Below are 114,038 nucleotides of genomic sequence, written 5' to 3' on the forward strand. Positions count from 1 at the left end.
CCCACGGGAGCACGGCCCAGAAGGGCAGCGCCGCGAGCGGGAGGAGGAGCCAGCGCGGCGCGGACAGCCACGCGGGCAGGGCTCCTCGGGGGAGGGGGGTCTCAGCAGTCATGGGGCTCCACGTCCAGCCGCGCCGTCGCTCCTGGTTCCGGCACGGGCGGACGCACCGAAGGGGACATTTCCGGCACGCTGGGCACACCTAAAGGAAGGGGACGAATTTCCCCAACCTAAGCTTTTCGGTGTACGGCGAGTCAACATACCACCAGACACCTCGGGCAGCCATGTCGGCATAATGGATCCTTATCGCACACCGGGGGACGGAGAGCGTCATTCCCTACCACAGCGCGCGTTCCGGAGAGTGATAATCCACAGTGGGAGAAGGCCCGCCCCTTTCCTGAAGCCATTGTCGGGCGCACGCCTTTTCCAGTCGTGAACTGCGGGAACCGTGCGGCGACGGGCCCGGAGGGAAGCGCGGTAAGGGTGGACACAGTGTGACGGGCGGGGATCCGAGAAGACCGCCCCGCGGTCGTGGGCGGCGACCGGCGGGATCGCGCGGCCGCTGATTCGGTCGCGGAGGCGCGGCGCCCTCCCCCACCAGGGAGGAGGGTGTGCCGGGAAGGCGAAAGCAGGGCTTAGCGGACGTTTTTCGCCCCTGGCAGGCGTATATAGAGACACACCCGAAACAGCCAGCCTGGAGTGTCCCAGGTCACATGTGCCACACTCGGCGCACCGGACGATGTTTTGGGATCGGGGTGGCCCCCGGGCGCCGGAGGTGGTTCGACCTCAGGTCAGCGGGGAATCTTGACGTGGACCGACGCGTTACACCCCGCGAGACCGCACAAGCGCCTGGAGGCACCCACACGATGGCCGAGCGAGCACTTCGCGGCACCCGGCTCGGGGCGACGAGCTACGAGAACGACCGCAACACCGACCTGGCTCCGCGGCAGGAAGTCACCTACGACTGCACCCGGGGCCACCGCTTCTCGGTCACCTTCGCGACCGAGGCAGAGATTCCCGCCGAGTGGGAGTGCCGTTTCTGCGGCGACCGCGCCCTGCGGCGGGACGGCTCCGGCGAGGAGCCCAAGAACGCCAAGCCCACGCGCACCCACTGGGACATGCTCCTGGAGCGCCGGAGCATGGAGGACCTGGAGGAGGTCCTCGCCGAGCGCCTGGCCCTGCTCCGCGCCCGCCGCCGCGAGGAGGCGGCCAAGGTGGAGGAGCTCGCCAGGCAGCGGCAGAGCGCCTGACACCCCGCGACACCCGGGGGCGGCGGACACGGTCCGCCGCCCCCGTCGTCGTGTCCGGGTGTCAGTCCCGCTGGAAGGGATCGTGGGTGATGCCCACCAGGTCCTTCACCGACCCGATCACGCGGGTCGGGCGGTAGGGGAACTGCTCGGCGGTCTCGCGCCCGGAGATGCCCGAGAGCACCAGCACGGTCTGGAGGCCCGCCTCCAGACCGCTGAGCACGTCGGTGTCCATCCGGTCGCCCACCATCAGGGTGTTCTCCGAGTGCGCGCCGATCCGGCGCAGCGCCGACCGCATCATCAGCGGGTTGGGCTTGCCCACGAAGTAGGGGCGGCGTCTGGTGGCCTTCTCTATCAGCGCGGCGACCGCACCCGTGGCGGGCAGCGGGCCCTCGGCGGTGGGACCTGTCTCGTCGGGGTTGGTGGCGATGAACCGGGCGCCGCCGAGGACCAGCCGGATCGCGCGGGTTATGGCCTCGAAGCTGTAGGTGCGGGTCTCACCGAGCACCACGTAGTCGGGGTCGTGCTCGGTCATCACGTAGCCGACGTTGTGCAGGGCGGTGGTCAGTCCGGACTCACCGACGACGTAGGCCGACCCGTTGGGGCGCTGGGTCTGGAGGAACTGGGCGGTGGCCAGGGCCGACGTCCAGATCGACTCCTCGGGGATGTCCAGGCCCGAACTGAGCAGACGCGCGCGCAGATCGCGGGGGGTGTAGATGGAGTTGTTGGTCAACACCATGAACGGGATCCCGTTCTCGCGCAGCTCCGCGATGAGCTCGTCCGCGCCCGGGATGGGGTGCTGCTCGCGTACGAGCACGCCGTCCATGTCGAATAGGTAGTTCCACTCGTTGCTCACGTGCCCCATTGTGCCGTCAGGGGCAGGGAGCACGCCATTCCCACCCCCCGGTAGCCGGACAGCCTCACACCGGTCCGGCCCCGGTCGCGGGCTCCTGCTCGGGGAAGCGCCCGTCCAGGTGTTCGCGGGAGACAGGAAGTCAGGGGCGCCCGTCCCGTGCCCGTCGCGCCGGGCGGCCGGAAGCCGGGCCCGGTCTCAGATCGGCGGCCAGGGCACCGCGGGCCAGTCCGGCGCCGGGTAGGGGTGGATGCCGTGCCGGATGAGCAGGTCCACCCGGCTGCGCACCGCGTAGGCCTCCGGGCCGGTCAGGTGCAGCGCCAGCTCCCGGGACAGGGCGCTGTCCGCGTCGGCGAGCTGGTCGCGCACCGACTCCAGGGCCTCCAGGGCGTCCTGGAGCAGCGGCTGGCCCTGCCACTGCCACAGCACGGTGCGCAGCTTGTAGTCCTCGGCGAGGGAGACCCCGTGGTCGCAGCCGTACAGGTGCCCGCCGGGGGTGGGCAGCAGGTGGCCGATCTTGCGGTCGGAGTTGTTGATCACCGCGTCGAACACCGCCATGCGGCGCAGGGCGGCGTTGTCGGTCTGCCGTGCCAGGGCGACCAGGTCCACGGTGGTGTCGCCGTGCACCCACAGCTGCACCATGCCCTCGCCGAACGGGCCGTCGCGGTGCACCGTGGGCGGGACGACCGCCCAGCCCAGCGCCTCGGAGACGGCGTGGGCGCTGACCTCGCGCCCGGCCAGGGTTCCGTCGGGGAAGTCCCACAGCGGCCGCTCCCCCGCCACCGGCTTGTACACGCAGGCGGCGGAGCGCACACCGTCGGAGACGGTGCAGTACAGGGTGGCGTTGGAGGCGGCGGTCAGCCGCCCCTCCACGGTGATCTCGCCGGTACGGAGCAGGTCGAGCCCGACGGCCGGGCTGAGGCCGTCGAAGGCGTCGGCGGTGTCCCTCATCGCGGGCCCCCGGGTCTGCGTGCCCGGTGGCCCGCCGCTGGTGTGCTCATCCGCGCCTCAGACGAGGCTGTCCGGCCGGTAGCCGTTCTGGCGTACGCAGATGTGGCCGTTGGGGTCGAGCGGGCGTCCGCACAGCGGGCAGTCCGGGCGTCCGGCGGCGACCACCTTCAGCGCGCGTCCGGCGAAGGAGCGGGCGGCACCGGGGGTGAGGTAGACGCGCAGGACGTCGCGGTGGGCGGGGGCCTCCTCGGCGAAGACCTCCAGCTCCTCCTCGTCGTCCTCGATCAGGTCCTCGCCCGCGGTCTCGTCGATCTCCTGGGCCTCGATGATGACGCGGGCGGCCTCGGCGTCCCAGGCCAGGGCCAGGGTGCCGACCCGGAAGTCCTGCTCGATGGGCTGCTCCAGGGGAGCGTCGTCCTCGGGCGGGGCGGTGTCCTCCGGCGGGGAGCCGAAGCGCCGGTGCACCTCTTCCAGTAGTTCCTCGATGCGGGTGGCGAGCGCCTCGACCTGCGCCTTCTCCAGAACCACGCTGGTGATGCGCCCCTCGCCCACGGCTTGGAGGAAGAAGGTGCGGTCTCCCGGCTGGCCCACGGTCCCCGCGACGAACCGCTCCGGCGGATTGAACTGAAAGACGGGCATGGCAAGAACCTTACGGGATGCGGGCGTCCCGGCGCCAAACCCGTCGGACGCGCTGGTGAGCCGTACCGGGGGCGGGGAGGCGGGCGCGGGGCGGGCGTGCGCTGCGCCACGGCGCCTTGACTTCAACAAATGTTGAGGTTGTTGGTTTGTTCCAGCGGGCGGACCGCCGCCCCCCGAGAGGAACGGACGTGACCATGAGCGACGCCGAGAAGGCCGAGACCCGTACCCGCCGGAGCCCCGAGGACCGCGCGGGGTCCCGCGCCGAGATCCACGGTCTCGTGCGCAGCCTGCAGGACGCCTTCAACGCCCACGACCCGGTGGCGCTGGCCGGCCACTACGCCGGGGACGCGCTGTGGGCCTCGGCCGCGGGCAAGCGGATGGTCGGTTCCGCGCAGATCGCGGCGTTCGCCAGGGAGATGGCGCCGAGGCTGGCGGACTCCTACGCCCGGTACGAGGTGGCCAACCTGCTGGAGATCCGCCCGGACGTGATCGCCGTGCAGGTGGCCCAGACAGCGGTGGACGCGGACGGGGAGCCGACCGGCGCTCCCGCGGGCAGCGCGCTGTACGTCCACGCCCGGGGAGAGGACGGCTGGCGCATCAGCGCGGGCCAGAACATGATCGTGGCCCAGTGACCCGTTGACCCGTGAGGCAGGGCGTGTCTCGGGGAGGCAGGACGCCGACCGGGGTCTCCGGCGCGCCTGACGGTCGGGCCGTGGCCCCGGCGGACCGCCGGGGTTCCTCGACGGCCCACCGGGGCCGGGCACGAGTCCAGGGCTCCAGGGCCCGGGGCCTCCCAGAGGTCCCGGGCCGGAGGAGGGCCCGTCAGGGGGCGTCGGCGGGGGTCTCCTGGGAACCGGCGCCGCCGCCCACGGCCGCGTCGCCGCTGGCCTCGGCGGGGGTCGGCAGACTGGCGGGCAGGCTCTCCCCGGTGTCGTTGAGCTTGTTGAGGAAGGGACGGGTGCGTGTGTAGGTGATGGAGGTGACCGAACAGGGGTCCACCCGCAGGCGCTGGAAGAGGTCCAGGTGCATGCCCAGGGCGTCGGCGACGATGGACTTGATGATGTCGCCGTGGCTGCACACCACGTACACGGGCGGGTCCTCGGGTGCGGACGGGGCGTCGGCGGCGGAGGACGCGTGCGGTGCTGAGAGCAGGCGGCCGTTCCAGTCGCGGACGGCCGCGACCGCGCGGGCCGAGGACGCCGCGAGGGCCTCCCCGTCGGGGAAGCGCGCGGCGCTGGGGTGGTCCTGCACCACGCGCCAGAGGGGTTCGTCGGACAGCTCGCCGAGACCGCGGCCGGTCCAGGAGCCGTAGTCGCACTCGACGAAGCGCTCGTCGGTGGTGACGGGGACGCCGAGCTGCGCGGCGACGGCCTCGGCGGTCTCCTGGCAGCGTTCGAGCGGGCTGGAGACGAGGACCGCCGGGCGGAGCCCGGTGAGCCGACCGGCCAGGTGCGCGGCCTGGACGCGGCCGGTGTCGTTGAGGTGGACGCCCGCGGCGCGCCCCGCGAGGCGGGGGCCGGTGGCGTCGGTCATCCCGTGCCGGATGAGGAGGAGGGTGACCGCCTCGGGTGGGGGCGGCGGGGTCGGGGTGTCCTGGGGTGCTGCGGGTGTCGCCATGGTCACAGGGTAGGCCCGGAACGGACGGGAGCGCAGGACCCCGGCCGGGGCCGCGGGAACGGTGTGCCGGGCCGGGTGGGGCGGATCCGGGCCACCAGGTTCGGGCCGCCCGCCCCCTGCCCCGGGACACGGCCGTGAGCGCGGCGAACGCCCCGGTGGCGGCCGCCCCGGAGGGATGTGGCGAGGGTGTGTCCGGGGACGGCGTCGGACGGACGCGGTACTCTCCGCCGCATGGAACAGCGACAGGTGGGCAGATCAGGGCTCTGGGTCTCACGTACCGCTCTCGGCACGATGACCTGGGGCAAGGACACCTCCGAGGAGGAGGCCGGGCAGCAGCTCACCGCGTTCGTCGACGCGGGCGGCACGCTCGTGGACACCGCGGACATCTACACCGGCGGCCAGAGCGAGCGGATCCTGGGGCGCCTGCTGCGCGCCTCGGTGCGCCGCGAGGACGTGGTGGTGGCCACCAAGACCGGCCACACGCCCGACGGCTACCGGCCGGTGGACGCCTCCCGGCGGCACCTGCTGGCCTCCCTGGACGCCTCGCTGCGGCGCCTGCAGACCGACTACGTGGACCTGTGGCAGCTGCACGTGTTCGACCCCGCCACCCCGCCCGAGGAGTCGCTGGCCGCGATGGAGACTGCCGTGGCGGCGGGCAAGGCCCGCTACGTGGGCACGGGGAACCTGGAGTCGTGGCAGTTCGCGACCCTGGCCACCTGGCAGCGCGCGCGGCCCGGACGGGTGCCCCTGGTGAGCGTGGGGACCGAGTACTCGCTGCTCAACCGGAGTGCCGACCACGGTCTGCGGCCCGCCGCGGCGGTGGCCGGGGCCCACCTCATCGCGTGGTCGCCGCTGGGCCGCGGTGTGCTCACCGCCAAGTACCGCAACGGGACGCCGCCGGACTCGCGGGCGGCGTTCCCCCACATGGCGCCGTACGTGGAGCCCTACCTGGACGAGCGCAGCCGCCGGGTGGTGGAGTCGGTGTGCACGGCGGCCGAGGGGCTGGGCGTGTCGCCGCTCGCGGTGGCGCTGAGCTGGGCGCGCGACCAGGAGGGCGTGGCCGCGGCGGTGGTCGGACCGCGCACCCTCGCGCAGCTGGAGGAGGTCCTGGGCGTGGAGGGCGTGGAGCTGCCGCCCAAGATCCGCGACGCGCTCGACGACGCCACGGCGCGCCACGAGCGCTGACGCCCCTCCTCCGGCCGGTGCCGCCCCCGGCCCCCTCCTCCGGGGCCCGCGCACGCGGGGGCGCGAACGACCGCGGCGGCCTCGGGTTGCCCTCCCCCGGTCCCCGGGCCGCGCGAACCAGCGGAGGCCCCTCCGGTGACCGTGCCCGCCCCACCCGCGCGGTGCGCCCACAGCCGGTCCCACGGTGGGCGAGCCCTCCGGCGGGCCCGCCCTCACCGCGCGGCGGACCCCCGTTGGCTCCCTGTCGCGGCCGGGCCGCTCAGACCCGGGCCGCGGGCGGGATCGCGAAGTTCTTGTCGAACACGTTGTGCGGGTCGTACACGGCCTTGAGGGCCCGCAGCCTGTCCAGGGTGGGCTCGGGGAAGGCCCGCGCCAGCGCTTCGGGGCCGGTGCGGGTGTCGAAGCTCAGGTACATGCCCTCCAGGTGCTCGTCCAGGTCAGCCCACCGTTCGTCCATGCGCGCGGCGCTGCGGGTCGCCGTCATGGCCGCCAGTGAGAAGTTCTGCGACCGGTGGGCGTAGGCGGTGGCGTCGGCCGCGACGTCGTTGACCGCGCCGCCGACCTGTCTGAGCTGCATGAACATGACGTCGCCCGAGGCGAGCAGCCCGGCCAGGCCCTCGGCCGTGTCCGGGGTGATGTGGCGCAGCAGTCCCGAACGCGACTCGGGCAGCCCGTGGCCCTGGTGCGGCCCGTCGGCGCGCACCAGGAGCGCGGAGTAGGGCGCGAGCTGGGCGCGCTGGTCCAGGACGGGGCCCACGGACAGGAAGGGCTCCAGCGCGTGCACGGCCAGGTCGGTGTCGTCCCCGGCGTAGACCACCATGGCCTGGGCCGCGGGACCGCGTCCGCCGCGCGCGGGGCCCATCGTGAGGAAGGCGGTGACCTCGCGCGGCGCGGCCACGGCGACCTCACCCCAGGCCCGGAGGAAGGCGGCGGTGTCGGTCGCGTCGTAGACGAACTGGCCGAGGACCACGTCGCGCACGGGGGCGGCCGTGGCCTCGACGGCGGTGAGCACACCGAAGTTGGCGCCCGCGCCGCGCATGGCCCAGAACAGGTCGGGGTGGCTCAGGGCGTCGGCGCGCACGGGCGTTCCGTCCGCGGTGACGACCTCGACGGCGGTGACGTTGTCGATGGTCAGGCCGTGGGCGCGGGCCATGTAACCCAGGCCGCCGGTGGTGGCCAGACCCCCGACGCCCACTCCCCCGTGGTCGCCCGAGCTGAGGGCCAGGCCGTGGACGGCGAGGGTGTCGGCGACCTCGCCCCAGCGGGCTCCGGCGCCGAGCCGGACCAGGCCGGAGTCCGCGTCCAGGACCTCGACGCCGTTCATCCGCGCGAGGTCCACGACGACGCCCCCGTCGCCGGTGGAGCGCCCGCTGATGCCGTGGCCGCCGCTGCGCACGTGCAGGTCGGCGTCCTGGGCGCGGGCGTGGGCGAGGGCCTCGGCGACCTCCTCGGCGCTGCCGGGGCGCAGGACCAGGCCCGGTGAGCCGTGCTGCATGTAGCCGTGGCGCACGCGGGCGTAGGCGCGGTCGCCGGGTTCGACGGCGTGCTCGCGCAGGCTCTCGGGGACGCCGTCGTAGTCGATGCCGGGACGGCGCGCGGCCAGGGAGGCGGCGGCGCGGGCCGGGCCGGTGGCGGTGCCCGCGTCGGCGCGTTCGCGGTCGACGGCCTCGCGCAGGGCGGGGGCGACCTCGGCGCCGAAGGTCTGGATGGTGCGCGGGTCGTCGGTGCCCACGATGAACGTGGAGTAGCCGTGTTCGAGGACCAGGGGCAGCAGGTCGTCGACCCACTGTTCGGGCGGGCCCTGGAGGAAGTCCTTGCCGGTGGGCAGGAAGGCGCTCTGGGCGAGGTTGAGCATGCGGCGGACCTGGCGGGGGTCGCGCCCGGCGGCCAGCGCGGCCTCGTCGATGGTCCGGTGGGCCTCGGCCATGTCCTCCAGCTTGAGGTAGCCGAGGCTGGGCAGCCAGCCGTCCGCCTTGGCGCCGACCAGGCGCAGCATGCGGGGCTTGTAGGCGCCCAGGCTGATGCCGATCTCGTGGGCGGGCGCGGGGCCGCGCTTCATGCCGCGCACGCGGTGGTGCTCCCCGTCCACGCGGACGCCGCCGCGTGCGTCGGTGTCCCAGACGGCGCGGATGACGTCGATGCCCTCGCTGAGCGCGTCGACGGCCTGGCGCGGGGTGAAGCGCCTGCCCCCCATGGCCTCGATGCCGTCCCAGAAGGCCCCGGCGCCCAGGGCGAGTTCGAGACGGCCGTGGGAGAGCAGGTCGAGGCTGGCGGCGGCGCGGGCGAGCACCCCGGGCGGGCGCAGGGGCAGGTTGAGGACGTTGGCCGACACCCGCAGGCGCGTGGTGCGGGCGGCGACCCAGCTGAGCAGGGTCCAGGTGTCGAGGAAGCCGGGGTTGTAGGGGTGGTCCTGGAAGGTGGCCAGGTCCAGTCCGGCCGCCTCGGTGAGTTCGGCGAGCGCGACGGTGCGGTCGGGGTCCTGCGCCGCGGGTGTGACGAAGGTGCCGAACCTCAGGGGGTGTCCGTAGTCGGGCATGGGTTCTCTCCTCGGGAGGACGCCGAAAATAGTTTGTCAAACCAACGATGTTGGCAACAACTTATCTTGTGTTCCACCTATTCCTGGTAGCCTCGGGGCATGGCACTCCCCACTCCGAAGCCCGGTCGGCCCCCGGCAGAGGACGCGGACCCGCTCCCGCTCCCGGCCCCGGTCGCGGACCCGGGGCAGGACACGAACCTGGGGTGGTCGCTGGCCGTGGTCCTGCGCCGGTGGCACGAGCGGGTGGAGGCGGTCCTGGACGGCGTCCCGCACGGCAGCCGCGGCTACCACGTGCTCACCGCGGTCTCGCTCGACGAGCCCCCCACGCAGGCGGCCCTGGCCGAGCGGCTGCTGATCGACCGCAGTGTGATGACCTACCTCCTCGACGACCTGGAGGAGGCCGACCTCGTGCGGCGCCGGGTCGACCCCGGCGACCGGCGGGTGCGGCGGGTGTGCGCCACCGCGCACGGCCACGAGGTCCTGGCCGCGGCCAGCGAACGGGTGCGTGAGGTGGAGGAGCAGGTCCTGGCGGGTCTGGACGCGCCCGCGCGCGAGCTGTTCCGCCAGATCGCCCAGCGCGCGGCCGTCGCCATCCAGGAGTCCTCCCCCACGACCGACCCGTGCGCGGCCGTGCGGCAGGTCGTCGGCGAGGGCGATCCGGCCGGGGAGCCGGGGAAACGGGAGGGGCAGGGCAGGCGGGAAAGGCGGGGGAAGCGGGAGAACCAGGGGCGTTCGCGGGGTTAGTTCGCGGGGTCGGGGAGACTCCGAAGCGCGTCCGGGAGGCCCGGGGAGTGCGGGGAACCGGGGCGGGCGTCGGCGGGCGGACCCCGGGAGCGGGAACTGAGCGTCGTCGCCAGTCGATAGGCTCCCCCAGAGTCCGTGAACCGTACGACGAGGGGAACCGCCCGAGGTGTCCGAGGCAGAACAGGTCAGTGCCGTCCTTGACCGGATGGGCGCGCCGGGCGCCCTGGCGCCCCGGCTGCTGGGCGTGCTGGGGCCGGGGGCCGCCGCCGCGCTGGACGCGAACCCGTGGCTGCTGCTGCGCCTGCCGCAGGTGACCGCGGAGCAGGCCGACTTCTGCGCCCGCAGGCACCTGGGCGAGGGCGCGCGGCCCGACGACCCCCGGCGGCTGGCGGCGTTCACCGAACACGTGCTGCGGATGTCCGCCGCGCGCGGGCACACCGTGGTGGAGGAGAGGAAGCTGGCCTCGGTGGTCGGCAAGCTCGGGGTGGCCGACCCGGCCGCCGCGCTGGAGGCGGCCGTGGCCGACGGGAGCGCGGTGGTGCTGGAGAGCACCGACGAGGACGATGACGAGGACTTCGACTTCACCGAGGGCGGGGGCGGGGTGCCGGACCTGCCCGACACCGAGCTGTTCTACGCCCTGCCCGACGTGGGGCACGCCGAACAGCGGTTGGGAGACCAGCTGCTGCGGCTGATCGGCGGCAACGAACCGATCATGGACTCGATGACCGCGGGCGAGACGGTGGACGCGGCCGTGGAGCAGGGCGGGTTCACCATCTCGGACCGCACGCGCGAGGCCCTGGTGACGGCGACCCTGCGCCCGGTGACGGTGCTGCGGCACGGCCCCGGCGACGCCGCGGAGGTCGCGCGGGCGCTGGTGTGCCTGGACGCGATCGCCACCGACAGCCAGGTGGGGATCGCGGTGGCGGCGCCGACCGCGCAGGCCGCGGCGGCGGTCAACGCCGAACTGGCGCGGGTCCGCGGGGAGCGGGCCGCGGCCGGGGGTCCCGAGGGGGCGCAGACTCCCGCGGAGACCGGGGACACCGGAGAGGCGCCGGAGGCCGAGGACGCTGAGGAGGCTCCGGAAGCCGAGAAGGCTGAGGGGGCTGAGGGGACTGAGGGGTCCGAAGAGACTCAGGGAAGCGAAGAGCCTCAGGAGGCTGCGGAGGCTGATGACGCTGAGGAGACGGAGGCCCCTGACACGCAGGGTGCCGTAGAGGCCGAGGAAGCCCAGGAGACACAGGGGGCGCAGGGAGCACAGGGGTCCGACGAGTCCCCGAAGTCCCCTGTGCGGGCGGTGTCGCTGTCCGAACTGCTGGCGCAGGCGCCGGTGGGTGCCGGGCTGGTGGTGCTCTGCGAGGCGATGTCGGTGGGCGCGGCCCGTGCCGCCGAGCTGGCGTCGGTGTGCGCGGACGACGCCCACCTGGTGCTGCTGGCCGACCCGAACCAGGCGCCGTCCGCGACGCCGGGCCAGGTGGTGCTGGACGTGGCCGCGTCGCGGACCGCGCACGTGGCCGAGGTGGCCGACGACAGCGCGCCGGGGCCGATCGCGGAGCTGGCGGCGGCCGTGGCCGAGGGCGGGGTTCCCGAGGTGGAGGCGCCCGGACGCGAGGTCGTGCGGGTTCTGGCCGCGTCGGCCGAGGAGGCGGTGCACCGGGTGGTGCAGCTGGTGACGGACTCGATTCCGCGCGCGTTGGGGATCGGGGCCGAGCACGTGCAGGTGGTGACCGCGCGCGAGGACGGCCCGGCGGGTGCGCGGGCGGTCAACGCCGCGTGCAAGGAGAGGCTGAACCCGGGCCCGGGTGCGCACGGCGGGTTCGACGTGGGCGACCGGGTGCTGTTCACGGCGGAGGGACCCGGCTACGGGCCCGGCGACACGGGTCGTCTGCGCAAGGTTGACGGCGGAGCCGTGGTGGAACTGGTCGGCGGCGGCCGGGTGAAGGTCACCGACCCGGCGGCGCTGCGCCCGGGCTGGGCGGTGACGGTGGCCGCCGCGCACGGGGGACGCTGGCCCGCCGTGGTGGCGGTGTTCCCGCCCGAGGTGCCGGTGTCGCGGCCGCAGGTGTACACGACGCTGACCCGCGCGACGCGGCACGTGTCGCTGGTGGACGCGACCGGCGGCGGGCTGGAGACCGGGGTGCGGGAGAACGCGGCGAAGGAGCGGACGACCCGCCTGGTGAGGATCCTGCGCGAGGGATAGACCCGCAGCCCAGGAAGCATCCTCCCCGCGCACGCGGGGATGGTCGTCCACAGGCGGAGATTGGGGCTTGGCGGCGGGTGGGAGGACCGGTCAGACTGGATTCGGGGGCGCGTTACGCACCTGCGCGGAGCGAAAACTCCCCCGAATCGAGCGTAGCCCGCCCGTCAGACACCGCACCAGGCCGCTCTTCGCCCTGTGGACAGCCTGCGGCCCCCGCGCACCCGGGGATGGTCCGAGCCCCACGGGCACGCGCCTCAGGCTGGCCAGCCAACTGCGCAGGTCAGCTGACCAGGTTCGGCCAATCCCGCTGACAGTCGGCGCCTTCGACTTCGCCCTGCGCTCGGACGGCGTTTGGGTGATGTTGGAGTGCAACCCCAACGGCCAGTGGGCCTTCCTGGACCCCGACACCGTCCGGGGCATCACGAGGGCGCTTGCTGGCCTACTGGAGAGGAGCCGTGCATGAGTGAGGACGTGACGGGGCGGAGGTTGCGCCTTGCGCTGGCCCAGGAACTACTCGCCGATGGGGTGCTACACGGGAACGGGTGGCAGGAAGCGGTGGAGGCGATCCCGCGCGAGGTGTTCGTGGGTGAGGCCCTCTACCGGCTCGACCAGGGCGGTCTGTGGCAGGTGGTCCGCCGCTCGGACCTGTCGGAGACGGACTGGTTGACGATGGTCTACCAGGACGACACGTGGGTCACGCAGGTGGAGGGGGTCAATGCCACCGACCCGCACCCGCCGTCCGTGGGAGCGCCGACATCATCCTCGTCCCTGCCGAGTCTGGTGGTGGGGATGCTCGAAGACCTGGACGTGCAGGACGGCCAGAGGGTTCTTGAGGTCGCGACCGGAACCGGGTACTCCACCGCGTTGTTGTGCCACCGGTTGGGCCAGGAGCGGGTGACCTCGGTGGAGGTGGACGCCGGGGTGGCGGCGCGGGCCGAGAAGGCGCTGGCCCACGTCGGCTACCGCCCTCGCCTGCTGGTCCAGGACGGGTACGGAGGCGGCTGGGCCCAGGGGGAGAACTGGGGCGATGAGGCGGATGTGGTCTACGACCGGATCATCGCCACGTGCGCGTTCCGGTTCGTCCCCCTGCCCTGGCTCGGACAGGTCGGGCCGGGGACGAAGGTCCTCGTCACCTTGGCGGGATGGCTGGGCGCCAACGCACAGGTGCTGCTGGAAGTCGAAGAGGACGGGACCATGCAGGGCCGGTTCCTGCCCGTGCAGAGGCCGTTCATGATGGCGCGGTCGATGCAGGCACCGGCGGAGGCACCGCTCGTGCTGGGGCCGGGTGTGCCCCAGCGTTCCACGGATGTGGGACCCGATGTGCTCGATGACTGGACGGGGCGGTTCGTGGCCCAGCTCGCTGTCCCTGAGGCCATACCGATGGTGATGGGACCGAGCCGCGGTGTACGCGATATCGGAACCGGGTCCTGGGCGTTGGTGGACGAGGACGCACACGAGGCGATGGTGAGCCAGCACGGACCGGTCAACCTCTGGGACCGCGTCGAGGACAACGTCCGGTGGTGGAGGGCGCTGGGAGAGCCCTCGGTGTCCGACTTCGGCCTCACCGTGTCACCGCGGGAACAGCGGGTGTGGCTGAGTTCGCCGGGAGGGCCGTCGTGGAAGCTTCCGGTGTGAGGAGTCCGGTGCTGTAGGGGTCCTTCAGCCCTTGGGCGGAGTCGGCGCTGCCGGTTGGCCTCAGGCTCGCGGCAGAAACCAGCCCCGCCCAGAGAGGAGCGGGGCCGGTTTGCGCTACTTCGCTACTGGCCGCGCACCGCGTTCATCAGCGCGGTCCACTCCGGCGCGGGCACCGTCAGGTGGCCCAACTCCCGGTTCTGGGTGTCACGGATACCGGTGACCGGTCCTTCCGCAACCTCCACACAGTTACCGCCACGGCCATCGCTGTAGCTGGACTTGTGCCAGGAACCTTTCTCGGCGGTGCTCATCACAGACCTTTCATGCTCGCACGGAGGGCTTCGAGGGACCGGCGCGAAGACAGCGCTTCGGCTACTGTCCGCGAACCGCCGCGAGCAGGGCCGTCCACTCGCAAGCCTCGGCCGACAAATGCCCCAGCTCCCTGTGCTGGGTGTCGCGGATGCCGGTGACCACGCCCTCGCACACCTCCACGCAGTTGCCGCCAGTGCCATCGCTGTAGCTGGACTTGTGCCAGTCGTTCATGCTTTCAGCTGCTCCTTCGCACTACGAATCATCTCAAGGGTGGCACGGGTCGTGAGCGCCTCAGCTTGCATCGCACTGAAGAGCATCGACATCTCGTTGACCTGCTCCGCCTTGTCCACAATCTCGCCCCCGCGAGCGTTCTCCAAGTAGAGCGCGGACCTCTGATCGCCCAAGGTCACGATACGGAAGGGGGCGCACAGCCCTGGATGGTTGTCGAGGGGAAGAGCCTGAAGTCGGATCGTACCGGCCTCGATGAAGTCGGTGATCCTCTGGAGTTGGTCTACCAGGATGCGCTCAGAGCCAATCGGCCGCAGAAGCACCAGTTCGTCCAGTACACACCACAGGACAGCCCCACGCTCCTGCAACTCTCCCATCCGGGACATGCGCGCCATCACGAGTTCTTCGACCTCGTCGAACGTGGCTTGTGGGCGTCGAGCGCGGATGAGCGTTCGGGCGTAGTCCGGGGTTTGCAGCAGGCCTGGCACCAGAATCGACTGATATTCACGGATATGTCTAGCCTTCCGCTCCATCGCCAAGGCGCTTCGGAATCCGTCCGGCACGCGCCCTTCGCGCACGGTGTCTTTCCAGAAGGACAGGAGTTCGCCACCGGTTGCGTAGAGGGTTTCCAGCCTGTCCACGTGATCCCGTTTTGGGACTCTTGTGGCTCTTTCAAGATGACCAACCTGAGCGCCTGTCACTCCGAGGCGCTTCCCCACCTCAGCGAGGGAAAGACCATGCTCGCTACGAAGTCTGCGCATCTCCTTGCCGAAGGGCACCCACTTCTTTTTCACGTCGAGGGGCATGAAACCAAGTTACAACAAAAAGCGACCCGAGACTACCTCATAGTGCATTTCAGTGACAGTTTCTAGGTTGCTATAGATCTCTGATCTGCGCATGTGCATAGTCGTGTTTGGGAAGCACGGACCAGACGTGAACCTCGTTGGCTGATCTTCTCCTAGCGCCTCGTACGCCTGCCGTCCGCTCCTCAACAGAAGGGGACGGCTCAAATTCCCGTCCTGGTCGGGACGGAAACAAGGCGCTACTCCATCCGTTCGTAGGTAGCTGGGCAGGACAGCCCGGCGCCAGGGCACAAAAAGCCCCGGCAGTCGAAGTAGAGAGCGACCGCCGAGGCAGAGTGCCCCACCCGGAAAGCCCCGAGGTGAGACATGAACAAGCCTATCGTTCAGGCCCCGGCACTTCCACGCCGACTGTGTGGAACCGCCACCAAATCAGGCATTCTGCTCGGCCCCGAACTCGGCCACGTCAGGATCGCCCGCCGCTGGGCCGCCCAGGCCACCCGCTCCCGGCCCAGCCTGGCCGAACCCGTCGGCATCGCCGTCTCCGAGCTGACCACCAACGCGCTGCGCCACTCGGCGTCCGGACTTCCGGGAGGCTCCGTCCGCGTGGAGATCGAACGCACCCCGCGCCATCTCGAACTCCGCGTCACCGACAACGGCCCCCGCCCCGGAGAAAAACCCACCTTCCCGGCCGTGCCCTCTCCCGAACCCCTGCGACCCAGCGGCAACGGCCTACGCCTGGTCGAAGCCCTGTGCTCCTACTGGGACTGGAAGCAACACTCCTGCGGCGCGATCACCGTCCGCGCCGTCTTCCCCTGGTGACCCAGCAGCACTTCCCTGCTCCGCACCACCCGACCTGTCCCCCCGGGCCGGTGCGGACGGGCCGGTGACCTCCGCACCGGCCCGAAGCCCCGCCCTCTCCTTCCCCGGGAGGGCGGGGCCACCGACCACTCACACAACAGCGGACCCCTGAGACACGGAAAGCCCCTCATGCCCGACTACCGCTACCTCCTCGACGGCCGCCCCGACGTCCTCACCCCCGGCGAAGTCGCGGAACTGTTCAACATCCGCCCCCGCAGCCTCCACCGAGGCGAATGGGACAACGTCCTCCAACCCTTCCGCACCCCCGGCGGAGCACGCCGCTACCCCAAAGAACACATCGCCACCCTGCTCAACCAGCCGGACCCCCCGACCTCCCCGTGAGCCTGCACGAAGACCGCTCACTCACGCCTCTTCGGATCCTGGCCCGGACGACTCCTCCAGCAGGCGTCCGCCCTCGATGAGCATCTGGCGGACCGCACCGACCATCCAGACGAGGGTGACGGCGATGACCGTGACGTTCTTGCCCGCGAGCAGCAGCGCCCAGTAGAGGTCCTGTGCCGAGGCGGGGATCCACAGCGGCACGACCTGTTCGGGGACGACGGAGAAGACGGCGAAGAGCGCGAGCAGCAGCGCGCTCTGCCACAGCAGGCTGGGCCACCTGTGGTCGAGGAAGGCCCGGACTCGGCGGCCGTCGCCCAGGTGCCGCCCGCGCCGGACCCGCTCGTCCTTGAGGATCGCGACGCGGACGACGAGGATGATCAGGACCACCCGCGCGCCCTGGGCGATCACCTCCAGAGCGACGTGCGAGGGCGTTGACAGCCCCTCGCCCCACAGCGCCACCCCGAAGCGCTCGGCCGCCGGAACGAGGGAGAGCCCCGCCACCAGGAGGAGATGGCGGGCGTAGAAGGCCAGCGCCCAGCGCGGGGGCTCCAGAGCCAAGCGCAGGTGGGCGCGCGCGGGCAGCGCTGGGGTGGTGGCTCTCTCCGTCATCGTCGCTCTCCCGGTTCGCGTCGCCTGTCGGACATTCATTTTAGTTCACTAAACTAAAATATTCGATAGGCTAAAGGATGTCCACGGTGCGGCAGGAGAAGGGGCGTCGAGGCGTGAACGACACGGACAACAACCCAGCCGGCGGCGGCGACCTGGGGTGGCAGCTGAGCACCGCCGTCGTACTCTTCCACGAGGCCGTCGGCCAACGCCTGGGACTGCGCGCGCTCGACCACCGCGCGCTGGGCCTGATCGAGCGTCAGGGCCCGCTCACCGCCGCTGCGCTGGCCGAGCTGACCGGCCTGACCCCCGGCGCCGTCACCGGGCTCGTCGACAGGTTGCTCCGCCTGGGCTACGTCCAACGCGTCCCCGACCCGGCCGACCGGCGGCGCGTGCTCGTCTCGGCGGACGTCGAGGCGCGGCCCGACCCCGCCGACGCCTTCGCGGGACTGTCCCGGGCGATGGGCGAGCTGATGGCCGGGTACGACGAGACCGAACTCACCGTGATCGAGGACTACGTCACCAGGACGATCGACATCCTGCACAGGCAGACCCAGCGCCTCAGCGCACCCGAATCACAGGCGTGACCGGCGGGGACTCCGCCACCGTCGCCCCGGAAGGACAGCAGGGGCCCGCCCGCCTTCGGGGTGACAAGGCGACACGGGGGTGCGGTCACGCGGACCGCAGCCTCAGCCGCGACCGAGGACGGGGACGGGGACGGGGCTGCGGTTCAGCGCGTGTACTGGCGGCACTCCCCCGTGAACACCGAGCCCAGTTCCGCGCGCAACGCCTCCCGGGCGCGCTCGGCGGCTCCGGGTCCGCCCCGGTAGACCTGGGTGGCCAGGCCCTCGGCCACGGCGGCCACGCGGGCGGCGGCCGCGACGGCGTCCACGTCCGCCTCCACCTCACCGCACTCCACGCCGTTGCGCACCGCCCGGGCGATCTCGGCGTGCAGCGCGTCCGCGGTGCGGGCGTCCACCTCGGCCAGGGCGGGGTTCTCCAGAGCCCGTCCTGCGAAGACGCGGATCACCCGGAACTCCGCCCGACGGGACTCGTCCAGGGGCAGGTGCTCGGCCAGCGCGGCCAGCAGGATCTCGGCGATGGTCCTCTCGTGCCGGGTCCCCTCACCGACGACGTCCGCGACGCGGGTGGCGACGGCCGCACTGACCCGCTCGAACGCGTGCAGCAGCATGTCGTCCTTGGAGGGGAAGTAGTGCTGCACGAGTCCGACGGAGATCCCCGCGCGCGCGGCCGTGCGGGCCACGGTCACGGCGTCCAGCCCCCGTTCGGCGATGAGCTCGCACACGGCGCCGGTGATCTGCGTGCGCCTCTGGGCATGGTCTGCGGTTCTTGGCACCGGATAACCGTATCATGGTACGGTCATAATCGTATGGAGATACGGTTATCGAAAGGCCCTCTCATGCCCCGCCCCCTCACGCACGCCCCTCTCGCCCTGCTGCTCGCCCTGACCCCCGTAAGCGCAGCGGTCCCATCGGCCCCCTTGGCCCCGACAGCACCTACGGTCCCACCGGACGGCGCGGCTCCCACCGGCCCCGCCGAGATGGACGCCTACGTCCGGGAACGGATGGAGGCCACCCACACCCCCGGTCTGGCCTACGCCGTGGTCGGCCCCGAGGGCGTCGAGCACCGGGGGGCCTTCGGCGTTGACGGCGACGGCGCCCCGGTCGACGAGCACACCCCGTTCCTGTGGGGGTCGGTGGCCAAGCCCGTGACCGCCACCGCCGCGCTGGTCCTGGCCGAGGAGGGGCGCCTGGACCTGGACGCCCCGGTCGAGGAGTACCTGCCGGTCCTCGCGGGGTTCGGCGCCGACCCCACCGTGCGCGACCTGCTCACCCAGACCTCAGGGCTCACCGCGCGGACCGCCGCCGCCACCAGCGACCTCTACGGCGAGGAGGCCCCGGGCCTGGACACGCGAGTGGCGCGCGTCGCCGCCTCGGAGCCGGGGAACCCGGGCACGCACGAGTACAGCAGCGCGAACTACCTCGTGCTGGGCGCCGTGATGGAGGAGGTGACCGGCGACTTCGGCTCCCACCTGCGCGCGAGCGTCCTGGAACCGACGGGGATGGACGGCGTCTTCACCAGTGCGGCCCAGGCGCGGGAGGCGGGGCTGAGCGCGGGGCACCGCACACTGTGGGGCGTGCCGGTGGCCGACGCGGACGGCGTGGACGACGCGGGAGCCGCCTACGGCTACCTGGGCGGGGACATCACCGACCTGGCCGCGTTCGCGCGGGCGCAGCTGGAGGCGGAGCCTCCCGTGCTGGACGCCGCCTCCCTGGAGCGGGCCCGCACGGGGCTGGTCCCGGTCCCGGGTTCGGCGCAGGAGTACGGCCTGGGCTGGCGCGACACCGCCCTGTCCGACCTCCGTGAGCCGATCGTCTTCCACGGCGGGTCGACCCCGGGGTACGCGGCGATCGTGGTGGTACTGCCCGAGCGGGAGAGGGCGGTGGTGGTCCTCCAGAACACCTACGACATGCTGCGTGACGACGGCATCCAGGCGGTCGCCTTCGGACTGGCCCACATGGTCGCGGGCGGCGACTCCCCCTCCTCCCCCGGCACCGACCCGCTGTACCTGGCGTCGGTGTGGACGCCCACGGCCGCCGCGGCGGCGCTGGGGGCGGGTGCCGTCGCGGCCGTGCGGGTCCGGCGGCCCCGCCGGTGGGCGACGGGGCTGTGGTCGGCCCTCGGGCTGGTCGCGGGGGTCGCGGCGGTGGGGCTGGCGGCGAGCTACGGTCTGCGCCCGGCCCTGACGTGGGTCCCCGACGTGACGGCGGCGACGCTGGCCGCGGGCGTGCTCGGCGCCGCCGTCGTGGTCCTGCGCCTGCTGGCGTACCGGCGCGGCGACCGCGCACGGGCCTGACCCCCGGTGCACGGGGCGACGCCACCGTCATGGCCCCGCGCCCGCTGGCACACCGGCGCGGCGACCGCGCACGGGCCTGACCCCCGGCGCACGGGGCGGCCCCACCGCGGCCCGACCGGCGGGCCCGGCCGCGGCGGGGCGCGCTCAGATCCGGTCGAGGAACCCGCCGTCGACCATCAGGTTCTGCCCGGTGACGTAGGTCGCGGCCGGGCTGGCCAGGAAGGCCACCGCGCGGGCGACCTCGTCGGGGTGGCCCAGGCGGCCGTAGGGGATGCGCTCGCGGACGGACTCGTAGAACTCCGGGTCGTTCTCGCGGCGGCGCTCCCAGCCCCCGCCCCGGAACTCGATCGGTCCGGGCGAGACGGTGTTGACCCGCACCCCCTCACCCGCCCAGGCGCGGGCCAGCGAGGACGCGTGGTGGTTGAGCGCGGCCTTGACCGCGCCGTAGGAGCGCGGTCCGGCGGGCACGGTGGTGTGCAGCGCCGAGGTGCTGGAGATCAGCACCACCGCGCCGCCGCGCTCGGAGGCCAGCAGGTGGGGCCGGGCCGCCTCGGTCAGGCGCACGAACGGCATCAGATCGGCCGCGAAGCCGCGCTCCCACTGGTCGGGGGTGGGCGCGCTGCCGCCGGAGACGTTGGACACCAGCACGTCCAGGCCGCCGAGTTCGGTCGCGGCGTCGTCGACGAAGGAGGGCAGCGCGTCGTGGTCGGTGACGTCCAGGGCGCGCGAGAACACCCGGGCGCCGACCTCCTCCAACTCCCGGGCCGCCTCGGACAGTGGTCCGGGGGTGCGCGCGCAGATCGCGAGGTCGGCGCCCTCGACGGCGAACAGCTGGGCGATGGCCCGGCCGATCCCCCTGCTGGCCCCGGTCACGGCGACCCGCGCCCCCGTCAGTCCCAGATCCATACCCCGTCCCCTTCAATCTCGGCTCGCACTGCCGCCTGCCCGGGTCACACGCGCCGCTTTCAGCACACGGGTGTACACGCCGCACCTGCCCCACGACAGCAGACGGGCGGGCCGCCCCTGAGGGGTGGCCCGCCCGCGTCAACCTACCGCACGCGCGCGCCGCGGCACCGGTCCGGAGAGCCGGGGCCGGTGGTCGGCGCGGTCAGGGCTGTCGGGCCGGTCAGGCTCCGGTGGAGTGGAAGCCGCCGTCGACGTGGACGATCTCGCCGGTGGTGGCGGGGAACCAGTCGGACAGCAGCGCCACGACCGCCTTGGCCGCGGGCTCGGGGTTGGTGACGTCCCAGCCCAGCGGGGCGCGCTCGGGCCAGTGCTTGGCCAGCTCGGAGAACCCGGGGATGCTGCGGGCGGCCATGGTGCTCAACGGCCCGGCGGAGACCAGGTTGACCCGGATGTTCTGTTCGCCGACGTAACGGGCCAGGTAGCGGGCGGTGGAGGTCAGCGCGGACTTGGCCACGCCCATCCAGTCGTAGATGGGGTAGGAGACGCTGTTGTCGAAGTCCAGGGCCACGACCGAGCCGCCGTTCTTCATCAGCGGCATCAGCGCGGTGGTCAGCGACTTCAGGGAGAAGGTCGAGGTGTGCATGGCCGTGGCCACGTCCGACCACTCGGTGTTGAGGAAGTTGCCGCCCAGGGCGTCCTGCGGGGTGAAGCCGATGGAGTGCACGACGCCGTCGAGGCCGTCCACGTGCTCGCCGACTCGGGCGGCCAGGGTGCCGAGCTGCTCGTCGTCGGTGACGTCCAGCTCCAGGATCGGGGGCGTCTCGGGCAGGCGCTTGGCGATGCGCTCCACCAGGCTCAGGCGGCCGTAGCCGGTGAGCACGACCGTGGCGCCCTGCTCCTGGGCGAGGCGGGCCACGTGGAAGCCGATGGAGGAGTCAGTGAGCACCCCGGTGACGAGGATGCGCTTGCCTTCGAGGATTCCCATGTTCGGGTCGTCCGTCCTGTCTGTGATCCGTTGCGGAAGGGGAGCCCTCCCGGTGGCTGAAGGGAGAAAAAAAGGGGGGCGGACCCGGTCAGTGGCCCATGCCCAGGCCGCCGTCGACGGGGATCACGGCGCCGGTGATGTAGGCGCCGCCGGGCCCGGCCAGGAAGCCCACCGTCCTGGCGATGTCGTCGGTGGAGCCGAGGCGGCCCAGCGGGACGTTCTTCTTGATCTCGGTCCGGCGGTCCTCGGGCAGGACCGCGGTCATGTCGGTCTCGATGAAGCCGGGGGCGACGACGTTGACCGTGATGTTGCGCGAACCCAGCTCGCGGGCCAGGGAGCGGCCGAAGCCGACCAGACCGGCCTTGGAGGCGGCGTAGTTGGCCTGGCCGCCGGAGCCGAGGAGGCCCACCACGGAGGAGATGAGGATGATGCGGCCCGAGCGCTTGCGCATCATGCCGCGCACGGCGCGCTTGGCCACGCGGAAGGAGCCGGTGAGGTTGGTGTCCAGCACGGAGGAGAAGTCGTCCTCGCTCATCAGGGCCAGGAGCTGGTCCTTGGTGACCCCGGCGTTGGCCACGAGCACCTCGACCGGACCCTGCGCCTCCTCGACCTCCTTGAAGGCGGCGTCGACCTGGGCGGAGTCGGTGATGTCGCAGCGGACACCCAGCAGGCCCTCCGGGGGCTCGCCGGAGCGGTAGGTCACCGCGACGTCGTCTCCGCCCGCGGCCAGTTCACGGGCGATGGCCAGACCGATTCCACGGCTGCCGCCGGTGACCAGTACCGAGCGCGACATAGGGGCTCCTCTTCTCCTGCGGCTGCTGTGATCAGCCACGACGTGGTGTTCCGGGGGATGGGACCGCATTGCAGCGTACCGAGCTACCCGGCGGTAAACGCAACCGAGGTGAACAACGGCGCCGGTCCGCCCATGTGCGGGGATTCCGGACACACAGGAGGCACGCAGGGGGGATGCCCGGACCACGGGGGTCGGGGGTGAGGTGTGTCACCGCGAGGCCGAGCAGGATCACGACAGCGCGGGGCGGCGGCGGGGGGCACGATCGTGGGGGACGGGACGCAGCGCGGCGCGAAGGAGGAGCACGGTGATCAGACGGCTGTGGCACGGGTGGACGTCTCCCGCCGACGCGGACGCCTACGAGCGGCTGCTGCTGGACGAGGTCTTCCCCGGTATCCTCGCGCGGGGCCTGACGGGGCTGCGCGGCCTGGAGGCGTGGCGCCGTCCGGAGCGGGCGGGTGAGGTGGAGTTCGTGACGGTCATGTCCTTCGACGACGTGCACGCGGTCGCCGCGTTCACCGGAGGCGACCCGGAGGCGTCGGTGGTCCCCGAGCGCGCCCGCGCCCTCCTGGGGCGGTTCGACGAGCACTCGGCGCACTACGACCTCGTCGGTGACGGGCTCCCGGAGAGGGCCTCCTCGCGGTGAGCCCTCCGCCCCTGCGCTGCCTCACCCTCGCCGACGCAGGCGGGGTGCGGATCACCGACGTGCTCTGCTCGGCCGCGCGCGCACCGCTGGGCGCGGAGGAGGCCGCGGGGCTGCCCCGGCTGGTGCTGCCGGTGGACGGCGTGTTCTCCTGCCAGGTGCGGGGGACCCCGCACGTCGTGGAACCGGGGAGCGCCCTCCTCCTACAGGCGGAGGAGCCCTACCGCTTCGGACATCCGGTGGGGGGCGGGGACGCGTGCGTGGTGGTCGCCCTGTCCCACCGGTTGTGGGACGAGGCGGTCGAGGCGGGTCCGCCCCCGGTGGGCCGTGTGGTGCTGGATCCTCGCGAGCAGTTGGGAACCCTGGTGTTCCGCCGTGCCCTGCGCGAGCGGGTCCGCGATCCGGACGCCGTACGCGAACTGGCCCTCATCCGGGTGGGAGAGGTCCTCGCGGCCGCGGGAACGGGGAGGGAGGGTACTCGGGCGTCGCCCGCCCACCGCCGTGTCGCCTGCGCCGCCGCCTCCTTCGTCGCCGAACACCACGCGGAGCCGGTCCCGCGCCTGCTCGACGCGGCCGCCGCCGCGGCGGGCTGCTCCCCCTACCACCTGGCCCGGGTCTTCCGGGCGGTGCAGGGGACCACCCTGCACGGGTTCCGTGAGCGGCTGCGCCTGGCCTCCGCGCTGCGGGCCCTGGCGGAGGGGTTCAACGACCTGTCCGCGCTGGCCTCCTCCCTCGGCTACGCCAGCCACTCCCACTTCACCGAGCGCCTGCGCCGCTCGGTGGACGCGACCCCGTCGCAGGTGCGCTCCCTGCTGGGCGGGAGGAGGCCGTCGGAGCGCGTCCCCGGGAGGGCGGGGCGCCTACCGTCCGGCGGCGGATCCGCCGCCGCTCACACCGGTCCGCCCCTCACGCCCAGCCCGCGTCGTGGGCCAGAATGGCGGCCTGCACCCGGTTGGACATGCCCAGCTTGGCCAGGATGCGGCTGACGTGGGCCTTCACCGTGGCCTCGCGCATGCCCAGGTCGCGGCCCGCCTCGGCGTTGGACCTGCCCCGGGCCACCGCGAGGAGCACCGCCCGTTCGCGCTCGCTGAGCACCGACAGGCGGCGCACGGCCTCGGCTCGGCCCGCCGCGGAGTCGGCGGGGGCGGGCGCGGCGAAGCGTTCGAGCATGCGCTTGGTGACGCTGGGCGCGAGCATCGCGTTGCCCTCGTGGACGGTGCGCACCGCGCCGATGAGGTCGCGCGGCGGGGTGTCCTTGAGCAGGAAGCCCACCGCCCCGGCCCGCAGAGCGCTGTGCACGTACTCGTCGAGGTCGAAGGTGGTCAGCAGGACCACGCGGGGCGGCCGGGGCAGAGCGGTGAGGCGGGCGGCGGCGGTGATCCCGTCGGTGCCCGGCATGCGGATGTCGAGCAGCACCACGTCAGGGGTGAGCTCCTCGGTCAGGCGCACGGCCTCGGCGCCGTCGCCGCCCTCGCCCACGACCTCGATGTCGGGTGCCGAGTCCAGGATCATCCGCAGGCCGGATCTGACCAGGAGTTCGTCATCGACCAGGAGCGTGCGGATCACCTTCGGAAACCTCTTCCTCCGTGCCGGATGGATCGTCGGTTCGCACGATAGCGCGCAGACGCCACCCTCCGTCGGGGCACGCCCCCGCGCTGAGGCTGCCACCGGAGAGCACGACGCGCTCGTGCAGCCCGGTGAGCCCGAAGCCGCTGCGGGGCATGGGCGAGGCCGGGCCCTGCACGGGCGCGTTGGCCACCTCCACCTCCAGCTGGCGGTCGGCGTAGTGCAGGCGCAGGGTGACGGCGGCACCGGGCGCGTGCTTGGCGGCGTTGGTCAGCCCCTCCTGGACGATCCGGTAGGTGGTGCGCTGGGCGCCCGCCGGCAGCGGGCGGACCTGGCCGGTCTCCTCACGGCGGATGGGCATCCCGGCGGTGCGCCACTCCTCCACCAGGCGGTCCAGGTCGGCCAGGACCGGCTGGGGGGCGGTGGGCGCCGTGTCGGTGTCGTCGCGCAGCACCCCGAGGATGCCGCGCAGTTCGGTGAGGGCCTCGCGGCCGGTGGTGCGGATGAGCCCGGCCGCCTCCACGGTGCGCGGGTCCTGGGAGGAGACCTCCAGCCCGCCCGCGTGCAGCACCATGAGGCTGACCCGGTGGGCGACCACGTCGTGCATCTCCCGGGCGATGCGGGTGCGCTCGGTGGTGAGGGCCTGCTCGGCCATCATGTGCTGTTCGCGTTCGAGGCGTTCGGCGCGCTCGTGGAGGCGGTCGATGAGCTGGCGTCGGGTGCCCACCCACAGGCCGAAGGTCATCGGCACGACCAGCACCATCGCGATCAGGGAGATCGGCATGAGGACGCTGGTCGGGTAGGCGACGACCATGGCCAGGCTGAACAGGGCGAACCAGCCCACCAGCAGGCCCCGGTTGGCGTGGTACACCGAGTACGAGTACAGGGCGATCACGGCCGGGACGAAGTTGGCGAAGCACAGCAGCAGCACGAACGCGGTGACGAGCATCCACTGCGGGGAGCTCCGCCGCAGGAGCACCGTGGCACCGGCGAACAGCACCGGGATCACGTAGAGGATCACCCCGCTGACCAGGGCGAGCGAGATGTTCAGGGAGGCCAGGGCCACGGGGACGGCCCCGACGAGCCCGCGGAACAGGCCGAGCTGGAGGCTGCCCAGCACTTGCAGGAGTCCGCTGAACAGCAGCGGCAGCACGGCGTAGAGCCAGTCGGCGATGGTCAGGCGGTGGGCCCACCACCACTCCCGGTCCCTGTTCCACAGGGCACCAGCGTCTCTGCCCCGGTCGTTCACCCAGCTCCTCATGCTGCGGAGTCTACGGCGGCGCCCCTGGTGGACCCGTGTGCGCACCGGGTCCGGTCCCACGCGGTCCGATCGTCGGTCGGCGCGCGAAAGCCCCGGCGGGGAAGGGTCCGTGGCGGGTTCGCCACAGCGGGTGACCCGCCGACCCCCGACGAAAGTCGGTACGTCGGCCAGACGAAGGAGTCGCGAACCCGCCCGTCACCGTTCCTTTGGCCGAGTCGCGAATCGGCCCCGCGGGGGACGCCCGGGCCGGACCCACGGCCCTAGCGTGGTGGGGAGCCGAGACGGAGAGCCCGTCCGGTCCGCACACCATCCCCGAATCCTGGAGCTGTCTGCCGTGACCGAGTCCACTGTGAAGCCCGACCCCACGGTCACCTCACCGCCGGTGGTGGTCGCCCGGGGCCTCACCAAGACCTACGACACCGGCGACAGCCAGGTCCACGCCCTGGCCGGGGTGGACGTGGAGTTCCACCGGGGCGCCTTCACCGCGATCATGGGCCCCTCGGGGTCGGGCAAGTCCACCCTCATGCACTGCCTGGCCGGGCTGGACGTGCCCACAGCGGGCACCGTGCACCTGGGCCGCACCCAGATCACCGGCCTGCGCGACGCCGAGCTCACCCTGCTGCGCCGCGACCGGATCGGGTTCATCTTCCAGTCGTTCAATCTGCTGCCGATGCTGACCGCCGAGCAGAACATCCTGCTGCCGTCGCAGATCGCCAAGCGCGGGGTCGACAAGCAGCGCTTCGACCACATCATCGACGTGGTGGGCCTGCGCGACCGGCTCAGCCACCTGCCCGCCAAGCTCTCCGGCGGCCAGCAGCAGCGCGTGGCCGTGGCCCGCGCCCTGCTCAACGCGCCCGAGGTCGTCTACGCCGACGAGCCCACCGGCAACCTGGACTCGCGCTCGGGCGCCGAGGTGCTGGAGTTCCTGCGCGGATCGGCCCGCGACCTGAACCAGACCATCGTCATGGTCACCCACGACCCCGTGGCCGCCTCCTACGCCGACCGCGTGGTCTTCCTGCGCGACGGCCACCTGGTGGACGAGGTCACCGAGCCCACCGCCGAGCTGGTCTCCGCGCGGCTGCTGAAGCTGGAAGAGGCCTGAGGGACATGCTGCGCACCACACTCGCCGGGCTGCGTCTGCACAAGTCCCGGTACGTCACCACCGTGCTGGCGATCCTGCTGGGGGTCATGTTCGTGTCGGGGACCATGGTCTTCGCCGACACCCTCAACGCCAGCTACGAGAAGTCCGTCATGGGCTCGGCCACCAGCGTCGACGCCGTCGCCGTCCCCACCGAGCCCGAGTTCGACCCCGAGAGCACGGAGGCGCCCGAGGACCCGGTTCCGTTCACCGACGAGCAACTGGACGGGGTCCGGGCGCTGCCCGAGGTCGCCGACGCGGGCGGGCTCCTCCGGGGCCAGGCCGTGCTCCTGGACTCCGAGGGCCGGGCGACCGGTTTCCTGCCGCCCTTGGCGCTCGGGCTGAACGGAGTCAGCCGGTTCTCCGCCGACGAGGGCTCGCTGCCCGCGAACGGGGACGAGATCGCCCTGGCCACCTCCACCGCGGAGCAGCTCGGGTTCACGGTCGGCGACACGGTGACCGTGCTCGACCCCGAGGGGGACAAGCGCGAGTTCACCATCACCGGGCTGGTCGAGTTCGGTGTGGAACGAATCTACAGCGCCGCGGGCGCCGTCGTCTTCGACCCGGGCACGGCCCGGGAGATGACCGGCGTGACGGACTACACCGAGATCGACGTGCTCGCCGCCGAGGGTCACACCCCGCAGGAGGTGGCCGACGCCGTCGCCGCCGAGCTCGGGGCGGCGGCCGATGTGCGCACCGGTGAGCAGCTCGGTCTGGTGATAGCCGAGGACGCGGGCGGCGAGACCGCGTTGATACGCACCGCGCTGCTGCTGTTCGCCTTCGTCGCGATGTTCGTCGCCGGGATCGTCATCTACAACACCTTCGCCATCCTCATCGCCCAGCGCCAGCGCGAACTGGCCCTGCTGCGGTGCGTGGGCGCCAAGCGCGGCCAGGTCTTCCGGTCGGTGCTGATCGAGTCGGTGGTCGTGGGGCTGGTCTCCTCCGCCCTGGGCGTGCTGGCCGGTGTGGGCGTCGGCATGGCCGGTGCGACCTTCGGCGGCCCGCTGCTGGGCTCCGGGGAGGCGGTGCCCGTGGTGATCACTCCGACAGCGGTCCTGACCGGTCTGGCCGTGGGCACCGTGGTGACCGTGTTCTCCGCCCTGGTCCCGGCCACCCGCGCCACCCGGGTGGCTCCGCTGGCGGCCCTGCGCACCAGCGCCTCCGCCGCCGGTCTGGAGAAGGGCACCGGCTGGGTCCGTGTCGTCTTCGGCCTGCTGACCTTCGCGGTCTCGGCCGTTCTGGTCGCCCTGACCCTGAACGCGGACCTGGCTGAGATGGGGCTGGTCGTCGTGACCGCCGCCGCCCTGATCACGTTCGTGGGCGTGGTCGTGCTGGGCCCGCTGCTGGTGCGCGGCATCGTGCGCCTGGTCGGTGTTCCCCTGCGGAAGGTGGGTGTGCCGAGCATGCTGGCGGTGGACAACTCCACCCGCAGCCCGCGCCGCGCGGCCACCGCGATGATCGCCCTGACCGTGGGCGCCACCCTCATCACCGGGTACTCGGTGATCAGCGCCTCCGTCGAGACAACCATGACCCGGATGCTCGAGGAGCAGTTCCCGGTGGACTACCAGGTCTCCCCGCAGTTCTCCATGGAGGAGACCGGAAGCGGCACGGAGACGTCCGAGGACTCGGAGGGCTCCGAGCAGGCTCCCGCCGGTGGTGAGGAGGCCGCGGCCCAGGACGCGCCCGCCGGGGGAACGGGCGGGGAGTCTCCCGCAGACGGAGCCGAGGGCCCCGCCGAACCCGTGGAGTCGACCGAGGGCGCGAGCGCCGGTGAGGGCTCCGGAGCGGAGGCCGCCGACGAGACCGGGACCGCCCAGGAACAGGGGCTCCCCACCGTCCCGAACGAGGTCCGGGTAGCTCTGGAGGGCCAGTCCGCCCTGGGCGAGATCATCGGCCAGCGCAGCACCTACGTCGAGGCGTACGGGGACCGGGGCGTTACCGTCTACACCTACCCGGGCGCCGAGATCGGCGTCGACCTCACCAGCGACACCGTCGAGGGCGACGTGGCCGACATGGGCCCGGGCAAGGCCACGGTGGTGGAGAGCGACGCCGACGGCGCCGGGGTGGGCGACACCCTGACCCTCCCGACCGAGGACGGCGAGGAGCTGTCCGTGGAGATCGTCGCGGTCGTGGAGGACATGCAGTCCCTGTCGGGCGTGACCCTGCACCCGGAGGACTTCGCCGCGGCCTTCCCTGCGGTGGAAGAGGACGACCTGCTGCTCATCCGCGCTGCCGAGGGAGCCGACGCCGCCGAGGTGCGCGACGCGGTCTACACCGCGCTCGAGGACTACCCGACCATGCAGATCGGGTCGGCCGCCGAGATGAAGAACCAGTTCACCGAGATCCTGGACATCGCCTTCTACACCATCGCGGCCATGCTGGGGCTGGCGGTCATCATCGCGGTGTTCGGCATCTCCAACACCATGGCTCTGTCGGTGCTGGAGCGCACCCGCGAGTCCGCGCTGCTGCGGGCGCTGGGGCTGGCCAAGGGGCAGCTGCGCCGGATGCTGAGCGTGGAGGCCGTGCTGCTGTGCCTGATCGGCGCCGGTATCGGCATCGTGCTGGGCGTGGTCTTCGGCTGGGCGGCCGGGGCCTCGGTCCTACCGGACATGATCTTCTCCGTGCCCTTCGGCCAGATCTCGGTGTTCATCGTGATCGCCGTCCTGGCCGGGCTGCTGGCCTCGGTGCTGCCCGCCCGCCGGGCGGCGGCCACCTCCATCACGGGGGCGCTGGCCAGCGAGTAGGCCGCCACGGCCCCGCGGACGCACGCGTCGCCGCAGGGGGAAACGCGCGGGCCCCCTCCACCTCAGTGGTGGAGGGGGCCCGCGCTCTCGGTGTGCACCCCGAACCGCCGGGCGCACCCGGGACCCCGCCCCGGGTACCGCGACCCTCAGGCGGCGTGGTGCCTCACGTGTCCGGGGCCCCGGTGTCCCTGGGGTCCTCGGCGTCCGGAACGTAGCCCGCCGTGTCGGTGGTCCGGTCGCGCTCGTCGTCCCGGTCGCCGTGGGGCGTGTCCGCCGGGTGCTCGTAGGGCCTGTCGGGGTGCTCGCTGCGCACGGCCGCGCCCTCGTCGACGTCGGGCGTGACGTCGTCGGACTCCTCGTGCATGGCCTCCTGCTCGGCGCTGCGGGTCTCCCCTCCCCAGCTCTCGCGCGGGTAGAGGTCGCTGCGCTCGGAGCGCACGCCCTCGTCGATCCCCCGTGGCTCGGCCGAACTGTCGGTCCCCGGCATGTCGGGGTCCTCGAAGTCGTACTCCTGGATGTCGTAGTCGGCCTCGATCCGCCGCTCCCGGGCGACGGCCTTGCTCAGTTCGGGGTCGTCCCCCATGTCGGTGTCCACGTCATAGGGCTCTTCAGTCATGTTCGCCCCCTTTCCCTCGTTAGTCCCGTGCCCCAAACCGGCGTACCTATGTCACCCGCGGGTGCACGGGGCGGCGGGGCGGACCGGGGGCGGCCGCGCGGCGGGGCCCGCTACCGGCGGCGGGCGCGCTCGGCACGGCGCAGCAGCAGCGGGCGCAGGGCTGCCTCCAGCGCGACGGAGCCGTCGAGCTTGCTCTGGCCCACCACGCGGTCCTCGAAGTGGATGGGAATCTCCACCATCTTCTGTCCGCGCCGGTAGGCCCGGTAGTGCATCTCCACCTGGAAGGCGTAGCCGGTGCTCTCGATGCCGGGCAGGTCCAGGACGCGCAGCGCCGAGGCCCGCCAGATCTTGAAGCCCGCGGTGACGTCGCGGATCGGGATGGACAGCACGGTCTTGACGTAGGTGTTGGCCCAGCCGCTCAGGAGGCGGCGGCTGAGGTTCCACTGCTCGGACAGGCTGCCGCCGGGGACGTAGCGGCTGCCGATCACCACGCCCGCGCTGGTGGCGTGCAGGGTGCCGAGCAACTGGGGCACGTAACCCACGGGGTGGCTGAGGTCGGCGTCCATCTGCACCACGTAGTCGGCGCCCTCCTCCAGGGCCCGGGTCATGCCCGCGACGTAGGCGCGGCCCAGGCCGTCCTTGCTGGTGCGGTGGACGACGCCGACGCGTCCGGCGAACTCGACCGCGAGCTTGTCGGCGACCTCTCCGGTGCCGTCGGGCGAGCCGTCGTCCACGACCACCACCCGCAGCCGCGGCAGGTCCAGGGCCATGAGCTGGCCCACCAGCACGGGGAGGTTGTCCGCCTCGTTGTAGGTGGGCACGACCACCGTCACCCGGGACTCGGCCCACGGTGCGGGGAGCGCCACGGGTTGGGGGGTGACGCGCACGGGCGGGGAGGACGGCTGCTGGGGAGACGGCTGGGAGGACATGCGCGGCGGCTCCTGCGGGATCGGGCGGGTGGTGCGGGACGGGCGGAGCGTACGCGGGATACGCGTGTGAACGGTAGGGTACGCGGTCCTTTCCTCTGTTCGCAGAGGAGAAGTCCGCCTTCGTCCTCCCTCACTGCCCCCGTTCCTGGGCGACCACCGCGACGTGGACGAGGGCGCCCGTCTCCTCCAGGGTCATCAGCACCTCGGGGTCGGCGCTGCTGTCGGTGACCAGGTGGGCGATCTCCTCGGGGGCGACGGTGGGCACCATGGTGTCGGCGCCGATCTTGGTGTGGTCGGCCAGGACGATGGTCTCCTCGGCGCAGGCGGCCAGGGCGCGGTCCACGCTGGCCACGGCCGGGTTGGGGGTGCTCAGGCCGCGGTCGGCGCTGACCCCGTTGCCCGAGAGGAAGGCCCGGTTGACACGCAGTCCGGCCAGGCTCTCCTCCGCCGCGGCCCCGACCAGGGCCCGGATGGGGCCGTGCAGGGTGCCGCCGGTCACGACCACCTCGACACCGGCGGCACCGGCCAGGACGTCGGCGACGCGCAGGGAGTTGGTGACCACGGTCAGGTCGGTGCGGGTGAGGAGCGCGCGGGCGAAGGCCTCGGCGGTGCTGCCGGGGCCGATGGTGACGGCGTCGCCTGGGCGGACCAGGCGGGCGGCCGCGGTGGCGATGGCGGCCTTCTCCGCGGCGCACTGGCCGCTCTTGCCGGAGTAGCTCTGCTCGTGGCCGATCCTCCCGGGCAGGGCGACCCCGCCCCGGCGGCGGTCCACCAGCCCCTCGGTCTCCAGCGCGCGCACGTCGCGGCGGATGGTGACCTCCGAGGCGCGGACCTTGACGGCGATGTCGCGCAGGGACATGGTGCCGTTGGCGCGCACGAGTTCGAGAATGCGCTCCCGGCGCTCGGCGGCGAACGCCGGACGGTTCTCCTCGGCCATGGACCCACTTCCGTGCTCTGCTCGGGCACGGGCCACGGTCCCGCGCGACTCCCTAGACTACGGACCCGTCGGCGGTGGGGACCCGGCCGGGCCGGGCGACCTCCTCGGGTGCCGACTGCTCCGGCACCCTCCCGGAGGCGGTTTCGGCCCCCTCCGTCTCAGCGGCGGCCTCCGCCCCGGGGGTCTGGGCCCCCTCCCGTAGGAGGGTGACGACGACGACCGCCGTGAGCGCCACCAGACCGACGAGCGCTCCCGCGCCGAGCAGTACCACGACAGACATCTGGGCCTCCCAGGGGACGGGCTGACCTGCCAATAACCGAATTCCCGGTTTGGGTTGACCTCACACCACCGAACGCGGGGAAGATCGGGACACAATGGGGGGCATGAAGCTCGATCCGGCACCACTGCCCACCGAGGTGTGGTGGGTACGCACCTCAGCCGCCGACGACCGCCTGCTGCGCCTGTTGGACGAGGAGGAACGGTCACGCAACGCCCGCTTCCGGCTCCAGGCCGACCGCGACCGGCACCTGCTGGGCCGGGCGGTGTCCCGGCTGCTGCTGGCCGAGCGGGCCGACTGCCCGCCCGAGAAGGTGACCTTCGCTTTACGCTGCCGTTCCTGTGAGGAGAAGGAGCGCGCGGGCGCCAGCCGGGGCGAGGACTCCGCGCAGGGCCCGCACGGCAAACCCCACCCCTCCGGCCCCGCCGAGGGGTGGGAGGTCTCCGTCAGCCACTCGGGCGAGTGGGTGGTGTTGGCCCTGGCCCGCGAGGTACCCGTGGGCGTGGACGTGGAACGCGTGTCCCCGGCCCGCGACCTGGAGGGCCTGGCGGGCTACACGCTGGGCGGGCCCGAGCAGCGGGCCTGGGAGCGCCTCTCCCCCGCCGACCGGGTCGGCGCCTTCTTCCGCTACTGGGCCCGCAAGGAGGCGCTGCTGAAGGCGACCGGCCTGGGCCTGTCCGGCGGGATGCGGCGGGTGTTGGTGAGCCCGGCGGACGCCGCCCCCGAACTGCTGGCCTGGGAGGGCGGCGGGGGCCCGGAGGCGGTGGCGCTGGCGGACCTGGACGTCGGGGCGGCCTCGGACCGGGGCGGGGAGGAGTACCGTTCCGCGCTGGCGGCGCTGACCGACCGGCCGCTGGAGCTGGAACTGCGTCCCCACGAGGAGACCGTCAGGCTGCTGCGCTCCCGCCCGGGCGGCGGCTGAACCCCGAGGGGCGGCCGGGCTCCCGGGAGGCGACCGGGTCCTCCCGGGAGCCCGGCCGCCCCGGCCCCCTCAGACGCTCTCGCGGGCCGGGTGGCGGGGGCGTGCGGCGGCGCCCTCCCCCGCGCGGGGAGGCGGTCAGGCTCCCTCGCGGGCCAGGTGGCGGCTGATGACCATGCGCTGCACCTGGTTGGTGCCCTCCACGATCTGGAGCACCTTGGCCTCGCGCATGTAGCGCTCGACGGGGAAGTCGCGGGTGTAGCCGTAGCCGCCGAAGACCTGCACGGCGTCGGTGGTGACCCTCATCGCGGTGTCGGTGGCCAGGAGCTTGGCCATGGCGGCCTGCTTGCCGAAGGGGCGCCCGGCGTCACGCAGGCGGGCGGCGGACAGGTAGAGCTCGCGGGAGGCGGCGACCTGGGTGGCCATGTCGGCGAGCATGAAGCCCACGCCCTGGAAGTCGCCGATCGCGCTGCCGAACTGGCGGCGTTCGCGGGAGTAGTCCACGGCGGCGTCGAGGGCGGCCTGGGCGAGACCGACCGCGCAGGCCGCGATGCCGAGGCGTCCGGAGTCGAGGGCGGACAGGGCGATGCCGAAACCCCTGTCCCGCTCACCCACCAGGGCGTCGGCGCCGAGACGGACGTCGTCGAAGAGGACTCCGGCGGTGGTCGAGGAGTTCATGCCCATCTTGCGCTCGGGGGCCGCCGAGCCCAGGCCGGGGGTGTCCGCGGGGACGTGGAGGCAGCTGATGCCGCGGGCGCCGGAGTCGGGGGCGCCGGTGCGGGCGAAGAGCGTGTAGTAGTCGGCCTGGCCGCCGTGGGTGATCCAGGCCTTGGCCCCGTTGACGCGGTAGCCGTCCCCGTCGGCCTCGGCGCGGGTGGCCAGGGCGGAGGCGTCGGAGCCCGAGGCGGCCTCGGACAGGCAGTAGGCGCCCAGGAGGTCGCCGCCGAGCATGCCGGGCAGGTGGGCGTCCTTCTGCGCGTCGGAGCCGAAGGAGGCGAGGGGGTAGCAGGACAGGGTGTGGACGCTCACGCCCAGGCCGACCGCGAGCCAGCCCCGGGCCAGCTCCTCCACCACCTGGAGGTAGACCTCGTAGGGCTGGTCCCCGCCGCCGTACCGGCCGGGGTAGGGCAGGCCGAGCAGTCCGGCGCCGCCGAGCACGCGGAAGACCTCGCGGGGGAACAGGCCGCCCTCCTCGTCCCCGGCGGCCCGCGGGGTGAGCTCCTTGTCCACGATCTCTCGGGTCAGTTCCAGGAGCTGCTCCGCCTCGGGGGTGTGCAGCGTACGTGCGACCGTCATGAACCTCTCCCGCGCCTGTCCGACATGTGGACACCTAGTAGGACGTCCAACTATATGGTGACGCACGGCACCCCAGCTCCACAAGCCGGGTGCGCCCGGCGCTCCGGCCCCTTGGACAGCGCACCGCTCCGGCCACCGTTCCGTTAGACGGGGCGGGTCGCCGAGCCCGCGACGACAGCACGTCTGTACACGAGCCCCCTCCTCGTCCTAGATTCCACGCATGGACCTCGAACTCCGCCACCTGCGCACTATCTGTCTCCTGGCCGACACCGGCAGTGTGACCAAGGCGGCCGCCGCGCTCTCCACCTCCCAGCCCGCACTGACCACACAGCTCCAGCGGATCGAGCGCGAGGTCGGCGGTCCGCTGTTCCACCGCGGACGTTCGGGGGTCCGCCCCACCGAGCTGGGCGAGTTCGTGCTGGTGCGCGCCCGCTCGGTCCTGCTGTCCATGGACGACCTGCTGCACGACATCACCGCGCGCGGGGCCTCCCCCACCACGCTGCGCGTGGGCGGGGTCGGGCCGCTGACGCTGGAGCTGTCGGCCCGCATTCCCGAGGTCTTCCCGAACGTGCCGGTCCACGTGCGCACGGAGTACTCCCCCAAGCTGGTCACCGACCTGGTCCGTGCGGGCCGTCTGGACCTGGGGACCACGATCGACTACGTGGACCGCGACCTGTCCACGGACGGCCCCCTGTCCTGGGCGATGCTCTCGGTGGAGCCGCTGCACGTGGCACTGTGGGCCGATCACCCCCAGGCGAACCGGCCGCTGGTCCGGCTGGGCGACCTGGAGGGGTCCCCGTGGGCGCTGACCCCGCCGGACGGCACCGGCTGGCCGGAGTGCTTCTACCTGGCCTGCCAGCGGGCCGGGTTCACCCCCGAGGTGCCCTACCGGCTCTACGACCGCTCAGAGATCCGCGACCTCATCGCCGACCGCCGGGCGGTCGCGCCGTGCCAGCCGGACTTCGACACCGGTCCGGACGTGGTGATACGCCCCCTGGAGGGCGCACCCATCCAGCTGCGCCACCTGCTGGTCTGGCGGCGCGACAGCCCGATCCAGCAGGCCTCCGACACCATCGCGCGGCTGGCCCGCGAGATCCTGCGCGGTCCGTCCCGCACCCTGGACCCCGTGCCCTCGGGCGCCGCCGAGACCGCGGGCGGCCCCGTGTCCGGTGTCGGCCATGCGGCGGGCGAGCGGTGCGGCGGACGCGCGCCGGGGACGCCCAACGGCTGATCCGGACACACTCCACCCCCTCCCACCTGGACACACGTCACATGACGACCGGTCGGTTTGCGCGGTCTGGGGACATGCGTAGAGTGTTTACCCGCAAGTAACGTACTGGTGAGTAGACCTACCCCCGCAGTCCACTCCGCAGACACGTACCTCCCCCACGGGCCCCGCCCCGCCCGTTCCGCGAAGGCACGACCGAGTCCAGGACACCATCATGCGACCACTGAGAATCCTCTCCTCGACGCTGGCCGTCACGGTTCTCCTCACCTCCTGTTCCAGCGGCACGGACGGCTCCGACAGAGCCGACCCCCGCGGAGTGACGGACGACGCCGTCGTCATCGGCACCCACCAGCCGCTCACCGGGGCGGCCTCCCCGGGTTTCCGACACGTCTCCACCGGCGCCCGCGCCGTGTTCGACTACATCAACGACAACGGCGGCATCCACGGCCGCCGGATCGAGTACCAGGTCCAGGACGACGCGTTCGACCCCGCGCAGACCCTGGAGGCCACCCGCAGCCTCATCGACGACCAGGAGATCTTCGCCATGCTCGGCGGCCTGGGCACCCCCACCCACGAGGCCGTGATCGAGGAGCTCAACGAGGCGGGCGTCCCCGACCTGTTCGTCTCCTCCGGCGCCCTGGCCTGGGACCAGCCCGAGGTCTACCCCTACAGCTACGGCTTCCAGGTCGACTACACCCGGGAGGCCAAGATCCAGGGCCAGTACATCGCCGAGAACTTCCCCGGCGACAAGGTCGGCCTGCTCTACCAGAACGACGACGTGGGCCCCTCCTCCCACGCGGGGATCGAGCAGTACCTCACCGAGGAGATCGTGGCCTGGGAGTCCTACGACCCCGGCGTCCCCGAGCTCGTCGGACAGGTCGAGGAGCTCAAGCGCTCGGGCGCCGAGATCGCCGTCTGCTACTGCATCCCCGCCTTCCTGGCCCTGGCCGTCCTGGAGGCCACAGCGATCGGCTACACCCCGCAGTGGGTGGCGCCCAGCTTCGGCGGCGACGTGGCGGTGGCCACCGGGCTGATCGAGGAGTACGCGCAGGGCACGGCGGCCGAGAACGTCCCGCCCGAGGCCTTCCTGGACGACCTGATCATCACCGCGTTCCTGCCGATGGCCGCCCAGCGCGAGGACCCGTGGACCGAGTTCTTCCTGGAGGTCCACGAGCAGTACAACGAGGGCACGCCCTTCACCGACACCACCGTCTACGGCATGGTGCAGGCGGTCCTGTTCGCCCAGGTGCTGATGCGGACCGGCCCCGACCTGACCCGGGAGAGCCTGCTCACCACCCTCAACTCCCACGAGTGGACGGGTCCCGGTCTGGTGCCGTTCAACGCCACCGAGAACGACCACAGCGGCTACGCCGGGGTGATGGTGGTGCAGCACCACGCCGGTGAGGAGCCCGAGGTCCTCCAGGAGCCCATGGTCACCGACAGCGGCGGCGGGCAGATCCTGCCCTTCGAGCTGGAGCGCCCCGCGCCCGACGAGGTGGCCCTCTTCGGGGGGTCCGGCGGGTAGACCGGAGGGCCGGTGGCGGTGCCCGAGCGGTACCGCCACCGGTTCGGGTACGGCGGACGGCACGTCCGTCACAGGAGCGCGGCTGTCCGCGACCGCTGCGGGGACCCGGGTGGCCGGGGCGGGCCTCAGGCCCGCGCCCGCCCGCGGCGCGAGCGCACCCACCAGAGCGCGCCGATCACCACGGCGAGCACCGCCCCGGCCACGGCCACCGGCAGCCCCAGGTCCGTGCCCCCGACGCCGACCAGCACCAGCGCCGCCGTGCTGGGCACCCCGCCCAGGAGCGTGCCCAGCGCGAAGGGCCACATCCGTATCCGGGTCAGACCGAAGCCGTAGTTGACCACCTGGTAGGGGATGACCGGGATCAGCCGCAGCTGGAGCACCGCCAGGAGGGCGCGCCCGCCCGCCAGGGCCTCCAGCCGGGTTCGGGCCCCCTCGGGCAGCCGCCGGTCCACCGCGTCGCCCGCCACGTGGCGGGCGACCGAGAACTGGGCCAGGGCGGCGCACACCCCGCCCGCCACGGCCAGGACCAGGCCCAGGGACATTCCGAAGAGCAGGCCGGCGGCGGCGTTGAGGGCGGGCCGGGGCAGGAAGGCGAACACCCCCAGCAGGTACACGCTCAGGTAGGCCAGTGGAGCCGCCGCTCCGGCGTCCTCCACCCAGGCCTGGAGGGTCTCCAGGTCGGGGCCCCACAGCAGCGCCGACACCAGCAGCGCCGCCCAGAGCAGCAGCAGGACGAGCCGCGACACGTCCGCGGCGCGCACACCGCGCGTGTCCTCACCCATGGCCACAGAGTACGCCCGGCGCCGGACCCCCGCAGAACCGGCTGGTCCACGCCTTTCGGGGCGGACGCACAGCTTTCCGCGCTGTTCGGGACGAGCGGGATGTCCGCGGCGCTCCGGGGGCTCGGGACGGACGCCGCACTCGTGGCGGACGGGGCGGTCCGCACTATTCGGGGCGGTCGGAATGCCCGAGGCGCTCAGGGTCCTCGGGGTCCTCGGGGTCCTCGGATGCCTCGGGGAGGCGGAGGATGAACGCCGCCCCGCCGAGCAGTTCGCTGTGCCCTGCCAGCAGGCTGCCGCCGTGGGCCCGCGCGATCTCGCGGGAGATGGCCAGCCCCAGGCCGCTGCCGCCGGGATCGCGCTCCCGCGACTCGCTCAACCGCGCGAAGCGCTCGAAGATCCGCTCCCGCTCCCCCGGCGGGATCCCCGTCCCGTCGTCGTGCACCTCCACCACGGCGAAGCCGTCCTCCCGCCGGACGATGACGTCGACGCGGGACCTGGCGTGCCGGTCGGCGTTGGCGACCAGGTTCGTCAGGAGCCGCACGAGGCGCAGGCGGTTGGCGTCGACGTGGACCGGGCCGGAGGAGTGCAGCCGCAGCTCGGGAGCGCGGCGATCGGACAGGAACTCCTCCGCGATCAGCGCTGGCAGGTCCAACCGCTCCTGGACGGGCGCGGTCCCGGTGTCCAGACGGGCGAGTTCGAGCAGATCGGCGACGATGTTCTCCAGCCGCTCGGTGTCCGAGAGCAGGCCGGAGAGCAGCCGCTCACGCATGCGGGGGTCGGGATCGGGGTCGGAGAGCTCCATCTCCAGCTTGATCCGCATCCCGGCGATGGGGTTGCGCAGTTCGTGGGAGGCGTCGGAGACGAACCGCCGCTGCCGGGTGACCGCCTCCTCCATCCGCTCCAGGCTGTGGTTGGCGGTACGGGCCAGGTAGGCGATCTCGTCGTCGCTCCTGGGCACCGGGAGCCTGCGGTGCAGGTCGCTGACGGAGAGGGTGTCGAGCTGGGCCCTGATCTGCTCCACGGGGCGCAGCGCGCGGCCGACCCCGTACCAGACGGTGAGACCGGTGATGGTGAGCAGCACGCAGGACATCACCACCAGCGCGTCCTCCAGCACGTGGGTGGCCACGACCTGGGGCGTGCCCACCGCCGCCAGGACCACGACGTCGCCGTAGGCCGTGTCGTCGACGGCGTAGCCCGACACCAGCAGACAGGTCCGGGGGTCGATGCCCGCGACCGGACCGCAGACCGTGGTGTCCACCCGTGGATCGGAGGTGGTGGGACGCTCGGCGGTCAGTTGCGGCTGCCCCTCCAGGGCGTCGCTGGAGGCGAGCACCTCGCCGGAGTCGCGCGCGACGACCTGGATCCGCAGGACGGACTCCCCGCCGGGGATCAGCTCCGGATAGCGCTGGACCGCGATGTAGTCGGCGACGTCGCGGGCCTCCTCAGCCGCCAGGTCGCGGACCTGCTCGACGATCGCCTCGCGGACGAGGAAGATGGTCAGGGCCAGGCCCAGTCCGGTGACCGCGGCCAGCGCCGCGACCGCGCCGAACGTGACCCGGGCCCGAATCGACCGGGGACGTATCCGATCCCACACCCTCCCGGGCCCGTCATCCCAACCTGGCACCGACCCATTGTCACCCAGGGGGACGGACATCCGTCGAAGCGACGGCGGTGTGGCGGCGGTCGGCGAGCGGACCGGCGGTTACTGCTCGTAGGGGGACGGCGGGTCGCTGACCTCCTCCATCTCCAGGACCTCGAACTCGTGCTGGCTGACGTCGACGATGTCGCCCTCGGGCTCGACCCAGGTGCCGCGCACCGTCCACCAGGTGTCGGTCTCCGGCGCGGGCTCGTTGGAGATGTGCACCTTGTTGACGATGGCGTCGGCGGCGCAGCAGGACATCTGGAGGCGGGCCAGGAACCAGCCGTCCCCCTCGGGATCGGGCACCGCGAAACCGGTCAGCTCGATCTCTCGCCCCGCCAGCTGGCGTTCCTCGTCCACCCAGGCGCGCATCACGAACTGGCGGATGTCCATCGCGACGACCTCGCCGGGCCCGGCCTCGGCCAACCCGTCGTCGAAGCGGCCGGGGCGCGCCTGCTCGGGCGGCGGGGCTGAGGAGGCAGCGGTGGACTCCACGGTGTAGGCGCCCAGCGCGGGCGGGGCGACGACGAAGACCGCGAGCACCGGCAGCAGGAGCAGCCAGGCCACTCGGGGAGCGCGGGAGTGGTCGTGGCCGTGGTCGTCGGCGGAGTGGTCGGAGTGGTCCTCGGAGGCGGTCGCGGCCGCCCTCTCCCCGCGCAGCTCGGCCACGATGATGAGCACGCCGAGCACGGCCATGACCACACCCGCGGCGATGAGGAAGGGTCCGAAACCCGCCTTGACCCAGTTGAGGTAGAGGTCGGTGGCCACTGTGCTGGTCAGCGCGGCGGCGCCGAGCAGGACGAGGGTGAGCCCCTGGGCGATACGGTTCACAGGACGAGGCCTCCGATCAGGAAGGTGCTGAGCAGCCCGACCAGCAGGCACAGCGGCGCGAAGCGCGCCACGAAGCGCCAGCCGAACACGCCCGCCTGCATCGCGATGAGCTTGAGGTCGACCATCGGGCCGATCACCATGAACGCGAGCTTGGCGGTGGGCGAGAACTCGGTGAGGCTGACCGCGACGAACGCGTCGGCCTCGGAGCAGATGGACAGCAGGATGGCGAGCAGGGCGAGCACGAGCACCGAGACGACCGGGAGTCCGGCCACCGTCACCAGCCACTCGCGCGGGACCAGGACGTTGAGGGAGGCCGCGGCCAGGCCGCCGACCACGAGGTAGCCGCCCGCGTGCATCATGTCGTGCAACATGGACTCGCGGAAGACGACCCACCGGGACTCGCCGGGGGCGTGCGTGCGCGTGGGCAGGCGCAGCCAGTCGGCGCGCCCGAAGCGCACCCAGATCCACCCGACGACCACGGCGGCCAGCAGCGAGGCGACGAACCGGGCGAGCACCATCTCGGGCTGCCCGGCGAAGGCCACCGCGGTGGCGATCATGACGATCGGGTTGATGGCGGGCGCGGCCAGCAGGAAGGTCAGCGCGGCGGCGGGCGCGACCCCGCCCTTGATCAGGCTTCCGGCGATGGGGACCGAGGCGCACTCGCATCCGGGCAGCAGGGCGCCGGAGGCCCCGGCCACCGGCACCGCCCGTGCGGGGTTGGAGGGGATGAGGCGCTGGTAGACCGAGGTCGGGACGAACGCGGTGAGCGCCGCCGACAGCGCGACGCCGAAGACCAGGAAGGGCAGCGCCTGGAAGCTGATCGCGGTGAAGATGGTGGCCCAGGCCAGGAAGGCGTCGCTGGTCAACTGGTCGGTGACCCAGGCGTGCCCCATCGCCATCGCGGTGATGAAGAGGGCGAACAGCCAGACCGTCCCGGTTCTGCGCTGACCGCTCCTGCGCCCCCAGTCCTCGGGGGGCAGCTCGTCGCCGCGGTCGCTCCACCCCCCGGCGAGGGTGTCGCCGAGCGAGGCGGAGGCGTTGGGCGGGGCGGAGGCGTTGGGCGGGGCGGAGCCGGGCGCGGCGGGGTCAGGTGCGGCGGCGGGCGTCGTCCGGTCGGACACGGTGGTACTCCGCGGTGGTCGGGTGGGAACTCCACGCATCGTACCGAAAATCGTTTTCGCCCGTCAGCGTCCCACTCCGACCTGTGGACAACCACCCCCCGGTTTCAACCGAGATAGCCCATCCCGGCCAGAAAAATAGTCTTCTGCGCTCCCCACACACCCACGTACCACACCAGTCCCGCAGGCACCATCGCGGCGAGCGCCCGCGGCCGGTCCCCGGGCCTGCGGGCCATCACCAGGACGAGCGCGAGGCCCACCAGCACGTAGAACGCGGACTGGACGAACATGGGCACCGGTGAGTGGGGCAGGGTCACCTCCGGCGACACGATCCGAAAGTGCGCCCAGTCCAGCACCGGGAGCAGCGCGTCGGCGAGGAAGACACCGCCCAGCAGGCCGAGCCCCACCAGGCGGCGCGGTCGGCGCTCGTGGCGGATCCACGCCCCGGCGGTGGTGAGCAGCGGACCGGCCGCGCACGCGGCCAGCAGCCACAGCCAGGCCGGGAGCAGCCATCCCACGGGGTCGAGGAGGGCGCCCGGCCCGTCAGTGAGGGCGGTGGCCACACCGTAGTAGCACACCACGGCGCTGAGCAGGGCGACGGCTCCGCAGACCGGCACCTGCCACGGGGCCAGCCGCGTGCTCGCCCACAGGCCCAACAGGATCGCGACGGCGCACCAGCCCGCCGCCGCGTCGGTGAAGAGGCCGCCGAACACCCAGGGCAGCAGGGCCGCGCCGAGGAGGGAGAGCGCGCCCAGGGCGGGCCCGGCCGCGGCGGCCAGGAGGAAGACCAGAGGGGAGGTGGAACGGGGGGAGGTGGTCACCTTCGTCATACCCCGGTTATCGCTCCGTACCGGAGCCCCGGTTCCCTTCCTCAGGGCCGTCGTCGCCGTCGGAACGGTCCGCGTCACCGGCCTCGTCCACGGCCGTCGAGCCGTGCGACTCCGCGTCCCCCGGGCCGTTCTCCTCCCCGTCCCGTTCGTGCTCCGCCGCGACGGCGCCCGGGTCCGGGGGCGCCTCTCCCTCGTCGCGGAGGACGTCCTCGGGCTGGGGTCCGGAGGCCGGGCCCCAGCACTCCACGTTCCGCAGACCGGGCATCTTGGCGAGCGTGAACTGGGGGTCCAGACCGTTGCGCAGCTGGCGGCTGTAGTCGGCCAGCAGCCGGAAGGCGGTTCCCGACAGCGGCGCCAGGGCCAGCAGGTTGACGGTGGCCATGACGCCCATGGAGATGTCGGCGAGGCTCCACACCAGGGTCAGGGGCGCCACGGAGCCGAGGAAGACCGCCGCCAGGACCGCGTAGCGGAAGTAGGTCATGTGCTGGGGGCTGCTGTCCAGGAACTGGAGGTTGGTCTCCCCGTAGTAGTAGTTGCCCAGCACGGAGGTGAAGGCCAGCAGGAAGAGGATGACCGTGAGCGCGTGGACCGACCACGTGCCCAGGCTGGCCTCCAGCGCCCCCTGCGTGACCTGGATGCCCATGTCCTCGCCGTACTGGGGACCGTGGACCAGGACGATGAAGGCCGTCACCGAGCACACCAGCCAGGTGTCGAAGTACACGCCCAGGGTCTGCACGAGTCCCTGCTTGACCGGGTGGGAGACCGAGGCGGTGGCACCGGCGTTGGGAGCCGACCCCAGGCCCGCCTCGTTGGAGAACATGCCACGCCGCATGCCCTGGACGATGGCCGTGCCCACTCCCCCGGCGACGAACTCGCGCGCGCCGAACGCCGACGCGAAGATGTCGCCGACGACCCGGGGCAGCTCGCCTATGTTGAGGGCGACCACCCACAGGCCGAGCAGGATGTACAGGACGGCCATGAGCGGGACCAGCGCCTGGGCGGCGTGCGCGATGCGCCGGACCCCTCCGAAGATCACCAGCGCGGTCAGGCCCACCAGTACCAGCCCGATCACGGCCGACAGCAGCAGGCCGGGCGTCCCGCCGAGGGTGCCGACGGAGGTGGACACGGCGGCGGCGATGCTGTTGGCCTGCACCGTGTTGAACACCAGGCTGAAGGTCACGGTGATGATCACCGCGAACAGCACGCCCATCCACCGCCTGCCCAGCCCCTTCTCCATGTAGTAGGCCGGGCCGCCCCGGAAGCCGGTGCTGGTGCGCACCTTGTACAGCTGGGCGAGGGTGGACTCCACGAACGCCGCGGCGCCCAGCACCGCGGCCATCGTCCACATCCAGAACACCGCGCCCGGGCCGCCCAGGATGATCGCGGTGGACACGCCGACGATGTTGCCCGTCCCCACCCGCGAGGCGGCCGAGATGGAGAAGGCCTGGAAGGAGGAGATCTCCCGCCTGCCGTCGGGGGCCACGCCCGGGGCGCTGCCCAGGACGCGGAACATCTCCGGCAGCAGGCGCACCTGCACGATCCCAGAACGCGCCGTGAAGTAGACGGCGAGGACGATCAGGAGCGGGATGAGGAAGTAGCTCCAGAAGAAGTCGTTGACGGCGACGACTGCGTTGTTCACGCGCTCCCCTTCAGGCGGTCCGGTCTTCGGCAAGTGTCCACGTCACCGGGGATGGGAGGCCGTGCGGACACGCGAAGGAGCGGTAAAGGACCGTAACGGGTCAACAACCCGCCGCGGGCACATGATCGGGCGCCGGACCGGCGCCGGCGTCCGCGGCACGCTGGCAGGTCCGCTCCGGCTGGCCCGCCTGACCGACCGCACCACCCGACGGCGTACGCCGAGAGGTTCTCCGCCATCGGTGGGGAAGCGGCCCTGTTCCTCCGGACCCGTGGACGAGCTGCACGGATACGCGCGTCGTAGCGGAGTGAAGTTGTTCCGTTACCGCTTGCAAATGATCATATTAACGAAATCCGCGCTTTACACAGCTTTGTGATCGTTTCTGCTGACGGCGCGGTGGACATGGCCGGGCTGGAAACAAGAGGGAGTGACGTCCGTGGACGTAGTGCGGGAGTCTGCACAGGCGAATCGTGTGGTGCTGTGGGAGGAGTCGGCCCGGGACGGAGCCCAGGCCAAGACCTTGATCCCTCCCGCGGCCAGGGTGCGATTGGCCCGGGAGACCGGCCGGATCTTCGGTGCCGACGGCCCGAGGCAGGTCGTCTTCGCGGCCGGCTTCCCAGCCGTGTGCGATGAGGAGTTCGAGGCCGTGCGTCAGGTCGCGGCGGAGGCCGAGGGCGCGGTGAGCGTGGCGGCGGTGTGTCGGGGGGCTCTCCGGGACGTGGAGCAGGCGGTCGCCTCGGTGAAGGGCAGCCGCCACGCCCGGGTGATGGTGGTGGTGCCCGCCTCCGAGGCGATGGCCCAGGTGATGGTCCATCGCACCGCGGCGGAGGCGCTCACGGCCGGGGCGGACCTGGTCAGACACGCCCGCGGACTCGACGACGGGGTCGCGGTGGACGTGTGCCTGGCGGACGCCTCCCGTGCCGACCACGCCCTGATGGCGCACTCCGCGCAGGAGCTCACGGGCGCCGGGGCCGGACTGGTCGTTCTGGCCGACACGGTGGGAGCGCAACTGCCCCATGACTGCCGGGAGATGTTCTCCCGGGTACGGGCGGGCGCCGGCGACGAGGTGGTCCTCGCCTCGCACCTGCACAACGACCTCGGGCTCGGGCTGGCCAACACCCTGCAGGCGATGGCCAGCGGAGTGCGGGTGGTGTCCAGCTCGTGGCTGGGCATCGCCGAGCGGGCGGGCATGGTCGCCACCGAGCAACTGCTGCTCCTCCTCGCCCGCCACGGCACGGAGCTGTTCGGCGCGGACGCCGAGCTGTGGTGGAGGGAACCGGATCTGACCCTGCTGCCGGGGATCGCGCGGCTGGTGGCCGAGGAGACCGGGGTCCCGCTGAGCGTCACCACGCCCGTCGTCGGCACCGGGGTGGGCACGATCTCCACCGGCACCCCCTTCGTCCACCCGCAGCTCTTCCAGCCTTACGACCCCAAGCAGCTCCTCGGCATCGAACCGACCGTCGTCCTCACCCACCTGGCCAGCGCCCGCGTGGTGACCGCCGTGGCCTCCCGCCTGGGCAGGACCCTCGACCGCGAACAGACCTCCGCCGCGATGGCATGGGTGAAGTCCCGTGCCTTCCGCACCGGGCGGGCCGTGGTCGACGACCACGCGTTCGCCGACTACCTCGACGGCCTCGCCCACACCACCGCCGGGAGAGCCTCGTGAACCCCGACGACGGCACCCGGCCCCGCACACCGGTGACCCTTGCCGAGGCCCGGCAGGTCCTGGGCCGCGGCACGGCGGTCGTGCTGCCGAACCCCGCGCCCCTCACCCACGTGATCACCGCCGCCACCGCGCCCGCCGTCAACCGCGCCAAGGGCCGCGCCGTCAGTCAGTCCGTCGCCCTGTGGGCGCACCACCCCGACACCCTGCGCGCCCTCGACGACGTCTGGGCCCTCACCTCCGAGGACCGCGTGCTGGCGCGGCGCCTGCTGGTCGAGGAGCACCTCACCGTCCTGTTGCCGCTGCACCCGCAGGCCGAGCGGCCGGCCTGGCTGGAACCGGCCGCCAAGGACGGGTGGGTTCTGCTTTTCGGCACCCGCTGGCAACCGCTCCGCCCGCTCCTGGACGACCACCCGGTGCTCTACGTCAGCAGTGCCAACCGCACCGGCCGCCCGCCCGCCGCCACCACCGGTGAGGCCCTGGCCATGTTCCCCGCCGCCGTACCCGTCCTGGAGCGGCCGGGTCCCGGGTGGGCGGATCCCGCCGGGGAGACGGGCAGGCGGGCCACCACCACGGTCCGGATCACCGGCGAAGGACAGCTGCGTCTGCACCGGCACGGCGCACAGGACCGGCGCCACCCCGGTGCCGACGCCTACCTGCGCCATCTGCGTACCCGGTACACGGCCTCGGGTGGCAGGGCGGCCGTCGGTTCGGACACGGGGGACGCCGACGCGGCGACGGGGGCTCCGCGGACCTAGGCCGCCGTCGCGGCCTCCCGCGAGACCAGGGGCCTCGACCTGCGGGAGGTGGCAGTGTCCGAGAGAAGTGGGTGACCCCGGAAAAAGGGCCCGGGCCCGGCAGGTGCCACCTGCCGGGCCCGGGTCTGTCACCGGTACCGCTCCAAGCGCGGGAGCGGTTGCGGGATCAGTACTGCGGAGCGGAGTCGAAGCGCTCCTCGCGGCGCGGGCCGCGACGGTCGCCGCGGTAGCCGCCGCGGTTGTCGCCGCCACCCCGGTAGCCGCCACCGCCGCCGCGGCGCTCACCGCCGCGGTAGCCGCCCTCGCCACGCGGGGCGTAGTCACGGCGCTCACCACCGGGACGGTCGCCCCGGTAGCCCCCGCGGCTGTCGTCCCCGCGGCGCTCGCCACCGCGGTAGCCGCCCTCGCCACGCGGGGCGTAGTCACGGCGCTCACCACCGGGACGGTCGCCCCGGTAGCCGCCACCGCCGCCGCCACGGCGCTCACCGCCGCGGTAGCCGCCGCCACCCCGGTAGCCGCCGCCACCGCCACCGCGGGGACCGCCCCGACGGGGGCCGCCGCGGCCACGGCGCTCGCGCACGGGCTCCGGCGGCTCGATCCACGGCTCCCAGGAGGGCTCCTTGGCTCCGGTCACCTCGCTGAGCAGTTCGTCGCCGGGGTTGACCAGGTGCTGCTTGGCCTCGACACCGGCGTCGCTGAGCAGGCGGCGGGCCATGCGGCGCTGGTTGGGCGCCACCAGGGAGACCACCAGGCCGGAGGCACCCGCGCGGGCGGTGCGGCCGCCACGGTGCAGGTAGTCCTTGTGGCCGGTGGGCAGGTCGACGTTGACCACCATGTCGATGCCGTCGACGTGGATGCCGCGGGCGGCGACGTCGGTGGCGACCAGGGCCTGGATGCGGCCCTCACGGAACTTGGCCAGGGTGCGGGTGCGCACGCTCTGGGTCTTGCCGCCGTGCAGCGAGGCGCAGGGAACACCGGCCTGGGCCAACTGCTCGCTGATGGTGTCGGCGCGGTACTTGCTGCGCACGAACAGGATCGTGCGTCCCTCGCGCGCGGCGATCTGGGTGACGATCGTGTTCTTGTCGCGGGGCAGCACCTTGAGCAGGTGGTGCTCCATGGCGGTGACCTGCGAGACCGGCGGGTCCACGGAGTGGGTGCGCGGCTCGTTCATGTACTTGCGGACCAGCTTGTCGACGTCACCGTCGAGCGTGGCCGAGAACAGCAGGGTCTGGCCGTCGGGGCGGACCTGGTCCAGGAGCTCGCTGACCTGCGGCATGAATCCCATGTCGCACATCTGGTCGGCCTCGTCCAGTACCGAGACCTCCACGTCGCTCAGGTCGCAGGCGCCCTGGTCGATCAGGTCGGACAGGCGGCCCGGAGTGGCGACCAGGACCTCGACGCCGCGGCGCAGCTCGTTGATCTGGCGGGTGTAGGAGCTGCCGCCGACGACGTCGCCCACGCGCACGCCCACGATGCGGGCGTAGGTGCGCAGGGCGTCGCGGACCTGGTGGGCCAGCTCGCGGGTGGGCACCAGGATCAGGGCCCGGGGCCGGTTGGCGGCGGCGCGGCGCTCGGCGGCGCGCATCAGGACCGGCAGGCCGAAGGCCAGGGTCTTACCCGATCCGGTGCGGCCGCAGCCGAGGACGTCGCGGCCCTCGATGGCGTCGGGGATGGTGGCGGCCTGGATCGGGAACGGGGTGGTCACACCGTTCTTGGCCAGCTCATCGACGATGTCCTGGGGCAGGCCCAGGCTGTCGAAGGCAGGCGTTACGGCAGTGTCCGTCGTCAAGTGACGTGTACCTTCCTCATCGTTTGGCGGCGTTTCGAGGAAGGCTTCACACGGCCATGACCGACCCAGCGAAGAAATCACACAAACGCGCCTGATCACACGCGGAAGCGGGCCCCTGCATGTGTGTGGGGCTCCTGAGCTCGTGAGATCCTCACTGGTGTGGGGGGACGAGCGACTCTTCGGGTCAAGAGTGGCGCCGACCGGGTCGGCACGCTCTCCGCGTCTTGCGCGGCCTCGGCGCGCTCGGATGCGCGCGGCATGTCACGACCGCTCGTAGAAGACTACTAGAGATCGCCTCACGACGGGGACGGGGTGGGGGTTTTCGACCGGTGACAAGGGTCTCCCCCTCCCGTCCACATCTTCGCGGAACCGCTGGGTATCCGACCCGCCCCTTCGCCGTGATCTTGTACTTATAGCGAGCCTGGAGCGCCGAACCTCGCTAAGACGCAGGTCAGAACCCTTCCGGTCGGCCCGTTAGCGGGCGCCTTCGGCCGTGGCACGGGCCAGGGCGGCGAGCCGGGCGACCTGCGCCGCGCGCTCGGCCTCGGCCTGCTGCTGGAGGGTGTTGCCCGCGGCCTGCTGGAGCAGGGCCTTGGTGGCGGTGGCGGCGGCGCGGTCGGTGGCGAGCAGGGCGGCCACGACGTCGTCCACGGCACCGGAGAGCTCCGCGGCGGGGACCACGAGCTCGGCCAGGCCCAAGTCGCGCGCCTCCTGGGCGCCCACGCGGCGCGCGGTCAGGCAGATCTCGACGGCGCGGTTGACGCCGACGATGTCGACCAGGGGCTTGGTGCCGGTGAGGTCGGGGACCAGGCCCAGGGCGGGCTCCTTCATGCACAGCTGGGCGTCGTCGGCCAGGATGCGCAGGTCACAGGACAGGGCCAGCTGGAATCCCGCGCCGATGGCGTGGCCGCGCACGGCGGCGACGGTGACCAGGTCGGGGCGGCGCAGCCAGAGGAAGCCCTCCTGCAGGCCGGCGATGTAGTCCCGGACCTCGGCGTCGGAGGCGGTGCCGTCGGCCAGACCCGCGACCATGGAGCGCTCGCCGTCGACGCCCTCGGGGCTGAACATGCCGAGGTCGATCCCGGCGGAGAAGATGTCGCCGTCCCCGTCGATGACGACGATTCGGACGTCTTCGGGAAGGGTCTGGCCGATGTGGGCCAGCGTGGTCCAGGTGCGCCCGGTCATCGCGTTGCGGCGGTCGGGGCGGCTGATGGTGATGCGGGCGACCGGCCCCCGCACCGCCAGCCTGAGCCGGGCCCGGGAGAGCTCCTCCTCGGTGGGCGCCGGTCCGGGCCCGTTCGTCGCCTGTGCCATGGGTTCCTCCGTCGTGTTCGGTGTCACCCCGGATATTACCCATCAGTAACACAGGGCGGCGAGCGGGCCGGGGCCGAGGCGCCTCACGCCTTGCGCGTGGGCCCCCCGCGGCCGCGCAGCTCCACCCCGGCCTCGCTCAGGAGCCGATGGACGAAACCGTAGGACCGCCCGGTGGCCGCCGCCAGCATGCGGATGCTCTCCCCCGCGTCGTAGCGGCTCTTGAGCTGGGCGGCGAGCGCGGAGCGGTCCTCTCCCGCCAGCCGTGGGCGCTTGATCTGCGCGTCGTTCACTTGCTCGCTCCTCAGAGTCGTCGGATCGCCCGTCGTGGGACACCCTCATGATCCGGTATCGGGCCCGCGGCCCGCCACACCACGCGGGCGCCCCGCCGAGAACGCCGTTTTCGGCACGAGGCAAACACTGACCGAAAAGAGGGGAGGTGAACCTCCCGGGCCTGCCGGGCGTCCACCTCCCCCACGTTCCGCGCCTGTCGCGGACGGTGTCAGGCCAGCGCGATGAGGTCCTCGAACTCGGCGTTCCACACGTCCTCCACGCCGTCGGGCAGGAGGATGACCCGCTCGGGCTGGAGGGCCTCGACCGCGCCCTCGTCGTGGGTGACGAGCACGATCGCGCCCTTGTAGCCCCGCAGCGCCGCCAGGATCTCCTCGCGGCTGGCGGGGTCCAGGTTGTTGGTGGGCTCGTCCAGCAGCAGCACGTTGGCGCTGGAGACCACCAGCGTGGCCAGCGCCAGCCGGGTCTTCTCACCGCCGGAGAGCACGCCCGCGGGCTTGTCCACGTCGTCGCCGGTGAACAGGAACGAGCCCAGTGTGCGCCGTGCCTCGACCTCCGGCAGGTCCGGGGCCGCGCTCATCATGTTCTCCAGCACGGACCGGCCAACGTCCAGGGTCTCGTGCTCCTGGGCGTAGTAGCCGAGCTTGAGCCCGTGCCCGGGCACGACCCGGCCGGTGTCGGGTTTCTCGACGTCGCCGAGCAGGCGCAGCAGGGTGGTCTTGCCCGCGCCGTTGAGGCCCAGGATCACCACGCGGCTGCCCCGGTCGATGGCCAGGTCCACCCCGGCGAAGATCTCCAGGGACCCGTAGGACTTGGACAGGCCCTCGGCCATGAGCGGCGTGCGACCGCTGGGCGCCGGGTCGGGGAAGCGCAGCTTGGCCACCTTGTCGGACTTGCGCACGCCCTGCACGCCGTCCAGGAGGCGGTCGGCCCGGTTGAGCATCTGCTGCGCGGCGCGCGCCTTGGACGCCTTGGCCCGGAACCGGTCGGCCTGCTTGCGCAGGGTGTCGGCCTGCTTCTCGGCGTTGGCCAGCTCGCGCCTGCGGCGGCGCTCGTCGGCCTCGCGCTGCTCCAGGTACAGCTTCCAGCCCATGTTGTAGACGTCGATGGTGCTGCGGTTGGCGTCGAGGTAGAACACCTTGTTCACCACGTGCTCGACCAGGTCCACGTCGTGGCTGATCACGATGAGCCCGCCCTGGTGGGACTTGAGGAAGTCGCGCAGCCAGGCGATGGAGTCGGCGTCCAGGTGGTTGGTGGGCTCGTCCAGGAGCAGGGTGTCGGCCCCGCTGAACAGGATGCGCGCCAGCTCGATCCGGCGGCGCTGACCGCCCGAGAGCGTGTGCAGCGGCTGGCCGAGCACCTTGTCCGGCAGTCCCAGGCTGGAGGAGATGGCGGCGGCCTCGGACTCGGCGGAGTAGCCGCCCAGCACGTGCAGCCGCTCCTCCCAGCGCGAGTAGGCGCGCACGCCCTTGTTGCGGGTCTTGGTGTCGGTGCTGGCCATCTTCTTCTCGGCCTCGCGCATGCCGCGCAGGGCCTCGTCGATGCCGCGCGCCGACAGGATCCGGTCCCTGGCGATCACGTCCAGGTCGCCGGTGCGCGGGTCCTGGGGCAGGTAGCCGATGCTGCCGGAGGAGGTGACCGTACCGCCGGTGGGCAGGCCCTCGCCCGCCAGCACCTTGGTCATGGTGGTCTTGCCCGCACCGTTGCGGCCGACCAGTCCGATCCGGTCCCCGGCGGCGACGCGGAAGGTGGTCGGCTCCAACAGGAGTCGAGGACCGACGCGCAGTTCGAGGTCGGTGGCGATCAGCATGGTGGGGCTTCCTACGAGGTGGTGGGATGGTTCCGTGCGGCCGGTCTGTGTCACCGGTCCGCGCAGCCGGGCTGTGCGGCCGGGCACGCGTGTGCGCCGCGGGGAGACGTGCTCCCTCGCAGCGGCGGCGGGAGGGGTGGCTTCGGGCCTACCGACCCAGACTAACGGCACCGGCGGGGGCGGCACGAGGGATGTGACCGGAACGCGGGCGCCCCCGCCCGGTCAACGGGTCGGGGGCGCCGGGCATTCCCGGAGGCGGCGCGGACGGGGCGGCGCCGCCCCGCACCTACTTCTGCTCGGGGGGATCGACCGGGGTGGCTCCGCCCTCGCCGTCCTGGCCGGACTCCTGGTCGGCCCTGACCACGACGGTGTCCGCCTTGACCTCGGCCACGTCCTCGTCCCCCGGGTCGGAGTCGTCACCGCTGGAGGGCGGGCGGTTGCGCAGCAGCGCGGCCAGCACGGCGACCACCGGGGTGGACAGGAACATGCCGGGGATGCCGCCGACGACCGCGCCGACGGAGATGCCGATGAGCACGATGGGCGAGGGCAGGTCGAGCGAGGCGCCGTAGATGCGCGGCGCGAAGACGTTGCTCTCCAGCTGCTGTACCAGGAGCACGGCACCGACCACGAACAGCGCGACGATCCAGCCCTCGGTCACGAACGCCACCAGGGCGGCGAGCAGGCCGGTGATGAAGGCGCCGATGATCGGTAGGAAGGCGCCGATGAAGGTCAGCACGATCAGCGGGATGGCCAGGTTGATGTCCAGGACGATGACCAGGACGATGCCGATGCCGACGGCGTCGAAGAAGCCGACCGCGGCCACGCCGCGCACGTAGCGGCCCATGACCCCGTAGGCGACGTCGCCCGCGTGGCGCATGCCCGGGCGCGAGCCGGACGGCAGCAGGGTGACCAGCCAGTCCATGAGCTGGTCGCCCGAGTGCACGAAGTACACGGTCAGGGCGATGATGAGGACGATGCCGACCAGGACCGAGATCACCGCCGAGGTGGCGGTCCAGGCCCCGCTGAGCAGCTGGTCCTGGTTCTCGGTGATCATGCCCTGGATCTGCATCCAGGCGTCGTCGATCATGTCGGTGAACAGGGCCGGGTCGACGAAGGGCAAGCGGATGTTCTGGAGTTCGCCGACCGCGCTGGTGACGCTGTCCACCAGCGGGCCGAAGCCCTGGATGGCGGGTGTGACGATCAGCGAGATCACGCCGCTGAAGATGATGAGCCCGACCAGCAGGGCGATGGTGGTCGACAGTCCCCGGCCCAGTCCCCTGCGGCGCAGTCCGTTGGCGATCGGCATGAGCAGGGCGGTGATGAACACCGCCAGGATCACCGGCAGCGTGACGACCGACAGGTAGACGAGCGCGTAGACGAGCAGGCCCGCCACCACGCCGATGATCAGTACCCGCCAGGCCACGTCGCTGATGGAGCGCAGCAGGTTGTCCGGGCCGCCCTGCTGTTCGTGGGAGTCCTCGTCCGCGACCTGGGGTTCGGCGCCGCGCTCGTTCTCCGCCTCCAGCCTGGCGAGGCGCTCGGCGCGGGCTCTGCGGGCGGAGAGCCACTTGTTCAGGAGCGCCCACACTCCCGGCCGCTGGGCTTGCACATGGACTCCATTCTCTGGACGTTGCGCGGTGGAGGTCGGGGTACCGACGGCCGCATGGGGGTGGTCTCGCGGGAGACGAACGAGTGGGGCCCGTGTCTCCCACGGGCCCGGTGGGAGGTCAACGCTGTCAGAACTGCCAGGGTTCCCGCGGGCGGCCGCTCTCGACGATCTCGTTGCCGAAGGGCGCGAGGGCGACGGGGATCATCTTCAGCGAGGCCCAGGCCATGGGGATACCGATGATAGTGACGGCGAGGCCGATCGCGGTGGCGATGTGGCCGAGGGCCAGCCACCAGCCGGCGACGATCACCCAGATGACGTTGAGGAAGGTGCTGCCCCCGCCCGCGCCGGACCTGCGGACCAGGTCGCGCCCGAAGGGCCAGATCGCGTACCTGGCCATGCGGAACGAGGCGATACCGAAGGGGATCGTGACGATGAGGACGCAGCAGATGATGCCCGCGAAAACGTAGCCGACGGCCAGCCAGAACCCCGCGACGAAGATCCAGATGACGTTCAGGATGAACCGCAAGAGGCCCACGGTGTTCTCGTTCTCCCTTGTGTTGGTTGTCCCGGCACGGGGACGTGCGGCCGGGAAGCGGCCGCGTCCGTTGTTTCTACCGTCTGGGACGTCCGCGTACCACGACCCGTTCGGACGCCCCACCCTGGTACTTCCCCTAGGGGCAGCCTTCAGGCATGCGGGCGGGGGTTGGCGGAAGCGCGGCGGGACGGCGTGTCGCGAGGGGGCTCGGACCGGCGGGGAGCGGACGCGGGACGCGGTGGGGGCGCCCGGAAGCGGGCCCGGGAGGGGCCGCGGCCCTCCTCACCGGCGTCGACGGAGGGTGAGGACATACGGTCAGGCCCGAACTCGGAGCTCCGCACAGACCGCAATGTGACCCGCACATCAGGAGGACCCCCTAGGCAGGAGGGACATCGCACCATACGATGTGCTGTGTCCTTCGCAAGGCCCCAGATCTTGCGATGTGCAACAAACTCAGACAAAAGACCGCACACCGGTCAGTTGTCATCTGGTTTCGGTAACGGTTGTGCGAGTAATTTCCCTACCCCCCGTGCATGATCGGGATGAGGGATGGCATGATTACGTACCGGCTCGGACGGAGGCCGTCACCGCCTCCGCAGCCGTTCGCGTGAGAGCACTCCGCCCATCGGCGGATCGGTGCCGCAGTACCTGTGCTTCTCGTGGTCTCAGCCACACCGGGGAACATCACTCGCACCGCTCGGCGTTTGCGTCGTGCGGGGTGACTCGCGCCGCATGACCAATTTTGGTGACTGAAGCTTTTTCCGACAGCTTACTAGTGATTTCAGTAGAGGTGGTTCAAGCATGTCTCAGGTACGTCGGCAGGCCGCGCTGCGCCCCCGCCCGAGCTGGGGGTGGCAGGATGCCGCCGCGTGCCGGGGCGAGGACCTTGTGCTCTTCTTCGGTCCGGACGGCGAACGCCAGCCGGAACGGGAGATCCGTGAGCGCAAGGCCAAGGAGATCTGTGCGGCCTGCCCGGTTCGAACCGACTGCCTGGACTATGCGATCTCGCGTCCGGAGAAGTACGGCACCTGGGGCGGGCTGAACGAGGACGAGCGCGCCTCCGAGCGCCGTCGCCGTATGCGTCGCGCGAACGCCGCATAGTCCGGATTCCCGGCAAGCGGATCTCCCCCCGGTGGCCCCGGCCCCCGAACAACCCGCGGCGCCCCGACGAGCAACGTCGAGGGCGCCGCGGGTTTTCTCATGCCCGGACTCCTCCCGAGCCCGGTGAAGGCCTCCCCGTCGGCGGACGAACCGACCGCGCCCGGTCCGTCGGCGCCTCACCGCGGGCCCGTGTCCAGATGCCGGTCGAACCAGTCCAGGGCCTCCGCCGCCACGCGGCGCCACTCGCGGGAGTCCCGGAGCAGCCGCTCGGCTCCCGACACCACCCGCAGGTCCGTGGAACCGCCTATCTGGGCGCGCGTCCACTCGCCGAGCTCGCGCAGGAAGGAGTCGTCTCCCTCCAGCAGCACCAGGACCGACGCCCGCACATCCGGCAGGCTCGCCTCGGCCACGTCGATCCGTCCTCCGTGCACCACCACCGCGGCCACGTCCCGCGGGTGCCGAGCCGCGGCGACCAGGGCTGAGGCAGCGGCATCGCCCGAGGCCAGCAGGCCCAGGGGCTCGTCGGCGGTGTCCTCGGCCCCGCGCAGCCAGGCGACCGCGGCGCCCAACCGCCCGCCGAGCACGTCGGCGTCGGCGTCGGAAGCTGCGTCGGGGGCGCCGGGGGAGCGTTCCTGCTCGGTCAACAGGTCCATGAGCAGGGTCGCGTACCCGGCCTGTTGCAGGACGGAGGCGACCGACCGCCACCGCTCGTCCGCGCGCCCCTCCCCCGCGGCCATCACCACCGCGCCGCGCACCGCGGCGGGCACGGTGAGGTCGCCGTCGAGCTGGACCCGCCCCGCGGGCACCCGCACGCGCCGCGTTCCGCCCGACCGCGGCCGCGTGTGCGCGTTCTCGGCGAGGATGGCGGTGACGTGGTCGTCGGAGAGCTGGCCGAAGTCGCGGTACCACTCCCCCACCGCGCGGAAGTTGTCCGGCGCGCCGAGCACCACCAGGGCGTCGGCCTCGTCGCGCAGCAGGGCGACCGCCTCCGGCGAGGCGACGGGCACGGCCAGGACCACCCGCGCGGGCCCGGCCTGGCGGACCATGCGCAGCGCGGCGCGGGCGGTACCCCCGGTGGCGACGCCGTCGTCCACGACCACGCAGTCGCGCCCGGCGATGCGCGGGGACGGGCGGTCGCCCCGGTAGACCCGGCGCCTGCGGTCGAGTTCGTCGCGTTCGGCGGCGACGGTGTCGGACAGGGCCTGGCGGGGCACGTGCAGCCGGGCCAGGGCGCGGTCGTCGTAGATGACGTGCCCGTCCTCGGCGATGGCGCCGACCCCCGTCTCGGGGTGTCCCGGCAGGCCGATCTTGCGGACCATGAGCACGTCGAAGTCGGCGTCGAGCCGCAGGGCGAGTTCCGCGCCGACCGGCACGCCGCCGCGGGGCAGGGCCAGCACGAGCGGATCGTTGACCGCGAAGGGACGCACCCGCTCCGCGAGTCGGCGTCCCGCCTCCGACCGGTCGGCGAAGGGCAGTGAAACGGGTACTGGGTTCATGTCCTCACCGGCGCCGGGACCCGGGCCCCGGTACCGCTCCTCTCGGCTGTGTGGATGAGCCGCTGGAAAGTGGTACCGAGATACCCCCCGACACGGCGGTTCCAACCCCGAACCCGAGCAAAACCCGTCCCTCAGGTGCGGCGGAAGCCGTTCCTGAACACGGCCATCAGCAGGGCGTCGTGGCGGCGCCCCTCCCACAGCAGGGAGTCGCGCAGCCGCCCCTCCACGGCGAAGCCGCAGGAGCGGTAGACGGCGATCGCCCTCATGTTGAAGGTGTAGACGTACAACCAGACGCGGTGCAGGCCGATGTGCTCGAAGGCGTACTCCAGCACGAGCTGGGTGGCCTCCCTGCCCAGGCCCTGGCCGGTGAACCCGATCGCGGACAGGGCGATGCGGTACCCGGCGCTCTCGTTCTCGGGCGCGACGGCGTAGACCGACAGCTCGCCCAGGTAGCGCCCGTCCTTGGGTGCGGTGATGGCCAGGTCCAGGCGGTCGGTGCGCCCGGCCCGGCTCTCGCACCACTCCCTGGCCTGCGCGTAGGTGATGCGGCGGTGGGTGCCGGTGAGTCTGCGGACCTCCTCGTCGAGGCTGGCCGCGAAGTAGGCGTCGGTGTGCTCGGCCGCCAGGGGCGCCAGACGTACGCTCTTCCCGGTGAGTGTGGGCTTCTCTCGCAGCGCGCTCGTGTTGATCATGGGCTCTTCCGGTTCCGTCCGGGCCGTGCGGACACGGTTCCCGGCGTGGGGAGGCGGCGGACAGCGGGCTGGGACGCCCTGCGCGGGAGCGGGCCGCCGGGCGGGGGCTCGGACCGGGGCCCTGAAGGCGATGGCGGACGAGGGGTCCGAGCGGGACGGAGGCGGTGGCGGTGGTGTTCGGGAGCCGGTCGGGGGCGGAGGCGGGGGTCCGGTCGGGGCGGTCGGGGGCCTGCCCGGTGACGGAGCAGGACCTCTATTTGACTTCCTCTTCCGCCCGAAGGCAAGGAGGGCCCGGCCGGACCCGTCGTGCCGGTACCACCGTGGACCACGGCTCCGCCGCAGGACCCCTCCGCACGGGCGGTGGAACAGGGCCGCCCCGAGGACGAGCCCGTTCGGGTCCGCCGAGAAGGCCTGTCATCCGATGACCGGACCCGATAACATCTCCCCGCACCGAAAGCCGTCCTGGGAGCCGCCGTGAACGTCCAGACCAGAACCGAGTCCCCTCCGCCGGAGGCCCGCAGGGCCAGGGTCGCGGTCTCCACCCTCTTCTTCGTCAACGGCTTCACCTACACCAACGCCGTTCCGTGGCTCCCGGTGCTCAAGGCCCAGTTGGGGCTGAGCAACGCGGAACTGGGTCTGGCGATCGCGGCGATGCCGACCGGCGCGATCCTGACCGGAATGCTGGCGGGCCCGCTGATCCACTGGTTCGGCAGCGGCCGGACGGCGGTGGGCACCAGCCTCATCTCTGTGGGAGCGCTCCCATTCATCGCGCTGGCGCAGAACTGGTGGATGCTGGCGGCGGTGCTGTTCGTGCTGGGCAGCGCGGACGCCTGGACCGACTCGGCGCAGAACTCGCACGGGCTGCGCGTCCAGCGGCGCTACAGACGCAGCATCATCAACACCTTCCACGCGCTGTGGAGCCTGGCCGCGGTGGCCGGAGGCCTCCTGGGCGCGGCCATGGCGGGTGCCGGGGTGCCCATCCTGTGGCATCTGGGCGGCGTGGCCGCGCTGCTGCTGTGCGTGAACCTGGCGGTGAGCCGGATGCTGCTGCCCGGTCCGGAGAGCAGCGAGCGCGAGGACGGCACCGACGCGGGGAGCGGGCGTCGCCTGCGCGTGCCCGGACGGGCCGTGCTGCTCCTGCTGGGGCTCAGCGTGCTGCTGATGTTCGCCGGCGGCATCGAAGACTCCGCCGCCTCCTGGGGCGCGGTGTACATGACCTCGGAACTGGAGGCGTCGCTGTTCCTGGCCGCGATGCCGTTCGTGGCCTGCCAGGCGATGATGACGCTGGGCCGGCTGGTCGGCGACCGGATGACCGACCGGTTCGGCGCGGCCGCCGTGGGGCGCGCGTGCGGACTCCTGGCGGGCGGCGGGATCGCGTTCGCCCTGCTGGTACCGCACCCGGTGGCCACGGTCATCGGCTTCGGGGTGATGGGGCTGGGCGTGTCCACGCTCTTCCCGCTGACACTGGCGGCGGCGGGGAACGTGCCGGGCGTGCGCACCGGGGACGGGATCACCGTCGTCGGGTGGCTGGGCCGCGCGGGCTTCCTGGCCTTCCCCCCGCTCGTGGGCTTCATCGCCGACTCCTCCAGCCTGGGGAACGCGCTGTGGGTGATCGCGGGGGCGGGCGTGGGCGCCTTCCTGCTCGCCTTCGCCCTGCGTCCGCGCACGTGAGGGCCTGAGGACCGCGACGCCTTCCCCGCCGGGACAGGCCCGCCGGAGCGGCGCGGTTCCCTCCCCCGCGCACGTGAAGGGCCCCCGACCGTCGGGTCGGGGGCCCTCGTTGCCGCGCGGCCTCAGCGGCCGTGCGGCGGGGTGCTGCCGTTAGGCGATCGGAGCCGGACGGCGGGCCCCGGCCCACAGGGCCAGAGCGCCGATGCCCGTCACCACGGCGCCGCCGAGCACGAAGCCCTGCATGTCGACGCCGGTGGTGGCGAGGGTCTCGTCGCCGTCGTCGTCGTTGTCGCCGTTGCCCTCGCTCACCGGAGCGGCGGCCTCGGGGGCGGAACCACCGGGGGCGGTGGTACCGGGGGCCTGGATCTCGTCGCCGTCACCGGGGGCGGTGCCGCCGTCGCCGTCACCAGGAGGCGTGCCGCCGTCGTCGCCACCGCCGTTACCGGGGGGGTTGCCGCCGTCGTCACCGCCACCGTTACCGGGGTCACCGCCGCCGTCGTCACCGCCACCGTTACCGGGGTCACCGCCGCCGTCGTCGCCACCGCCGTCACCGGGGTCACCGCCGCCGTCGTCGCCACCGCCGTCACCGGGGTCGCCACCACCGTCACCGGGGTCACCACCGCCGTCGTCACCGCCACCGGGAGGGTTACCGTCGTCGCCACCGCCGTCACCGGGGTCACCGGGGCCGGGGTCACCGCCGTCGTCACCGCCGCCGTCACCGGGGTCACCGGGGCCGGGGCCGGGGTCACCGCCGTCGTCACCACCACCGTCACCCGGGTCACCGGGGCCGGGGTCACCGGGGCCCGGGTCGCCGGGACCGGGGTTGCCGCCTTCACCGCCGTCGCCGGGGCCGGGGAAGACGGGCACGTCGATGTCCAGAGGCTGGGCGTCGACAGCCGAAGCGACATCCTCGGCAGCGAGGTTGACGACCGTGGTCTCGGCGGCCTGGGGGGCAGCCTCGGGCACGGTCGCGTCCAGGGTGTCAGCGAACGCCGGACCCGCGGAGAAACCGGCCATGAACAGGCCAGCCGCGGTCACGGTGAAAACACGCTTCTTGGGGGTCATCCCACTCCTTTCTCTTCTCGTGTACTGATCTATTCAGAGGGGATGGCATAGAGGTGGTCCTCGTGGACCACGACGGCCCGCTCACCGAGCAGGCCGATGGGTGGGACGGACTCCGCAGCGGCCTCCTCGACCCTGCCCTCGGGGTCGACGGCCACCGGAGCGTCGTCGATCTGGCCGAAGACGAGGGAGCCGACCGCGATCTGGGGCTTGAGGCCGGGGACCACGGCGGTCCGGCCGTTCTCGGGGTCCATCACCGCGGGTCCGTAGGCGACCAGGCGGGGGCCGACGGCCTCCGAGCGGTGGCGCACGTCCTCCAGGTCGGCGGGGTCGATCTGGGCACTGCCGACGACGCTGCCGTCCTGGGTGTCGTGGAAGGCCAGGACAGCGCCCTCTCCGCGGAGAGGTTCCCAGCGGATGATGACGTACTCGCGCAGGGCGGTGAGCACGGCCTCCATCTCGCCCGCGTCGTCCGGCCGCTGGGCGGTGACCTGCACGGGGTTGTCGTCGGGGCTGACCCAGGTCCAGGGGCCGTTGACGACGGCGGCGAGGACGTTCTCCCCGTCGGCCAGCATGGGCGCGGAGCCCTCGGGAACCCGGACCGGCTCAAGCTCCGCGCCGACCGGGACGAAGGCCTCGTTCTCGGTACGCACGAGCACGGAGCTGCCCACGTACTGCACGGAGGCGTTCTCGGGGAGGTCCACGCCGGTGGGCTCGCCGCCCGCGACGGGCCAGAACCACAGGGTTCCGGCGGTCTCCATGACCACGGCGCCCTCACCGCCGTACTCCACGAAGCGGAGTTCTCCGAGGGCCTCGCCGGACTCCACCGGCAGGTCGACCGACCAGAGGCTCTCGCCGTCGGCGTCGAGCAGGTTGAGTCGCTGCTCGGGGTCGACGTAGGCGAGCAGGTCGCCCTGGCGGCTGACCCCCGGCTGACTGCCCGGGGCGATCCGCGCGCTGAAGTCGACGGTCGTGGAGAAGTGGGGCGGCGCGGGGTGGTTGAGGGTGGTCACGTCCGCGGCGGCATCGTCCCCGGGGCCCCCGCCGAGGCCGGGCAGGAAGCGCCAGGCTGCGGCACCCGCACCGGCGAGCAGCACCAGGGCGAGCACGGCGGAGCCCACGATGACGAGGGTCCTGCCGCCCTTCCTCTTCGTCTTGGCCTTGACCCCGGGCTGGGCACCGGTCTCGGGACCGCTGGCGGGAGGGCCGACCGGAGCGGGAGGAGGAGGCGGCGTCGGCTCGCGGCCGGGCATGACCTGGTCGGCCGCCTGCACCACACCCGTGGGCGTGGCGACCAGGCGCCAGTAGCCGTTGGCGTCGCGGGCGTCGATGAGGACCGGCTGACCGATTCTGGCGGCGTAGCCGGTGGCTACGTCCAGCGCGGCGCGCCGCGTCTCCTTGGGCTCCTGACCCGTGACGACCTGGCGGTGCCCCTCGACGAGGATCTCGGCGCTGCGTTCGTCGGGCGCGATGACGATGACGGCGGTGGGCCGGGACTGCCCCGGGTGGGACTCCCGGCTCATGGTGCCTCCGAAGGCATGGGGAACGTGGACCTGTTCGTGTACGGGGGTACGGGGACCTAGGTCAGCGATGACGGCGGGTCGCGGCCTGGGACTACCTGGAGGTGGTGCCGACGCACGCGTAGTCAGTGCTGCACGAGATCATACTGATCGTCGCTCGTCTCGCCTATTCCGGCCATGCGTCAACGCGGCACGCACGAACCGGTGTACCTGGGGCAGTTGTCCCGCCCTCCCCTCCGTGACCTGGAGAATTGTCCGAACATGGGATGTGGCTGGCGCCGTTGGCATCATCCTCACCATGGAGTGGACACCTGGGGAAGATATTTAGTTCACACCGAAAATGGCCGGATCTGGCCACCTGGTTCCCACCAGTCGCACGCGTAGCAGATCAAGGCCTCACCAGGGCGGGACCCGGACGAGACGGAAGTACTCGCCGGGGCGCGAGCGCCGGTCGGCGTTGGCCCGGCGGTTCGGACTGGCCGGTTCGACCGTGAAGTGGACCGCGGCGCCGGCTTCCGCCGTGAAGGGGACGGGGACGTTGGTGAGTCTGCCGAGGCTGCCCTGGACGCTGTGAGGGCCCGGCGGAAGGCCGAGCACGAGGGTCTGGCCGGGACCGAGCGTGCCGACGCGGTCGCCGTCCACGACGATCCGGTAGTCGACGAGCATGTCGAACCTCCCCCGGTCGATCCGGTGGACCAGCACCGGACTCCAGCCCGGCGGCACCTGCTCCGGGCTCCGGATACCGGTGACCTTGGGGCCCGTGAGTTCGGGCCGGGCGTGCGCCTCGCGCAGTTCCCGTCGTTCCCGCCTTCGTACGACGAGGGAGAGTACGAAGGCGGCGAAGGAGACCAGGAGCAGCGGAACCAGTGACCACGCGGCGTTGGAGGTGACCGAGAACAGCGCGAACAGCCCGTGGAAGGCGACCACGGACCACCACAGACGCGTCATACGGAAAAGGTGCCGGGAGTTCTCCACACGGTGGAGCTCGCCGGAGGTCAGTTCCGGATTGGCATCCGCCGAAAGCGCGACCGGGTAGAGCAGCAAAAACGCGAGGAAGATCCCGGCGGCCACCGGAACGGGATTGCCGGTGATCCCCACCCCTCCGGCGATCAGTGCGCACGCCATCAGGCCGAGTGTCGCCTCCTGGAGCAGCAGGAAGGACGCCCTCACGACCGCCACCGCCGTTCGCGTACGAAGGCCTCCGTACCGAGAGCCACGGGAACGAGGACGACCAGGTGGAGAGCCAGCAGCGGCGACGGAAGGGCCCCGGCGCGGAGGTCCCAGACGCCGACGAGGAGGAAGAACACGCCAGCGGCCCACAACATGCTCAGCATGATGATCTCCATCAGCGGCGACCTGGTCGGCTGACGCCGCCGTTCGATCATCCCCGGGAGGGAGCGCAGGAATACGAGGGGTATCAGGACCAGGACCGACAGCATCATGACGAAGAGCCCGAAGTAGATCTCGCTGCCACCCCTCAGGTACATGCGCAGGGTGTGCGTGAGCAGCAGCAGCGGCATGCCGAACGAGGCGTAGAACATGGTCTTCGAGCCGCCGAGCACGGTCTCGACGGTGACGGGCACGGAGTCACGGTCGCCCCCGTCCGGTGGGGGAACGGTCATGGGGGAAGGCCTCTCACGGGCGGCGCCGTCCGGGCTCGGGTGCGGCGGGAGCGCGGCCTCCCGCCCGACGGCACGACGAGATTACCGTCGGGACAGCACTTTCCGGGTTGCCCGGCACCTACGGACACCGGGGTGCGACCGGCCGACCGGCGCCGGTCAGTGCCCGTTGCTCTCCACGATCGTGTCGATGACCGCCTGCTCCCGGCGCTGCACGAGCCGGTTGGCCCGCTCGAAGTCCCGGTTGGCGAGCTCCGCGCGGGCGGCGGCGGTACGCGGCATGGGCCACATCGCGTCGATCTCGGCGTTGAAGGACGAGCCCACCAGCACGGCGATCGCCATCACGAACAGCCAGGCCAGGATGGCGATCGGCGCGGCCAGGGAGCCGTAGATGGTCACCTGTCCGAAGGAGGCGTCCAGGTAGACGCGCAGGGCGACCGAGCCCGTGATCAGCACCAGGGCGGCCAGCAGCGCACCTGGCAGGTGGCGCCACAGCGGGGTGCGCACCGGCACGCTCAGGGCGTAGAGCAGGGTGACCGCGGCGACGGCGAGCAGCGCGACGGTCGGCCAGTAGAACAGGTTGAGCCGCCCCACGGTCATGGGCAGCAGGCGGTTGATCAGGTCCGGTCCGGCCACCAGGACCGGCAGCAGGAGGATGGCGAACAGCAGCCCGCCCAGGTAGGCGACGAAGGCCAGAACGCGCTGGCGCATCCAGCCGCGCAGTTCGTCCAGGCCGTAGGAGATCGTGATCGAGCGGATGAAGACGTTCATCGCCCGCGACCCCGACCACAGCGACACCAGGAACGTCACCGACAGGACTCCGCCCGGCACTCCCCCGAGGAAGTCGTCCACGAGCGGCTCGACCACGCTGTCCACCGTGTCCGGGGTCAGCACGCGCGCGGTCAGGTCCAGGATCCACAGCCGGATCTCCTCGACGAAGTCCTCGCCGAGCACGAAGGTCAGCGGGCCCAGGGCGCCCAGGAGGCCCAGCATGAGCGCGGGCAGCGAGATGAGGGTGAAGAAGGCCGACTCGGCGGCCAGCCCGACGACCCGGTCGCGAGCGAAGGCCCGGACCGTGCGCAGGACGAGGAGCGTCCCGCTGCGCAGGCGGGCACGGCGTCTCAGCCACCCGTCCACGGCGTACCACAGCCGCTCCCAGAAACCCACCACGAAGGAAACGTTAGCGGTCCCGGGAGGCCGCCCCGCGCCACGGACGCACGGACCCAGTGACGTGACTCACTCCGGGGCCGCCAAAGCCCGTCTGGACAAAGCATCGACGCCCGTGACATTCTCATTACATGATCGCTGCCCTGGACCCCATGCTCTACGTGCGCCGTCACGTGGACTTCCTGCGGGTCGGCAGCGCCATCTGTTGCAGCGTCGGTTAATCCCACCGCCCTTTGACGCACCCCAGGGGTGCGCGCGGCACCGGCGCCCTGCCTCTCCTCCTTATCCCACACGCGGATCCCACCCGATCGCCAGCACGACGATGTGCGGCGACGCGGGCATGCGGTGCGGGCGCCGGGGCTGTGAGCACCCCGCGACACCTCATCGGAGACACCCGCGATGCCTCCCTCTTCCGCGCAGCCCGGCAAGACAGCGACCGCGGCCAAGCCGCGCCGCCGTGGCGAGGGCCAGTGGGCCCTCGGCTACCACGAGCCGCTGAACAAGAACGAGGAGAACAAGAAGAACGACGACGGGCTCAACGTCCGCGATCGGATCATCAACATCTACTCCAAGGGCGGGTTCGACTCGATCGACCCCGCCGACCTGCGCGGCCGGTTCCGCTGGTTCGGTCTGTACACCCAGCGCGCCCCGGGCATCGACGGCGGCAAGACGGCCGTCCTGGAGCCCGAGGAGCTCGACGACCGCTACTTCATGCTGCGGGTGCGCATCGACGGGGGGCAGCTGACGGTCGCGCAGCTGCGCGCGGTCGGTGAGATCTCCCGCGACTACGGGCGCGACACCGCCGACATCACCGACCGCCAGAACGTCCAGTACCACTGGATCCGGGTGGAGGACGTCCCGGCGATCTGGGAGAAGCTGGAGTCGGTGGGCCTGTCCACCACGGAGGCCTGCGGCGACACCCCGCGTGTCATCCTGGGCTGTCCGCTGGCCGGGGTCGCCGAGGAGGAGGTCATCGACGCCGGTCCCGCGATCCGCGAGATCTACGAGGACCACATCGGCAGCGAGCTCTACTCCAACCTGCCGCGCAAGTTCAAGACCTCGGTGTCGGGGTGCACAGTGCACTGCGTCAACCACGAGATCAACGACGTGGCGTTCGCGGGCGTGCGCAACGGGGCGGGCGAGGCGGGCTACGACCTGTTCGTCGGCGGCGGCCTGTCCACCAACCCGATGTTCGCCCAGCGCCTGGGCGCGTTCGTGCGCCCGGACCAGGTGAGCGAGGTGTGGGCCGGGGTCTGCGGGATCTTCCGCGACTACGGCTACCGGCGCCTGCGCACCCGCGCCCGGATCAAGTTCCTCATCAAGGACTGGGGCGCGGAGAAGTTCCGTGACGTCCTGGAGAAGGAGTACCTGGGCTACGCCCTGCCCGACGGCCCCGCCCTCGAACTGGACTCGGGCCTGCGCCGCGACCACGTGGGCGTGCACCGCCAGAAGGACGGGAAGTTCTACGTGGGCTTCGCGCCCAGGGTGGGCCGGGTGTCGGGCAACGCGCTGCTGCGCGTCGCCGACATCGCCGAGGAGCACGGTTCGGACCGCGTCCGCACCACCGCCGACCAGAAACTGGTCATCCTGGACGTGGCGGAGGACCGGATCGCCTCGATCACCTCCGCCCTGGAGGCGGAGGGGCTCCAGGTCAACCCGAGCGTGTTCCGCCGCCAGACGATGGCCTGCACCGGCATCGAGTTCTGCAAGTTGGCGATCGTGGAGACCAAGGACCGCGCGGCCTCCCTGATCGACGAGCTGGAGAAGCGGCTGCCCGACTTCGACGAGCCGCTGACCATCAACGTCAACGGCTGCCCGAACTCGTGCGCGCGCATCCAGGTCGCCGACATCGGCCTCAAGGGCCAGCTCGTCATGAACTCCGAGGGCGAGCAGGTGGAGGGCTACCAGATCCACCTGGGCGGCGGTATGGGGCTGACCCAGTCCTTCGGCAAGAAGATCCGCGGGCTGAAGGCCACCGCCGACGAACTGCCCGACTACGTCGAGCGGGTGGTGCGCCGGTTCCAGGCCCAGAAGGAGGACGGCGAGTCGTTCGCCTCCTGGGTCGGCCGGGCCGAGGACGCCGACCTGAAGTAGTTCGTCCGGGCGGTCGGGACCGCCGCGGCCTCCCCCGGCCGCGGCACCGGGGCCGGTCCGTACGCGGACCGGCCCGGCCCACGGCCGCGAAACGACCTGAGAGACCCGAGCGAGAGGAAGAGGTGCGCCATGTCCGAGAGGGCCGCGCCCCACTACTGCCCCTACTGCGGCGACGAGGACCTCGTGCCGGAGGAGGGCGCCGCCGTCAAGGGAGAGGGCTACCCCTGGGCCTGCCTGTCCTGTGCCCGGGTGTTTCGGGTCAAGTACGTCGGGTTGCGCTCCGCGTCCTTCTCCGCGAAAGGCGCCCCCTCCAGACCGACGGAAGGGAACTCATGAACTCCACCACCATCACCCCCCTGGGCGGTCCCGAGCTCGCAGAGCGGGCCGCGCGCGAGCTGGAGGAGGCCTCCGCCCCGGAGATCGTCTCCTGGGCCGCCGAGACCTTCGGCGACCAGCTGTGCATGACCTCCTCCATGGCCGACGCGCTCATGGTCGACCTGGTCTCCAAAGCGGCGCCGGGGATCGACGTCATCTTCCTCGACACCGGCTACCACTTCCCCGAGACCATCGGCACGCGTGACGCCGTGGCCTCCGTGTACGACATCAACCTCATCAACGTCGAGCCCACCCGCACGGTGGCCGAGCAGGACCTGGCCCTGGGCCCGCGCCTGCACGGGCGCGACCCCGGCATCTGCTGCCACCTGCGCAAGGTGGAGCCCCTCCAGCGGGCCCTGGAGCCCTACGCCGCCTGGCTGACCGGCCTGCGCAGGGAGGACTCGGCGACCCGCCGCGACACCCCGGTCGTGCAGTGGGACCGGCGTCGGCGGATGACCAAGGTGAACCCGATCGCCCGGTGGACCCAGGACGAGGTGGACACCTACATGGCCGAGAACGGGGTCATCGTGAACCCGCTCCAGTACGACGGCTACCCCTCGATCGGCTGCGAGCCGTGCACGCGGCGGGTGGCCCCGGGCGAGGACCCGCGCAGCGGCCGGTGGTCCGGCACGGGCAAGACCGAATGCGGAATCCACGTTTGAGTGCGTACGCGGCGGCCGGGCCTCCTGGCCCGGCCGCGGCTCCGCCCGGATCGGGCGGGGCCGGGGGCGGCGGTGCTCGGAAGCGACGAGGAGGGTGGCCATGACCGTGGGCGGAGCCGGGACGCGGAGCGGCGGAGGCCGGGACGGGGACGTGCCCCTGCTGGCGGTGGCGCACGGCAGCGCGGACCCGAGGTCGGCGCGGGCCGTGTCGGCGGTGTTCGACCGGGTGCGGGCGCTGCGGCCGGGGCTCGACGTGCGCGTGTCCTACCTGGACCACGCGGCGCCCTCCGCCCGGGACGCGCTGGAGGAGCTGGCCGCGCGCGGGGCGGGTGAGGCGGTGGTGCTGCCGACGCTGCTGACGGCGGCCTACCACAGCAAGGTGGACCTGCCGAAGGTGCTGGCGGACGCGCGCGAGCGCAGCCCGTGGCTGCGGGTGCGCTACGCCGACACCCTGGGCCCGCACCCGCTGCTGTCGGAGGCGGTGGAGCGGCGCCTGGACGAGGCGGGGGTGCGCCCCGACCCCGGCACGGCCCTGGTACTGGCTTCGGCCGGTTCCAGCGACCCCGGGGCGAACGCGACCGTGGCCGCGATGGCCGCCGAGCTGGCCGGGCGCGGCCCCTGGCGGGAGGTCGTGGCCGCCTACGCGTCCGCGGCCTCCCCCGGTCCCGGGGAGGCGGTGGCCGCCCTGCGCGAGCGGGGGGCGTCGCGGGTGGCCGTGGCCACCTACCTGCTGGCGCCGGGGTTCTTCGCCGACCGGGTGCGCGCCCGGTCGCTGGAGGCGGGCGCGTGCGCGGTGTCCGAGGCGCTGGGGGACGTGCCCGAGACGGCCCGGGTGGTGCTGGACCGCTACGACGCCGCGGTGGCGGCACGGCACACGACCATCTCCCGCTGAGGCGCGGGGCGCCGTCCGTTCGTGGCGGGGACGCTGTCGGTCAAGGCGGGAGCGCTGTCTGCTGCGGCGGGAACGCCGTCCGTCGTGGCGGGGCCTCCGTCGGCCGCGGTGCCCGGCGTCCGCGCCGTGGGGACGCGCGGCCGGACGGGGCAGAACGGGGCGCACGAGACGGAGAGGCGAACGGGCGGTCCGCTGGACGGGCCGCCCGTTCGCGTTGTCCCCCGAGGCTGTGCTCCCTGGAGCCGCGTACCCCGAGGCCGTGCCCCGGAGCCGCACCACCGACGCCGCGTCCCCCTGAGGCCGCGCTCCCTGGAGCAGTGCCTTGGAGCCGCACCCCTGACGCCGTGCCCCCGGAGACCATTGCCCCCGGAGAAGGGCGCCCGCGGTTGTCCACAACCGCGAGAAGTGGCTTGTCCGCGCGGCCGCGGCCCAGAAGAATCGGAGGTAGGCGTCGCGAACGGGCGCCGAACGACCGAGGAATCGTGGGGGTGGCCGTGTCCGAGGGACGGGGTTCGGAGGGGCGGGGCGGTGTCCGGGACCTGCTGCGGGGGCTGCCGGTGTTCTCCGGGGTGCTGCCGGAGTTCGACCCCGGGGCGGCGCCCGAGGACCCGGCGGAGTTGTTCCTGGAGTGGTTCTCGGGGGCGGTCGAGGCCGGGGTGGCCGAGCCGCACGCGATGACGGTCACGACCGTGGACGAGGCCGGGGCTCCGTCGGCCCGGGTGGTCATCATGAAGGACTTCACTCCCGAGGGCTGGTGGTTCGCCACCACGACCGGCTCGCGCAAGGGGCGGGAGCTGGCCCGGAACCCGGCGGTGGCGCTGCTGTTCCACTGGATCGGGCAGGGCCGCCAGGTGCGGGTACGCGGGCGGGCGGAGATGGCCGACCGGGAGCGGTGCGCCGCCGACTACCTGGCCCGGCCGCTGGAGTCGCGGGTGGCCGGTCTGCACGGCAGACAGAGCGAGCCCCTGGACGAGCTCGCGGACGTCGACCGCGTGGCGCGGGAGAGCCGGGAGAGACTGCGACGCGATCCGGAGCTGGTTCCCGAGGACTGGGGCCTGTACCTGGTCCGCCCGGCCGAGGTGGAGTTCTGGCAGGCCGACCGGGACCGCCGCCACACGCGTCTGCGCTACACCCGCCCGGGCGCGGGCGCCTCCTGGGAACGCGGCCTGCTCTGGCCGTGACCGGGTGGGAGCACCGCAGCGGGAAGGGCGCGCTTCCACCGCCCCGGGGCCCGGGCGCGACCGAACCCGGTTCTGTTCGGTGCCCCGTCCGGGGATAGGATTCCCGCACTCCGACCACCCGCGACCAGCAACGGAAAGAGGTGGCCGCCGTGCCCCCCACACACGAGGTGTTCAACCAGGCGCCCCCGCTCGGCGACTACGCGGCGGCGGAGGACCCCGCGCTCCTGGAGGGTCTGCGGCGCGAGGGCGCCGGATGGGCCGAGGCCGAGGTGCGCGGGGTCGGCGACGCGGCCGGGTCGGAGCGGGTCCGCGCCTGGGGCGAGTCCGCCAACGCCTACCCGCCGGTGCTGCGCACCCACGACCGCTACGGCCACCGGGTGGACGAGGTCGACTACCAGCCCGCCTACCACGTGCTCATGGACCAGGCGGTGGAGCACGGCATGCACGCCGCGCCGTGGGCGGACGGGCGCCCGGGCGCGCACGTGGCCCGCGCCGCCAAGTTCTTCCTGTGGTCCCAGCCCGAGGCGGGCCACGGGTGCCCGGTCTCGATGACCTACGCGGCTGTCCCGGCCCTGCGCCACTCCCCCGAACTGGCACGGCGGTACGAGCCGCTGCTCACCGCGCCCGTCTACGACTTCGGGCTGCGGGCGCCGCACGCCAAGCGCGGGCTCCTCGCGGGCATGTCGATGACCGAGAAGCAGGGCGGCTCGGACGTGCGCGCCAACACCACCCGGGCGGTCCCCACCGCCGGAGGACACCACGTACTGACCGGGCACAAGTGGTTCACCTCGGCGCCGATGAGCGACTTCTTCCTCACGCTGGCGCAGGCGCCCGAGGGGCTGAGCTGTTTCCTGGTACCCCGGGTGCTGGAGGACGGCGGCCGCAACGCGCTGCACATCCAGCGGCTCAAGGACAAGCTGGGCAACCGCTCCAACGCGTCGGCGGAGCTGGAGTACGACGGCGCCGTCGCCCACCTGGTCGGCGAACCCGGCAGGGGCGTGCCCACCATCATCGAGATGGTCAACAGCACCCGGCTGGACTGTGTGATCGGCTCGGCCGCGGGCATGCGCGCCGCGGTGGTGCACGCCCTGCACCACGCCGAGCACCGCAGCGCCTTCGGCGGGGTGCTGGTCGAGCAGCCGCTGATGCGCAACGTGCTCGCCGACCTGGCACTGGAGTCGGAGGCGGCGACGGCGCTGATGACCCGTCTGGCCGGTGCCGTGGACCGCTCGGTGCGCGGGGACGAGTCCGAGACGGCCTTCCGCCGCCTGGGGGTGGCCGTGGGCAAGTTCTGGGTGACCAAGCGCCAGCCTGCGCACGCCGCCGAGGCGCTGGAGTGCCTGGGCGGCAACGGGTACGTGGAGGAGTCGGGGATGCCCCGGCTGTTCCGTGACTCCCCGCTCAACTCCGTCTGGGAGGGATCGGGCAACGTGGCGGCGCTGGACGTGCTGCGCGCGATGGGCCGCGTTCCCGAGTCGCTGGAGGCGTTCCTGGCCGAACTGCGCACCGCCGCGGGCGTGGACGACCACTACGACGCGGCGGTCAAGCGGTTGGAGCAGGTCCTGGGCGACCCTGAGGAGGCACAGTACCGGGCGCGGTCGGTGGTGGAGCTGATGGCGCTGGTCCTACAGGCGTCGGTGCTGCTGCGCCACGCGCCCACCCCGGTCGCCGAGGCCTTCACCGCCTCACGTCTGGGGGGTGAGTGGGGGCACGTGTTCGGCACCCTGCCCAGGGGTGTGGACACCGGGCTCATCCTGGACCGGGCCCGCCCGAGCCGGTGAGGCCGGGGCGCGGACACCATTTCTCAACCTCACAAATCCCGTTTACCACTCTTAACCTGATAATTCCAACAAAAACCCCTAAGAGGGGCGGCCGATGAATGATCATCGGCCAGGTCGGCATACTTCGGCGTCCGGAGCGGAACAAAGAAGTCGTCACAAAACACGACCGCCTGCTTTCGGACGGGGAGCGGGACCGCGTTAACCCTTCAGGAACGGCCGGAGGCGCGCGGGCCCGAGCCACCCCTCCCGAAGGCCCCGACTCCAAGAGACTGACGACGCCTATGGTGGAAGTCTGGCCAGGTAGTTCCTATCCGCTCGGTGCGACCTACGACGGGTCCGGCACCAATTTCTCCCTGTTCTCCGAGGCCGCCGAACGGGTGGACCTGTGTCTGTTCGACGACGACGGCGAGGAGACGCGTATACAGCTGACCGAGTACGACGGTTTCGTATGGCACGGTTACCTTCCCGGTGTCGGACCGGGACAGCAGTACGGGTACCGCGTCCACGGGCCCTACGCCCCGGAGCAGGGGCTGCGGTGCAATCCGAACAAACTGCTCACCGACCCCTACGCGAAGGCGCTGAACGGCAACCTCACCTGGCACGAATCCCTGTTCAGCTACCACTTCGCCGCACCGGAGCGCAGGAACACCAAGGACAGCGCGCCCTACGTGCCCAAGTGCGTGGTGGTCAGCCCGTTCTTCGACTGGGGCAACGAGTCCAGACCGCGTACGCCCTACCACCGCACGGTGATCTACGAGACGCACGTACGCGGACTCACCATGCGCCACCCGGGCATCCCCGAACACCAGCGCGGCACCTACTCGGGGCTGGCCCACCCGGTGATGATCGACTACCTCACCTCGCTGGGGGTGACGGCGGTCGAGCTCATGCCCGTGCACCACTTCGTGCCCGAGCACGCCATGGTGGCCCGGGGGCTGACCAACTACTGGGGGTACAACACCCTGGCCTTCCTGGCCCCGCACAGCGGATACGCGGCGCGCGGCTCGCGCGGGCAGCAGGTCCAGGAGTTCAAGGCGATGGTCAAGTCGCTGCACGAGGCGGGCATCGAGGTGCTGCTCGACGTGGTGTACAACCACACCGCCGAGGGTGACCACATGGGGCCCACGCTGTCGCTGCGCGGCATCGACAACCTCAGCTACTACCGGGTCAGCGACGAGGACCAGCGCTACTACCTCGACTACACCGGCTGCGGCAACAGCCTGAACGTACGCCATCCGCACTCGTTGCAGCTGATCATGGACTCGCTGCGGTACTGGGTCCTGGAGATGCACGTGGACGGGTTCCGCTTCGACCTCGCCTCGGCCCTGGCCCGCGAGTTCCACGACGTGGACCGGCTGAGCACGTTCTTCGACATCGTCCAGCAGGACCCGGTGATCTCGCAGGTCAAGCTGATCGCCGAACCCTGGGACGTGGGCCCGGGCGGCTACCAGGTGGGCAACTTCCCGCCGCTGTGGACCGAGTGGAACGGCAAGTACCGCGACACCGTGCGCGACTACTGGAGGGGCGAGCCCGTGGTGGGCGAGCTGGCCTCGCGCCTGGCCGGGTCCAGCGACCTGTACCAGGACGACGGCCGCCGACCGGTGGCCTCCATCAACTTCATCACCTGCCACGACGGTTTCACCCTGGCCGACCTGGTGTCGTACGACCACAAGCACAACGAGGCCAACGGCGAGGACAACCGCGACGGCACCGACGACAACCGGTCCTGGAACCACGGCGTGGAGGGGCCCACCGAGGACCCCGCGATCATCACGCTGCGCCGCCGCCAGGTGCGCAACTTCCTCACCACCCTGTACCTGTCGCAGGGGGTGGTGATGCTCTCCCACGGCGACGAGGTGGGACGCACCCAGAACGGCAACAACAACGCCTACTGCCAGGACAACGAGATCGCCTGGATCGACTGGAAGGGCGCCGGGCTCGGCGAGGACGAGGAGCCCGACAACGACCTGCTGGACTACGTGCGCGGGCTGGCGCGACTGCGCCGCGACCACCCGGTGTTCCGGCGCCGCCGGTTCTTCCGGGGCAGTCCGGTGGGCGGCGCCAAGGCCGGGAAGAAGGGCCTGCCCGACATCGTGTGGCTGCGCCCGAACGGCAGGAAGATGTCCGGCGACGACTGGAACTCCACGGGCCAGGCCCTGGGCGTGTTCCTCAACGGGGACGCCATCACCGAACCGGACCCGCGCGGTCGGCGGATCCGGGACAGTTCGTTCCTGCTGCTGCTCAACAGCGGCCCGGAGACGGTGGACTTCACCGTTCCGGGCACCGAGTACGGCATGGCCTGGGAGACCGTGCTGGACACCGCCGAGCCCGACGTGGACGGACGGCCGTTCGTGGCGGCCTCCGGTCCGGTGCGGGTCATCGACCGGGCGCTGCTGCTGCTGCGCCGGGTGTCGCACAAGCACACGTCGTCCTCCCGGTCCTGAGGAACCGGGCACGCGGGCCCCGGACGCTCCCTCTGACGGGAGCGGGCGGGGCCCGTCGCCGCGCACGCGGCGGCCCGGTCGTCCACAGGACGACGTCGGCTCTGGCGGTGGCACGACGCGTTGGAGATGCTGGAGGAAAAAGGCTGGGTAGGGGGGCTCGGGCTCCCCCTCCTCGGCATGCCCTGGGTCACCGCCTACGCTGTGTGACCATGTCGAGTACACACACCGGCGCGGACGCACCCGCCGCCCCCATCGCGTTCCGGCAGCTGCTGCCCGCCCCGGGCGGCGCGGACGCGGACCCGGCCGACGCCTACGCCTACCCCGCCGACCTGGACCGCCCCTGGGTGCGCGCGAACATGGTGGCCAGCGCCGACGGCGGCGCCGTGGGCCCCTCGGGGCGCAGCAGGGACCTGTCCTCGGCGCCCGACCGCCGGATCATGGGCGCGCTGCGCGCCCTGTGCGACGTGGTGCTGGTGGGCGCCGCCACGGCGCGCGTGGAGGGGTACGGGCCGGTCCGCGTCCGCAGGGCGTGGGAGGGACTGCGCGAGGGACGGCCCCGGACACCGGCCGTGGCGGTGGTCTCCCGCTCCCTCGACCTGCCCGTCGGCCTGCTCACCGAAGCGCCGCCGGACGCGCGCACCCTGGTGTTCACCACGGACGGCGCCTCCGCGCGGCGGCGCCGCGAGGTGGCCGAGCACGCCGACCTCGTGGTGGTCGAGGGGGCCTCGGTGACGCCCGCGCACGTGGTGGGCGCTCTGGCCGAGCGCGGACTGCACCGCGTGCTGACCGAGGGCGGCCCGCACCTGTTGGCGGAGTTCGTGGCGGCGGGGCTTCTGGACGAGCTGTGCCTGACCCTGAGCCCGCACCTGCTGGGGTCGGGGCCGCCGCGCATCGTGGCGGGGGGACCGGGTGCCCCCGGGGCGCCGGAGCACACCTCCGCGCAGAGCACGCCCGTGCGGATGGCGCACCTGCTGGAGGCCGAGGGGAGCCTGTTCGCGCGTTACGTCAGGGAATAGGGCGTCTGCGGAGGACACACGGGTAACCGCTCGGTTTCGGCCACCCCACAACCACGCATGAACCATCCCGCAACCGGACATACCCGAGGTGTGCCCTCCACCGGAAACACCGCTGCTGGACACAGGACACACCGCATTGACGGGGCTTACCGGCTTGGCCCCCCGGCCGAGAGGATGAACGTGGTGCCGACGTCCGAAAACGGATCCCCTCCGGTCTATCGCGGGATAGCCGAGGAACTACGCGAACAGATCCGCTCCGGACGGTACGCCGACGGCGACCGCCTGCCCGGGGAGAACACCCTCATGGAACGCCACGGCGTCGCACGGGCCACCGCGAGGCAGGCGCTCTCCGTACTGATCAACGAGGGCCTGGCCGTGGCCGTGCGCGGCTCGGGCATCTACGTCCGCCTGTTCCGGCCCCTGCGAAGACACGGCGCCCGGCGGCTGTCCCAGGACCTGTGGGGCAGCGGGCGCGCGATCTGGCAGGTCGACAGCGAGGACCGGGAGTACGAGGTGGACAGCCTGCGCGTGGACGAGTCGGCGCCCGCCGCGCACGTGGCGCGAGCGCTGGGCCTGGCCGAGGGGGCCGGGGTGCTGCGGCGCTCGCGCCGCTACCTCGTGGACGGGCGTCCGGTGCAGCAGGCCGTCTCGCACCTGCCCCTGGCCGTGCTGGGGGACGGCGGGGAGCCGTCGGCCCGGCGTGTGCGGGAGTACGACAGCGGGCCGGGCGGCATCTACGCGCGCCTGGCCGAACTGGGGCACGCCCCGGCGCACTTCACCGAGGAGATCCGGGTGCGCATGCCCACCCCCGAGGAGAGCGAGGTGCTGGAGCTGGCCCCCGGCACCCCGGTGCTGGAGGTGGCGCGCACCGCGCTGACCGCCGACCACCGGCCGGTGGAGTTCAACGAGATCACCATGGACGGCTCGGCGTACGTGCTGCGCTACGACTTCGGCGCCTGAGCCGACCTCCGTCCCCGCCCCGCCACGCTCGCGCGGTCTCCCCCGCCCCCGGAGCCGCGCCGCACGCCCCCGACGCCCCGAAAACGGGGGGAGGGACGCCGTCCCCGGCGCCCCTCCCCCTCTCGGACCGACTTCAGCGACCGCCTCGCTTGGAGGCGAACACCAGGTACGCCAACGGCAGGAGAACCAGTCCCACCGCCAGTGCCCCGGCGGCGGCGAAGGGCAGGGAGTCCGACGCGGTCATGGCCCACCGCGCCATGCCGAACCCCAGGACGAGCGCGACCGCCAGCGCGCACACGGCGACGGCCGTGGCGGCGAGCAGCAGCGTGTGTTCGCTCCAGGGGCCGGGCCGGGTGCGGCCGACCCGCACGACCGTGGAGCGGACGCTGAGCTCGGCGGCCCAGCGCAGCTCACGGCCCGTGGTGGCCGCTCCGTCGGCGACGGTCCTCACGAGGGACCGCGCGCCCGTGGTGTTCTGGTCGAGCCACCACAGTCCGTATCGAATCCTGCCCACGCGCAGCGGTCGCCTGCTTACTCCGAGTGCCTGTTGAGTTGTAACAGCCATGTCACCTGCCTCAAGTGCACCGTTCGACCACTGACCCTGGTTACAGCCGTACCCGCCCCTTTGACTACCGAACGTCGTGTAAGCCGAAGTTAGGAGGATCTGGCCCTTTAGGACGGTTTCCCTGTCCCAAATGTCATATGGGAGTGTTTGCTCCACGAAGGGTGCCGAGGCGGCATCCGGGTCCGATTCGGGGTAGCGTCGTCCCATGGCTGACTCAGCGGACCAGGCCCAGGACAACGGCAGCGGCCCCAAGGACATCCCCCGGACCGACCAGGAATGGCGCGAACGGCTCAACTCCCAGGAGTACGCGGTGCTGCGCCAAGCCGCCACCGAGCGCCCGTGGACCGGGGAGTACGTGGACACCACGGCCGCCGGGGTCTACCGCTGCCGCGGCTGCGGCGCCGAACTGTTCCGTTCCGGTGAGAAGTTCGAGTCCCACTGCGGATGGCCCAGCTTCTACGACCCGGCCGACTCCGACGCGGTGACCCTGCACGAGGACCGCTCCCTGGGCGCGGTGCGCACCGAGGTGCGGTGCGCCGCGTGCGACTCGCACCTGGGCCACGTCTTCCACGGCGAGGGGTACGCCACCCCCACCGACGACCGGTACTGCATCAACTCCGTCGCCCTCACCCTGGAGCCGACCGAGTAGGTGCCGTACGATCCTGGTGCCGGACGGCGGGACCGGGACCGCCCGAGGGCGGCGGCGCGCACCCGCGGCCCGTCCTCGGCGGAATCAGGGATAATCGCATCCAGCGCACCAACGGCCGGTCCCCCGTCGGCCCGCGGGGCGCGGCGCGCGGGGCCGGTCGCATCCGGCTCCTCCGCCAGCCGACCCGGGAGCCCCGGGTCGACCCCCGCAGCGGCAACCGATGTGCGGGCGAACCGACAGACCCGCGACGAAAGCGCTCGATGACCGACGACTCACCTTTCTCATCCGCCTCCCACCGCCCCCCGGCGCGCCCGCGCCTGGGTATGGCGCAGGGTTCGGCCCCGTGGCTGCTGCCCGCGCTGGGAGCCGCCGGAGCCGCCGTCCTGGCCGCCCGGGGCTCGCGGACCCGCACCGCGCTCGCCGCCCCGGTGGTCGCCCTGGCCGCGGGGATGACCTGGTTCTTCCGCGACCCCGAGCGCGGCCCGGCGACCGGACGGGTGCTGTCCGCGGCGGACGGCGTCGTGCAGAGCCTCGACCTCCAGCCCGACGGGCGGACCAGGGTCGCGGTGTTCATGAACCCCCTCAACGTGCACGTCAACCGTGCCCCCCTCGCCGGCGTGGTGACAGGCGTCGAGCACCGACCGGGCGGCTTCCGCCCCGCATTCGACAAGGACAGCGAGCGTAATGAGCGCGTCATCTGGACCCTTGAAACCGAGATCGGTGCGATCACGGTCGTTCAAATCGCCGGCGCGATGGTCAGGCGTATCGTCCCGTATCTCGCTGCGGGGCAGAAGGTCGAGCAAGGGGAGAGGATCGGTCTCATCCGGTTCGGGTCCAGGGTCGACGTCTACCTTCCGTCCGGGATCGCCCCGGCGGTGGAGATCGGCCAGAAGGTCCGTGCCGGAGAAACCCGCCTTGACGCCGACTGAGAACGCCGTGGCGGCCGACGAGGCCGCCTCCACCGTTGCGCAGGAGGCCCCCAGGCTGCGTCTGGGGGTGGCCGACTACCTGACGCTCGGCAACGCCCTGTGCGGCTTCCTGGCGGTGTGGGCGCTGGTGGTGGCCCAGTCCGCGCAGGACACGGCCGGGATCGCCGGGCCGCTGCCGCGCACGGCCATGGCCACGGTCGTGGGCCTGATGCTCGTCGCGGCCGCCCTGGACGTGCTCGACGGGCGGGTCGCCCGCAAGCTGGGCGGCAGCGGCATGGGCGCGGAGCTGGACAACCTGGCCGACGTGATCAGCTTCGGGTTCGCGCCCGCGTTCTTCTTCGTCGTGTGGGGCATGCGGACGGGGGGTTCGGACCTGCTGCCGGTCGCGGCGGGCGGCGCCGTGCTGCTCGCGGTCATCGTGCGCCTGGCCCGGTTCTCCTGCCAGGCGCCGGACTCCAGCTACTTCACCGGTCTGCCCTGCCCCTTCGGAGCCATGGCCGTGGTGACGGTGGTCCTGCTCGATCCGCCGCTGATGGCGGGGGTGACGGCGGTGCTGCTCATCTCCTGGCTGATGGTGAGCCGGATGGAGTACCCCAAGCCGCGCGGGCGCAAGGCCCACGCGGTGCTGGGCGTCCTGGCCGTCGGGGTCGCCCTGATGGCCGCCTGGGGCCTGGGGCTGCCCGCGGGTCAGACGCTCATCTACCTGATGAGCGCCGCCGTGCTGGGCTTCATCGTCACCATCCCGTTCTACGTCCTGGCCGTGCGGCGGGCTCGCTAGCGACACTCCTTACGGCCAACCGCAATCTGGCCCACCTAGATCATCAACTCCTGGGTGGGCTAGATTCATACTCCCGGCAAAGGCTATGCGGCGACTTGGCCTGGAACGACTGCCCAACCGACGGGGATGCACCCAGCTCTCCGGCGGAGGCAGGCATGACAAGTGGCCCCGCCCCTTGTGGCCGTCACGGAGCGATCGTTCCCCGGCACAAGGAGATCTCGCCGGGCGCCGTGGGTGACATCGCCAGCAGCCTGACCCGCCTGCCCAAAGGATGGTTGTGACGACCTACGGAGTCGACGTCAAACGCTGGGAGCGGGGCTGGGAACTGCACATCGACGGTGTGGGAGTGACCCAGGCCAGGCGCCTGAACGAAGTTGACGAGATGGCACGGGACTACAGCGTGATGAGCCTCGGCTCGGACGAGGATTCCTTCGACGTGGACGTCAGCCACATCGCGATCGACGCGGACACCGACGCGGTTGCCCGGAGCGCGGAGCGGGCCCAGCGCGAAGCCGAACAGGCACAGTTGGCTGCAGCCGAGAAGATGCGTGAGGCGGTGCGCCGCTTGCAGGGCACCGGCCTCACCGGCCTGGAGATCGCCAGGTACCTGGGGATATCACCCCAGCGCGTGTCTCAGATCAGCAAGAGGGCCCTAACCGGCGTCTGAACCGTCTCGCTCCCTCAGTCCTCCGGTCACAACCGGACGGAACCGGCACGTGTCCGGGGCGGGAGCGCTCCGTCCCGGACACGGCGTTCCACCGGCTACGGCAGGGACTCGACCAGCTCGGCGACGCTCTTGCGGCGACCGGTGTAGAACGGCACCTCCTCGCGGGTGTGCAGGCGGGCCTTGGCGCCGCGCAGGTGGCGCATCAGGTCCACGATGCGGTGCAGGTCGTCGGCCTCGAAGGCGAGCAGCCACTCGTAGTCGTTGAGCCCGAACGAGGACACCGTGTTGGCGCGCACGTCCGGGTAGGGGGCGGCCATGCGGCCGTGCTCGGCGAGCATCGCGCGGCGCTCGTCGTCGGGCAGCAGGTACCACTCGTAGGAGCGCACGAACGGGTACACGCACAGGTGCTCGCGCGGCTCCTCCCCCGCCAGGAAGGCGGGCACATGGCCGCGGTTGAACTCGGCGGGGCGGTGCAGGCCCACGACCGACCACACCGGGGTGCTCACCCGGCCGACCCGCGTGCGGCGGAAGGCCGTGTAGACGTCCTGGACCTGCTCGGGGGAGTCGGCCACCCACCAGAACATGATGTCGGCGTCGGCGCGGAAGCCCTGGACGTCGTAGCTGCCGCGGGTGGTCACACCCTGTTCGGCTGCCTTGTCCAGGAGCGTGGCCAGTTCGTCGGCCGCTGCGGCGCGGTCGACCCCGTCCAGGGACTCGACCTTGAAGACCGACCACATGGTGTAGCGGATGAGGGAGTTGAGGTCGCTGCCGTCCTGGTCGGCGGCTTCGTTGTGCTGGCCCGTCACGGGTTGACTCCTTGCTGGTTCGTTCCGGCGGCCTGGTCGCCGCTGGTGGGACTGTTCGTCGTGAGGGCGCCCGCCAGGCGCTCGGCCTGCTGGAGGGCGTCGGCGACGCAGGCGGGGATCCCCACGCCGCCGTAGACCGCGCCGCACACCCCCAGGCCGGGGCTGCGGGCGACGTCGGCGCGCACCCGCTCGACGAGCGAGGCGTGGCCGACGGCGTACTGGGGCAGACCGTCGGTCCACCGGGTGACCCGGGTCTGCACCGGCGCCCCGTCCATGCCGGTGACCGTGGCCAGGTCGCGCACGGCGGCCGCGGCCAGCTCCTCGTCGGAGCGCTCCAGGACCCGCTCGTCGCCGAAGCGGCCGATGGAGCAGCGCAGCACCACCAGGTCGTCGCCGGGGTTGACCGCGGCCAGCTCCTCGGCGATCCAGGGCCACTTGTTGCTGGAGAACGTGGCGGCCTTGACGGTCAGCCCCTCCCCCGCCGGGACGAGGAAGCCCGTGCCGGTGAGCGGCCCGGGGAAGGCGGACGCGGGCAGGGCCAGGGTCACCAGGGCCATGCTGGCGTACTCGACGCCGTTCAGGTCGCGGGAGGCGCCGGGGGCGTGCTCGGCGAGCAGGCGCGCGGCCTCGGGGGCGGGGCAGGCCAGCAGGACGCCGTCGCAGGCGATGCGCTCGTTGCTGTCCAAGCGGACCCGCCAGCCCTCGGGCAGGCGCTCCAGGGCGCGGACCCGCGAGCCCACGCGCAGGCTGTCGGCGTGGCGCTCGGCGAGCGCGCCCACGAGTCCGGCCACCCCACCGCGCAGGGAGGCGAACACCGGCCCCGCCTTGGTGGGCGCCGCCCCCCTGCCGCGCAGGCTGGTGCGCACGGCGTGCATCAGGGAGCGGTTCCGGCGGGCCATGGGCGCGATCTGCGGCAGCGTGGACTCCAGGGAGAGCCGGTCGGCCCGGCCCGCGTACACACCGCCCAGGAGGGGCTCGACGAGGCGGTCGACGACCTCCGGGCCCATGCGGGCCCCGACGTAATCGGCGACGGACACGTCGCCGCGCACCGGGGTGCGAGGGAGCACGAGGTCGAGTCCGGCGCGCAGGGTTCCGGTCCCGGAGAGCACCCCGCTTCGGGCGAGCGCGCGCAGGTCGCCGGGCACGCCCATGAGCTGGCCCTTGGGCAGGGGGCGCACCCGTCCGCGGCTGTAGACGGCGGCGGCGCCGGGACCGGGGTGCACCACCCGCTCGTCCAGGCCCAGTTCGGAGAACAGGTCCAGCGCCTCGGGGCGGCGGGCGAGCACCGCCTCGGCGCCCGCGTCCACGGACACCCCCGCCACCGGTGAGGCGCGCAGCTTGCCCCCGGGTGTGTCGGAGGCCTCCACCACGGTGACGGCGGCGCCCAGGCCGCGGAGGCGGTGCGCGGCGGTGAGTCCGGAGACCCCACCCCCGACCACGACGACGTGCGGTGCTTCAGGCATACCCCCAGCTTCCCAGATGACCTGGGTCACCGTGATCCGCCTTCCCCCGCGACACCCCGTGAGTTGCGTCGCCCCGGGGCGGGTCCGCGCACGGCGTCCCGGGCGGTCCCGCGCGCCGCGGCGGCGCACCGCCACCGCACGCCGACGTTGCGCGGTCGTTACCACGGGGCCGAAACGGGCCCGCCGCGGGGTACGTCGAAGCGGGCATGGCTATCTCAGCGTTCCCCCCGACCCGGCGTGTCGCCGGAACCGTGCTCTCCGCGGGCCTGGCGGCCCTCCTGGCCACGTCCTGCTCCTCCCCCATGGCCGACGGCGGCGCCGGGGCCACCAGCGAGTCCGCGGCCGTGGCGCCCGAGGCAGGTGACCGGGCCCTCTCCGAGGAGCAGGCGGGCGAGCAGCAGTCCGCCGAGGAGGGCGGCGGCTCGGCCGTCGGCTCCGAGGTGGAGATCGGTGACCGGGAGCTGGTCCACACCGCCGAGCTGTCGGTACGGGTCGAGGACGTGTCCGAGGCGGTCGGGCTCGCCAAGGAGCTGACCCTCGACGCGGGCGGCTACGTCGCCTCGGAGCGGGTGTCGACCCCCCAGGGCGGCTCCCCCGAGGGGACGCTGACGCTGCGCATCCCGGGCGAGGACTACGAGGGCGCGCTGGAGGAGCTGTCACGGCTGGGCGACCGCTCCAACCTGGAGCGGTCGGTGGAGGACGTCACCGAGGAGGTGGCGGACGTCGAGAGCCGCATCGAGTCCTCCGAGGCCGCGCTGGAGACGCTGCGCGGCTACCTGGAGGAGGCCGAGGACGTCGACGACCTGCTACGGGTGGAGGGCGAGATCCAGACCCGCCAGGCGGAGCTGGAGGCCTTCCAGGCACGGCTGGAGACGCTGCGCAACCAGACGGCGTACTCGACGGTGCACCTGACCCTGACGCCCCCGGAGACCTACCTGGAGGAGCCCGCGGAGGACTCCATCGGTTTCCTCGGCGGCCTGGACCGCGGCTGGCGCGCGCTGGTGACCTTCGGCCAGGGCGTGGCCGTGGTCGTGGGCTGGCTGCTGCCGTTCCTGGCGGTCGCCGCCGTTCTGGGCGCGGGGCCGCTGTGGTGGTACCGCTCGCGTCGGCGCGGACCCGCGAAGGGCGCGAAGGGCGCGTCCTCTGCGGACGGCCGGAAGACCGGTTCCGGGAAGGGCGCCGCCTCGGGGAGCGCCGCGTCCGGCGGCCCCGCCTCCGACACCGCGTCGGGGAGCGCCGCCGCCTCCGGTGACACCGCGAGGGACCGGGACCCCGACGCGCCCTCCGGACCCGACGAGAGGCCGCCCGGGGACGGGGAGTGAACCAGAGCCGACGGCGCCCGTCCCCGTGTGTCGGGGACGGGCGCCGTCGGCGTGGAGGGGGCAGTCGGGCCCCGTGGACTGGCCGGAAACGTTTCTGGTGTGCCACGCGTGCCCTGACCTGCGGTGTTCTTGTACTTGTAGCGAGGTTGGGCGGTCGAGACGCGCTACAAGTACACGATCACGGCGGAGGGGGCGGGCCCCGGCGGACCTTTGTGGTCGGTACAGCTAGGCGGAGGTCTCCTCGTGCACGAACGCGGTGAGCCGCTGGAGCACGTCCGGGTCGGTGCTGGGCAGCACACCGTGGCCCAGGTTGAAGACGTGGCCGTCGGCGGCGCGGCCCCGGGACAGGATGTCGCGGGTGCGCTCGGCGACGACCTCCCAGGGCGCGAACAGGGTGGCCGGGTCGAGGTTGCCCTGGAGGGCGGTGCCGGGCTGGACCCGCTGGACCGCCTTGTCCAGCGGCACGCGCCAGTCCACGCCCACGACGTCGGCCCCGGCCTCGCTGAGCAGGCTGAGCAGTTCGCCGGTGCCCACACCGAAGTGGATGCGCGGCACCTCGTGCTGGGCGAGCTGGCCGAAGATCCACGAGGTGTAGGGCAGCACCGAGGCGCGGTAGTCCTCGGCGCTCAGGGCGCCCACCCAGGAGTCGAAGAGCTGGACGGCGCTGGCGCCCGCCTCGATCTGGGTGCGCAGGAAGCCCAGGGCGATGGTGGCCAGGCGGCGCATCAGCTCGTCCCACAGCTCGGGCTCGCCGTACATGAGCGCCTTGGTGTGCTCGTGGTTCTTGGAGGGGCCGCCCTCGATGAGGTAGGAGGCCAGGGTGAACGGGGCGCCCGCGAAGCCGATGAGGGGTTTGTCGCCCAGTTCGCCGACCAGCTGGCCCACGGCCTCGGTGATGTAGGTCAGGTCGTCGGGCTCGATCTCGCGCAGCCGCTTGACGCCGGTCGCGTCGCGGATCGGGTCGGCGACCACGGGGCCGACTCCGGGCTTGATGTCGAGGTCGATGCCGATGGCCTTGAGCGGGACGACGATGTCGCTGAAGAAGATCGCGGCGTCGACGTCGTAGCGGCGCACCGGCTGCATCGTGATCTCGGTGATCATGTCGGGGCGCGCGCAGGCCTCAAGCATCGGCACGTCGGCGCGGACCCGTCGGTACTCGGGCAGGGAGCGCCCCGCCTGGCGCATGAACCACACCGGGGTGTGGGACACGGGAAGGCGCCGGCAGGCGCGGAGGAAAGGAGAATCTTGCAGCGTCACCCCTCGATCGTGCCATGCCCCGCCCGCTGCTCCCACTCGGATCGCCGAACCCGGGCGCGCGTCCGCGGACCGGCGACGGGGGCCGGGGGAGCGCGAACCGGCGCCGTCGGCGGTCGGCCGGTCCCAAGATCATCACAAAACGCCGACACGCCGGGCGAACTCCGACTCGCAGCCCGTGACTCATGCCACGGTCTTTGACGTGCCCACCGTTCCGCCTCCGGCGGGGAGGCGGAGCACGTCCACACGCCCCCCGCCGAGACGTGATCACCCCAGAATGAAGGCTGACGTTTCCACCATGCCCGATGTCGGTAGCGCCGAGGACGCACACGAGACGTTCCGGCGAGCGGTCGAGGCCCTGCGCTCACCCCTCCTGCGACCCGAGATCACCGTCCGGGAGATCCCCGCCCCCCAGCGGCTGGCCCCCCACTCCGCCGCGGTCTCGGCCGAGGTGACCGTCCACGGAGAGGAGGTCGCCTGGGGCAGACTCATCGTCCTGTACGACCCCGAGGGCACGCGCGACTGGCCCGGCCCCTTCCGGGTGGTCTGCCAGGCCAACTCCGAACTGGAGTCGGAGATCGCGACCGACCCCCTTCTCGGACCGGTCGCCTGGAGCTGGCTGACCGACGCCCTGGACGCGTGCGGCGCCACGCACCACACGCTGAGCGGCACGGTCACCCGTGCCACCACCGAGGGTTTCGGCACCAAGGCCGACCAGGGCGCCACCACCGAGGTGGAGATGCGCGCCTCCTGGACACCGGAGTCCGACGACCTGTCCGGGCACGTCCAGGCGTGGTCGGCGCTGCTGGCCTCGGCCGCGGGCCTGCCGCCTCTGGACGTCACCGACATCACCGGCAAGCGCTCCCGGCCCTGACCGCCGGTCCCCGTGCCCCCGGGGCCCGCGGCCGGTCCGGATCCGCGTCCGGTGGCGACAGCGCATACCGTAGTGGTGTGGCGAACGCGTTGAACTCCAAGACAGAACCCCGCGAACCAGGCAACGACGACGACGCCGAGAGGGCCCCCCTTCTCCGGGAACCTCGCGAGGGCCTGCCCGAGGTCACCTCCGACGCCGACGCGCTGGCCGGTGTGGTCGCCGCGCTCTCCGCCGGGACGGGTCCCGTCGCGGTGGACGCCGAACGCGCCTCCGGCTACCGGTACGGACAGCGCGCCTACCTGGTCCAGCTGCGCCGCGAGGGGGCGGGGTCGGCGCTGATCGACCCCATCGCCTGCCCGGACCTGAGCGCGCTGAACGACGCCGTGGGCGACGCCGAGGTGGTGCTGCACGCCGCGCACCAGGACCTGCCCTGCCTGGCCGAGATCAACCTGCGCCCCCAGAGCCTGTTCGACACCGAACTGGCCGGGCGGCTGCTGGGCTACCAGCGGGTCGGTCTGGGGTTCATGGTGGAGCGGCTGCTCCACCTGCGGCTGGCCAAGGAGCACTCGGCCGTGGACTGGTCCCAGCGCCCGCTGCCGGAGGACTGGCTGCGTTACGCGGCGCTGGACGTGGAGATCCTCATCGACCTGCGGGACTCCCTGGAGGTCGAGCTGGAGGAGACCGGGAAACTGGGATGGGCGCGCGAGGAGTTCGCCGCGGTCCTGTCCGCACCGCCCAAGGAACCGCGCACCGATCCCTGGCGGCGCACCTCGGGCATCCACCGGGTGCGCAACCAGCGCGCTCTGGCCGCCGTGCGCGAGCTCTGGTACGAACGCGACCGCATCGCCCAGGAGCGGGACATCTCGCCCGGCCGGGTGCTGCCGGACGCGGCGATCGTGGAGGCGGCGACGGCCATGCCGCGCACCACCACGGAGCTGGCCAAGATCCGGCAGTTCGGGATCAAGCTGGCGCGGCGCTACCTGACCACGTGGATCAAGGCGGTCAACCGGGCGCGGGACATGGCGCAGGCGGAGCTGCCCCGGCCCAACGCCCCGGGCGACGGCCCGCCGCCGGTGAACCGGTGGGGAGACCGGGCGCCGGAGGCGGCGCGGCGTCTGGAGGCGGTCCGGGCCACGGTCACGGGGATCGCCGAGGACGTCGTCATGCCGACCGAGAACCTGCTTCTGCCGGACACGGTGCGCCGCCTGGCGTGGGCACCGCCGCAGATGGTGGACCCCGACACGGTGGGCGCGTTCCTGCGTGAGCGCGGGGCCCGTGAGTGGCAGGTCACCCTGACCGCGGAACCCCTGGCCACAGCGTTGCGGACCGCCGATCAGGCGTAGCCTTTTACCCCCTCCCGACACGGTCAACCCAGGAGTGAGCGAACTCACCGTCCTCTCAGGGCGGTTGACGCCTGTTCCGTAGCCCCGTGTCCGATTAAGTTATAGAAACGTGCCCTGGTGCTTTCGGGGTAGGGGTTGTCCAACGGGTGCTACACCGTAGGCCGGAGGCCGCGGTGCGCGATCAGGGGAATGTGGTGATTGTGCTGTCGTTCTGGCGTGCGTTGCTGCGCGAGACCGGACTCAAGGGCGCGACCAGGACCCGGTCCGCCGATACCACCGTGTCCTCGCGCTCGGAACAACCCTTGGAACAGCCGACGGAGCAGGCCGCGGGGCAGCCGACCGGGGTCTCCGTGCCGAGCCCCGCGCCGGTGGGCGGCGCGCCCACCGAGCCGCTGGCCCTGACCGGGGCGCGCGAGGAGGCGGCGCGGGCGGCCTCCGGGGTGGTCCAGGCCCCCGCGCCCACCGCCGGGATGCGGGCCGCCTCCCTGGAGCGGACGCTGCGGTCGCTGGTGGAGCGGCTGGGCACCGAGCACCCCGACACGATCACCGCGCGCAACAACCTGGCGACCAAGTACGCGCAGATGGGGCGCCGTCAGGCCGCGGTGCAGCAGTTCGAGCTGACCCTGGCCGAGGCGGTGGCGGTCTTCGGCGAGGAGCATCCGCGCACCGAGATCATCCGTGAGAACCTGGCCTGGGCCTACGAGGACGCCGGTCGTCCCGCGGACGCGGCGGGGCAGTGGGAGATGCTGCTGCGCGAGCGTGAGCGCCAGTTCGGCTCGGCCGACGAGGACACCGTGGAGGCGCGCATGCGCCTGGCGGTCTGCTACCGGCGCAGCGGGCGCCTGGACGCGGCTGTGGTGCACTACGAGCGGGCCATCGAGGACGTTGCCTCGACCGAGCGCCGTGAGGAGCTGCGGCTGGGGCTGAGCGCGGCGCAGAGCATGTCCGGGCGCTACGAGGACGCGATCGGGCAGCTGCGGATGGTGCTGGCCGGGCGGCGGCGCCGCCTGGGCAAGGGGCACCTGGACACCCTGACGGTGCACCACCGCCTGGGCCGCGCCTACACGCAGGCGGGGCGCTCCGACGACGCGGTGGAGGTGCTGCGCGACGCCTACCGGGTGGCGCTGAACTCCTCCGGCGACCCGGAGGTGCGGCGGCTGACGCTGCGCCTGCGCCGGGACCTGGCGGGCGCCTACAACGCCGCGGGCCGCCACCGCGAGGCCAACGCGCTGCTGTGAGCGCCGGTGCCTTCCCGGGCACGGGCCTCACGCGGCAGGGGCACCGCGCCGGGGGCGACCGTTGAGGGGCGCACCACTCCCCCGCGAAGCGGCCCTCGGGCGGTGGCGGGCGAGGAGAGGGAATCGTGCCGAGGGCGTCCGCTGGGGTGGCGCCCCCCGCGAAGCGGCCTGTGAGGGGCCGGGGAGCAGGTCGACCTGCTCCCCGGCCCCTCTGCGTGTTCAGGGGGCCTCGGCGGTGAGCAGCTGCCCGGCGGCGAGGTCGCGGTAGAGGTCGTCGGCGGCCACCAACTCCTCGTGGGTGCCCACGGCGCGCACCCGACCGGCGTCCATGACCACGATCCGGTCGGCGCTGGTGACCGTGGACAGCCGGTGCGCCACCACGATGACGTTGGTATGGCGGGCCGCGTCCAGCATGACCTCCTTGAGCGCCCTCTCGTTGGCGGCGTCCAGCTGGGAGGTCGCCTCGTCCATCAGCAGCAGCCGGGGGCCGCGCAGCAGGGCGCGGGCGATGGCCACCCGCTGGCGCTCCCCTCCGGAGATCGTCACGCCCCGGTGGCCGATCGCGCTGTCCAGGCCGTCGGGCAGACGGGAGACCAGGTCACCCAGGCGGGCGCGGAGCACGGTCCGGTCCAGCTCCTCCTCGGTGGCCTCCGGGGCGGCCATGAGCAGGTTCTCGCGCAGGGTGCCGTCCAGGACCGGAGCGTCCTGCTCGACGTAGCCGATCTGGGCGCGCAGCGCCGCCAGCGGCCACGCGCGCACGTCGGTCCCGTCCAGGAGCACCCGGCCGGAGGTGGCGTCGTAGAACCGCTCCACCAGGGAGAACACGGTGGTCTTGCCCGCTCCCGAGGGGCCGACCAGGGCGGTGAGGCCGGCCCCGGAGGCCTCGAAGCTCACGCCGTGGTGCACCGGCGCCAGGTCGGGGTGGTAGCGGAAGGCCACGTCGTCGAAGACCACCGACGCGGAGCGGTCGGGCCCCGCGGCGGGGGCCGCGCCCTCCCGGAGGTCCTCCTGCCCCAGGTCGGCGACCTCGTCCACGCGCCGCACGGCCGCCAGACCGGTCTGGAGCTCGGTGGCCGAGCTGACCAGGGTGCTGATCGGCTCCATGAGGTAGAAGAGCAGGAGCAGGAAGGCGATCAGGGAGGAGACCGGCAGCTCCCCCGCGGCCACGCGTCCCCCGCCGACGGCGAGGATGGCCAGGAAGGCGACGTTGACCGCCAGCGAGGCGGTGGTGCCCGACACGGCCGTCCACCCGGCCACCGCCACTCCCCTGCGCCAGGACTCGACCGCGGCGGCGTCCAGGCGGGCGGTCTCGGCCTCCTCCGCGGAGGAGGCCTTGACGGTGCGGAAGGCGCCGAAGATCCGTTCCAGGTGCGATCCCATCTCTCCGAGGGCGGCCTGGGCGGCCTGGGTCGCGCTGCCGATCCGCGGCAGGATGACGCCCATGACCAGGCCGACCATGACGATCATCCCGGCGGCCAGCAGGAACAGGAGGCCGTCGAGGACGGCCATGACCACGATGCCGCCCACCAGCAGCACCGAACCGGTGAACAGGTTGGTGATGCCGCTGGTGGCGACGGTGCGCAGCAGGGTGGTGTCCGCGGTCAGGCGGGCCACCAGGTCGCCGGGTTTGAGGCGGTCGACCTCGGCCACGCGCAGCCGGACCAGGCGGCCCACCAGACCCCGGCGCACGCCGAGCACGACGCTCTGGCCGGTGCGCTCCAGCAGGAAGGCGCCCAGGGCGCCGATGAGTGCGCCGCCGAGGATGACGGCGGTCAGGGTCAGGACCGGCCCGAGGATGGGTTCCCCCGCGCTGAGCGCGTCGATGACGTACTTGGCCAGGAGGGGCTGGGACAGGCTGGTGACACCGCCCAGGAAGGTGAGCGCCCCGCCCAGGACGAGCACGCGCCGGTGGGGGCGGGCGTACCCCCACAGACGGCGCAGGGACGCCTTGGGCGCGGCCCCGGTGTTCGCGGCGTGGTCGGCGTCGCGCACGCCCGGATCTGACACGTGACCCCCGATGTCGCTTCACGGCGTCTCGCCGTCGTTCGCTGTGGTTCGCTGTGTCCCGTGGTGGAACGCCCGCCCAGCCAACCGCGCGACGGGCGGGCGGCGCCACTGCCGAAAGTCGGAAACCACCCCTGATTCCACCCCTGGCCCAAGTCGGGGGGTCCGCTGCTCGCACAAGTTGTTACTGACGAGTAGCATGGGGGCCAACGAGTCCATCCACCCTTGGAGAAGGAGGGGCCATCGTGCCGCGAACTGCCCGCGATGTCGTGTTTGTCGACGGGGTCCGCACCCCGTTCGGCAAGTCAGGCAAGGGCCTCTACGCCGAGACACGCGCCGACGACCTCGTCGTACGCGTGATCCGCGAACTGATGCGCCGCAACCCGGGGCTGCCCCCCGAGCGCGTCGACGAGGTCGCCATCGCCGCCACCACCCAGATCGGCGACCAGGGCCTGACGATCGGGCGCAGCGCCGCGATCCTCGCCGGACTGCCCCGCAGCGTCCCCGGCTACGCCATCGACCGCATGTGCGCCGGAGCGCTCACGGCCGTCACCACCTCCGGCGCGGGCATCGCCTTCGGCGCCTACGACGTGGTCATCGCGGGCGGGGTCGAGCACATGGGCCGCCACCCCATGGGCGAGGGCGTCGACCCCAACCCGCGCTTCCTCTCCGAGAAGCTCGTGGACCCGTCCGCGCTGGTGATGGGCAACACCGCCGAGAACCTGCACGACCGCTACCCCTCCATCACCAAGGAGCGGGCCGACGCCTACGCGGTGCGCAGCCAGGAGAAGGTCGCCAAGGCCTACGCCGACGGCCTGATCCAGCCCGACCTGGTCGAGGTCCTGGTCCGCTCCCTGGAGAAGGGCTACGGCCTGGCCACCCAGGACGAGCCGCCCCGGCCCGGCACCACCATGGAGTCGCTGGCCTCCCTCAAGACCCCGTTCCGCGCGCACGGCAACGTGACGCCCGGCAACGCCGCCGGTCTCAACGACGGCGCCACCGGCGCGATCCTGGCCGCCGAGGACGTGGCCGAGGAACTGGGACTGGGCGCCAGGATGCGCCTGGTCGACTTCTCCTTCGCCGGCGTGGAGCCCGAGGTCATGGGCGTGGGCCCGGTCCCGGCCACCGAGAAGCTGTTCGCCCGCCAGGGCATCTCGATGGACGACGTCGGCCTGATCGAGATCAACGAGGCCTTCGCCGTGCAGGTGCTGGCCTTCCTTGAGCACTTCGGCCTCGCCGACGACGACGCCCGCGTCAACCCCTGGGGCGGCGCCATCGCCCTCGGCCACCCGCTGGCCTCCTCGGGCGTGCGCCTGATGATGCAGCTCGCGCGCCACTTCGCCGAGCGTCCCGACGTCCGCTACGGCCTGACCACCATGTGCGTCGGCATGGGCATGGGCGGGACCGTCCTGTGGGAGAACACCAACTACGAGGGGGGCAAGTGAGCACCGTCATCGACGAGGCACGGGAGCTGTTCAGCGACGAGGTCGTCACCAACGCGCTCTCCCGTGACATCGAACTCCCCTACGGCGCGGGCACCGCGGTCCTGATCACGCTGGACAACGGGCACGACCACACCAAGCCCAACACCTTCGGCCCCGGCGGGCTGCTCAGCCTGGACGCGGCGATCGAGGCCGCCAGGACGCGCACCGACATCGTGGCCGTGGCCGTCACCGGCAAGCCGTTCATCTTCGCCGTGGGCGCGGACCTGACCGGCGTCCCGGCCCTCCAGAACCGCGAGCAGGCGCACGCCATCGGCAAGCTGGGCCACGACGTGTTCCGCAAGCTCGGCGAGCTGGACGTGCCCACCTTCGCGCTGGTCAACGGCGCGGCCATGGGCGGCGGCGTCGAGGTGGCGCTGCACTGCACCTACCGCACCATCTCCTCGGGCGTCCCGGCGCTGTCGCTGCCGGAGACCTTCCTGGGCCTGGTGCCCGGCTGGGGCGGCACCTACCTGCTGCCCCACCTGATCGGCGCCGAGAAGGCCCTCAAGGTCATCATCGACAACCCGCTCGCCCAGAACAAGGTGCTCAAGGGCACGCAGGCCTTCGAGATGGGCATCGCCGACGCGATGTTCGAGCCCGCCGACTTCGTCGAGGAGTCGCTGCGCTGGGCCGCCAGGGTCCTCAAGGGCGACGTCGTGGTCGAGCGCCCCGAGGTCGACAGGGGCGAGGCCTGGGACAACGCGGTCAACATGGCCCGGTTCACCGTCGAGGGCAAGCTGCACGGCGCCGCCCCGGCCCCGGCCCGCGCGGTCGAACTGGTCGCCCAGGCCAAGACGCGCACGCGCGACGAGGGCTTCGCGGCCGAGGACGACGCGCTGGCCGACCTGATCATGAGCGACGAGCTCAAAGCGGGCCTGTACGCGTTCGACCTGGTGCAGAAGCGCGCCAAGCGCCCCGCGGGCGCCCCGGACAAGTCCTTGGCCCGCAAGGTCACCAAGGTCGGCGTCGTCGGCGCCGGTCTGATGGCCGGGCAGCTGGCGCTGCTGTTCGCCCGCCGCCTGGACGTGCCGGTCGTCATGACCGACCTGGACCAGGAGCGCCTGGACAAGGGCGTGGCCCACGTGCACGGCGAGGTGGACAAGCTCCTGAAGAAGGGCCGGGTCAACAACGACAAGGCCAACCACCTCAAGGCCCTGGTGACCGGTTCGCTGACCAAGGACGCCTTCTCCGACGCCGACTTCGTCATCGAGGCCGTGTTCGAGAAGATGGAGGTCAAGCAGCAGGTGTTCGCCGAGGTGGAGGCCGTGGTCTCCCCCGAGGCGATCCTGGCCACCAACACCTCCTCGCTGTCGATCACCGAGATGGCGTCCAAGCTCCGGCACCCCGAGCGGGTCGTGGGCTTCCACTTCTTCAACCCGGTCGCGGTCCTGCCGCTGCTGGAGCTCGTGCGCGGCGAGAGGACCGACGAGGCCTCCCTGGCCACGGCCTTCGCCACCGCCAGGAAGCTGAAGAAGACCGCGGTGCTGTGCAAGGACGCCCCGGCGTTCGTGGTCAACCGCCTGCTCACCCTGTTCATGGGCGAGGTCCTGGGCGCCGTCGGCGAGGGGACCGAGCCCGAGAAGGCCGACCGCGCGGTGGCGCCCCTGGGCCTGCCGATGTCGCCGCTGCTGCTGCTCCAGCTGGTGGGCCCGGCAGTCGCGCTGCACGTGTCCGAGACCCTGCACGAGGCCTTCCCCGAGCGCTTCGCGGTCTCCGCCGAGCTGGCCGAGATCGTGAAGGCGGGCAAGACCGCGATCTACGCGCCGGACTTCAGCATCGACCCCGAGGTCCGCGCGCTGCTCGTCGGCGGCGAGGAGCCGTCCGAGGAGGGCGAGATCCTGGACCGGGCGCTGCGCGCGCTGGCCCGGGAGATCCGGATCATGCTGGACGAGGGCGTCGTGGCCGAGGCCGCCGACATCGACCTGTGCCTGATCACCGGTGCGGGCTGGCCGTTCCACACCGGCGGCATCACCCCCTACCTGGACAAGGTCGGGGTGTCGGAGGCCGTGAACGGCAAGCGGTTCCACGAGGGCGACCCGAAGGCGTTCTAGCCTTCGCGAAACCCCGCGGCGGGCCCGGCACCGGATGCCGGGCCCGCCTTCTCCGTATTCCGGTCAGAAGTCCTGAGAGGACTCCTCCCCGGTCGAGCTGGGGCTGGAGGAGCGGACACGGCGGATGTGCAGCTGCCTGCCGAGTCGGATCACCGGGCGGATCAGCAGCTCGACGCTGCCGACGAGGAAGCACCAGGTGCCCGCGGTGGTCCAGGCCTCGGAGAAGAACATGACGCTTCCGGCGATGAACCACAGGGCGATGAGGATGTCGTTGACGATGCTCGCGGTCTCGTAGCGGCGCCGGACGACGAGTTCGTCGTGCCCCACGTGCAGGACCAGCGGTCTGCTCTGCTTCTCGGACATGTTCGGCCCTCCCTGCGGGGTCGTCGCGGCATCCCGTCTCCCCTGCCCGAAGTGGGCGAACACGAAAAGTCACCACATAACGACTACTCGTACATACTTGCTGGTAACCCTGTGTAACGTCTGCCTCGTGGCAATCTCCGCTGAACACCAGATCTACGCCGAGTTGTTCGCCGACGCGCCGGACACGGCCGTCGGCTTCCTGCGCGGCCTCGGCGTGGACGTACCCGACTACGACCGCAGCGAGGTCACCTCGTGCGACCTCGGCCGCGTCGATCCCGTCGAGCGCCGATCAGACGTCGCGATCATGCTGCGCGGCCCCGGTCCGAAGGACCCCTTCGACAAACTGATGGGCATCGTCGTGGAGGTCCAGCGCGACGAGAAGGAGCGCAAACGCTTCACCTGGCCCGAGTACGTGGCCGCGCTGCGCTCACGGCACGAGTGCCCGGTCGTCCTGCTGACCATCTGTCCGAAGCAGTCCGTGGCGGACTGGTACGCCGAACCGATCCACCTCGGCCATCCCGGTTTCGTCCTGCGCCCCCTGGTGGTGGGACCCTCCGGGATCCCGGTCATCACCGACCCCGGGGAGGTGGAGCGGTACCCGTCTCTCGGCGTGCTGTCCGCCGCCGCGCACGGCGGTGAGGACATGGACGTGCTGAAAGCCCTGCACACCGGCCTCGATGCGATCGACCAGGAAAAGGCGACGAAGTACATTGGATTCACGTTGAACCTGCTGGCGAAGACCGAAGGCCAGGCCGCCCTGGAGGAACTCATGATGACGGACACGTACGGGTACAGCAGCGCCTGGACCGAGAGCCTCAAGGCCGAGGGACGGGCCGAAGGACGGGCCGAGGACATCCTGCTCTTCTTGGACGAACGCGGTGTTGACCTCCCCAACGAGGCACGCGAGCGCATCAGCGCATGCCACGACCTCGACCAGCTCCGTACCTGGGTCCGCCGAGCCGCCACCATCACCCACATCGACGAACTCTTCGCCGAGTGACCCGGGAACCGTGACGGGTCCGGCGTCCCCGCGGACGCCGGACCCGTCCCTCGCACTCAGCGGCGCGCGGAGACCCGCACCGCGCCCGCCGGGAGCATCCCGTGCTGCCGGTACCACGCCCCCGTCGCGGACACGGTCTCGGCCACGGAGCGGAACCGCACCCCCAGGTCCCGCTCGGCCAGGCCGGAGGTGATGTTGCGGTCCTCGCCCTCGCGCAGGACGCGCACCCCGGCGCGGGTGGCGGTCGGCTCCCCTCCGCCCAGGCGGGCCTGGAGCTCCATCAGCGAGGCCGCGGCCACCGCCAGCCCTGCCGGGACCGCGCGGGGGATGCGCGCGCCGGTCTCGGTGGCGACCGCGCCGACCAGGCCGGGCACCGAGCGCTTGGCGCCGGCCACCACGTAGCGGTCGTGCCCGCCCACGCGGGCGGCGGCCACGCAGGCGAAGGCCACGTCCCGCGCGTCCACCACGTAGTTGGACAGCCGGGGCACCGCCTTGACCGCCCCCTTGGCCACGCCCAGGAAGAGCCGCCCGGCGGAGGTGGGCCCGGCGTCCCCGGGTCCCCACATCCACCCGGGCAGCACGACCGCGACCCGGGTGGACCCGGCGCGGCCGGAGCGGATCAGGTCCTCCACCGCCCGCTCGGCGCGGACCTTGCTGGAGGGGTAGCACCGGGAGGCCGACAGGCCCACGAAGCGGTCCGGGGGCGGGGTGGACTCGTCGGCGGGGTTCTCGGGGCCGCGCAGGTCCAGGGTGTTGATGGAGCTGGTGTGGACGAACACCGGCACCTCGGCGTTGGCGGCCTCGGCCAGGGCCAACTCGGTGCCGCGCACGTTCACCCTGTCCAGGGGTTCGGTGAGGCTGGGGTCCTGGAAGTACTCGCGGAAGTAGGCGGCGGTGTGGAAGACCTCGTCGGCCCCGGGCAGCACGGACCGGTAGGAGTCGGGGTCGGTGATGTCCCCGGCGACCAGGCGCAGGCGGGGGTCGTCGGGCAGCAGGCGGCGGGCGCGGTCGGTGTCGCGGACCAGGGCGACGACCTCCTGGTCCAGGCTGAGCAGCAGGCGCACGATGTTGCTGCCGAGGAGGCCGGTCGCTCCGGTCACCACGGACCTGTTCCGTCCGGGGAGCGGTGTGGCGTGGGTGTCCGCCATCGTTTCACATCCCAACTATAGAGTTCTATGATCATCGGGTGAGCAGAAGCATTTGAGGAGGGGGACCGAGCCATGGAGAACGCACCCGGATGGGACACCCCCATGTGGCACACGACCGGTTTTCGACTGATCAAGCTGGGCGAACTGGTCCAGGCGACCACCGCGGCGATCTTCGGGCCCCAACAGATCACCTCCCGGCAGTTCCACGTGCTCTCCGCCGCGGAGGCGATGTCCCATCCCTCGCAGAAGGAGCTGAGCCGTGTGCTGGGCGTGGATCCGAACGTGATGGTGGGGTTGATCGACGACCTGGAGGAACAGGGGCTGGCCAGGCGCGAGCGCAACCCCAAGGACCGCAGGCGCTACATCGTGACGCCCACGGACAAGGCGAGAGCACTGCTGGAGGAGGCCCGAGGAGTCGTGAGACGGGCGGAGTCGGAATTCTTCGCCACCCTGTCCGAGCAGGAGGTGTCCCTCCTGCACGAGCTGTCGGGCCGCCTGCTCACCGACCACCCCCGGGTGACCAAGTACGAGTGAGGATCCGGTGCCGGGGGCCGCGGCCCCCGGCACCGGGTCCCCCGGTCACTCGGAGATGCCGAAGCGGGCGTGCAGGCGCTTGAGCGGCGCCGGGGCCCACCAGTTGGCCCGTCCGGCCAGCCGCATGAACACCGGTACCAGCACGCCGCGGATCAGGGTGGCGTCCACCAGGATCACCACCGCCATCCCGACCGCCAGCATCATCAGGTACAGCACGTCGGAGACGGCGTAGGTGGCGAAGGAGGCGGCCAGGATGACGGCCGCCGCCGTGACCAGGGGTCCGCTGCGCTGGAGCCCGGCCGCGACCGCACGGGTGTTGTCCCCGGTCAGGTCGTACTCCTCCTTGATCCGGGACATCATGAACACCTCGTAGTCCATGGACAACCCGAAGGCGATGCAGAACATCAGGATGGGGAACGTCGTCTCCAGGGTGCCGTTGGCGGTGAAGCCCAGCAGCCCGGACAGGTTCCCCTCCTGGAAGATCCACACCATCACGCCGAACATCACCGCGAGGCTGAGCACGTTGAGCACGATCGCCTTGGCGGGCAGCAGGATGCTCCCGGTCATGAGGAACAGGATGACGAAGGTGATGGCGAGGATGAGGCCGAACACCAGCGGCACCTGTCCCAGCAGGGCCTCGCGGAAGTCGGTGAGGTCGGCCGGGTAGCCGCCGATCTGGGTCTCACCGGGCGCGGGCACGTCCCGGATCCGGTCGATGAGGTCCTCGACGTCCTCCAGGGCCTCGGCGTCGGGCACCACGGACAGCCACGTGGCCTCCGCCGACCCGAACCGCTCCTGCGCCGCGGGTTCGGCCCCGTCGGTCTGCTGTCCGCCGGTGAAGCGCCCGGTGAGCGCGTCCACCTGGTAGACGCCCTCCACCCGCGACAGGTCGGCGGCGTAGGCGCTGATGGCGTCGGCGTTGGCCTCCTGACCCGGTACGTCCACCAGGACCTGGACGGCGTCCATCTCCTCCTGGACGAAGTTCGCGCCGATCTGGTCCTGCACGTCGCGGCTGGAGACCCCCTGCGGGAGCACGCGCGCGTCGGGCAGGCCGAAGTTGAGCCCCACCGCGGGCGCGGCCAGCAGCAGGACCACCGCGAGCGCGGGCAGGCCCCACAGCAGCGGGCGGCGCATCATCCGCAGCGCGGTGGAGTGCCACCAGCCGCTGTCGGGGTCGGGCTCGCGCTTGGGCCGGACCCGGTGCCCGACCTTGGCCAGCGCCGCGGGCAGGATGACCAGCGCGGCGAAGACCGAGGTCAGCACGGTTCCCACGCCCGAGTAGGCGAAGGACTGGAGGAAGGGGAAGGGGAAGAGCATCAGGCACGACAGGGCCACCGCGACCGTCAGGCCGCTGAACAGGACGGTGCGCCCGGCCTTGGAGACGGCCAGGGAGACGGCTTCGGGGACCTGCCTGCCCCGGGCCAGCTCCTCGCGGAAGCGGTTGATGACGAACAGGCTGTAGTCCACGCCCAGGCCCACGCCCATGACCAGGGTGAGGTTGGCGGCGAAGGTGGACACGTCGGTGAAATAGGTGACCCCGCGCAGCAGGGCGAGCGTGGTGACCACGGAGAACAGGCCCATGCCCAGGGTCAGCGCCGCCACCGAGATCCTGCGGTAGAGGACGAGCAGGAGCACGAACACCAGCGGGAAGATGATCGCCTCGGCGAGCAGGAAGTCGGCCTGCGCCTGCTCGGCGGCCTGGCGGAAGACCTCGTCGCCGCCGCCGACCTCCACCCGGATGACCTCGCCGTCGCGGGTGAAGTCCGGCGAGAGCTCGCCGAGCGCGGTGCGCGCCTCGGTGACCGTGCCCGCCATGCGCACGGTGATCAGCGCCTGGGTGCCGTCCTCGGAGCGCATCGCCGGGGACTCCCCGCGCCCCCAGTAGGAGGCGGTCTCGGCGACGCCCTCGCGCGAGGCCAGGTCCCGTTCCAGGGCGGTGGCGGCCTCGACGACCTCGGGGTCGTCGACGGTGCCCTGCTGGGCGGTGACCAGCAGGAGGAAGTGGTGCTTGCCGGTGCCGAAGCCCTCCTCCAGCTGCTGCTCGACGCCCAGCGACTCCGATCCGGGGCTCTCGAAGCGGCTGAGCAGCAGCCGGTCCATGGTGCCCGCCGCCAGGGCCAGGGCGACCAGCACCAGCGCGACGCTGGCCAGGATCACGCGGCCCGGGCGCCGGGCCAGCCCGTCGCCGAGCCGGACCAGGAACGGGGGCCTTCCCGGTGGCGCCCCCTGTCGGCCGGGGGGTGAGGTGGTCGTCGGGGACGTGGCCATGGTGGTCTCGCCTTCCAGGGTCAGGAGGTGGTGGGGGCGTGCCGCTCCATCCACGCGGCAGCCGTGTCGTACAGGAGCTCGGACCCGGCGTCGACGGTGACGAAGTGTCCGGCGTCGGGCAGGGTGGTCGAGGTGACCTCGGGGCTGGAGGTGAACAGCCCGGGGTAGCCCTCGACGCCCTGGCGCAGGACGTCGTGGGCGCCGAAGACCAGGTGGACCGGGACGTCGATCTCGTCGACCACGCCCAGGTCGTAGAGGATGGCCATGGGTTCGGAGATCATGACGCCGCAGGGGTTGCGGCCCCAGTGCTCCTCGACCCGGGCCGTCACGGCGGGGTCGGCCTGTGCGCCGAGTCCGCCGTCGAGGAAGTCCTCCAGGGTGGGGTCGAAGTGCACGTAGCCGGTGGGGTCGCCGGGTTCGGCGTGCTCCTCGCCGCCCTCCAGACAGGTCTGGTAGGCGGTCAGGAAGCGCCGGTTGGTGTCGTCGGTGATGCCGACGGCGGCCCATCCGGTGAGCAGCAGGCCGTCCACGCCGCCGAAGGAGACGGCGGCGGTCTCGGCGACCAGGGCGCCGCTGGAGTGGCCGCCCATGACCACCGTGTCGAAGGCGACGGGGTCGTCGCCCTCCACCCCGTACTCGCCCGCGCGCAGCTGCTCGACCACCTGGTGGGCGATGTCGGCGTGGGCGCCGCTGCAACTGGCGAAGCCGTCGGGGATGTCGCTGGAGCCGTAGCCGAGCCGGTCGATGGTGACCGAGGCGTGCCCGCGTTCGGCCAGTTCGTGCACGTAGTTGCGGCCCTGGACGTCCAGGCGCCAGATCCACTCGCCGGTGTTGGTGCCGTGGACCAGCAGGGCCACGGCCGGGTCGTCGGCGGCAAGGACCTCGGCCGGTGCGGTCAGGTGGCCGCGCACGGTGTACTCCTCGCCGTCGGCGGAGCACTGGCCGCGGGAGCGGTTGACGTTGTCGACGGTGAACTCCACCGGGAGGTCCACCACGCCCTCGGGGAGGGTGGCCGGTTCGGAAGGCGCGGTGGCGGACACCGCGGAGGCTTCCGCGGTGTCCGACGCGGCCGGGGCTGCCAGGGCCGGGGCCCCGGGCAGGGGGCCCGGGTTCCCGAGGAGGGCGGCGGTGGCGGCCAGGAGGGCGGCCGCCGCGGCCGCGACCCGTGCGGTCGTGCGGTTCATGGGTGCTCCTTGGCGTGCGCGTGTCACCGCTCCTCCAACCACGCGGCGAGTTCCTCGCGCAGGGCGGGGGCTCCGGGTTCGAGGACGAGGTAGTGGCCCGCGTCGGCGACGGTGACGGTCCGGGTCTCGGGCGAGCCGGTGAAGAGCGCGGTGTGCTCGGCCCCCTCGCCCACGCGGGTGTCGTGCTCGGCGAAGGCGAACAGGACGGGGACGTCGACGCGGTCGAGGGCGCGCATGTCGGTGGACAGCGCCTCGACCTGGGTGCCCAGGTCACCGCAGGGGGTGCGGTCCTGTGACGCGGCGGCGAGCGCGGCCGCCGTGCTGGCGGGGTCGTGGAAGTGGGCCCGGGTGTAGGACGTGGCCCCGACGTCGACGTAGGTGTAACCGGCCGGTTCGTCGGACTCGGGGTCGGGCGGCCCCGCCCCGGCGCCGGCGGGCACGCCGCCCTGCATGCAGGAGGCCAGCCCCCCGAAGAAGCGCGCGTTGGCGCGGTCGGTGACGCCGGTGCCGCTCCAGGCCATGAGGACCAGGGCGTCGGGAGCCCGGTCGTCCTCGAAGGAGTAGGCGGTGACCTGGGCGATCTGGGCGCCGCTGTGGTGTCCGGCCAGCGTGACGTGGTCGAAGGCGGGCGCACCGCCGGGCAGGGCCGCGGTGTCCTGGGCGGTGTAGTCGCCCTCGCGCAGCCGGGCGATGACCTGGGCGGTCATGTCGGCCTGGCTGCCCAGGCACATGGCCATGCCGTCGGGGCGGTCGCTGTCCCCGTAGCCGAGCCGGTCCAGGGTGAGGGAGGCCTGGCCCAGCAGGGCCATCTCCTCGGCGTGGTGGAGTCCGGGCTCGTCCATGCGCCAGAACCACTCCCCCGCGGCCTGCCCGTGCTGGTAGAGGGTGACGGCGGGGTCCTCGGTCGTCAGCAGTCCCGCCGGCGCGGTCAGGTGGCCGCGCACGGTGTACTCCTCGCCGTCGCTGTTGCACGGCAGCCGGGAGCGGTTGCCGTTGGTGACGGTGAAGGAGACCGGCACGTCGACGATCCCCGCCTCGTCCATACGCCGGGCGGTGGCCTCGGCGCGCTCCTCGGCGGTGGGCGCGGGCGCGGCGGCGGGCTCGGACTCCCCCAGGGGGAGCAGCGTGAGCGCGAGGGCGGCGGCGGCCGCGATGGCCGCTCCGGCGATGACGGCCCTCCTAGTCCCTGGCATGGGCCACCTCCTTGCGGTCGTCGGTGCCCTGTTCCCCGGCCGCGGCCGCGTCGTCGGGCGGAGGGTCGGCGGAGACGGGCACGCGCGGGCGGGCGGGTTCGGCCGCGCCCTCGCCGAGGACGGCGTCGAAGGCGCGGTGGAACCGCCTCAGGGGCGCGGGCGCCCACCAGGTGGCGCGCCCGGTCATGCGCAGCACCGAGGGCACCAGCAGGCAGCGCACGACGGTGGCGTCCACGATCACGGCCAGGGCCACGCCCCAGCCGAGCATCATCGTGTTGGTCACGCGTGAGGCGCCGATGGCGATCAGGACGACGGCCAGGGTGACGGCGGCGGCGGTGATGACGCCGCCGGTGCGCCGCAGGCCGAGTTCGACGGCGGTGCGGTGGTCGCCCACGCGGTCGTACTCCTCGCGCATCCTGGCCAGGAGGAAGACCCCGTAGTCCATGGACAGCCCGAAGGCGATGCAGAACATCAGCACCGGCAGCGCGGTGTCGATGAACCCGGTCGGGGTGAACCCGAGCAGGCCGCTGAGGTTGCCGTCCTGGAAGACCCAGACCACGGCGCCGAACATGGCGGTGAGGCTGAGCGCGTTGAAGAGCACCGACAGCAGGGGCAGGAGCACGCTTCCGGTGAGCAGGTAGACCAGGACGAGCATCCCGGCCACGACCGCGGCCAGGGCGAGGGGGATCTGCTCGGCGATGGCGCGCTGGGCGTCCACGACGGCGGCGGCCTGTCCGGAGACGGAGGTCTCCAGCTCGGTGTCCACCGCGCGGATGCCGCGGACCAGGTCCTGGCTCTGGGTGGAGATGGCCTCCACCCCCGGGTCGGGGACGACCTGGAGGTAGGCGAGGTCGTCGGACTCGCGCAGGGCGTCCACGGGGGTCCTGTCACGGGTGTGGTCGCCGTCGGCGTGCACGCCGAGCGGCGAGCGGACCTCGTCGACGCCCGGCAGGGAGGACAGCGCCGAGGCGTAGTCGGCGAGCTGGTCGGTGTCGGTCTCCTCGGGCGGGCTGTGCACGAGCACGTCGACGGTGCCGGTGGCGGCGGAGTCGAAGTCCTCGCGGATGACCTCCATGACCTGCCGGGACTCGGTCCCGGCGGGCAGCTGGCGGTCGTCGGCCATACCGAACTCCACCCGCAGGAAGGGCAGTCCAGCCACGACCAGGACCAGGAGCGCGACGGCGGCGAAGACGGGCGCGCGGCCCATGACCGTGCGGGTGAGCCGCCGCCAGCGGCGGTCGGCCGCCTCCTCCGGGGAGGGGGCCGCGGCGGCGCCCCGGCGCAGCAGGCGGCGCGGGTCCAGGGAGTTGACGCGGTGGCCGAGCAGGGTGAGCACGGCCGGGAGCACCAGCAGGGAGGCCAGGGCGGCCAGCGCCACCACGGTCACGCCCGCGTAGGCGAAGGAGCGCAGGAAGTACAGGGGGAAGAGCAGCATCGCGGCCAGGGCGGCGGAGATGGCCAGCGCGGAGAAGACCACGGTGCGCCCGGCCGTGCGCACGGTGACGGCGGTGGCGGTGGCCGGGTCGGCCCCGCCGGCCAGTTCCGCGCGGAAGCGGCGCACCATGAGCAGGGCGTAGTCGATGGCCAGGCCCAACCCCAGGGCGATGGTCAGGCTCTGGGCGAAGACCGACACGTCGGTGAACCCGGCGACCGCCCACAGGACGGCGTTGGTGCCGATGATGGCGACCACCCCGACCAGCAGGGGCAGGACCGCCGAGGCGACGCTGCCGAAGACCCACACCAGGATGAGCAGGGTCAGGGGCAGCGCGATCATCTCCGAGCGCACCAGGTCCTCGGCGATGGTGGTCTCGATGTCGTTGAGGACGGCGGTCTGTCCGCCGACGCTGACGGTGAGGGGGCCGTGTTCGCCGCCGTAGCGCTCGGCCAGGTCAGCCGCGGCCCGTCCGGCCTCGGCCTCGGTGCCGCCGATGTGGGCGGCGATGAGGGCGCGGGTCCCGTCGTCGGACTTGAGCGCGTTCGATCCGGTCTGCCAGTAGGAGGTGACGCCGGTGACGGCGTCCTCGTAGGCCAGTCCCTCGGCCAGTCCGAGCCCCTGGCTGGCGGCCTCGCGGTCGTCCACCCCGGCCTCGGACTCCACCAGCAGGATCAGGTTGGGCCTGCTGTCGGGGAAGTGCTCCTCCAGGATCTGACCGGCCTGGGCCGACTCCGATCCGGGGTCCTCGGTGCCCTGCCCCGCGCGGAGGCGGTCGGCCACTCCGGAGCCGAGCACCGCCGACCCGACCACCGCCAGCAGGGCCACGGCCAGGACCCACCAGGGCCTGCGCGTGGTCAGCCTGGTCAACGCGTCGAGCATCGTGTCACCCCCTTTTCTCGCGAGCGCGCGGGGCCGCCGGTGGCGGCCGGAGTCCTCCGGCCGCCACCGTGCGTTCCCTCGCCGCCACAGTACAGTAAAAACATGCGACGATCTTTACCTCTAATAATAGGGTTCACATATAATTTACGTGAGGGACCGCTGGGCCCCGGGAAGCGACGCCGCGCCCACGAAGTCCTCGGCCCGCCAGGCGGGGTCGGACAGGTCGGCCACCGCCGCCACCACGGCGTCGGGGCGCACGTGGACGACCCACTCGCCCCGCACCGGCCCGGCGGGGCGGGCCGTGTCGTGCCCGCCCCCCTCCCGGGCCGGGCCCTCGGCGCCGGTCAGCAACAGCACGTCCACGTCGTCGGGGACGCACTCCCGCAGCCGCGCCGCGGCCCGCGAGGTCCGCTCGGAGGAGCCGCCGACCAGCAGGGCGTGGCGCCCCGAGGCCAGGTAGGCGTGCAGGCTCCGGGCCCGGGCCCCGACCAGCGGGACGAGCTCGGCGTCGCCGATGCGCGTGCCCGGCAGCGCCCCGCCCACCGCGTCGCGCGCCCGCCAGCCCGGCGGCGGCGCGGTGACGGCGGGACTGGCGCTCAGGTCCGGTGAGATCTGCGCCAGCTGCGGCACCAGCCGCTTCTCCAGCAGCCCCGACGCCGAGAGCAGGCGCATGAGGTTGTCGCGCACCAGCCGGGCCAGCGGCGCACGGGTCATCCAGGTGCGGGTCTGCTGGTCGGCGCTGCGCACCACCGCCTGGGCGGTGGGGCGGCGTTCGAGCGGGTAGCTGTCCAGCAGCGGCTCGGGGGCGCCGCGCAGGACGGCGGCCAGCTTCCAGCCCAGGTCGAAGCCGTCCTGGATGCCGGTGTTGAGCCCCTGGCCGCCCGCCGGGCTGTGCAGGTGGGCGGCGTCCCCGGCGATGAGCACGCGCCCCCGCCGGAACTCGCGCGCCACGCGGGCGTGCACCCGGAAACGGCTGCGCCACCACACGCTCTCGATGCGCAGCCCCGCCGGGCCGCGCTCGGCGAGCAGCCGGGCGAGCAGCGCGTCGTCGGGCGGGTCGGTCCGTCCGTCGGAGGCGATGTCGAAGAAGACCCGGTGCCCGCCGCCGGGCAGCGGCACGATCACCAGCACCCCGTCGGGCGTGAGGTGGTACTGGGCCTCCCTCTCGGGGGCGGGACCGCTCACCACGCCGTCGCTGAGCAGGAAGGTCCGGTCGTAGGTGTCGCCCTCGAAGGCCACGCCCAGGGACTCGCGGACCGCGCTGCGGCTGCCGTCGGCGGCCACCACCCAGGGGACGGCGACCTCCTCGCGCACGTCCGGGTCGTCGGCGGGGCCGAGGACCACCCGCGTCCCCGCCCCGGCGGGCTCCACCGAGTGGACGCGGGTGGACCACTCGACGGACCCGCCGAGTTCGAGGAGGCGGTCGTAGAGCGCCTGCTCGGTGCCGGGCTGGGGCAGGCAGACCGGCCCGGGGAAGGCCGTGTTCGCCAGACCGCCGAAGCGCACCCCGCCGATCTTCCTGCCACCGGAGAAGTAGGAGGCCGACGCCAGGGGCAGGGACTGCTCCACCACCCTGTCGGCCACGCCGAGCCTGCGCAGGACCTCCAGGGCCCCGCTCCACAGGATGAGCGCCTTGGGCTCCTCGGCGACCCCCGCGCGGCGTTCGACCACGCGGCAGGACACGCCGCCCTGGAGCAGGGCGCAGGCGGCGGCGAGCCCGGTGGGCCCGGCGCCGACCACCAGCACGGGCGGGTGCTGACCCGGGACGGTCACCGCACACCCCCGGCCGCTCGCTCGGGCTTGGCCGCCCCGTCGAGAAGCTCGGTGACCTCGGCGATCGCCTGCGCGTTGTCGCGGTACAGGACCGTGGCCATGCCCAGGCGGGCCGCGGGCTCCAGGTTGGACTCCAGGTCGTCCACGAACAGGCAGCGGTCGGGGGTCAGCCCGAGCCGGGCCAGGAGGCGGTCGTAGATCTCGGTGTCGGGCTTGCGCACGCCCTCGTGCGCGGAGTTGACCACCACCTCGAACAGCTCGTCGGCGGGGACCGTGGCCCGCCACAGCTCCTCCCACTCGATGACGTTGTTGGTGAGCAGCGCCAGGCGGTAGCCCCGCGCGCCCAGTCCGCCCAGGAACTCGGCGAACTCGGTGTTGCCGTTGCGTCCGGCGAACCAGATCTCGCCGAAGGTGCGGTCCTCGGGCAACGTCCACCCTCCGGGGAGTTCGGCGCTGATCTGCGCGACGAGGTCGGCCTCGGTGATCGCCCCGACCTCCAGCAGCGCCATGGGCTCGGCGCCGTTGCGGGCCGCGGCGGCGCCCATCGCCGTGAGGATCGCGTCGGGCGTCAGGCCCGCGGTCCTGGCGAAGTGCTCCAGGGTCTCGATGAGCGGGTTGGTCAGCACGCCGCCGTAGTCGCACACGACGGCCTCGATGCGGTTCACGCCCACTGGGCCACCTCGATCCGGAAGGTACTGCCGGGGACGCCCTGCTGGAGGACGCGCACGTCCACGCCCGTGACCGGGCCGAAGCGCTCGTCCGCGCGGAAGGGGGTCAGGTCGGCCTCCACGACGGAGGCGAGGTCGTTCTCGGAGAAGGAGGAGAAGGAGGCCTCCACCGAGACCGGGATGAGCGTGGCCGGGTCCAGGCCGCTGGAGCGTGAGACGGCGGCCACGGCCAGCTGCCGGGCGGCCTCGATGAGGAGGTTGCCGGGCAGGTGGTCCAGCGGGTGGTCGAACAGGTGCGGGTGGCTGTGGTCGGGGACCACGGTGGCCCGCCAGCCCTCGTCACCGCGCTGCACCGGCTCGGTGATGACGACGTTGCGCGGGTCGCGCCTGCCCACGACGGCGGGCGCGGCCGGGACCGCTCGGGGCGCGGGGCCCGCGCTCCAGTCCAGGGCCTTGCGCCCCTTGGCCCGCAGGAGCTGGTAGGTGGACCTGGTCAGGAAGATGAGCGCGCCCGTGGCCTCGGCGACCCGGGTTCCGCCCAGGAGGACGTCGGCGCGGAAGTCGTAGCCGCGCAGCTTCCCGGCCTGGTTGCGGTACAGGTCGGCGTCGGTGCGGATGAGGGCGCGTGCGGGCTCGGAGCCCTGGCGCAGGCCCTCCAGGTCCTCGATGCGCAGCGACATGCGCTGCATGATGAACGCCCGGTCCATGGGGACGTTCAGGTGGCGGTGGGAGATGAGCACACCGGTCTGGCGGCAGGCCTCCAGGATCAGGGGCAGGTCATAGGTGGGCGCCTCCAGCATGACGTGGCCGCGGGGCAGCTGTGCGGCGACGTCGAAGCTCCTCTCCCCGGTCTGCTGGGAGTCGGTGACGAAGACCTCCGAGACGGCCTTGCGGTGCACGAGTCCCCGGGGGACCGTCGCGTCGTAGTCGAGTTCGCGCAGGCCGAAAGGCTCGGGGTCGAGCCCCGCCAGGGGGTCTCCGGCGGCCTCGGCCGCGGCGTCGGCCGCGAGGGCGGTCCCCTGCGCGCTGATCGTCGTGCGGTTCATCGCTTCCCTTTCGTTCGCTGTTCCCGGGGCGGAGGTCCCGCCGCCGGGAAACGGGGTCGGCAACGGCAAAAAAGGGGTCCGAGTACCAGAAGAGGGCGGGCCACGGCCTACTTCCGTACAGCCACCGAGTATCGGGACGGGCCCTGGAGAGGACCTGAAGAGAACCTGAAGACCAGTTATGAAAGAAACTCATATTTTTCCGCGGAAATCGCGTTCACCTGCGAAAACAAGACAGGGATTAGTCGTTGACCATGATCATCGGCTTATTGTGACTATCACCACACGAGATGGCCTGGGGTTTTGTCATCCCACCCTCATGCTGGGCAACCACGCGACACGACGCCGGAGAGGAACTTATCCATTACTTACCGCCATAACCTGCGTGTTTATGATCGTCTCGCCGCGTACGGTCCAGCCGAGCACGGCGCAGCCGCGCAGGGCGACCCGCTCCGCACCGCACGGGAGTGACGTCCGGGACGGCCTGACGAAAACGGCCGATAACCGGAGAAAGCAGGAGAAGAGCAACGCCAGAGAAAAACCGGCCGGAAAGACTCGGAAATGCACAGAGCGCATCATCGAATCACCAGCACCGTGGCGGTCCTGGGAGAGCTCGCGGTCACTGACGGAAACCGCGTCCTCGAACTGGGCGCGCCCCGGCAGCGCGCCGTACTCGCCGCCCTGGCCCTCAACGCCAACCAGTCCCTGACCACGCAGCGCATCATCGGCATGGTCTGGGGCGCGACGCACCCCGCCTACGCCGCCAACCTCGTCCACAAGTACGTCTCCGGCCTGCGCCGGGCCCTGGCCGACCTGCCCCCGCACCAGCGGGTCAGCATCGAGAGCGGCGGCGGGGGCTACCGCCTGACGGCCAGGCTCGACCAGGTGGACATGTCCCTGTTCCACGCCCACGTCGACGCCGCGCGCGGTCTGCGCGAACGCGGTGAGCACGAGCGCGCGGCGGAGATGTTCGGGGAGGCCCTGCGCCTGTGGCGGGGTCCCCTGCTGGGCGAGCTGCCCGGCATCGCCTTCGACGACGAGCGCGAGTTCATGGAGACCGTACGCCTGGTGGTACTGGAGGAGTACGCCACACTGAGCATCGCGGTCGACCGCCACAACGAGGTGGTGGGACTCCTGCGCGAGACCCTGCGCGACCATCCCCTGGAGGAGAACCTGGCCAGGCTGCTGATCCTGGCCCTGTACAAGGCGGGCCGCACGGCCGAGGCGATCCGCGTGTACCAGCGCCTGTCCACGCGCATGCTGGGCGAGCTGAACATGCCGCCCCGCCCGGAGCTGAACGACATGTACAAGGCGATCCGGCGCCACGAGCCGATCCCGACCACGCTCGTCTGACCCCCGTCTCCCGCCCGGCCCCGCACCCGCCGAGCACACCGCACCGCTGTCCCACCCGCACCACGCGTACGCGGCGACCCCCACGCCGGGCCCCGGCCCGCCCGGCGCGGGGCACACCGACGCCCTTGTGGCGCGCACCCGACGCACTCCGCGGCCGCGGTGCCGCCGACAGCGGCCGACCCCGCCCGGGAGGTTCCCGGACGGGGTCAGCACCGCGGGGCGGTCACACCCCCGCGTGCACCCTGCCGTGCTCGTCCCGCTCCGCGGCGGGGCCGGGCTCGTCCTCGTCACCGCCCTCGGAGATGCCGATCCGGTCGTGCAGCCAGCGCAGCGGCCGGGGCAGCCACCAGTTGGCCCCGCCCAGCAGGCGCATCGTGGCGGGCACCATGACCGCGCGGACCAGGGTGGCGTCCACGAACACCGCGATGGCCAGGCCGATGCCGATGATCTTCAGGAAGAGCAGGTCCGAGGTGCCCATGGCCAGGAGCACCACCATCAACAGGATGGCCGCGCTGGTGATGATCTGGCCGGTGTGCTGGAGCCCCGCCGCCACCGAGCGCGTGTTGTCGCCGGTGCGCAGGTACTCCTCGCGCACCCGGCTGAGCAGGAACAGCTCGTAGTCCATCGCCAGGCCGAAGGCGACGACGATGATCAGCACCAGGTAGGTGGGGTCGATGGTGCCCACCGCCTCGAACCCGAGCAGCCCGGAGAAGGCGCCCTCCTGGAAGCCCCAGACCACCACGCCCAGGGAGGCGCCCAGGGACAGCGCCCCCATGAGCACCGCCTTGATCGGCAGCACGATCGATCCGAAGGCGAGGAAGAGCAGGAGCAGGGTCGCCACGGCGACGAAGCCCACGGTCATGGGCGCCGCGTCGACGATCGCCGCCACGTTGTCCTGCTGCATGGCGGCCACGCCGCCGACCAGGGTCTCCTCCGCGCCCTCCGGGGCCGGTTCGGCGCGCACGTCGCTCACCAGTCGGGCGGTCTCCGGGGAGTCGGACGCGCCCTCGTAGGCGACCACGACGTGGGCGATCCCGTCGCCGGTGCGCTCCACCGTGGCGGACACGGCCTCCTCCAGGCCCCCCAGACGCTCGACGTACTCCTCCAGGGCCCCGTCGGAGGCGTCACCGACCACCGCGACCTGGAGCGTGCCCAGGCCGCCCGCGGGGAAGTCGTCGGAGAGCGCCTCCATGGCGATCCGGCTCCCGGAGTCGGCGGGGAGGTAGCGCTGGTCGGTGGAGCCGAGTTCGGTGGAGGCCAGGCCGGAACTGAAGACCAGCAGGACGCCGCCGACCGCGACCAGGGACACGGCGGGGCCGCGCATGACGGTGCGGGCCAGGCGCCACCAGGCCCCCTCGTGCACGGCGCCGGTGACGGTGCGGCGGGGCAGCGGCAGCCGGAGCCGGTTGATCCGGTGGCCGACCACGGACATCAGCGCGGGCAGGAAGACCAGTGCGGCCAGCAGGTCGAACACCACGACGGCGATACCGCCCCAGCCGATCGACTGGAGGATGGGCTGGGGGAAGAAGAGCAGGCCCGCGAAGGCGATGCCGACGGTGATGCCGGAGAAGGCCACGGTGCGCCCGGCGGTGTCCACGGTGCGGCTCACGGCGTCGGCGATGCCGCGGCCACGCCGCAGTTCCTCGCGGAAGCGGCTGACCATGAACAGGCCGTAGTCGATGGCCAGCCCCAGGCCCAGGATGGTGGCGACGTTGATCGCGAACACCGACACGTCGGTGACGTGGGTCAGGGCCCGTAGGAGGGTCAGCGAGCCCAGGATGGCCAGGCCGCCGACGGCGAGCGGGACCAGGCCCGCGACGAGGCCGCCGAAGATCAGGACCAGGAGGAAGAGCAGGATCGGCAGGGTGATGAGCTCGGCGCGCACGACGTCGCTCTCGGCTCTCTCGGCCAGTTCGCTCTCGACCGCCACCGAGCCGCCCAGGTGGACCTCCAGGTTGCTGGAGGACAGGTGGTCGGTGACCTCCTCGTACTGGTGGAGGCGGTCGGCGTGGGTCTCCCCGCTGAGGGTCACGGGGACGTAGGTGGCGTGCATGTCCTCAGCCACGAGCATGCCGCGCTCGGTCTCGCCGAGGTCCTCGTCGAGGTAGGTGTCGAAGTCGGCGACCGCGTCCTCGGGCATGCCGTCGGCGACACGCTCGATCGCCGCGGCGAAGGTGGGGTTGTCCACCTGGATCTCGTCGCTGCGGTAGACCGCCACGACGTCGACGCCGTCGTGGCCCAGTTCCTCCTCCAGGACGCGCGTGGCCCGCGAGGACTCCGAGTCGGGGTCCTCGAACCCGCTCTCGCTGACGTCGGAGAAGACCCCCGAGCCCCAGATCCCGGAGAAGACCGCGAAGAGCGCGGTGGCGACGAGGACCGCCCAACGGAAGCGGTGGACCCCCCGTCCGAGCCGACCGAAAAGCCCCGTGTGTGTCGGCATACGCCGCCCCTTCAGGAAACAGACTTCATGTCCGTTAACACCGTTTGCTAACGGCGTTCACTAAAGCGTGCGGGCGTTACGATGTCAATGTCGCCGACAAGGACCACAGCGCCCCGACCGGGTGCCTGAGACGGGGTGTAGCGCAGCAGATGACGAAACCGCAGCTGGACCGGGGGGCCGGGGGGCCGAGCCGCCGCGAGCGTGTGCGCGAGGCCACACTGGCGGAGATCAAGGGGATCGCCCGCCGCCATCTGGTCGAGCAGGGGGCCGCGGGGGTGTCCCTGCGCGCCATCGCGCGGGAGATGGGCATGACCGCACCGGGACTGTACCGCTACGTCTCGGGGATCGACTCGCTGCTGGCGCTGATCACCGCGGACATGTTCCAGGAGCTGGGCGACGCGGTGGCCGCCGCCGACGCGAGCGTGCCCGCCGAGGACACCGACCTGCGCATCCTCAGCTCGCTGCGCGCCTTCCGGGCCTGGGCGATCGGGCACCGGGCCGAGTTCGCCACCATGTTCGGCCCGCGCGTACGCCTGATCCCCAAGGAGGACATCGCGCTCGCGATGGACACCAGTCGGCGCTTCGGCGCGACCTTCTACGCCCTCTTCGACCGCTTGCTGCTGGAGGAGCGGTTCGTCCTGCCCGACGGGGACCGCATCACCCCGGAGCTGGCCCGTGAGCTGCGCGCCTTCGCCGACACCTGCGGCTTCTCCGCGCCGCACATCCCGGTGGAGGCGGTCATGGTGCTCAGCACGTGCTGGGTGCGCCTGTACGGGGTCGTGTGCATGGAGGTGTTCGAGCACCTGGACTTCGTGATGCACGACATGGAACCGCTCTTCGAGTCCGAGCTTCAGAGCATGCTGACAGGCCTGGGAGTCCACTACCGGCCACCGGAGAACAGTCCCCCGACGACCACGGGCACGTCCGGTTAAGCCCCATACTGGAGTTCTGCGACTCTTGCCGGATTCGCCCCAGGCGGAGACGACCCACCCCGGCACGCGGCGGCACGATAGCGAGGACTGACCCCGTGGAGAACCCATCCGGCGGTGAGCGGCCCGGAGACGAGACCCCCCGACCCGAGCGGCCCGATACCGGAGGCGGCCCCGGTGCCGAGGAGCCCGTCAGACCCGGAGCGGACGGGCGCGGAGCGGACGGGCGCGGAGCGGACGGGCGCGGAACCGGCGGGACGAAGCGGACGCGGAGCGACGCGCCCCCCGCGCCCGCTCCCCCGTACTCCGGACCAGCCGCGGACAGTGCGTCCTCCGCCCCGGTTCCCCCGCACGCGGGGCGGACGCGGGGCGCTGTCCAGCACCCCGCTCCCCCGTACCCCGGACCGGCCGCGGACGCCCCGCCGTACCGCCCCGCTCCCCCCTTCCCGGGGGCGGCACAGGGCGGTGCGCCCCACCGCCCCGTTCCTCCCGCCGCCTCGTACGGCCGTTCCGTCCCCCCGGGCGCCGGGTACGGCCCGCCCGTTCCGGGCCCCGCCCCCGCGCCGCACCCGTGGCAGGCACCGGCCGCCCAGGCGCAGCCCCGCCCCTTCGCCCTCCCGCCCGGCGGCTACCCCGTCGCCCACCCGGGTACCGGTTGGCAGCACCCCGCGCAGCCCTGGCCGCACCCGCAGGGGCGGCCCTCGCGCCGCGGCGCGAGCATCCTGCTCGGTTCGGCGGGTGCGGCCGTGATCGCCCTCGTGGCGCTGGCCGCGAGCATCCTCATCGTCGCCACCACCCCCCAGGAGGAGCCCCAGCCCACCGGCGTCGACCTGTCCGCCCACTACGACGGCCGCCTCAGGGCACGGCCCAACCAGGTGGAGGTCGACGCCGTCGACCACCCCCTCTACGACGTCGCCATGCCCGAGCCGGTCGACTGCGACGTCCCCGAACTGGACATGGCCTCCGACGAGTCCTGGGAGGAGTTCGCGGCCGTCTCCGGAGACTGCCTGAACACGCTGTGGGCACCGGTGTTCGAGGACCTGGGCCTGTCCGTGGAGCTCCCCGAGTTCGCCGTCACCCGGGTCTCCCCCGACTCCCCCGACGCCGACCCCGAGGAGGGGTACACGCTCGCCTACTACGAGAGCGACCTGAGCCGCATCACCATCGTGCTGCCCAACGTGCGCCACCTGGGCGCCCTGCTCCCCCCGGGCCAGCGCGAGGAGGTCTGGCTCGCCCTGATGGGCCACGAGTACGGCCACCACGTGCAGTACGCCACCGGCATCCTGGGCATCGCGCACGGCATGACCTGGAAGGCCGAGGACGAGCAGGCCGAACTGGAGGCCCTGCGCCGCACCGAACTCCAGGCCGAGTGCATGGCCGGGGTGGGCCTGCGCGGGATCACCGGCGCCGACGAGGAGGCGCTGCGGACGGCCAACGAGCACTTCAACGGCGGCGGCGACCTCGACACGCACGGCAGCGCCAGCAACCGGGCGTTCTGGCTGGAGCAGGGCTGGTCGCAGGCGACCGTGGAGGGCTGCAACACCTACGGCGCCGCCACCGACCAGGTCGCCTGACGCGTCACCGCCCGCCCCTTCGCCGCAGGACAAAACCCTTGCGTCACACCGGCGGCGGTTCCGGCCAGTCCGCGTCCGGCGCCTGCTGGCGGACGCTCCAAGACAGGGCGCTCAGCCGCCGACAACCCTGCGGTAGGCCTCCCAGCCGTGGAGCTTGACCCGCTCGCCCCGGTCCAGCTCCACGGCCTGGTCGGCCTCGGCGGTGTCGATGCGCAGCCAGTCCTCGTAGCCGCTGTGGGCCACCCCGCGCTCGTCCAGCACGGTCTCCAGGGGCACCAGTTCCGGGGCCGCCGCACGCAGTTCCCCGGCGTCCTCCAGCAGCGCGCGCACGGTCGCGGCGGCGTCGGACTTGTTGGTGCCGATCACCCCGGTGGCGCCCCGCTTGATCCATCCGGCCACGTAGTCCCCCCGGACCGCGCCGCCGTCGGCGTCCAGGACGCGCCCGCCCTCCTGGGGGACGGTGCGCCCCCGGGCGTCGAAGGGCACCCCGGGCAGCGGGACGCCCGCGTACCCCACCGAGCGCAGCACCATCCCGGCGGGCAGGTCGGTGGTCCGGCCGGTCCCGGTCAGACGTCCGTCGGCGTCCAGGCGGGTCTCCTCCACCCGCACGCCGCTCACACGCCCCTCCTCCCGGCCGAGGACCTCCACGGGCCGGGTCCAGAAGTGCAGCCGCACGGTACGGTCCCTCCCGTGGGGCTCGCGGGAGGCGTGTTCGGCCAGGAGCCGCAGGTTGGTGCGGGCGGCCCGGGCGACGTCGCGCAGCTCGGGGGCGCCGGTGCCCACGGCGGTGGGGTCGATGTCGACCTGTTCGGGGCGCACGACGACGTCGGCGCCGGGCAGCGCGAGCAGGTCGCGCAGCTCGGGCGCGGTGAACTTGGCCTGGAGGGGGCCGCGCCGCGACAGCAGGTGGATGGTGCGCACGCGGCTGGCGGCGAGCACGTCCAGGACCGGCTGGGGGATGTCGGTGTGGCGGAGCTCGTCCGCGGTCTTGGCCAGGATGCGCACCACGTCCAGGGCGACGTTGCCCGCCCCGACCACGACGGCCTCCTCGGCGTCGAGCACGAACCGCTCCAGGGCGGTGTCGGGGTGCCCGCAGTACCAGTTGAC

The 114,038-nt window shown here is 72.5% G+C and carries 102 protein-coding genes (2 of these 102 only partly in view); 46 read left to right on the forward strand and 56 right to left on the reverse strand.

Annotated features, from left to right (window positions below; genetic code table 11):
- Positions 1-112, reverse strand: the start of a protein-coding gene (locus tag FYW99_RS14195) for an ATP-binding protein (protein WP_190394660.1). The gene continues 1,250 nt to the left of window position 1, outside the view; the window shows 112 of its 1,362 coding nt (coding positions 1-112); it begins with the start codon at positions 110-112; its stop codon lies off the left edge, out of view.
- 751 nt (positions 113-863) lie between these two features.
- On the opposite strand from FYW99_RS14195, the gene FYW99_RS14200 reads away from it, so the two are divergent.
- On the forward strand, positions 864-1,247 hold the full coding sequence (locus FYW99_RS14200) for an RNA polymerase-binding protein RbpA (RefSeq protein WP_097637386.1): 384 nt from the start codon (positions 864-866) through the stop codon (positions 1,245-1,247).
- A gap of 61 nt (positions 1,248-1,308) precedes the next feature.
- Here FYW99_RS14200 and FYW99_RS14205 read toward each other — a convergent pair whose 3' ends face one another.
- The 3 genes from FYW99_RS14205 to FYW99_RS14215 form a co-directional block, all read right to left on the reverse strand.
- A complete protein-coding gene (locus FYW99_RS14205; RefSeq protein WP_150252685.1) occupies positions 1,309-2,109 on the reverse strand; it encodes an HAD-IIA family hydrolase in 801 nt (266 codons plus the stop codon).
- 186 nt (positions 2,110-2,295) lie between these two features.
- On the reverse strand, positions 2,296-3,048 hold the full coding sequence (locus tag FYW99_RS14210; RefSeq protein ID WP_150252513.1) for an SCO1664 family protein: 753 nt from the start codon (positions 3,046-3,048) through the stop codon (positions 2,296-2,298).
- Between the two features lie 57 nt (positions 3,049-3,105).
- Complete coding sequence (locus FYW99_RS14215) at positions 3,106-3,687, reverse strand: DUF3090 domain-containing protein (protein WP_150252514.1); 582 nt, start codon at positions 3,685-3,687, stop codon at positions 3,106-3,108.
- Positions 3,688-3,881: 194 nt separating this feature from the next.
- On the opposite strand from FYW99_RS14215, the gene FYW99_RS14220 reads away from it, so the two are divergent.
- Positions 3,882-4,319, forward strand: coding sequence for an SgcJ/EcaC family oxidoreductase (locus FYW99_RS14220; RefSeq protein WP_150252686.1), 438 nt, complete (start codon positions 3,882-3,884; stop codon positions 4,317-4,319).
- Between the two features lie 190 nt (positions 4,320-4,509).
- Here the strand turns inward: FYW99_RS14220 and FYW99_RS14225 are convergent, their stop codons facing one another.
- Complete coding sequence (locus tag FYW99_RS14225) at positions 4,510-5,304, reverse strand: MSMEG_4193 family putative phosphomutase (RefSeq protein ID WP_150252515.1); 795 nt, start codon at positions 5,302-5,304, stop codon at positions 4,510-4,512.
- 231 nt (positions 5,305-5,535) lie between these two features.
- On the opposite strand from FYW99_RS14225, the gene FYW99_RS14230 reads away from it, so the two are divergent.
- Complete coding sequence (locus tag FYW99_RS14230; protein WP_190394661.1) at positions 5,536-6,489, forward strand: aldo/keto reductase; 954 nt, start codon at positions 5,536-5,538, stop codon at positions 6,487-6,489.
- Positions 6,490-6,748: 259 nt separating this feature from the next.
- On the opposite strand, the gene FYW99_RS14235 is transcribed toward FYW99_RS14230, so the two are convergent.
- Positions 6,749-9,025, reverse strand: coding sequence for an LLM class flavin-dependent oxidoreductase (locus FYW99_RS14235; protein WP_150252516.1), 2,277 nt, complete (start codon positions 9,023-9,025; stop codon positions 6,749-6,751).
- 99 nt (positions 9,026-9,124) lie between these two features.
- On the opposite strand from FYW99_RS14235, the gene FYW99_RS14240 reads away from it, so the two are divergent.
- The 3 genes from FYW99_RS14240 to tgmC all read left to right on the forward strand — a co-directional run bounded on the left by FYW99_RS14240 (position 9,125) and on the right by tgmC (position 13,601).
- Positions 9,125-9,769, forward strand: a complete 645-nt coding sequence (locus tag FYW99_RS14240; RefSeq protein ID WP_150252517.1) for a MarR family winged helix-turn-helix transcriptional regulator — start codon at positions 9,125-9,127, stop codon at positions 9,767-9,769.
- Positions 9,770-9,935: 166 nt separating this feature from the next.
- Entirely contained in the window at positions 9,936-11,966 is a 2,031-nt protein-coding gene (locus FYW99_RS14245) for a helix-hairpin-helix domain-containing protein (RefSeq protein ID WP_150252518.1), read from the forward strand.
- Between the two features lie 459 nt (positions 11,967-12,425).
- The gene (gene tgmC / locus FYW99_RS14255; protein ID WP_150252519.1) at positions 12,426-13,601 is read left to right on the forward strand and encodes an ATP-grasp peptide maturase system methyltransferase; all 1,176 of its coding nucleotides are present in this window, start codon (positions 12,426-12,428) and stop codon (positions 13,599-13,601) included.
- A 122-nt stretch (positions 13,602-13,723) separates the two neighbouring features.
- Here tgmC and FYW99_RS14260 read toward each other — a convergent pair whose 3' ends face one another.
- The 3 genes from FYW99_RS14260 to FYW99_RS14270 all read right to left on the reverse strand — a co-directional run bounded on the left by FYW99_RS14260 (position 13,724) and on the right by FYW99_RS14270 (position 14,944).
- A complete protein-coding gene (locus FYW99_RS14260) occupies positions 13,724-13,909 on the reverse strand; it encodes a DUF397 domain-containing protein (RefSeq protein WP_150252520.1) in 186 nt (61 codons plus the stop codon).
- A gap of 61 nt (positions 13,910-13,970) precedes the next feature.
- A complete protein-coding gene (locus tag FYW99_RS14265) occupies positions 13,971-14,141 on the reverse strand; it encodes a DUF397 domain-containing protein (RefSeq protein ID WP_150252521.1) in 171 nt (56 codons plus the stop codon).
- Positions 14,138-14,944 carry a helix-turn-helix domain-containing protein gene (locus FYW99_RS14270; protein WP_150252522.1) on the reverse strand — a complete coding sequence of 269 codons (807 nt, stop codon included), beginning with the start codon at positions 14,942-14,944 and terminating at the stop codon, positions 14,138-14,140. Before FYW99_RS14270 ends, FYW99_RS14265 begins: the two co-directional genes overlap by 4 nt.
- A gap of 363 nt (positions 14,945-15,307) precedes the next feature.
- On the opposite strand from FYW99_RS14270, the gene FYW99_RS14275 reads away from it, so the two are divergent.
- A complete protein-coding gene (locus FYW99_RS14275; protein WP_150252523.1) occupies positions 15,308-15,760 on the forward strand; it encodes an ATP-binding protein in 453 nt (150 codons plus the stop codon).
- Between the two features lie 168 nt (positions 15,761-15,928).
- Positions 15,929-16,141: a hypothetical protein gene (locus FYW99_RS14280; RefSeq protein ID WP_150252524.1), complete on the forward strand. Its 213-nt coding sequence runs from the start codon at positions 15,929-15,931 to the stop codon at positions 16,139-16,141.
- A gap of 21 nt (positions 16,142-16,162) precedes the next feature.
- Here FYW99_RS14280 and FYW99_RS14285 read toward each other — a convergent pair whose 3' ends face one another.
- Positions 16,163-16,750, reverse strand: coding sequence for a hypothetical protein (locus tag FYW99_RS14285; RefSeq protein WP_150252525.1), 588 nt, complete (start codon positions 16,748-16,750; stop codon positions 16,163-16,165).
- Positions 16,751-16,863: 113 nt separating this feature from the next.
- Between FYW99_RS14285 and FYW99_RS14290 the strand changes: the two genes are divergently transcribed.
- Positions 16,864-17,334 carry a MarR family winged helix-turn-helix transcriptional regulator gene (locus FYW99_RS14290; protein ID WP_150252526.1) on the forward strand — a complete coding sequence of 157 codons (471 nt, stop codon included), beginning with the start codon at positions 16,864-16,866 and terminating at the stop codon, positions 17,332-17,334.
- A gap of 143 nt (positions 17,335-17,477) precedes the next feature.
- Here the strand turns inward: FYW99_RS14290 and FYW99_RS14295 are convergent, their stop codons facing one another.
- A complete protein-coding gene (locus tag FYW99_RS14295; protein ID WP_150252527.1) occupies positions 17,478-18,104 on the reverse strand; it encodes a TetR/AcrR family transcriptional regulator in 627 nt (208 codons plus the stop codon).
- 144 nt (positions 18,105-18,248) lie between these two features.
- Between FYW99_RS14295 and FYW99_RS14300 the strand changes: the two genes are divergently transcribed.
- Positions 18,249-19,625 (forward strand): serine hydrolase domain-containing protein, encoded by a 1,377-nt coding sequence (locus FYW99_RS14300; protein ID WP_223839021.1) that lies wholly within the window; start codon positions 18,249-18,251, stop codon positions 19,623-19,625.
- A gap of 144 nt (positions 19,626-19,769) precedes the next feature.
- Here the strand turns inward: FYW99_RS14300 and FYW99_RS14305 are convergent, their stop codons facing one another.
- The 3 genes from FYW99_RS14305 to fabG all read right to left on the reverse strand — a co-directional run bounded on the left by FYW99_RS14305 (position 19,770) and on the right by fabG (position 22,309).
- Positions 19,770-20,531 carry an SDR family NAD(P)-dependent oxidoreductase gene (locus FYW99_RS14305; protein WP_150252529.1) on the reverse strand — a complete coding sequence of 254 codons (762 nt, stop codon included), beginning with the start codon at positions 20,529-20,531 and terminating at the stop codon, positions 19,770-19,772.
- Between the two features lie 220 nt (positions 20,532-20,751).
- Entirely contained in the window at positions 20,752-21,516 is a 765-nt protein-coding gene (gene fabI, locus FYW99_RS14310) for an enoyl-ACP reductase FabI (protein ID WP_150252530.1), read from the reverse strand.
- Positions 21,517-21,604: 88 nt separating this feature from the next.
- Positions 21,605-22,309: a beta-ketoacyl-ACP reductase gene (gene fabG / locus FYW99_RS14315; protein ID WP_150252531.1), complete on the reverse strand. Its 705-nt coding sequence runs from the start codon at positions 22,307-22,309 to the stop codon at positions 21,605-21,607.
- A gap of 304 nt (positions 22,310-22,613) precedes the next feature.
- On the opposite strand from fabG, the gene FYW99_RS14320 reads away from it, so the two are divergent.
- Positions 22,614-22,952, forward strand: a complete 339-nt coding sequence (locus FYW99_RS14320) for an antibiotic biosynthesis monooxygenase (protein WP_150252532.1) — start codon at positions 22,614-22,616, stop codon at positions 22,950-22,952.
- Complete coding sequence (locus FYW99_RS14325) at positions 22,949-23,935, forward strand: helix-turn-helix transcriptional regulator (RefSeq protein WP_150252533.1); 987 nt, start codon at positions 22,949-22,951, stop codon at positions 23,933-23,935. Before FYW99_RS14320 ends, FYW99_RS14325 begins: the two co-directional genes overlap by 4 nt.
- Here the strand turns inward: FYW99_RS14325 and FYW99_RS14330 are convergent.
- Both FYW99_RS14330 and FYW99_RS14335 read right to left on the reverse strand, forming a co-directional pair.
- A complete protein-coding gene (locus FYW99_RS14330; RefSeq protein ID WP_150252534.1) occupies positions 23,856-24,515 on the reverse strand; it encodes a response regulator in 660 nt (219 codons plus the stop codon). The genes FYW99_RS14325 and FYW99_RS14330 overlap by 80 nt on opposite strands.
- Complete coding sequence (locus FYW99_RS14335) at positions 24,490-25,776, reverse strand: sensor histidine kinase (RefSeq protein WP_190394662.1); 1,287 nt, start codon at positions 25,774-25,776, stop codon at positions 24,490-24,492. The genes FYW99_RS14330 and FYW99_RS14335 overlap by 26 nt, the downstream gene beginning before the upstream one ends.
- A gap of 334 nt (positions 25,777-26,110) precedes the next feature.
- Between FYW99_RS14335 and FYW99_RS14340 the strand changes: the two genes are divergently transcribed.
- Together FYW99_RS14340 and FYW99_RS14345 are read left to right on the forward strand one after the other, a co-directional pair.
- A complete protein-coding gene (locus tag FYW99_RS14340) occupies positions 26,111-26,878 on the forward strand; it encodes an ABC transporter ATP-binding protein (RefSeq protein WP_150252535.1) in 768 nt (255 codons plus the stop codon).
- Positions 26,879-26,883: 5 nt separating this feature from the next.
- A complete protein-coding gene (locus tag FYW99_RS14345; protein WP_150252536.1) occupies positions 26,884-29,658 on the forward strand; it encodes an ABC transporter permease in 2,775 nt (924 codons plus the stop codon).
- 163 nt (positions 29,659-29,821) lie between these two features.
- On the opposite strand, the gene FYW99_RS14350 is transcribed toward FYW99_RS14345, so the two are convergent.
- From FYW99_RS14350 to FYW99_RS14365, 4 genes are all read right to left on the reverse strand, one after another.
- Positions 29,822-30,253 carry a hypothetical protein gene (locus FYW99_RS14350; protein WP_061081395.1) on the reverse strand — a complete coding sequence of 144 codons (432 nt, stop codon included), beginning with the start codon at positions 30,251-30,253 and terminating at the stop codon, positions 29,822-29,824.
- Positions 30,254-30,384: 131 nt separating this feature from the next.
- On the reverse strand, positions 30,385-31,203 hold the full coding sequence (locus FYW99_RS14355; protein WP_150252537.1) for a polyprenol monophosphomannose synthase: 819 nt from the start codon (positions 31,201-31,203) through the stop codon (positions 30,385-30,387).
- A 130-nt stretch (positions 31,204-31,333) separates the two neighbouring features.
- The gene (locus FYW99_RS14360) at positions 31,334-32,140 is read right to left on the reverse strand and encodes a DeoR/GlpR family DNA-binding transcription regulator (RefSeq protein ID WP_017564384.1); all 807 of its coding nucleotides are present in this window, start codon (positions 32,138-32,140) and stop codon (positions 31,334-31,336) included.
- Between the two features lie 52 nt (positions 32,141-32,192).
- Entirely contained in the window at positions 32,193-32,420 is a 228-nt protein-coding gene (locus FYW99_RS14365; protein WP_150252538.1) for a hypothetical protein, read from the reverse strand.
- A gap of 94 nt (positions 32,421-32,514) precedes the next feature.
- Between FYW99_RS14365 and FYW99_RS14370 the strand changes: the two genes are divergently transcribed.
- Positions 32,515-33,339 (forward strand): 4'-phosphopantetheinyl transferase family protein, encoded by an 825-nt coding sequence (locus tag FYW99_RS14370; protein ID WP_150252539.1) that lies wholly within the window; start codon positions 32,515-32,517, stop codon positions 33,337-33,339.
- A gap of 135 nt (positions 33,340-33,474) precedes the next feature.
- Here the strand turns inward: FYW99_RS14370 and FYW99_RS14375 are convergent, their stop codons facing one another.
- Positions 33,475-34,632: an acyl-CoA dehydrogenase family protein gene (locus tag FYW99_RS14375; protein ID WP_150252540.1), complete on the reverse strand. Its 1,158-nt coding sequence runs from the start codon at positions 34,630-34,632 to the stop codon at positions 33,475-33,477.
- Between the two features lie 220 nt (positions 34,633-34,852).
- Between FYW99_RS14375 and FYW99_RS14380 the strand changes: the two genes are divergently transcribed.
- Complete coding sequence (locus FYW99_RS14380; RefSeq protein WP_150252541.1) at positions 34,853-35,863, forward strand: LysR family transcriptional regulator; 1,011 nt, start codon at positions 34,853-34,855, stop codon at positions 35,861-35,863.
- 211 nt (positions 35,864-36,074) lie between these two features.
- On the forward strand, positions 36,075-37,385 hold the full coding sequence (locus FYW99_RS14385) for an ABC transporter substrate-binding protein (protein WP_150252542.1): 1,311 nt from the start codon (positions 36,075-36,077) through the stop codon (positions 37,383-37,385).
- 125 nt (positions 37,386-37,510) lie between these two features.
- On the opposite strand, the gene FYW99_RS14390 is transcribed toward FYW99_RS14385, so the two are convergent.
- The 6 genes from FYW99_RS14390 to FYW99_RS14415 form a co-directional block, all read right to left on the reverse strand.
- On the reverse strand, positions 37,511-38,167 hold the full coding sequence (locus FYW99_RS14390) for a TVP38/TMEM64 family protein (protein WP_150252543.1): 657 nt from the start codon (positions 38,165-38,167) through the stop codon (positions 37,511-37,513).
- A 163-nt stretch (positions 38,168-38,330) separates the two neighbouring features.
- A complete protein-coding gene (locus FYW99_RS14395; protein WP_223839022.1) occupies positions 38,331-39,791 on the reverse strand; it encodes a sensor histidine kinase in 1,461 nt (486 codons plus the stop codon).
- A 78-nt stretch (positions 39,792-39,869) separates the two neighbouring features.
- Positions 39,870-40,637 carry a TIGR03943 family putative permease subunit gene (locus FYW99_RS14400; protein ID WP_150252545.1) on the reverse strand — a complete coding sequence of 256 codons (768 nt, stop codon included), beginning with the start codon at positions 40,635-40,637 and terminating at the stop codon, positions 39,870-39,872.
- Entirely contained in the window at positions 40,634-41,758 is a 1,125-nt protein-coding gene (locus FYW99_RS14405) for a permease (RefSeq protein WP_150252546.1), read from the reverse strand. Before FYW99_RS14405 ends, FYW99_RS14400 begins: the two co-directional genes overlap by 4 nt.
- 104 nt (positions 41,759-41,862) lie before the next feature.
- Complete coding sequence (locus tag FYW99_RS14410; RefSeq protein WP_150252547.1) at positions 41,863-42,585, reverse strand: DUF6518 family protein; 723 nt, start codon at positions 42,583-42,585, stop codon at positions 41,863-41,865.
- A 7-nt stretch (positions 42,586-42,592) separates the two neighbouring features.
- On the reverse strand, positions 42,593-44,224 hold the full coding sequence (locus FYW99_RS14415) for an alanine/glycine:cation symporter family protein (RefSeq protein WP_150252548.1): 1,632 nt from the start codon (positions 44,222-44,224) through the stop codon (positions 42,593-42,595).
- Positions 44,225-44,657: 433 nt separating this feature from the next.
- Between FYW99_RS14415 and FYW99_RS14420 the strand changes: the two genes are divergently transcribed.
- Positions 44,658-45,887, forward strand: coding sequence for a 2-isopropylmalate synthase (locus FYW99_RS14420; protein WP_223839024.1), 1,230 nt, complete (start codon positions 44,658-44,660; stop codon positions 45,885-45,887).
- Entirely contained in the window at positions 45,884-46,642 is a 759-nt protein-coding gene (locus tag FYW99_RS32830; protein WP_150252549.1) for a hypothetical protein, read from the forward strand. The genes FYW99_RS14420 and FYW99_RS32830 overlap by 4 nt, the downstream gene beginning before the upstream one ends.
- A 166-nt stretch (positions 46,643-46,808) precedes the next feature.
- On the opposite strand, the gene FYW99_RS14430 is transcribed toward FYW99_RS32830, so the two are convergent.
- From FYW99_RS14430 to FYW99_RS14455, 6 genes are all read right to left on the reverse strand, one after another.
- Positions 46,809-48,431, reverse strand: a complete 1,623-nt coding sequence (locus FYW99_RS14430) for a DEAD/DEAH box helicase (protein WP_150252550.1) — start codon at positions 48,429-48,431, stop codon at positions 46,809-46,811.
- 474 nt (positions 48,432-48,905) lie between these two features.
- On the reverse strand, positions 48,906-49,745 hold the full coding sequence (locus FYW99_RS14435; protein ID WP_150252551.1) for an enoyl-CoA hydratase/isomerase family protein: 840 nt from the start codon (positions 49,743-49,745) through the stop codon (positions 48,906-48,908).
- 83 nt (positions 49,746-49,828) lie between these two features.
- Positions 49,829-50,035 carry a helix-turn-helix domain-containing protein gene (locus FYW99_RS14440; protein WP_150252552.1) on the reverse strand — a complete coding sequence of 69 codons (207 nt, stop codon included), beginning with the start codon at positions 50,033-50,035 and terminating at the stop codon, positions 49,829-49,831.
- A gap of 209 nt (positions 50,036-50,244) precedes the next feature.
- The gene (locus FYW99_RS14445) at positions 50,245-51,843 is read right to left on the reverse strand and encodes an ABC-F family ATP-binding cassette domain-containing protein (RefSeq protein WP_017564368.1); all 1,599 of its coding nucleotides are present in this window, start codon (positions 51,841-51,843) and stop codon (positions 50,245-50,247) included.
- Positions 51,844-52,129: 286 nt separating this feature from the next.
- Positions 52,130-53,452, reverse strand: a complete 1,323-nt coding sequence (locus FYW99_RS14450; protein ID WP_150252553.1) for an AI-2E family transporter — start codon at positions 53,450-53,452, stop codon at positions 52,130-52,132.
- Positions 53,453-53,579: 127 nt separating this feature from the next.
- Positions 53,580-53,987, reverse strand: a complete 408-nt coding sequence (locus FYW99_RS14455; RefSeq protein WP_150252554.1) for a YccF domain-containing protein — start codon at positions 53,985-53,987, stop codon at positions 53,580-53,582.
- Positions 53,988-54,788: 801 nt separating this feature from the next.
- Between FYW99_RS14455 and FYW99_RS14460 the strand changes: the two genes are divergently transcribed.
- A complete protein-coding gene (locus tag FYW99_RS14460; RefSeq protein ID WP_017588640.1) occupies positions 54,789-55,088 on the forward strand; it encodes a WhiB family transcriptional regulator in 300 nt (99 codons plus the stop codon).
- Positions 55,089-55,264: 176 nt separating this feature from the next.
- Here the strand turns inward: FYW99_RS14460 and FYW99_RS14465 are convergent, their stop codons facing one another.
- Together FYW99_RS14465 and FYW99_RS14470 are read right to left on the reverse strand one after the other, a co-directional pair.
- Entirely contained in the window at positions 55,265-56,584 is a 1,320-nt protein-coding gene (locus FYW99_RS14465; protein ID WP_150252555.1) for a phosphoribosyltransferase family protein, read from the reverse strand.
- Between the two features lie 131 nt (positions 56,585-56,715).
- Positions 56,716-57,276, reverse strand: coding sequence for a GNAT family N-acetyltransferase (locus tag FYW99_RS14470; RefSeq protein WP_150252556.1), 561 nt, complete (start codon positions 57,274-57,276; stop codon positions 56,716-56,718).
- 474 nt (positions 57,277-57,750) lie between these two features.
- On the opposite strand from FYW99_RS14470, the gene FYW99_RS14475 reads away from it, so the two are divergent.
- Positions 57,751-58,947, forward strand: a complete 1,197-nt coding sequence (locus tag FYW99_RS14475; RefSeq protein ID WP_150252557.1) for an MFS transporter — start codon at positions 57,751-57,753, stop codon at positions 58,945-58,947.
- Positions 58,948-59,097: 150 nt separating this feature from the next.
- Here the strand turns inward: FYW99_RS14475 and FYW99_RS14480 are convergent, their stop codons facing one another.
- The 5 genes from FYW99_RS14480 to FYW99_RS14500 all read right to left on the reverse strand — a co-directional run bounded on the left by FYW99_RS14480 (position 59,098) and on the right by FYW99_RS14500 (position 64,318).
- Positions 59,098-60,012 (reverse strand): hypothetical protein, encoded by a 915-nt coding sequence (locus FYW99_RS14480; RefSeq protein WP_150252558.1) that lies wholly within the window; start codon positions 60,010-60,012, stop codon positions 59,098-59,100.
- 29 nt (positions 60,013-60,041) lie between these two features.
- Entirely contained in the window at positions 60,042-61,532 is a 1,491-nt protein-coding gene (locus tag FYW99_RS14485; RefSeq protein ID WP_150252559.1) for a hypothetical protein, read from the reverse strand.
- A 393-nt stretch (positions 61,533-61,925) separates the two neighbouring features.
- On the reverse strand, positions 61,926-62,708 hold the full coding sequence (locus FYW99_RS14490; protein WP_223839026.1) for a hypothetical protein: 783 nt from the start codon (positions 62,706-62,708) through the stop codon (positions 61,926-61,928).
- The gene (locus FYW99_RS14495; RefSeq protein WP_150252560.1) at positions 62,696-63,151 is read right to left on the reverse strand and encodes a hypothetical protein; all 456 of its coding nucleotides are present in this window, start codon (positions 63,149-63,151) and stop codon (positions 62,696-62,698) included. The genes FYW99_RS14490 and FYW99_RS14495 overlap by 13 nt, the downstream gene beginning before the upstream one ends.
- Positions 63,152-63,307: 156 nt before the next feature.
- Entirely contained in the window at positions 63,308-64,318 is a 1,011-nt protein-coding gene (locus tag FYW99_RS14500; RefSeq protein WP_150252561.1) for a YihY/virulence factor BrkB family protein, read from the reverse strand.
- 128 nt (positions 64,319-64,446) lie between these two features.
- Here FYW99_RS14500 and FYW99_RS32990 point away from each other — a divergent pair, with 128 nt between their 5' ends.
- The 10 genes from FYW99_RS32990 (at position 64,447) to FYW99_RS14545 (ending at position 75,720) form a co-directional block, all read left to right on the forward strand.
- Positions 64,447-64,536: a putative leader peptide gene (locus FYW99_RS32990; RefSeq protein ID WP_017564358.1), complete on the forward strand. Its 90-nt coding sequence runs from the start codon at positions 64,447-64,449 to the stop codon at positions 64,534-64,536.
- Between the two features lie 178 nt (positions 64,537-64,714).
- Positions 64,715-66,409, forward strand: a complete 1,695-nt coding sequence (locus tag FYW99_RS14505; RefSeq protein WP_150252562.1) for a nitrite/sulfite reductase — start codon at positions 64,715-64,717, stop codon at positions 66,407-66,409.
- A 129-nt stretch (positions 66,410-66,538) separates the two neighbouring features.
- On the forward strand, positions 66,539-66,745 hold the full coding sequence (locus FYW99_RS14510) for a hypothetical protein (protein ID WP_017564357.1): 207 nt from the start codon (positions 66,539-66,541) through the stop codon (positions 66,743-66,745).
- Entirely contained in the window at positions 66,742-67,446 is a 705-nt protein-coding gene (locus FYW99_RS14515) for a phosphoadenylyl-sulfate reductase (RefSeq protein ID WP_150252563.1), read from the forward strand. The genes FYW99_RS14510 and FYW99_RS14515 overlap by 4 nt, the downstream gene beginning before the upstream one ends.
- A gap of 100 nt (positions 67,447-67,546) precedes the next feature.
- Positions 67,547-68,338 (forward strand): sirohydrochlorin chelatase, encoded by a 792-nt coding sequence (locus FYW99_RS14520; protein WP_150252564.1) that lies wholly within the window; start codon positions 67,547-67,549, stop codon positions 68,336-68,338.
- A gap of 488 nt (positions 68,339-68,826) precedes the next feature.
- A complete protein-coding gene (locus FYW99_RS14525; RefSeq protein WP_150252565.1) occupies positions 68,827-69,519 on the forward strand; it encodes a pyridoxine/pyridoxamine 5'-phosphate oxidase in 693 nt (230 codons plus the stop codon).
- Between the two features lie 149 nt (positions 69,520-69,668).
- Positions 69,669-71,300: an acyl-CoA dehydrogenase family protein gene (locus tag FYW99_RS14530; RefSeq protein WP_150252566.1), complete on the forward strand. Its 1,632-nt coding sequence runs from the start codon at positions 69,669-69,671 to the stop codon at positions 71,298-71,300.
- Positions 71,301-71,581: 281 nt separating this feature from the next.
- A complete protein-coding gene (gene glgX, locus FYW99_RS14535) occupies positions 71,582-73,744 on the forward strand; it encodes a glycogen debranching protein GlgX (RefSeq protein ID WP_150252567.1) in 2,163 nt (720 codons plus the stop codon).
- A gap of 209 nt (positions 73,745-73,953) precedes the next feature.
- On the forward strand, positions 73,954-74,760 hold the full coding sequence (locus FYW99_RS14540) for a dihydrofolate reductase family protein (RefSeq protein WP_150252568.1): 807 nt from the start codon (positions 73,954-73,956) through the stop codon (positions 74,758-74,760).
- A 174-nt stretch (positions 74,761-74,934) separates the two neighbouring features.
- Positions 74,935-75,720, forward strand: a complete 786-nt coding sequence (locus tag FYW99_RS14545) for a GntR family transcriptional regulator (protein ID WP_150252569.1) — start codon at positions 74,935-74,937, stop codon at positions 75,718-75,720.
- Between the two features lie 133 nt (positions 75,721-75,853).
- Here FYW99_RS14545 and FYW99_RS14550 read toward each other — a convergent pair whose 3' ends face one another.
- Positions 75,854-76,285 (reverse strand): hypothetical protein, encoded by a 432-nt coding sequence (locus FYW99_RS14550; protein WP_223839027.1) that lies wholly within the window; start codon positions 76,283-76,285, stop codon positions 75,854-75,856.
- A gap of 205 nt (positions 76,286-76,490) precedes the next feature.
- Here FYW99_RS14550 and msrB point away from each other — a divergent pair, with 205 nt between their 5' ends.
- The 4 genes from msrB to FYW99_RS14570 all read left to right on the forward strand — a co-directional run bounded on the left by msrB (position 76,491) and on the right by FYW99_RS14570 (position 79,308).
- On the forward strand, positions 76,491-76,934 hold the full coding sequence (msrB, locus tag FYW99_RS14555) for a peptide-methionine (R)-S-oxide reductase MsrB (RefSeq protein WP_150252570.1): 444 nt from the start codon (positions 76,491-76,493) through the stop codon (positions 76,932-76,934).
- Positions 76,935-77,194: 260 nt separating this feature from the next.
- The gene (locus tag FYW99_RS14560) at positions 77,195-77,863 is read left to right on the forward strand and encodes a phosphatidylserine decarboxylase (protein WP_150252571.1); all 669 of its coding nucleotides are present in this window, start codon (positions 77,195-77,197) and stop codon (positions 77,861-77,863) included.
- A complete protein-coding gene (locus FYW99_RS14565; RefSeq protein ID WP_190394663.1) occupies positions 77,850-78,641 on the forward strand; it encodes a CDP-alcohol phosphatidyltransferase family protein in 792 nt (263 codons plus the stop codon). Before FYW99_RS14560 ends, FYW99_RS14565 begins: the two co-directional genes overlap by 14 nt.
- 277 nt (positions 78,642-78,918) lie before the next feature.
- The gene (locus FYW99_RS14570) at positions 78,919-79,308 is read left to right on the forward strand and encodes a sigma factor-like helix-turn-helix DNA-binding protein (protein WP_150252572.1); all 390 of its coding nucleotides are present in this window, start codon (positions 78,919-78,921) and stop codon (positions 79,306-79,308) included.
- Between the two features lie 95 nt (positions 79,309-79,403).
- On the opposite strand, the gene hemQ is transcribed toward FYW99_RS14570, so the two are convergent.
- Together hemQ and hemG are read right to left on the reverse strand one after the other, a co-directional pair.
- The gene (hemQ, locus tag FYW99_RS14575; RefSeq protein ID WP_150252573.1) at positions 79,404-80,114 is read right to left on the reverse strand and encodes a hydrogen peroxide-dependent heme synthase; all 711 of its coding nucleotides are present in this window, start codon (positions 80,112-80,114) and stop codon (positions 79,404-79,406) included.
- Positions 80,111-81,607 (reverse strand): protoporphyrinogen oxidase, encoded by a 1,497-nt coding sequence (hemG, locus tag FYW99_RS14580; RefSeq protein WP_394350360.1) that lies wholly within the window; start codon positions 81,605-81,607, stop codon positions 80,111-80,113. The genes hemQ and hemG overlap by 4 nt, the downstream gene beginning before the upstream one ends.
- A gap of 176 nt (positions 81,608-81,783) precedes the next feature.
- On the opposite strand from hemG, the gene FYW99_RS14585 reads away from it, so the two are divergent.
- Entirely contained in the window at positions 81,784-82,899 is a 1,116-nt protein-coding gene (locus tag FYW99_RS14585) for a DUF4349 domain-containing protein (RefSeq protein WP_223839028.1), read from the forward strand.
- 225 nt (positions 82,900-83,124) lie between these two features.
- On the opposite strand, the gene hemE is transcribed toward FYW99_RS14585, so the two are convergent.
- The gene (gene hemE / locus FYW99_RS14590; RefSeq protein WP_150252694.1) at positions 83,125-84,150 is read right to left on the reverse strand and encodes a uroporphyrinogen decarboxylase; all 1,026 of its coding nucleotides are present in this window, start codon (positions 84,148-84,150) and stop codon (positions 83,125-83,127) included.
- A 301-nt stretch (positions 84,151-84,451) separates the two neighbouring features.
- Between hemE and FYW99_RS14595 the strand changes: the two genes are divergently transcribed.
- The 3 genes from FYW99_RS14595 to FYW99_RS14605 all read left to right on the forward strand — a co-directional run bounded on the left by FYW99_RS14595 (position 84,452) and on the right by FYW99_RS14605 (position 87,608).
- Positions 84,452-85,027, forward strand: coding sequence for a DUF3000 domain-containing protein (locus FYW99_RS14595; protein ID WP_017564341.1), 576 nt, complete (start codon positions 84,452-84,454; stop codon positions 85,025-85,027).
- An 89-nt stretch (positions 85,028-85,116) separates the two neighbouring features.
- Positions 85,117-86,370 (forward strand): ribonuclease D, encoded by a 1,254-nt coding sequence (locus FYW99_RS14600; RefSeq protein ID WP_150252695.1) that lies wholly within the window; start codon positions 85,117-85,119, stop codon positions 86,368-86,370.
- A 200-nt stretch (positions 86,371-86,570) separates the two neighbouring features.
- Positions 86,571-87,608, forward strand: a complete 1,038-nt coding sequence (locus tag FYW99_RS14605; protein WP_150252696.1) for a tetratricopeptide repeat protein — start codon at positions 86,571-86,573, stop codon at positions 87,606-87,608.
- A gap of 219 nt (positions 87,609-87,827) precedes the next feature.
- Here FYW99_RS14605 and FYW99_RS14610 read toward each other — a convergent pair whose 3' ends face one another.
- Positions 87,828-89,600 carry an ABC transporter ATP-binding protein gene (locus FYW99_RS14610; RefSeq protein WP_150252575.1) on the reverse strand — a complete coding sequence of 591 codons (1,773 nt, stop codon included), beginning with the start codon at positions 89,598-89,600 and terminating at the stop codon, positions 87,828-87,830.
- Between the two features lie 257 nt (positions 89,601-89,857).
- Between FYW99_RS14610 and FYW99_RS14615 the strand changes: the two genes are divergently transcribed.
- Together FYW99_RS14615 and FYW99_RS14620 are read left to right on the forward strand one after the other, a co-directional pair.
- Positions 89,858-91,057: a thiolase family protein gene (locus FYW99_RS14615; RefSeq protein ID WP_150252576.1), complete on the forward strand. Its 1,200-nt coding sequence runs from the start codon at positions 89,858-89,860 to the stop codon at positions 91,055-91,057.
- Complete coding sequence (locus FYW99_RS14620) at positions 91,054-93,147, forward strand: 3-hydroxyacyl-CoA dehydrogenase NAD-binding domain-containing protein (protein ID WP_150252577.1); 2,094 nt, start codon at positions 91,054-91,056, stop codon at positions 93,145-93,147. Before FYW99_RS14615 ends, FYW99_RS14620 begins: the two co-directional genes overlap by 4 nt.
- Positions 93,148-93,210: 63 nt before the next feature.
- Here the strand turns inward: FYW99_RS14620 and FYW99_RS14625 are convergent, their stop codons facing one another.
- Positions 93,211-93,510, reverse strand: a complete 300-nt coding sequence (locus FYW99_RS14625) for a YrhK family protein (RefSeq protein WP_150252578.1) — start codon at positions 93,508-93,510, stop codon at positions 93,211-93,213.
- A gap of 127 nt (positions 93,511-93,637) precedes the next feature.
- Here FYW99_RS14625 and FYW99_RS14630 point away from each other — a divergent pair, with 127 nt between their 5' ends.
- Positions 93,638-94,510 carry a hypothetical protein gene (locus FYW99_RS14630; RefSeq protein WP_190394664.1) on the forward strand — a complete coding sequence of 291 codons (873 nt, stop codon included), beginning with the start codon at positions 93,638-93,640 and terminating at the stop codon, positions 94,508-94,510.
- Between the two features lie 56 nt (positions 94,511-94,566).
- Here the strand turns inward: FYW99_RS14630 and FYW99_RS14635 are convergent, their stop codons facing one another.
- On the reverse strand, positions 94,567-95,658 hold the full coding sequence (locus FYW99_RS14635) for an NAD-dependent epimerase/dehydratase family protein (RefSeq protein ID WP_150252579.1): 1,092 nt from the start codon (positions 95,656-95,658) through the stop codon (positions 94,567-94,569).
- A gap of 72 nt (positions 95,659-95,730) precedes the next feature.
- Here FYW99_RS14635 and FYW99_RS14640 point away from each other — a divergent pair, with 72 nt between their 5' ends.
- Positions 95,731-96,192, forward strand: coding sequence for a MarR family winged helix-turn-helix transcriptional regulator (locus FYW99_RS14640; RefSeq protein WP_150252580.1), 462 nt, complete (start codon positions 95,731-95,733; stop codon positions 96,190-96,192).
- Between the two features lie 45 nt (positions 96,193-96,237).
- On the opposite strand, the gene FYW99_RS14645 is transcribed toward FYW99_RS14640, so the two are convergent.
- The 7 genes from FYW99_RS14645 to FYW99_RS14675 form a co-directional block, all read right to left on the reverse strand.
- Positions 96,238-98,460: an MMPL family transporter gene (locus FYW99_RS14645; RefSeq protein ID WP_150252581.1), complete on the reverse strand. Its 2,223-nt coding sequence runs from the start codon at positions 98,458-98,460 to the stop codon at positions 96,238-96,240.
- A gap of 20 nt (positions 98,461-98,480) precedes the next feature.
- Entirely contained in the window at positions 98,481-99,644 is a 1,164-nt protein-coding gene (locus tag FYW99_RS14650) for an alpha/beta hydrolase (RefSeq protein WP_150252582.1), read from the reverse strand.
- Positions 99,645-99,667: 23 nt separating this feature from the next.
- Entirely contained in the window at positions 99,668-100,837 is a 1,170-nt protein-coding gene (locus FYW99_RS14655; RefSeq protein ID WP_150252583.1) for an alpha/beta fold hydrolase, read from the reverse strand.
- The gene (locus FYW99_RS31775; RefSeq protein ID WP_190394665.1) at positions 100,824-103,151 is read right to left on the reverse strand and encodes an MMPL family transporter; all 2,328 of its coding nucleotides are present in this window, start codon (positions 103,149-103,151) and stop codon (positions 100,824-100,826) included. The genes FYW99_RS14655 and FYW99_RS31775 overlap by 14 nt, the downstream gene beginning before the upstream one ends.
- A gap of 144 nt (positions 103,152-103,295) precedes the next feature.
- Positions 103,296-104,924 carry an FAD-dependent monooxygenase gene (locus FYW99_RS14665; RefSeq protein WP_150252584.1) on the reverse strand — a complete coding sequence of 543 codons (1,629 nt, stop codon included), beginning with the start codon at positions 104,922-104,924 and terminating at the stop codon, positions 103,296-103,298.
- Entirely contained in the window at positions 104,921-105,589 is a 669-nt protein-coding gene (locus tag FYW99_RS14670) for an HAD family hydrolase (RefSeq protein ID WP_223839029.1), read from the reverse strand. Before FYW99_RS14670 ends, FYW99_RS14665 begins: the two co-directional genes overlap by 4 nt.
- Positions 105,586-106,638 (reverse strand): ScbA/BarX family gamma-butyrolactone biosynthesis protein, encoded by a 1,053-nt coding sequence (locus tag FYW99_RS14675; RefSeq protein WP_150252586.1) that lies wholly within the window; start codon positions 106,636-106,638, stop codon positions 105,586-105,588. Before FYW99_RS14675 ends, FYW99_RS14670 begins: the two co-directional genes overlap by 4 nt.
- Positions 106,639-107,229: 591 nt before the next feature.
- Between FYW99_RS14675 and FYW99_RS14680 the strand changes: the two genes are divergently transcribed.
- On the forward strand, positions 107,230-107,988 hold the full coding sequence (locus tag FYW99_RS14680) for an AfsR/SARP family transcriptional regulator (protein ID WP_190394666.1): 759 nt from the start codon (positions 107,230-107,232) through the stop codon (positions 107,986-107,988).
- 223 nt (positions 107,989-108,211) lie between these two features.
- Here the strand turns inward: FYW99_RS14680 and FYW99_RS14685 are convergent, their stop codons facing one another.
- Positions 108,212-110,428, reverse strand: a complete 2,217-nt coding sequence (locus FYW99_RS14685; protein ID WP_150252588.1) for an MMPL family transporter — start codon at positions 110,426-110,428, stop codon at positions 108,212-108,214.
- A gap of 149 nt (positions 110,429-110,577) precedes the next feature.
- Between FYW99_RS14685 and FYW99_RS14690 the strand changes: the two genes are divergently transcribed.
- Positions 110,578-111,360 (forward strand): TetR/AcrR family transcriptional regulator, encoded by a 783-nt coding sequence (locus FYW99_RS14690; RefSeq protein WP_150252589.1) that lies wholly within the window; start codon positions 110,578-110,580, stop codon positions 111,358-111,360.
- A 743-nt stretch (positions 111,361-112,103) separates the two neighbouring features.
- A complete protein-coding gene (locus FYW99_RS32350) occupies positions 112,104-112,931 on the forward strand; it encodes a neutral zinc metallopeptidase (protein ID WP_317846992.1) in 828 nt (275 codons plus the stop codon).
- 111 nt (positions 112,932-113,042) lie between these two features.
- Here the strand turns inward: FYW99_RS32350 and FYW99_RS14700 are convergent, their stop codons facing one another.
- Positions 113,043-114,038: the 3' portion of an FAD-dependent oxidoreductase gene (locus FYW99_RS14700; protein ID WP_150252591.1), read on the reverse strand. 405 nt of this gene lie beyond the right edge of the window; 996 of the gene's 1,401 nt are visible here — the last part of the coding sequence; its start codon lies beyond the right edge, outside the window; its stop codon occupies positions 113,043-113,045.

It is taken from the genome of Nocardiopsis deserti (assembly GCF_008638355.1).
In the GTDB taxonomy this organism is placed as follows: domain Bacteria; phylum Actinomycetota; class Actinomycetes; order Streptosporangiales; family Streptosporangiaceae; genus Nocardiopsis; species Nocardiopsis alborubida.

Coding starts and splice junctions, on each gene's coding strand:
- FYW99_RS14200 (WP_097637386.1), top strand. CDS start 864: ATGGCCGAGCGAGCACTTCGCGGCACCCGGCTCGGGGCGACGAGCTAC.
- FYW99_RS14205 (WP_150252685.1), bottom strand. CDS start 2,109: ATGGGGCACGTGAGCAACGAGTGGAACTACCTATTCGACATGGACGGC.
- FYW99_RS14210 (WP_150252513.1), bottom strand. CDS start 3,048: ATGAGGGACACCGCCGACGCCTTCGACGGCCTCAGCCCGGCCGTCGGG.
- FYW99_RS14215 (WP_150252514.1), bottom strand. CDS start 3,687: ATGCCCGTCTTTCAGTTCAATCCGCCGGAGCGGTTCGTCGCGGGGACC.
- FYW99_RS14220 (WP_150252686.1), top strand. CDS start 3,882: ATGAGCGACGCCGAGAAGGCCGAGACCCGTACCCGCCGGAGCCCCGAG.
- FYW99_RS14225 (WP_150252515.1), bottom strand. CDS start 5,304: ATGGCGACACCCGCAGCACCCCAGGACACCCCGACCCCGCCGCCCCCA.
- FYW99_RS14230 (WP_190394661.1), top strand. CDS start 5,536: ATGGAACAGCGACAGGTGGGCAGATCAGGGCTCTGGGTCTCACGTACC.
- FYW99_RS14235 (WP_150252516.1), bottom strand. CDS start 9,025: ATGCCCGACTACGGACACCCCCTGAGGTTCGGCACCTTCGTCACACCC.
- FYW99_RS14240 (WP_150252517.1), top strand. CDS start 9,125: ATGGCACTCCCCACTCCGAAGCCCGGTCGGCCCCCGGCAGAGGACGCG.
- tgmC (WP_150252519.1), top strand. CDS start 12,426: ATGAGTGAGGACGTGACGGGGCGGAGGTTGCGCCTTGCGCTGGCCCAG.
- FYW99_RS14260 (WP_150252520.1), bottom strand. CDS start 13,909: ATGAGCACCGCCGAGAAAGGTTCCTGGCACAAGTCCAGCTACAGCGAT.
- FYW99_RS14265 (WP_150252521.1), bottom strand. CDS start 14,141: ATGAACGACTGGCACAAGTCCAGCTACAGCGATGGCACTGGCGGCAAC.
- FYW99_RS14270 (WP_150252522.1), bottom strand. CDS start 14,944: ATGCCCCTCGACGTGAAAAAGAAGTGGGTGCCCTTCGGCAAGGAGATG.
- FYW99_RS14275 (WP_150252523.1), top strand. CDS start 15,308: ATGAACAAGCCTATCGTTCAGGCCCCGGCACTTCCACGCCGACTGTGT.
- FYW99_RS14280 (WP_150252524.1), top strand. CDS start 15,929: ATGCCCGACTACCGCTACCTCCTCGACGGCCGCCCCGACGTCCTCACC.
- FYW99_RS14285 (WP_150252525.1), bottom strand. CDS start 16,750: ATGACGGAGAGAGCCACCACCCCAGCGCTGCCCGCGCGCGCCCACCTG.
- FYW99_RS14305 (WP_150252529.1), bottom strand. CDS start 20,531: ATGGATCTGGGACTGACGGGGGCGCGGGTCGCCGTGACCGGGGCCAGC.
- fabI (WP_150252530.1), bottom strand. CDS start 21,516: ATGGGAATCCTCGAAGGCAAGCGCATCCTCGTCACCGGGGTGCTCACT.
- fabG (WP_150252531.1), bottom strand. CDS start 22,309: ATGTCGCGCTCGGTACTGGTCACCGGCGGCAGCCGTGGAATCGGTCTG.
- FYW99_RS14335 (WP_190394662.1), bottom strand. CDS start 25,776: ATGAGGAGCTGGGTGAACGACCGGGGCAGAGACGCTGGTGCCCTGTGG.
- FYW99_RS14345 (WP_150252536.1), top strand. CDS start 26,884: ATGCTGCGCACCACACTCGCCGGGCTGCGTCTGCACAAGTCCCGGTAC.
- FYW99_RS14355 (WP_150252537.1), bottom strand. CDS start 31,203: ATGTCCTCCCAGCCGTCTCCCCAGCAGCCGTCCTCCCCGCCCGTGCGC.
- FYW99_RS14360 (WP_017564384.1), bottom strand. CDS start 32,140: ATGGCCGAGGAGAACCGTCCGGCGTTCGCCGCCGAGCGCCGGGAGCGC.
- FYW99_RS14365 (WP_150252538.1), bottom strand. CDS start 32,420: ATGTCTGTCGTGGTACTGCTCGGCGCGGGAGCGCTCGTCGGTCTGGTG.
- FYW99_RS14370 (WP_150252539.1), top strand. CDS start 32,515: ATGGGGGGCATGAAGCTCGATCCGGCACCACTGCCCACCGAGGTGTGG.
- FYW99_RS14375 (WP_150252540.1), bottom strand. CDS start 34,632: ATGACGGTCGCACGTACGCTGCACACCCCCGAGGCGGAGCAGCTCCTG.
- FYW99_RS14380 (WP_150252541.1), top strand. CDS start 34,853: ATGGACCTCGAACTCCGCCACCTGCGCACTATCTGTCTCCTGGCCGAC.
- FYW99_RS14385 (WP_150252542.1), top strand. CDS start 36,075: ATGCGACCACTGAGAATCCTCTCCTCGACGCTGGCCGTCACGGTTCTC.
- FYW99_RS14390 (WP_150252543.1), bottom strand. CDS start 38,167: ATGGGTGAGGACACGCGCGGTGTGCGCGCCGCGGACGTGTCGCGGCTC.
- FYW99_RS14410 (WP_150252547.1), bottom strand. CDS start 42,585: ATGACGAAGGTGACCACCTCCCCCCGTTCCACCTCCCCTCTGGTCTTC.
- FYW99_RS14435 (WP_150252551.1), bottom strand. CDS start 49,745: ATGGCACAGGCGACGAACGGGCCCGGACCGGCGCCCACCGAGGAGGAG.
- FYW99_RS14445 (WP_017564368.1), bottom strand. CDS start 51,843: ATGCTGATCGCCACCGACCTCGAACTGCGCGTCGGTCCTCGACTCCTG.
- FYW99_RS14460 (WP_017588640.1), top strand. CDS start 54,789: ATGTCTCAGGTACGTCGGCAGGCCGCGCTGCGCCCCCGCCCGAGCTGG.
- FYW99_RS14465 (WP_150252555.1), bottom strand. CDS start 56,584: ATGAACCCAGTACCCGTTTCACTGCCCTTCGCCGACCGGTCGGAGGCG.
- FYW99_RS14470 (WP_150252556.1), bottom strand. CDS start 57,276: ATGATCAACACGAGCGCGCTGCGAGAGAAGCCCACACTCACCGGGAAG.
- FYW99_RS14480 (WP_150252558.1), bottom strand. CDS start 60,012: ATGACCCCCAAGAAGCGTGTTTTCACCGTGACCGCGGCTGGCCTGTTC.
- FYW99_RS14485 (WP_150252559.1), bottom strand. CDS start 61,532: ATGAGCCGGGAGTCCCACCCGGGGCAGTCCCGGCCCACCGCCGTCATC.
- FYW99_RS14495 (WP_150252560.1), bottom strand. CDS start 63,151: ATGACCGTTCCCCCACCGGACGGGGGCGACCGTGACTCCGTGCCCGTC.
- FYW99_RS32990 (WP_017564358.1), top strand. CDS start 64,447: ATGATCGCTGCCCTGGACCCCATGCTCTACGTGCGCCGTCACGTGGAC.
- FYW99_RS14505 (WP_150252562.1), top strand. CDS start 64,715: ATGCCTCCCTCTTCCGCGCAGCCCGGCAAGACAGCGACCGCGGCCAAG.
- FYW99_RS14510 (WP_017564357.1), top strand. CDS start 66,539: ATGTCCGAGAGGGCCGCGCCCCACTACTGCCCCTACTGCGGCGACGAG.
- FYW99_RS14515 (WP_150252563.1), top strand. CDS start 66,742: ATGAACTCCACCACCATCACCCCCCTGGGCGGTCCCGAGCTCGCAGAG.
- FYW99_RS14520 (WP_150252564.1), top strand. CDS start 67,547: ATGACCGTGGGCGGAGCCGGGACGCGGAGCGGCGGAGGCCGGGACGGG.
- glgX (WP_150252567.1), top strand. CDS start 71,582: ATGGTGGAAGTCTGGCCAGGTAGTTCCTATCCGCTCGGTGCGACCTAC.
- FYW99_RS14540 (WP_150252568.1), top strand. CDS start 73,954: ATGTCGAGTACACACACCGGCGCGGACGCACCCGCCGCCCCCATCGCG.
- FYW99_RS14545 (WP_150252569.1), top strand. CDS start 74,935: ATGAACGTGGTGCCGACGTCCGAAAACGGATCCCCTCCGGTCTATCGC.
- FYW99_RS14550 (WP_223839027.1), bottom strand. CDS start 76,285: ATGGCTGTTACAACTCAACAGGCACTCGGAGTAAGCAGGCGACCGCTG.
- msrB (WP_150252570.1), top strand. CDS start 76,491: ATGGCTGACTCAGCGGACCAGGCCCAGGACAACGGCAGCGGCCCCAAG.
- FYW99_RS14560 (WP_150252571.1), top strand. CDS start 77,195: ATGACCGACGACTCACCTTTCTCATCCGCCTCCCACCGCCCCCCGGCG.
- FYW99_RS14585 (WP_223839028.1), top strand. CDS start 81,784: ATGGCTATCTCAGCGTTCCCCCCGACCCGGCGTGTCGCCGGAACCGTG.
- FYW99_RS14595 (WP_017564341.1), top strand. CDS start 84,452: ATGCCCGATGTCGGTAGCGCCGAGGACGCACACGAGACGTTCCGGCGA.
- FYW99_RS14625 (WP_150252578.1), bottom strand. CDS start 93,510: ATGTCCGAGAAGCAGAGCAGACCGCTGGTCCTGCACGTGGGGCACGAC.
- FYW99_RS14635 (WP_150252579.1), bottom strand. CDS start 95,658: ATGGCGGACACCCACGCCACACCGCTCCCCGGACGGAACAGGTCCGTG.
- FYW99_RS14640 (WP_150252580.1), top strand. CDS start 95,731: ATGGAGAACGCACCCGGATGGGACACCCCCATGTGGCACACGACCGGT.
- FYW99_RS14645 (WP_150252581.1), bottom strand. CDS start 98,460: ATGGCCACGTCCCCGACGACCACCTCACCCCCCGGCCGACAGGGGGCG.
- FYW99_RS14650 (WP_150252582.1), bottom strand. CDS start 99,644: ATGAACCGCACGACCGCACGGGTCGCGGCCGCGGCGGCCGCCCTCCTG.
- FYW99_RS14655 (WP_150252583.1), bottom strand. CDS start 100,837: ATGCCAGGGACTAGGAGGGCCGTCATCGCCGGAGCGGCCATCGCGGCC.
- FYW99_RS31775 (WP_190394665.1), bottom strand. CDS start 103,151: ATGCTCGACGCGTTGACCAGGCTGACCACGCGCAGGCCCTGGTGGGTC.
- FYW99_RS14675 (WP_150252586.1), bottom strand. CDS start 106,638: ATGAACCGCACGACGATCAGCGCGCAGGGGACCGCCCTCGCGGCCGAC.
- FYW99_RS14685 (WP_150252588.1), bottom strand. CDS start 110,428: ATGCCGACACACACGGGGCTTTTCGGTCGGCTCGGACGGGGGGTCCAC.
- FYW99_RS14690 (WP_150252589.1), top strand. CDS start 110,578: ATGACGAAACCGCAGCTGGACCGGGGGGCCGGGGGGCCGAGCCGCCGC.